Origin of the sequence: Nonomuraea sp. NPDC049419 (assembly GCF_040676995.1) — a bacterium.
Lineage (GTDB): Bacteria > Actinomycetota > Actinomycetes > Streptosporangiales > Streptosporangiaceae > Nonomuraea > Nonomuraea salmonea.
Window position 1 is genome coordinate 1 of record NZ_JBFAQB010000011.1, and the last position, 112,019, is coordinate 112,019.

Consider the following 112,019-nt stretch of genomic DNA (forward strand, 5'->3'; position numbering starts at 1 on the left):
GCCTCCTGAATGCCGATCGCGCGTGATCAGCATCATCCAACCGGCAGGACTGTCTTACACGCCAACCCGGTGATCGTTTCCGGTCACAGCACTAGACGGCGCACCGGCCTGCGGTCATCCGCAGGTATGGCCTGCTTCAAAGCGTGCGATCGGGAGCGTAAGTGGGCGGCTGTGGGGGTGAAGCGCCAGCATGAAGATGTGCGAGCTTATGTGGATTGTCTCGTTCGCGCGATGCGGCCTGCCCGGACAGGGAACAAAGACTCAGGACGGTGGCTTTGCCTGGAGGCCGGATAAAGAAAAGTCGATTCCATGGATTGAACGCTTGAACCACTCGAGCCTTCCGGTTTCGTCGCCTGCTTGCGGAGGCCATTCATGGTCGTCGTCGGCGGCTGAGCAGTACTGACCGATCTCATGCTCCGTCAGCACGCAGCGCATCGGAATATCTTTTCCCTTGCCGCGGATCCGACACCGAAACATCGGTTCCGGCCGCTCATGACGCATGCCCAACTTTCGCAACGTGGTCTGGTCCTGCCGGACGGCTGAGTCCAGTCCCAATCATCCGTCGCACAACGAACCGGGGGAAACAAATGAATCACAACCGCATCTACGTGAATTCCGCTCGCCAGCATCACCCGTTCGACGGTTGGAACGAGGTCCAAGGCGGCGGCCTCACGGATCACCCGCTGGCGGCCGCGTCCTTCGGTGACCGGCTGTACGTCTTCGCCGCGGGCACGGACCGGCGGATCTACGTGAACTCGGCCCAGCAGCATCACCCGTTCGGCGGCTGGAACGAGGTCCAAGGCGGCGGCCTCACGGATCACCCGCTGGCGGCCGCGTCGTTCGGCGACCGGCTTTACGTCTTCGGCAGGGGTACCGACAGGCGGATCTACGTGAATTCGGCCCGCCAGGACCACCCGTTCGATGGCTGGACGGAGGTCCAGGGTGGCGGCCTCACGGACCATTCGCTGGCGGCGGCGGCGTTCGGTGACCGGCTGTACGTCTTCGCCGCGGGCACGGATCGGCGGATCTACGTGAACTCGGCCCGGCAGAATCAGCCGTTCGACGGTTGGACGGAGGTCCAGGGAGGGGGCCTCACGGACCATTCGCTGGCGGCGGCGGCGTTCGGTGACCGGCTGTACGTCTTCGCCGCGGGCACGGACCGGCGGATCTACGTGAACTCGGCCCGGCAGAATCAGCCGTTCGACGGCTGGACGGAGGTCCAGGGCGGCGGCCTCACCGACCATCCGCTCGCGGCCGCGTCCTTCGGCGACCGGCTCTACGTCTTCGGCACAGGGACCGATAAGCGGATCTACGTCAATTCCGCTCGACAGAATCACCCATTCGACGGCTGGGCCGAAGTCCAAGGCGGAGGCACCACCGAACACCCGCTGGGCGCCGCGGCATTCGGCGATCGGCTCTACGCCTTCGGCGCGGGCGTGAGGGTACCGGCCCACGTGTAGGCGAACGCGAAAGGTGTCCAGTTGACGTCCTGGCGACGAGCGGGTGATCAATTCGCCCGAACTCCTCGACAACAGGACGTCGACTGCGGTCGCTACCGGTTAGCCGGATCTGCTTGGATACCGGGCAGTGGCGGGAAACTGGTGTGCGGGCTGTCGAGCCACGCTCGGCCGAGTCCCTCCCCGTGACGCGGCCGATGAGGCGTAGGGCGGAGGTCACTTCGGCGGACGCCGTATCGCCTTCGAACGTCAATCCGTCCAGATGGTCGTCCAATGCGTTTGGTTCGATGCCATCCCGTTCTTCTGGGTCGCCGACCACCGAAGTCGTCACGAGTTCGCCGTTGACCACGTATGCGAACCGATCTCGATTCAGCGCGGGGATGCCTTTCCACCCGTTGGTCAAGGCGGGGCGGGCCCTCTGCGGACGTCGATGCCGGCGCGTACGCGGCCGAAAAGGGGAGTCGTGATCGTCGGTGGCGCGCCGCCGACGATCACGACGGCGTAATGACGGCAGGCTACGGCGGAGCATCGGTGCGTGATCCACCGCCGGTGCGGCCTGCTATCCGAGGTCGGACATCAGCGTGATGATCGCGTCGATGTCGTCGCCCTGGACGGAGTCTTCGGCGACCCGGTTGGATCGGATGAAGCCGCATTCGGCGCACTCGTGGACCAGCACGAGTCCCTTGCCGCCGCGGTGCTCGACACGCCGAGGATGCATCAGTCCACGGCAGGCCGAGGCCCGGTCGCCGGGGATGACATCGACGTGCTTGGAGCGCAGGCATGTCGGACAGTGGTTGCGGTAGCTCCCGTTGCTCAGCGGTGCGACGTTCGCGCCGCAGTGTTCGCACGTGAAGCCCTGGTTCTGGGCGGACCTGCTGATGGCTCTGCCTCCGGATCGAAGAAGTGATCTTCAATCGGGAGCGCAGGGTTCCGTTCGGATCTCGCTGTCCGTCCGCGCATGGCGCTCCGACAGCTCCCAGGCTTGCGTGGGCGAGGGACCGGTTCACCGCCTGTTCCCCCTCATCAGGGGTCGGCGATTACTTCCGCTTCCTGCTTCACCGGGGCATCTCTCAGCCGTCGGATCCGGACCTCGACCGGGTTTGGATGGATTGTCCCGGTCACTGTCAGCCGAGCCTCCTCAGCTGCCAGCGGTAGGTGTCGTCCCATGCTCACTGGCGTCGGCGTCGTCCCCTGTGATCAGAGCGCTGCCGTGACCGCCACATATGGTTGACGCATCACCCTCCTTCGACGTCGGCGGCATGCTCGGTGATCACAGCACGACGGGCTCGGCGAGGGCAACACGATTTCCGTTTCGAGGAAGCGATCTCCTCGTACCCTTCCGCTACCAGGGCAGGGGGCCGTCCTCGGCGAGGTTGGTCAGCGACTTCTGCACGATGTGGTACGCGCACGGGTCAAGGCCAGAGGGCAGCGCTCTGGGCCGGCCCTCCACCTCCAGCTGAATCGTCTGCCCGGCCCTGCGCATGCGCTCCATCAGGACGTCCGGCCGGCCCATCCCCGGCATCGGCGAAGGGCCGCCCTCGTCGTCCTCGCGGGACTCGATGCGCAGGATCGACAGCAGACGCCGCATCTCCGTCAGCGCTTCATGGCTGGTGCCGACGATCACGCCCGGCCGCTTCTGCTACGGCGGAGAGATCGGCGTCGCCGGCATGCACGCCCCCTACGCTGTGCAGCTCATCGTCAGTGACGGCCTGATCCTGTGTGGCAGCGACCTTTCCAGCGTCCGCACATTCCCGTTCTGCCGCTCGCGCCGGACATCGTCGCTTCCCCGGCGCCCTGGACGGCGGCGTGCCCCTGCACATCGGCGGAATCAGCCCGGTGCCCGGCCTCACCTACGTCGGCCTGCCCTTCCAGCGCAGCCGCGGCTCTGCTCTGCTCGGCTGGGTCGGGGGAAGACGCGGCTCGCGTGGCACGAAGCTACCCGTCAAGAGGCCGCGCGATCACGGTACGTCGGTGACTCGCCCGCAGGTCGCCGAGACAGGCCACTGTCCGCCGCGACCTGGGCCATGTACGCCCCCGAACTGTCCCACCGGAAGACCCGCTCAGCAGGGGAGCGACCTGCACCGTTTGCCCGGGTCAGCAGGAGCTTCGTGAGTCGATCCGAACGGTTTGGATCGGTGTCGGGCCGATCTCTCCCCACGAGTTGGGGCCGATGCACCTGTGAACCCAGAAACTCACGCCATTGGCGTCATATCGGCGGGTGGCGATGTGGGCGACGTCGCCGTTTCGGGTGTTGAAAGCGCTGAAGCCGCGTACGGTGACCGGTTGCGATTCGTTCATGATCGTTTGGTAGCGGGCGACGATTCCGCCGCGCAGGCCAGGGTCTCGATAGATGCAGACGTACGGATGAGGGCACCCGTGGGCGCTGTCGGCGTGTGCTTGCAGCGGTGACACCCAGAACGCTGAGGTGGCGAGCAGTGCGGCGGCGGGAATGGAGAAGAGTCTTCTGAGACGGTTCATGCTGACCGGCTCCTGCCACGAGGTCGGGTTCATCTGACTCGAAGCTTATGGAGGAAAGGACGAGCTCGAAAGTAATAAAGGAGAGGCTTGCGCCGCATCGATCGAGACATAACGGCATATGTCATGAAGTTTTGATAGCTGTGCGCCGTAGGTCTCAATGCGGAAACAAAAATTGGATCTTTGTTGCGGTATAACATGTCGTGCCAAGCCGGTGGCACGAGCCACGGGGGTTTCCAGACATGCGCGGGATGATTTTTGCGTGTTCAACTATCGCGGCAGAGAAATATGAAGACACGAACTCTTCACAGTTCCATCGCCTGGCTCGCTGTGGTCGTCGCCATGGCTCTCGGAGTGGGCCTGACTTTTCTCGGCGAGACGGGTGCCCGGCTGGCGGGCGTCTGGAGCCTGACCGTGGCGATAATCTCCATCGTCTGCGCGTGGCGCCAACCTCAGCCCTCTTCCCCGGCCCCATTACGCCGCAGACCGCCACAGCGGCAGATATTGAGCCCGGCTCGCAAGCGCGTCATCGGAGCGGCCACCGCGCTGGCGCTGCTCGCATCCGCGTACCTGACCTACTCCGTGATCGCGTACCGGCCTGACCTCACCATCGGACCACTGGACGTGCAGTACGGCCACAACATGATGGAGGGCAACTACGCCCTCATCAAGGTCCCCGAGAGCGCCTTCGACCGCCGCTTTCTCACCTTGAAGGTCACCCTGCGCAATCCCTCCGGCGCCGGATCGTGCGTAACCCCGGCCAGAGTCGACCTCATCCCGATCGTGGACCGAGTTGAACGGAACGAACACGCGGCCTGGAAGAAGCGGCCGGGAGAAACCGTGGAACTTCATCTCGGCCACGCCAGGAAGGAAGTCCAGATCAAGGCCGTGCTGTACGAGGACGACCTCGCCTGCAGGGTCGACCTGTCCGTCGCAGAAGCAGTCCTGCACAACTAGGAGATCCAGGAATGGCGACCACCGGCACGCGCGTCCTCGCCGCCGCAACGGCACTGCTGACGCTGGCCACGACCTCCTGCTCCGCCGCGGAGCCCGCGCCATCGCCCACGCAGGGCCGGCCCGCGCCGGTGGCGCACGGGCGGGCGGCGTCGACGGAGACGAAGTTCAGAAAAGGCGTCATGATCAACATGGGAGTACTGACCGACCTGCCCGGGATGGGGCAGTTGAAAGTCGGGCCCAACACGCGCAGCGGTTTCGACAATGGCCTGATCGGGTGGCTCTCCTCAAAGATCGACTTCGTGCCGCGACACGTCGACCTCACCATGGCGGAGCGGGAGCCGGCCATCACCAATGAGCCGCTCCTGGTCGATGCCGTCTTCGCCGCCTTCTCCATCACCGACGGCAGGAAGAGCCGCATGGACTTCGCGGGCCCGTACCTGGTCAACAAACAGGGCGTCATGGTCCGGGCCGACGAGAAGAAGATCGCGACTATTTCCGATCTCGAGACCAAGACCATATGCGCGCCGAGAGGCTCCACGTCCATCGAGGAGCTGAAGGCCAGAAAGATGAAGGTGACGGAGGAGGAGAGCGTCGAGCAGTGCATCGACGCCCTCAAGAACAACAGCGTGCACGGAGTGTCCACCGACCAGCTGCTCCTGTACGGACGGGCCCGGAATGACTCCTCGCTCCGGGTCCTGCCCAAGCTCACCTTCGGGCACTACGAGAACTACGGCATCGCGCTGCCCAAGAACAGCGGCGCCGACTGCCTGCTGCTGACCGAGCATCTCAAGGACTTCATCAGGAGCGGAGAGTGGGAGAAGATCTTCGGGCAGAACTTCCCCGATCTGGCGTCGGAGGCGGACGCGTACAAACCGAAACTCACCGCTTTCGAGCAGTGTGGACCCTGACGGTTCACCAGTCGTGGTCGCAGATCGCGGCGTGCTCGGAATTCGACCACTGCTCGTCGAGGAACTCCGTCTTGAGCTTCGTGGCCGCGTCCGCGTTCTCGATGAGAAACCGTGATCCTGGGTCGTGTCGGGTAAACGTTCCTGGAGCCGCGTAGAACGCGGTGTCGTCCACGCAGACCAGTTCGTGTGCAACCGGTACCTGTGGCCGGACGGCCAGGTGTTCCTGTAGGAGGCGCGGAACGGCGCCAGTTGCAGGGACTTTCTCATCGCCTTGTGCGCGTCGGCGTCGTATTGGGTCTGGAGCCGCACGCGATCCCATTCCGGGCGACACGGATTCACGTTCTTTTTGTACCGCATCGAGATATCTCATAAGCGCATCAGCGCACTCGCGCCTCCAGCGTCCACAGGTCAAGAACGGTTCACTTGCGGCCAGCGGTAGGAAATCGGCTTTCGGTGAATGCGCCGCGTGTTCCGCTACGGCAGGACTTTGAGCAGTTGCTCGGCGAGGACGCCGGCCGAAGCGGGGTTCCGCTCGGTGATCATGTTGCGGTCCGCCACCGTGTAGGCGGCCAGGTTCGGCGTACGGAAGATCGACAGGCGCATCAGCGGCTCGCGGCGGCGGGCCTGGACGGCGACGAACGCGGCCAGCCGAGTCACGGTGCCGGAGAGCACGAACCATGTCTCGGCCGAGCCCCAGCCGGCCTCCGGTGCGCGGACGATGGCGTAGACGGTGGTGCCGAGGCCGAGGGTGACATCAGGGTGCCGAGCATGTCGATGGAGCCGCGGGCCGGCGGATGCGCGCCGCGCAGGGTGGACTTTGCCATTATACGGGTAGGGGGTATAGGTTGCCTGGGTGGCCGATCGAGCTAGAAGGTTCTGATGTCTGATTCGACGCACCACGGTGACGACCCCGGCGTCCATCCGCAGCGGAAGGCGACATGGGGAGTGGCCGCCTCGGCGACCCTGCACTGCCTCACCGGCTGTGCCATCGGTGAGGTGCTCGGCATGGTCATCGCCACCGCCCTGGGCTGGCACGACCTGCCCAGCATCCTGCTGGCCGTCGTCCTGGCGTTCGTCTTCGGGTACGCGCTCACCCTGCGCGGCCTGTTCCGTGCGGGCCTGAAGTGGCGTGCGGCGCTACGCCTCGCCCTGGCCGCCGACACCCTGTCGATCCTCGTCATGGAGATCGTCGACAACGGCGTCATGGTGATCATCCCGGGCGCGATGGACGCCGGTCTGGCCTCGTTGCTGTTCTGGGGCGCGCTGGCATTCTCCCTGCTGGTGGCCTTCCTCGTCACGGTGCCCATCAACAAGTGGATCATCGGACGCGGCAGGGGCCACGCCGTGATCCACGCCTACCATCACTGACCGGTCGGCCTGCTCGACGCGTTCGGCGAGCAGCGCCCGGAAGTGCCGGCAGGTGGCCAGGTCCTCGTGGTCGCAGGCCAGCGCGCAGTCGATGAGGTCGAGCGACGCCTGGGCCGCGGCGATGCGGCGGAGCAGATCCTCGCGGTTGCGGCGGAGGATCTCGCGGCGGGTGGCCGGTTCTGCGGCGGTGAGCATCTGACGGAGATCCTCCAGGCCGATGCCGGCTTCCCTGGCGCGCAGGATCGCCGCGATCCGGTAGAGGTCGTCGCGGCCGTAGCGGCGGCGATCGCCCTCGGCGCGGGCCGGGGAGAGCAGGCCCACCGCCTCCCAGTGGCGCAGGACGTGCGGCGCGAGCCCGAACCGGGCTGCGGCGTCGCCGATGGCCATCGCCGGATTTGACTTCATGTCGACATTAAGTCGCATGGTTGGGCGCATGTCGAACGAACTCATCAAGCTCCTCGACCGCGCCGACGCCATGCCGGCCGCCGGCCTGTTGCGCGCCCGCACGTACGACCTGCTCCGGCTCAAACCCGGGGAAACCGTCGTCGACGTGGGCTGCGGCGCGGGCCTGGCGGTGGCCGAGCTGACCGACAGGAACGTCACGGCGGTCGGCGTGGACGTCAGCGAAGAGATGATCACGGTGGCCCGGCGGCGCCGTCCCGAGGCCGACTTCCGCATCGGCGACGCCTACCGCCTGCCTTTGCATGATCGCGAGGTGGCCGGTTACCGGGCGGACAAGGTCTTCCACGAGCTCGCCGACCCGGCCAAGGCCCTGGCCGAGGCCGTACGCGTGCTGGCCCCCGGCGGCCGGATCGTCCTCATCGGACAGGACTGGGACACCATCGTCATCGACTCCGACCAGCCCGCCCTCACCAGGACCATCGTGCACGCCCGCGCCGATCTCACCACGAACCCGCGCGCCGCCCGCGCGTACCGCAACCTGCTGCTGGACGCCGGGTTCCGCGAGGTGGAGGTGGAGGTGCACGTCGGGGTCTTCACCGGCGAGACCATGCTCGCCATGCTGGCCGGCCTCGCGCGGGCCGCGCATTCGGCGGGGGTCATCACCCGGGAGGAGTGCGACGCCTGGACGGGGGAGCAGGCGCGACGTGCCGAGGAGGACCGGCTGTTCCTGGCCCTGCCGCTGTTCGTCGCCTCCGCCACCAAGTAGCCGATCAGCCGGCGCCGTAGGCGCGCCACCCCCAGGTCACGGAAGCCGGCGGCCTCGGCCATCGGTTCGGCCAGGTCGAGATCCCCGTCCTTCGCGTACTGGTCGGTCACGCTCGCGACGGCGTACGTCGGGACCGACAGCACCCCGCCCGCGGGGCTCGACACCCCGAGGGCGGGGTGCGGCTTGGCGTCCCAGCCGGGCCGCTCCCGCTCGCGTGAGCCGGCGATGTCCAGGCCGGCCGTCGCGGGCCAGCGGCCGAGCCACCGAGACAGATGCCGGGTCAGCAAGCGTTCCATCATCTTTCCTTCCTATACGGTAGGGGGGTACGGTACATCCCTATGAGACGCTTCGTGCCGCTTGAACCCGCGACCGCGCCCGGCAAGTCCAAGGACCTGCTGCAGGACATCCTGGACAGGAGGGGCAGTGTGGGGGAGATGGTCGCCACCATGGCGCACTCCCCGGCGCTGCTGGAGGGTTATCTGAACCTGTCGCGCGCGATGAAACGGGTCAAACTGCCGCGGGCCCTCAGCGAGAAGGTCTCGCTCGCCGTACAGGAGTGGATCGGGTGCGGCACCTGCATGCAGGCGCACATCGAGGCGGCGCGCGCGGCCGGGCTCAGCGAGGCCGACATCGCGCTGGCGCGGCAGGGCACGTCCACCGACGCCAGGGAGGCGGCCCTGATCGCCGTGGCCGTACGGGTGCTGGCCGAGCCGTCGTCCCTCACCGACGCCGACGTGGCCGACCTGCGGGCGCACGGCTGGAGCGACCGGGTCATCGCCGAGATCGTCGGCGTCGTCACGCTCAACCTCCTGACCGGCGCCTTCAACCTCCTGGCCGGCCTGCAGCCGTCGAGCTGACGATGCCCGCGAAGGGAGCCAGAGCGTGGAACTGCGTCCCGCGAGACAGGAAGACGTCCAGGAGATCGCCGGAATCTGGTACGAAGGCTGGGACGACGGGCACCGAGGCAACGTCCCCGAGTCGCTCGCGGCGGCCCGGATCCCGAACTCGTTCGGCGAACGCGCCGGCACGGTCGTCGCGGGCGACGCCCGCGCCCGCCGGTTCTACGAGCGGAACGGCTGGGCCGACGAAGGGCTGTTCGACCCCCCTCGCACCGGGCGAGACCGGACCCATCCTCGTCCCGGCCCACCGTTATGTGAAGAGTCATCTGCGATCGCCCGCAGCGGAGTGAGATCGCGGACGGTCGCGACAGTCGGCTCGTTCTCGCGAGCCGAGGATGTCCGGTGCTGCCTGGCCGCCGCGCCGCCTTTCAGCGCCTGCCGCTCGCGCGTCAGAGTCAGAGGGCGTGTGCTGGGTCGCCGATCAACCTGTCGAGGTAGTCGGCCACGGAGAGGTCGTCCCAGCTGCCTCCCGTGAGGGCGACGTGGCCATCGGGGCGGATGAGGACGAGGCCGTCGCCGTCCACCCCGTAAAGCTCGTGCGCCTGCCCCGTCACGTCGATCAATGCGCCGTCGCCGCAGGACAGGCCCGGAGGAACGATGCGATGCGTGTGCACGTCGCCGCGCCGGCTCTCGCGCATCTGAGGCGCGGGTCCGGGGCCGAAGACGAGCAGTGTGACGTGCGTGCCGTGGAAGAGGTCGAACAGTCTGACCTGCCTGCCGCTCTCCGGTTCGACGCAGCGGGCGTCCGGGGCGCGGTCGCCGGCGCGGATGCCGATCGCCTCGTCCAGGTCGCGGGCCAGGCTGCCGCCTCGGTAGGTGATGGTGAGCTGGCTGACGTCGCTGAACGGATCCTGCCCCTGGAACGCGCCGGCGATGCGCTCCGACACGCGTGCGGTGTCGCCGCCGGCCCAGTATCTGCCCCGGGCGGTGGTCGAGGCCAGCACGTGCCTGGCGATCGGCAGGCGTTCCTCCTCATAGGTGTCCAGCAGCGGTTCGGGCGCTCCGCGCAGGACGTGCGCGAGCTTCCAGCCGAGGTTGTACGCGTCCTGGACGCCGGTGTTCATGCCCTGGCCGCCCGCGGGCGTGTGTACATGGGCGGCGTCTCCGGCCAGGAAGACGCGGCCAACCCGGTATCGGTCGACCATGCGGATGTTGACCTGGTAGATCGAGAGGTAGATCGCGTCGTGGAAGCGCACGCCGGGCAGCCCGACGTGCTGGGCGAAGATGTTGCTGAACGTCTCCACCGAGACCGGGGGAAACTCCTGGCCGTCGTCCGGCGGCAGCGGGGCGGTGAAGAACCAGGTTCCGCTGCTCGGCATCGGGGCCAGGGTCAGCATGCCGCCGGGGCCGGTCGCCCACATGTGGGAAACCGAGGCGTCCAGGCCGTCGACGCTGAGGTTGCCGAACAGCATCCGCTGCCGCTCCCACGTCTCGCCGAGGAAGTCGATGCCGGCCTGCTTGCGTACGGTGCTGCCGCCGCCGTCGCACCCGACGAGGTAGCGCGCGCGGATGTCCTGCAGCCGCCCGTCAAGGCGGATGGCTGCCGTGACCTGGTCGCGGTCCTGGGAGAGGGCGACCAGCTCGGCGCCGAGCTCCACCGTGGTGCCGAGCGAGGCCAGCTTCTCGCGCAGGGCCGCCTCGGTGAACTGCTGACCCACCATGAGGCTGCCCGGATAGGGCGCACCCGGCACCGGAGGCGCGTCGTACATGACCACCTCGCGCACCACGCTCCCCTCCGCGTCGTAGAAGCGCGTGGGGAGGGGAGGTTCGGCGTGTTCGGCCAGGCGGCCGAGCACGCCGATGTCCTCGAACACCTCCTGGGTGCGGGCCCGGACGCCCCGGGCCCGCGTTCCGGCCGGGTGGGCGGTGGCGCGATCGATGATCCGCACGCGCAGGTCGCGGCGGGCGAGCTCACACGCCAGCGTGAGCCCCACCGGCCCCGCGCCGACGATGAGGACGTCCGTGATGTCAGAGGTCTCCATGGAGTCGCTCTCCCTTCATGACGACAATAGAGTGGGCGATCGCCCATTTTTAGTGGGCGCTAGCCCACTCGTCAATCCGGCAGGGAGGCGCGTACGTCGTCCTATGGCTCTGACCTCCGTGTTCTGCTGAGAGACGACGTCCGTCCAGCCGCTCCAGTCGGAGGGCCGTCCGACGGGTCGCCCGCCGCGCAGGTCCCATCAACGACGGAACGGGCCGAGCCCACGGCCAGGCGGCCCCGTCGGGGCTCAGAGCGATCGCCGTGACGTTGTGCCGACGTTCACATGGCGGGCCGGCGGCAGGCGGGCACCGCCGGCCACGTCCCATAGCTCCGTTGCTCGGCCGCCGATGGCAGGGGTGGCGTGAGGGTCACTCGCCGGAGGTGGCCTGTTCCCGCTTGCGGGCGCGGTAGGCGCGCAGGTTTGCGGCGTTGCCGCAGAACCGTACGTCGTGCCAGACGCCGCTGTTGTTGCGTGAACGGTCGTAGAACGCACACGGGCAGCGCTCGTTGCGGCACGTCTTCAGTCGCCGCCACTGGTCGGTCTGCTGTGCCTGGAGGCATTCGATCAGCACGAGCGATGCGACCCTCCGCCATCCGGTGCCCGAAGGTTCCGCGACGACGGTGCCGCGCTCGTCGACCCGCATCGAGACGGACAATGGCGGAAGGGCGGCCAGTACCTGCGCGGACACCTCCTCGGCGCCGTCGCTCAGATCGGAGAGAAGCCTGCGGAGAGCCCATCTCAGATCCCGCAGCGCCTCGCAGTCACGATCGGTGAGGTCCACAGCAGGAGCGGGCCGGCCGGAAGCCACGCTCCAACGGGCGAGCGCCTCGCTCAACCACGTCTGCGCGGCGCTGGGGTCGTCGAGCCAGTCAGCATGGCGCGGCCTGCCGGCGGGCGAGGTGTTGAGCAGGTCCTGGACGAACGCGAGACCGCCGGGAGCAGGTTCCAAGGCATAGCGCTCCGTGGCCGGCCACGTCATCGCGTTGTCCTTTCTCCGGGGATGCGACATCCCCTGGCGTCACGTAGCACCGACATGGTGTGTCCGCGGATCCTAACGAACATGTCCGCAGTGCCGACGGGCCCGTCAGGTCCTCCCTCGGCATACGCCCCGTGCCACCCTGCCGAGGCGCGCTGGGTCACAGAGCGAGCAGGATGCGGCCGAAGGGGCCGTCCTCGGCCAGGACGCGCTGCGCCTCGGAAGCCTTCTCCAGCGGGAGGACCTGCGCCACCTTCGGATGTAGCTCACCCTGCGAGACCAGGTCGAGCAGGGCCGCGTTGGCGGCGTTGACCTGCTCGGTGGTGAACAAGGCGAACCTGAATCCGTGGATGTGGGCGTTCTTCCATATCAGGTCGGTCACGTTGATCTCGGCACGCACGTCGGCCGCGTAACCGATGCTGACGAGGGTGCCGCCCACGGCCAACGAGCCGAGTGCCTCCCCGGTGACCGAACCCCCGACGCCGTCCAGCACGACGTCCACGCCCTTACCGTCGGTCAGCCGCGCCACCCCTTCACGCAGCGACTCGTGCGTGAGGTCGATGACCTCATACCCTGCGGACCGGCCCAGCTCCGCCTTCTCGGTGGTGGTGGCCGTGGTGATGGCCTGCGACGCGCCCAGGACACGGGCGACCTCCACGCCGCCCTGACCGACCGCACCGCCGACGCCCGGCGCCAGTACACTCTGGCCGCCGCGAAAACCCGCCAACTCGTTCAGCGCCAGGTAAGCGGTCAGGTAACCGGCGCCGGTCGTCAGCGCGGCGGCGGTTTCGTCGTCGACGCCGTCTGGGATCGGCACCAGATGGGCCGCGTCGACCGCGATGTAGTCGGCCCACGAACCGTCGGTGCTCACCCCGTACCGTCCTCCGCTCAGCACGACACGGTCACTTGCGGCCAGTCCCGAGGCGCCGGGCTCCTCGACCCGCCCCACACCGAAGCCACCCGGCCGGATCGGCAGCGGCTTGTGCAGGGTGGGTGCGAGTTTTCCCAAACGCACCGTCTCGTCCAGCGGGTTCACCCCGGCCACCGTCATCCTGACGAGCACCTGCCCCTCGGTGGGCGCCGGCAGGCGCCTCTCCCGCAACTCCAGTACGTCATAGCTGCCGAACCGGTCGTATTCAATCGCGCGCATGGCCCGTTCCTCACCTCGGCCCCGCCGACCGGTCGGACGACCGATGGCTCAGAGCATGAAAGAAGCTTAACCGGATTGGCTATGTCGGTCCAGTAGCTGGATCGGGCTCTGCACCCACGTCGACTTCGCCGTACATCCCAGGTGGGCTGGCAGGGCTTCAGCCTCGACCGAACGAAATCAACATAGGTGCCATCTTCACGGCTATGTCTTGCTGAGAGCCGACCGCGAGCTGGGATGCAGGCAGGCGATCGGCGGTCCGCAAGCCGACGGCCGCAGCTCACCATTCAGGGGCTGCTGCTACGGTTGGGGATCTCCGTTGTGACCATAAGGGGACGTATGTTCGGCATTGTCCGCCCGTGTCGGCACGTCCTGTGCAAGGGCCTGTACGCGGACTGGATGGGCCACTTGTGCGGACTCTGCTTGGCCCTCCGCGACGAGCACGGACACCTGTCCCGGCTGGTGACCAACTATGACGGCCTGCTCGTGTCCGTCCTGACCGAGGCCCAGACGTCCGCGCCCACGCCGCGCAGGAAGGCGGGCCCGTGCGCGTTGCGCGGGTTCAAGGGCGCCGACGTGGTGGAGTCCGAAGGGGTACGGCTGGCGGCGTCGGTGTCGCTGCTCCTGGCGGCCGGCAAGGTGAACGACCACGTGGCCGACGGCGACGGCATGTACGCCCGCCGCCCCCTGGCCGCCGGCGCCACCCGCCTGGCGAACCGCTGGTCCTCCGCCGGTACGGCCACGGCCGGCACGCTCGCCTTCGACCCCGCCCCGCTGACGGAGGCGGCCGCGCGTCAGGCGTTCCTGGAACGCATCCCCGCTCAGAGGCGTCCCGGATTAGGCGAGCTGATGGGGCCCACCGAGGACGCCGTGGCGGCGGCGTTCGCGCACACCGGGACGCTCGCCGGTAAACCCCACAACCGCGAGGCCCTGGAGGCGGCCGGTCGCGCGTTCGGGAGGCTGGCCCACCTGATCGACGCGGTGGAGGACCTCGCCGAGGACCGGGCGTCCGGGGCGTACAACCCGCTCGCCGCCACCGGCACCGGCCTGGACGAGGCGCGCCGCCACTGCGACACCGCGCACGCCGGCCTGAGCGCCGCCGTACACGCGCTCGACCTGCCCCGCCCCGCCCTGACCCACGCCCTGCTGGTACGAGAGACCGGCCACGCCGTCACCCGAGCCTTCGCCACCGCCGAACCGAACCACCCCGGCGCACCACCGGACCAGCGGCCGCCGAAACGGGACCCCGGCGGGCTGCTGTCCCTGGCGTGCGCCGCGCTGACCTGCTGCACCTGCGGCCTGTACCGGCCCGCCTGGGACGAGGAGCGCGACAGCTCCTGCTGCGGCCGCCTCGACTGCTCCGGCTGCGACTGCTGCAGCAACTGCGGCGATTGCTGTTCCTGCTGCTCATGCGAGGACGGCTGCTGCTGCGACGGCTGCAGCTGCGGCTGCGACTGACGCCGTCGGCCTCGCACCGCCGCGTCAGGCGTCACCGGCTGGGAACGTCCTGAGAACCTGGCACCCGGCGAGCGCCGCCCGCGAGCCGGTGCTGCGGGAGCTGGGTACCGTCACCCACCACGGCGAGGACGCCGGTCTGGCGGCCGTGGAGTTCCTCGCCCGGACTGCGGTGTCGTACGAGCTGCTCATCGGCTACCTGCACACGTTGCGCCTGGTCCAAGCCGAAGGCGTCGACGTGGTGGAGATCGCCGCGATCGGGAAGGCGTTGCGTGCGGCAGTCGGTGACGGCGCGCTGCGGGTGGATCACATCGCCAAAGGCGGGAACCGGATCCGGTTCCCGCCTCTCGTCTTCACCGTGTGGTGGTGAACAGGTAGGCGGAGTCCTCCACGGCCTCCACGCGGTGGCGGCGTTCGGGCATGACCAGCAGGTCGCCGGGCAGCCCGTCCCACGAGTCGGGTCCGGCGACGAGCCGTACCCGCCCGTGCAGCACGTGCACCGTGACCTCGCCGGGATGCTCGTGTTCGTGCATGTGCTCGCCCTGCCGCAATGCCATCACGGTCTGCCGCAACGAACGATCGTGTCCACCGTGGACAGTGGTGGCGCTGCGACCGCTGCCCGTCTCATGGGCACGCGCGAGCAGATCGTGAACGAGCGCGGTCAGTGAAACCTTGGTCATGACCGTGGCGCCCGGCGGTCTCGCCGAGCCTCCAGCTCCTCCGGGCTGACCACGGTCAGCATCGGCTGCCCGGGCGCGCAGAACATCGTCACGACGAACGCCGACTCCTCGTCGGCGAGGTGGTTGCCGTCCTGGTAGTGGATCACGTCCCCGCCCGGCTCCCAGAACGCCTCACCGGCCCGGACAACCCGTACGGGTTCGCCTTCGAGCTCGAAGTTGATGGCGCCCTTGACCACGTACCCGTATGCGGGACCGGAGTGCCGGTGCGGCGGCGCACCAGGGCTGTTCGGCGGCAGCGTGACGTGGATCGTCATCGCCTCGGCTCCCTCCGGCGCGGGCGGCGCCCCGGGCACGGTGGCGACCACGTCGATCTTCGGCGGCGGTCCGCTCTTGTCGGGGTTCTCAAGGTGGTGAGCGTGTGCTTGATCGGTGCCCATCAGGCTTCCTTTCGCGAAACGGTGGCCGGCTCGATCCGGCCGCGCACCAGCTCAGACCGGACAGCCCCCCGATTTGTGACAACGCCCGGAACCAGGCTCGACGCCGCGACGCCACGGCCGCCGTGCTACTCGACGACGCGCAGGTGCACCGGGAGGTCCGGGTGATCGTTGCTGATGGGAGTGGGTACGGGCGGCAACGCGCCGGCCGGTTGGCGGGCCCATACGCGGCGAGGATGGGGTCTCCCGCGGCGATGACCTGCCCGTCGGGCAGCTTGGGGCCGCGCTGGTATGACTCGACGATCGGTTTCGCCGGGCAGTTCGGTCGCCGCGATTGACGGCACAAAAACAGCCGAATGACAGACCATTTTCGTTCCGGACTATAAAACAATACCTTGCGGTCAGTCCGTAAGATCACTCGCGGAAAAATGCGTTCCACTTCCTATGGATATCCACCAAAGCTGTGGCTACCATCAAGCGGTGATGATCGACGCCAATGGAGGTAGTTGATGGGCCACATCAAGAAGTTAGCCGTTTCGGCGGCAGCGGCGGCCGGAATCGCCGCCGTGGCGGCTCTCGTGTCACCGGCTTCCCCTGCTCAGGCGGCGACCTGCAGCACTGACGCGCAGATCGGCACTCCCGGCGGCACCGGCTGGGCGTTGTGCAGCGGCACCGGAGTCACTCAGACGCGGGTCGTGCTCTTCTGCCAGAACAGCAGCGGCGGCTACACCACGCTGTACGGCCCATGGGTTGCCAATTCCGTCAAATCAAATGCGAAATGCAGCAGCACCTCGTGGCCGATCTCGGTCGGATATCAAACGCTCTGAGCCGCCGCGCGCCCAGGTGATTTCGGCTCAATGATCAACCGGCTGTTCCGGGGCTTCGCACCACTTCACTTTCTGGCCGCCGGTTGCCGTCCAGGTTCTTGCCCTTTTCGGCGAGCCGCCATGGCTCCATCAGTCACGTGCGCGACCGGTGCCCGGCCTGCGAGGGACGGGCACCGACGACGGAGTAGGTTCTCGTCTGTGACTGGTATTCGGCTTCTTGCCCTGGAGGACTTGCCTCTGTGTCAGCGGCTTGAGGGCGATCGGGGGTGGTCCACCGACGAGGCGAAGTGGCGGCTGATGTTCGAGGTGGGCGAGGTTTACGCCGTCGATGCGGCCGACGGTGACGGACTGGCGGGGTGCGTCGTGGTGACCCGCTACGGTGACTCGCTGGCCGGTGTCGGCATGATGCTGGTCGCCGACAGGTATGGCAGGCAGGGGCTGGGCACGCGGCTGATGGAGCACGCCCTGCAGATCGCCGGGGATCGGGTTGTGGAGTTGACCGCGACCCGGTTCGGACGTCCCGTTTATGAGCGGCTGGGCTTCCGGCCTGTTGGCAGCCTGACGATCACCATGGGTCCGATGCGGGGGACGGCGTGCTCGCCGCGAGTTCGCGTGGGGACACCGGAGGACCACGCCGCGCTGCTGAAGCTGGACGCGGAAGTCACCGGGGCCGACCGGAGCAAGACGCTGACCAGGTTGCTGGCCAGGGCCGAGCGGACGGTCGTCGCCGACGGCGGCTTCGCCGTGGCCTGGAACGCCGGCCCTCACCGTGTCATCGGCCCCGTCGTGTCGTCCTCGGAAGAAGCGGCTCGCGAGCTGATTCTGGCGGCCGCCCATGGCACCGACCGCGACGTGCGGATCGACCTGCTGGACGCCTACCCGGGCCTGCGCCCGTGGCTCACCAGGCTCGGGCCCGTCCAAGGCCCCGCGGCTCTGCCGACGATGGTCTACGGTGCCCATCGAGCCCCGGGCGACCGTGGGCGATACGTCGCGCCGATCCTCATCTCGATGGGCTGACCGGCCTTCGAACCAGCCCTCGCCTGGCGTCCCGTTCAGTCGCTCGACGGCGCCTCTTCGGCGCTGAGGGTGCGCAAGATGTCGACCAGTGTCGACAGTTGCTCGTCGGTGAGGGGCTTGAAGAGCTCTTCCGCCGCCTGTTCATAGCCGACTGTCCAGTCCTGCGCCAGTGCGGCTCCCTGCGCTGTCACGTGGAGGAGCACGGAGCGGCGGTCGTCCGCGCTGGCCTGGCGTTCGAGCAGTCCGTCGCGGACGAGCGCGTCGACCAGGGTGGAGGCGGTGCCCTGCGCGATGCCGACCGCGAGGGCGAGTTCGGTGAGGCGGACGGGCTGCGAACGCGCCACCTCCACCACCAGGCGGGACCTCGGCGTCGACACCCCGTGCTCGCCCAGGCGCTCGTTGAAGTGACGCACGAGAACCTTCGCCGTACGGCTGAACTCGTCGGCGACCTGTGCGGCGGTCACGCTCTTCTTCGCGTGCGGCATCGCCCACCTCCCCTTGACGCACCCATCGTACGAGAGGTTACATTGACGCCAATACATCGACGTCAAACTATTTGGGAGCGATGTATCCGCGTGATCGACCACGAGGAGTGGGAAGCATGAAGATCTTCATCACCGGCGGCAGCGGTTTCGTCGGCGGCGTCGTCGTCCATCGCCTCATCGCCGAAGGACATGACGTCTTGGCCCTCGCCCGATCGGAGTCGAGCGTTCAGCGTGTACGTGCGGCCGGAGCGGAGCCCGTTCCCGGCGATCTCACCGATCTCGGCCAGGCCGGCTCCACGGCGCCGAGCTGGGTCGACAGGCTGCGCGAGGCCGACGCGGTCGTGCACGTCGCGGCACACATGGAGTTCTGGGGGCCCGACTCGCTCTTCGAACGGGCCAACCTCGTGCCGACGGTCGCGCTGCACGCCGCGAGCGTCGCGGCCGGGGTGCGACGGTTCGTGCTCATCAGCGCCGCATCCGTCTCCACGGGGAGTCAACGTCGTCCCGTCGTCGACGAGTCGACGCCGGAGGGCCGGCCGAACGTCGCCTACAGCCGGGTCAAGCTGGCCACCGAACGCGCTCTTCTGCAGGCCCGCGCAGGGAACACCGAATTGGTGGTGCTCCGCCCGCCGTTCATCTGGGGCCGGGGAATGGCGACGATCACCGACATGGCCGAGGTCGCCCAGGCCGGACGGTTTGCCTGGATCGATCATGGCAGGCACATCGTCGACTTCGTGCACGTCGAGAACCTGGCCGGCGCCACGCTCCTCGCGCTCACGCGGGGCCGCCACGGTGGGGTCTATTACGTGACGGACGGTACGCCGATGCCCATCCGGGACTTTCTCACGCCCTTGCTGGAGACCCGCGGCGTGGACCTGTCCAAGAGCCGCAGCGTCCCCCTGGCGATGGCGGTGCCCGTCGCGGCGCTGATGGACCGTACGGCCCGCCTGCTCCGGCGCAAGTCGGCGCCCCCGCTGACGAACTGGCTCGTGAGCTTCACCGGCCGCGACCGTTCCTACGACATCACCGCCGCGCGGCGCGAGCTGGGCTACTCACCTGACATGACGCTGAAGAAGGGCCTGGCGGAGATGGGCTTCTCGTGAGTCCGTCCTGAGGGACTGTGGTCGACGAGGCGGGAGATCACGGGCAGGTGAACAGATCGCGCCGTGACCAGCTCCGCCACGCCATCCGGCTGCGTGCGGGTCGCAGGGTGCTCGTAGGACGCGTTGAGGAGGCTGGTCTCGTCTCCTCTTGTGACAGTGGGATAACGCTAACCCACCCACGGGCGATCTGGGGCCCCGGATTGTCGCACCTGTCCGGCATGATCACCTGCCATGAAACACGCACTCATCGCCACGGCGGCCCTCGCCGCGCTGACCCTGACCACCACCGCGACCCCCGTCCACGCGGCCCCGAAGGACCCGGTCAAAGCCCTGAAGGCGAAGATCGCGCCCGGCCACGGCGTACGGTTCACCGGCGGTGTCACCTGGACCGACGGCACGGACGAGCGGGGCGCCCGCGACATCAAGGGGGCCTTCCAGTTCGGCAAGAAGGACGTCACCGCCTTCGACATCGACCTGAAGGACGGCGACGAGCACCTGCGCGTCATCGGCATCGGCAAGTCCGGCTACTACTCCGGTGACGCGTTCGACGGCAACCTGCCCGAAGGCAAGACCTGGTACAAGTGGAAGAACCGCGGCATGCCCGACTCGTGGTCGCAGTTCATCAACCCCGCCGAGCCGAAGACGCTGGCCCGCTTACTCGGGAAGGGCACGGCCAAGGGCCGCACCGTCTCGGGCACCATCACCATCAAGGAGCTCAAGGCAGTCTCGGCCTGGGTGTCCGCGGCCGGCATCGGCAAGACGCACGACAACGTGCAGATCGCCTACACCCTCACCTTGTCCTCGGCCGGCCTGGTCAGCCGGGTGCGGTCCACGTACTCGCTGAAGGAGGGCTCGACGACCTACTCGAGCACCGTGGACACCAGCTACACGGGCTGGGGCGCCAAGGTCTCGATCAAGCACCCGGCCCCGTCCACCGTGACCACCAAGCTCACCTGACAGTCGGCGGGGTCGGCTCGCCGGCGGTGGACGGCGATCGCGTACGTGTCCATGCCCGCCTGGGCGCACAGGCCGTGACCTCGGCGTTAAACGCCGAGGTCACAGGGGTAGAGCTAGGCACCTCGGGGACATGCGGGGGCACCATGCGAGCGTTCGTGATGAAGGAGATCGGGCAGGTCGGCCTGATGGACAAAGACGTCCCGCGGCCAGGTCCGCTGGACGCCGTCGTCAAGACGACCACGGCGCTGATCTGCACGTCGGACTCCCACACCGTCAAGGGCGGCATCGGGCCGAGGGAGAACCTGACGCTCGGCCACGAAGGCGTCGGCGTGGTGCACGAGGTGGGCGACGAGGTGCGGACGTTCCGTCCCGGTGACCGGGTGCTGGTGGGCGCCATCACCCCCGACTGGGGCGACCTGGCCGCGCAGAACGGTCACCCGTCGCAGTCCGGCGGGCCGCTCGGCGGGTTCAAGTTCGCCAACTCCAAGGACGGCGTCTTCGCCGAGTACTTCCACGTGAACGAGGCCGACGCCAACCTGGCGAAGATCCCCGACGGCGTCCCCGACGAGATGGCGGTCTACTGCGCCGACATGCTCTCCACCGGGTTCATGGGCGCCGAGAACGGCGACATCCCCATCGGAGGGACGGTCGCCGTCCTCGCCCAGGGCCCGGTGGGGCTCATGGCCACCGCGGGCGCCAAGCTGCGCGGCGCCGGGCTGGTCATCGGCGTCGAATCCGTTCCCAGGCGGCAGAAGCTGGCCCGCTTCTACGGCGCCGACGAGATCGTCGACTTCACCACCGAGGACGTCGTCGAACGCATCCTCGACCTCACGCAGGGGCAGGGCGTCGACACCGCCATCGAGGCCCTCGGCGCGGACGCGACCTTCCAGACCGCCATCAAGATCACCAAACCGGGCGGGACGGTGTCCAACACCGGCTACTACGGCGAAGGCGACTTCGTACGGATCCCCCGCCTCGAGTGGGGCGTCGGCATGGCCGAAAAGACGATCACCACCGGCCTGTGCCCGGGCGGCCGGCTGCGCATGGAGCGCCTGCTGCGCATCCTGGAGGGCAAGCGGCTCGACCCGACCCAGATGACCACGCACACCTTCCGCTTCGACGAGATGGAGCGGGCGTTCGAGGTGGCGGACAAGAAACTCGACGACGTGGTGAAGGTGCTGATCACCTTCTCGTGACGGAAGCTCAGGAACGCCTCCTCGCAGACGTACGCCGCCACCCAAGGAGAAGGCCCAGGCATGCTCGACCTCGATCCACCCTTCCGCCCGGTGCGCCGCCACGACGGCTACCTGGCGCTGGAGGACTTCGGCCTCATCGGCGACGGCGCGACCGCGGCGCTGGTCGGCCTCGACGGATCCATCCTGTGGCTGTGCCTGCCCCGCTTCGACAGCGACCCGCTGCTGTGCGGCCTGCTGGATCACGAGCGCGGCGGCCACTTCACCGTGACGGTGGACGACCTGAGCGAAGCCAGGCAGTTCTACGAACCGGACACCGCGGTGCTGGTGACCGAGCTGCGCGGCCCCACCGGGCTCGTGCGCGTCACCGACGCGATGGCCGTACGCGCCGGCACCGACCTCAGCGACGACGCGGGCGGCGGCCGGTGCGAGCTGGTCAGGTCGGCGGTCGTCCTGGACGGGACCGTACGGCTGCGGGCGGAGCTGGAACCGCGCGGCGGCGCGCAGGCGCGGGCCCTGCACAGCGGCCTGGAGGTGCGCGTCACCCGGCGGCCCGACCTGCGGCTGCACCTGCGGTCCAACCGTGCGCTGACCGGCCTGCGCGCCGTGCACGACCTCCAGCAGGGCGACCGCCTCGACCTGGTGCTGTCCTGGGGCCGCATCCACCGTCATCACCGGTTCGACCCCGAGACGATGCTGCGGCAGACCGCCGAGGCGTGGCGGCGCTGGATGCGCACCTGTACCTATCACGGCCCGCAGGAAGCGCTGGTCCAGCGCTCGGTGATCACGCTGAAGCTGTGCGACGACTGGCACAACGGCTCGCTGGTCGCGGCGCCCACGTCCTCCTTGCCCGCGCCGATCGGTGGCGTCCGCAACTGGGACTACCGCTACACCTGGATCCGCGACGCCGCCTACGCCGTGTTCGCGCTGCGCCGCGTCGGATTCGGGGAGGAGGCGGACGCCTTCCTCGGCTGGGTGCTCGACGCCTTCGAGCGGAGCGGCCGGCCGCGCATCATGTACACCCTGCGCGGCGACCCCGTACCCGAGGAGGTCGTCGACGGAGAGCTGGAGGGCTACCGGCGTTCCGCCCCGGTCCAATGGGGCAACGGCGCCGCCGACCAGCGCCAGCACGACGTCTACGGCGAGGTGCTCGACTGCGCCGACCAGTGGCTGCGCTCCGGCCGCGAGTTTCAGCCGGCGTTGTGGTCCGGCCTGGCGGACCTGGCCGAATCGGCCGCGCACACGTGGCGGCAGCCCGATCAGGGCATCTGGGAGGTACGCAGCGAAGGTCGCGTCTTCACCTACTCCACCGGGATGTGCCAGGTGGCACTGGACCGGGCCGCGGCGATCGGCGAGCGGCTCGGCCTGTCCGGCCCGATCGACGCCTGGAGGAGCACCGCCGAGAAGTTGCGCCGCCTCATCCTGGAGCAGTCCTGGGACGAGAAGGCCGGATGCCTGAGCGAGCATCTGGACGGCGGCGGCTCCCTGGACGCCAGCCTGCTCGCGCTCCCGCTGCGCAAGGTCGTCCCCGCCGATCACCCGCGCATGGCGGCCACTACGGCGGCCATCGCCCGGCGGCTGTCCGCCGGCGACGGCCTGCTCTACCGATACCTGCACGAGGACTCGCCCGACGGCCTGCCCGGCGACGAGGGCGCCTTCCTGCTGTGCAGCTTCTGGCTCGTCGACAACCTGATCCTGCAGGGCCACCTCGAACAGGCCGAGGAGCTGTACGCCTCACTGTGCGCCCGCGCCAGCCCCGTCGGACTGCTGCCCGAGCAGATCGACCCGGCCACGGGCGCCTTCATGGGCAACTTCCCGCAGGCGTTCAGCCACATCGGGGTCATCGCCAGCGGCGTCAACCTCGCACGCGCGAAAGCAGGCGGCACGACATGATCAACAGGCTCGTCATCCTCGGCGCCACCGGCGACCTCAACGCCCGCTACCTGCTGCCGGCCCTGACCGCCCTGCGCGCGGCCGGGCACCTGCCCGACCGCTTCGAGCTGAGGTGCGCCGACCGGAAGGACTGGAGCGCGGAGGAGTTCCGCCGCTGGGCGTCCGACCAGCTCGATCTGCACGCCGCGCAGGAGCAGCGCGAGGCGGGCAACGCGATCGCCGGGCGCGCCGAGTACCGGCAGGCCGACGCCACCGACCCCGCCGCCCTCGCCGCGCTCCTCGCCGGTGACGGACCCGCCGCCGTCTACCTCGCCCTCCCGCCGGGGATCTTCCCCGCTACGGTGGCCGCCCTGCGCGACGCGGGCCTGCCACCGGGCAGCCCGATCGTGCTGGAGAAGCCGTTCGGCGAGGACCTGGCCGGCGCCGTGGCGCTGAACCGGCTGCTTGCGCAGGTCGTGCCGGAGCAGGCGGTGTTCCGCGTCGACCATTTCCTGGCCATGACGACCGTCCAGAACGTGCTCGGCAGCCGCCTGGCCAACCGGGTGCTGGAACCCCTCTGGAACAGCGCGCACATCGCCGAGGTCGAGATCGTCTGGGAGGAGTCCCTGGCGCTGGAGGGAAGAGCCGGCTACTACGACGGCGCGGGAGCGCTCAAGGACATGGTGCAGAACCATCTGCTCCAGGTGCTCTGCCTGGTGGCCATGGAGCCGCCGCTCAGCCTCGGGGAGCGCGACCTGCGCGATCGGAAGATCGACGTGCTGCGCTCGGTACGCCCGCTGACGGACGACGACGTCGTGCGCCGCACCCGCCGCGCCCGCTACGGGGCAGGCCGCATCGCCGATCGGGACGTCCCCGCCTATGCCGAGGAGGACGGCGTGGACGCGGGGCGCGGCACCGAGACCTTCGCCGAGGTGGTGCTGGAGCTCGACAGCTGGCGCTGGTCGGGGACGACCTTCCGGCTGCGTACCGGCAAGGCGCTCGGCCGGGACCGCAAGGAGGTCGCGGTCCGCTTCCGTCCCGTGCCTCACCTGCCCGCCGGCTTCGGCACGGAGGCCGAGCCCAACGTGCTGCGCTTCGGGCTGGAGCCGGAGGGCATGACGCTGGCGCTGACCGGCATCGGCGCCGGGAGCCACGTCCTCGCCCCGGTCACCCTGGCCGCGCGGCCGGCGCCTCCCGACCTGCCCGCCTACGGCCGGCTGCTGCTGGACGTGCTGTACGGGAACGCGGCCCTGTCCATCCGCGGGGACGAGGCAGAGGAGTCCTGGCGCGTCCTCGAACCGGTCATGTCGGCCTGGTCCAGGGACCTGGTGCCGCTCGTCGACTATCCGGCCGGATCGGACGGTCCCGCCGTGGTGAGGGGAAGCTGATGCCGCCGACGAAGCCGTCCCTGCGTAGCCGGCTCTGGTGGGACAACGCCGGCAATCCGGAGATGACCGCGCTGTATCTCGAACGTTTCCTCAACTTCGGCCTGACCGCGAAGGAGCTTCAGTCCGGCCGGCCGATCATCGGCATCGCCCAGACGGGCAGCGACCTCGTTCCCTGCAACCGCCACCACCTCGCCCTCGCCGACCGGGTCAGGGACGGCGTCCGCGACGGCGGCGGCATCCCGCTGGAGTTCCCCGTCCACCCGCTGCAGGAGACCGGCAAGCGCCCGACCGCCGCGCTGGATCGCAACCTCGCCTACCTCGGGCTGGTCGAGGTGCTGTACGGATATCCGCTCGACGGGGTCGTCCTGACGACGGGGTGTGACAAGACCACGCCCGCCTGCCTGATGGCGGCGGCCACGGTGAACATCCCGGCGATCGTGCTGTCCGGCGGGCCGATGCTCAACGGCTACCACCACGGCGAGCGGACCGGCGCCTCAGGCTCGGGGCTGGTGATCTGGCAGTCGAAGCGGCTGCTGGCCGCCGGGGAGATCGACCACGACGAGTTCATGGAGCGCGTGGCCGCCTCCGCGCCCAGCATCGGGCACTGCAACACCATGGGCACCGCGCTGTCGATGAACTGCCTCGCCGAGGCCTTGGGCATGTCACTGCCCGGCTGCGCGGCGATCCCGGCCCCTTATCGGCGCCGGGCGCAGGTGGCGTACGAGACGGGCCGCAGGGCGGTGGCCCTCGTCCAGGAGGACCTCACCCCGCGCAAGATCATGACCCTGGCGGCCTTCGAGAACGCGATCGCGGTCGCCTCGGCCATCGCCGCCTCGACGAACGCGCCGATCCACATCAACGCCATCGCGCGGCATGCCGGGGTGCCGCTGTCCATCCAGGACTGGCAGCGCGTCGGAGCCGACATCCCGGTGCTGGCGAACGTCGCCCCCGCCGGTGAGTTCCTCGGCGAGGACTTCTACCGCGCCGGAGGCGTGCCCGCCGTCATGTGGTCGCTGCTGACGGCCGGGCACCTGCACGGCGAGGCCATGACCGTCTCCGGCCGCACCGTGGCGGGCAACCTGGCCGAGGCGCCGCCGACCGACCCGACGGTCATCCGGCCCTGCGACGACCCCCTCGCCGCACGCGGCGGGCTGCTCGTCATGACGGGCAACCTGTTCGACTCCGCGGTCATGAAGACCTCCGTCCTCGCCGGCGACGCCCGCCCGGTGCGCGACTACCGCGCCGTCGTCTTCGACGGGCCGGAGGACTACCACGCCCGCATCGACGACCCCGGCCTGGGCCTGGACGAGGACTGCATCCTCGTCATCCGCTACACCGGGCCGATCGGCTACCCGGGATCGGCCGAAGTGGTGAACATGGAGGTGCCCGCCGCGCTGATCCAGCGCGGCGTCGCCACCCTGCCGACGCTCGGCGACGGCCGCCAGAGCGGCACCTCCGACGCGCCGTCCATCCTCAACGCCAGCCCCGAGGCCGCGGCCGGCGGCAACCTCGCCATCCTGCGCACCGGCGACCGCGTCCGGGTCGACCTGGACGGCGCGCGCGTCGACCTGCTTCTTCCCGACGAGGAGATCGCCGCGCGGTGGGCCGCCTACACGCCGCCGGCGCTCGACCACCAGACGCCGTGGCAGGAGATCTACCGCTCCACGGTCGGGCAGCTGGACGGCGGCGGCTGCATGGAGCTCGCGCTCGCCTACCAGGACCTCGTACACACCAAGGGAGTCCCGCGTGACTCGCACTGACGCCAGAGGCACGATCATGATCGCCGACTTCGACTTCGGCGACGTGGACATCGAGCGCCCGATCATCGAGGGCGCCGGGTTCGAGCTGCTCGCCGCCCAGTGCAAGAGCGAGGACGAGGTGATCGAAAGGGGCCGGGACGCCGACGGCGTCCTCACCCAGTACGCGCGGGTCGGCGCCAGTGCCATCGACGCGTTCACGCGTTGCCGGGTGATCGCCCGCTACGGCACCGGCGTGGACATCGTCGACGTCGACGCCGCGACCCGGCGGGGCATCCAGGTCACGAACGCGCCGAACGAGTGGTGCGCCGACGAGGTCGCCGACCACGCCGTCGCGCTCTGGCTGGCCGCCGCCCGCAGGATCTGCGTGTACGACCGGGCGACCCGGCAGGGCGAATGGCACTGGCGCAGCGCGCGGCCGATCTGGCGGCTGCGGGGACGGGTGCTCGGGCTGCTGTCCTTCGGCGCCATCGCCCAGCTGATCGCCGAACGCGCCAGAGCCTTCGGCGTCGAGGTGTGGGCGCACGACCCGTTCGTCGACGAGGCGGAGATCCGGTCCCGCCAGGCGCGGCCGGTGTCGTTCGACGAGCTCGTGGAGGGCTCCGACTACCTCGTGGTGCAGGCGCCGCTCACCCCGCAGACCCACCACCTCTTCGACCGTGCGACGCTGCGCAGGATGAAGCCGGCCGCCGTGCTCGTCAACACCGCGCGCGGCCCCATCGTGGAGGACGCGGCCCTGCACCAGGCGCTCACGGAGGGCTGGATCGCCGGCGCGGCCGTGGACGACCTGGAGGAGGAACCGGCGAAGCAGCGCGACTGGCGCCCGAGCAACCCGCTGTTCGCGCTGCCCAACGTGATCGTCACACCGCACGCCGCCTACTACTCCGAGCAGGCCATCACGATGGTGCGGCGCATCGCCGCGGAAGAGGCCGTACGGGTCCTGACCGGACAGAGCCCCCGCCATCCCGTCAACGACCCGACGTGATGGGCGAAGACGGCGGCTTCTAGGACAGAATGCTGGTGCGAGTCCCCCGAGAGAAGGAGCGCTCAAGCCGTGGCGGAGAAGCAAGGCCTGCCCATCATCGCCTTCCCCTCCCAGGAGGCGTTCGAGAAATGGCTGGAGGCCGAGTACGAGGGGTCGGCGGGGCTCTGGCTGCAGATCGCGAAGAAGGAGTCCGGCATCCCGTCCGTCACCTACGCCGAGGCGCTCGACGTGGCGCTCTGCTTCGGCTGGATCGACGGTCAGAAGGCCGCGTTCGACGACGAGCACTGGTTGCAGCGCTTCACGCCGCGCCAGGCCAGGAGCAAGTGGTCGAAGGTGAACCGCGGCCGGGCGGAGCAGCTGATCGCGGCGGGGAGGATGCGCCCGGCCGGCCTGGCCCAGATCGCGGCGGCGAAGGCCGACGGCCGGTGGGAGGCGGCGTACGCGGGCCAGAAGACCGCGACGGTGCCCGACGACCTGCAGGCGGCCCTGGACGCCGAACCGGCGGCGGCGCAGTTCTTCGCCACCCTCGACAGCAGAAACCGCTACTCGATCCTCTACCGCGTGAACGACGCCAAGAAGCCGGAGACCCGGGCGGCCCGGATCGAGAAGTTCGTCGCGATGCTACGGGAGAACCAGAAGATCCATCCCTGAGCGTTCGTGAGAGCGGCGGCGGACCGTGCCGGATCCGCCGCCGCCGCACGCTTGAGCTCTTCCCCGCCGAGCAGCAAGGGAGGGACAGTCAAGGTCGTCAGCCGCGCTTGGCGGGGTCCCAGCCGTGGCCCCAGCCGCCCTGGACCATGGTCTGGAAGGCCCAGCCGTCCTCGGTGCGCACCAGCAGGTCGGCGTAGTGCATCTGGTGGTCCTGGCCGTCGATCGTCATCGTGGCCTCGGTCTCCACGACGGCCAGGTTCGGGCTGAGGAAGCGCGGGGTGCGGGTCGAGCGCAGGTCGAGGCCGGCGGTGCCGCCGCCCATGGACTGCCGCATCGCCTCGATGTACTCGGCCCGCGTCCACTGCCGGACCGCCGCGTGGCCGTCCGGCACGTCGGTGACCACGTTCATCGGGAAGACCGCCAGGTCGGCCAGCTGCTCGATCGCGCCCTGCTCGGCCAGCGCGTCATAGGTGGCGAACCATTCCTCGATGCTCTTCAGTTCCTCGGTGGTGGGCTGGTACATAGGGGTCCTCCTCTATAAGCCGTACGTCGTACCGTACAGCATACGGGATCAGAACGCACGCTCGCGATGGATGTGCTGGGGGAGCAGGTCCATGAAGGCGTAGAGGGCCCGGGTCGGCTTGCGGCGGGCTGAGCGGATCACGCTGAGGGTCCAGGACAGCTCCGTCTCCAGAGGCAGCGCCCGTACGCCGGGGCCCGCGGGGAACGCCTCGGGCAGGAGCGCGACGCCGAGGCCGTGGGCGACGTACTCGGGGATGGTGGTGACGTCGGAGACCTCGACCGTCACCTGGCGGCTCAGCTCGGCGCGGGCGAAGGCCTCGTCCACCACCTCCCGCTGGCCGAAGCCCAGCGGCATGTCGATGAACGGCTCCCCGGCGACGTCGGCGAGGCCCACGGCCGAACGCCCGGCGAGCGGGTGGCCCTCGGGGACGAGCAGGCGCAGGTCGTACTTCTTGATCGGGGTGACGTGCAGGTGCTCGTCGCGGAGGTGGCGGCCGACGAAGGCCACGTCCATGCGGCTGTCCTTGATCTGCTCGGCCAGCCCGGCGGTGCCGCGCTGCGACATGGCGAGGCGGAGCCGCACCCCCGGATGCCTGCGGTGGAAGTCGCCGGCCAGGGCGGGGACGTCCACGATGGTCATGCTGGTGAGCATGCCGACGGTGAGGCTGCCGCGCAGGCCGGCGGAGACCGGCTCGACGGCGGCGCGGGCCCGGTCGAGCGCCTCCAGGGCGGCCCGGGCCTCGGGGAGGAACGCCGAGCCAGCCTCCGTGAGCTGCACCGATCGCGTCGAGCGGGTCACCAATTCGACCCGCAGCTCGCTCTCCAGCGCCTTGAGGCCCGCCGACAGCGTCGACTGGGTGACGTGGAGGCGCTGGGCGGCGCGGGTGAAGTTCATCTCCTCCGCGACCGCGATGAAGTACTCCAGCCTGCGCTGGTCCATGCACGCCCTCCATCAATCGAAAACACCGATAACGGCATCGAGATTCTTCGTTGGACACGATAGATGAGCGTCGGTGAGAGTGGCGAGGACGGCACTTCCACGAAGGACGATTTATGCGTGTATTTCTCACCGGCGGCACCGGCTACATCGGCACGGCGGTCCTCGGCCGGCTCATCAGCGAAGGCCACCAGGTCACCGCACTGGTCCGCGACCCGGGCAAGGCGGAGGCCGTACGGGCGAAAGGGGCGGATCCCGTCATCGGCGACCTGGCGGACGGCGCGACCGTGCACCGGCTCGCCGGCGCCGCCGACGGCGTCATCCACCTGGCCTCACCGGGTGACGACAGCAGTGCGCGGATCGACGACACGGCGGCCACGCAGATCATCGCCGCCCTGAAGGGCAGCGACCGGCCGTACGTCCACACCGCCGGCGTCTGGGAGCACGGGAGCGGCGCCGCCATCACCGAGACGAGCCCGATGAACCCGCCGCGCCTGACGGCCTGGCGGGTGCCGATCGCGGAGCGGGTGCTGTCCGCGCCGGGCGTGCGGAGCGCGGTGGTGGCTCCCGCCGTGGTCCACGGTCACGGCGGCGGGCTGCTCGATCTCGTGGCCGCGGGGCCGAGGACCGGCGGGGCCCTGACCATGATCGGGCACGGGGACCAGCACTGGAGCACCGTGCACGTGGACGACCTCGCCGCCCTCTACGTGCGGGCACTGGAAAAGGCGCCGGCGGGCTCGTACTTCATCGGGGCGAGCGGGGTGAACCCCACCGTGCGCGAGATCACCGAGGCCGTGAGCCGGGCGATCGGCCTGTCCGGCCGGGTCGCGCCCGAGCCGGTGGTCCAGACGCTGGAGCGGCTCGGGCTGCTCGGCGAGGCCCTGCTGCTCGACCAGCAGGCCACCGGGGACGCCGCACGGCGCACCCTCGGCTGGGCCCCTGAACACCCCACGATCATCGAGGACATCGCGTCATGACGCGGCCACGGATGCGTTCGCCCGCCCTGCCCGTGCTGGTGGCCGTCGCGGCCGGAGCGGTCGTCCCGGTGCAGTCCCGGGTGAACGCCGAACTGTCCCACCGGCTCGGCGACGCGGTCGGCGCCGCCGCCATCAGCTTCACCGGCGGCGCGATCATCATGACCGTGCTGGCGCTCTGCCTGCCGCGGCTGCGCCAGGCGCTCTTGAGCCTGCCGCGCGTCACGCGGGAGCGCCGCCTGCCGCGCCGCTACCTGCTGGCGGGGATGCTGGGCGGGACGTTCACGCTGGCCCAGTCGACGACCGCGCTGATCACGGGCATCGCGGTGTTCACGGTGTCGGCCATCGCGGGACAGACGCTCGGCGGGCTGATCGTCGACGCCCGGGGCGTCGGCGGCGTGCTCCGGCAGCGGCCCGGCGTCCATCGTCTGGCGGGCGCGGCGCTCACCCTGGTGGCCGCCGTCGTCTCCGCCCTGCCCGGCCTCTCCGGCGCCCCGGCCACGGTGCTGCTTCCCGCGCTGCTCGCCGTGGCCGCCGGTCTGCTGCTGGGCCTGCAACAGGCCATGAACGGCGCCACCGGGGCGGCGGTGGCCTCCCCGCTCGCCGCCACCTGGGTGAACTTCGCCGTCGGCGCGGTCTTCCTCGGCCTCGCCTGGACCGCCAAGACCCTGGCCTTCGGCCTCGGCGGCCACCCGCTGCCCACGCAGTGGTGGGCCTACCTCGGGGGCGCGTGCGGCGTCGTCTTCATCGCGACGTCCGCCCTGCTCGTCCGCAGAATCGGCGTGCTGCTCCTGGGCATGGCGTCCATCGCGGGACAACTGCTGGGCTCCATCGTCCTGGACGCCGTCCTGCCCTCGGGCGACCACGCGCCGGGAGCGTTCACCGTCGTCGGCGCGGTCCTCACCTTCGCGGCCGTCTGGATCGCCGCTCATCGCAAGCAGGAAAGAAAGGAAGAACCACGGTGCCCCACGACCGCATCCTCATCAAGGGCGCGTATCCGATGACCCAGGACGAACGGCTCGGCGACCTCGCCGGGGACGTCCTCGTCGCCGATGGAACGATCCAGGCCATCGGCCCTGACCTCCAGGACGAGCAGGCCCGCGTGATCGACGGCTCCGGCACCGTCGTGCTGCCCGGCTTCATCGACAGCCACCGGCACAACTGGCAGGGAGCGCTGCGCGGCCTGGGCCCCGCCTGGACCTACGAGGAGTACCGCAGCCGCGTCCAGATCGGGCTCGGCCGGCACTTCGAGCCCCGCGACGTGCACATCGGCAACCTGGCGGCCGACCTGCTGTCCATCGACGCCGGCGTGACCACGGTGCGCGACGAGCCGCACATCAGCAACAGCCCCGAGCACACCGACGCCGCCATAGCCGCGCACTGGGAGTCGGGCATCCGCGCGGTGTTCGACCACGGGTGGCCGTCGTACGTGGGTCTGGGGGAGTGGGGTGCGAAGCAGCAGGCGATCCGCAGGCTCGCCGGCTCCGGGCTGCTGGGCTCGGACATGACGTTCATCCACTGCTGCACCTCCACCGACGAGGAGCTCAGGATGCTCGGAGGGCGGCGTGCTCAAGGGCGGGGAGAGGGTGTTCGAGCAGGCGGCGGCGTCTCGCGACCGGCTGTTCCGCGCCGCCGGCCTCAGCCGGTCCGGAGCGGCGCGGGTGAGCGGGTGATTCACCGTAGGCGGTCGAGCTGGGAGCTCTCGCCCTCCTGGGCGAAGGGGGCGCCGGTGGTGCGGGCGCGCAGGCCCAGGGCGACGGCTTCGCCGAGGAGGCTGACGCCGATGGACAACGTCATCGGGCGCAGCTCTTCCGACGTGGTCAGGGCGCCGAGGCCGGCGTTGACGGCGGCCGAGGCGGCCCAGACGAGCAGGGTCCAGACGGTGTAGCGCTGCCAGAGGTGGCCGTCGCGGACGAACAGGCGTGGGGTCAGGCCGCGCAGCGCGCCCAGCAGCAGGCCCACGATGGCGCCGGCCAGCACCCAGGCGAGGTCGGCGCCGACCGGATGCACGTCCTTGACCAGGCCGTACGCGCCGATGCCGACGAGCACGACGGGTGGGCCGAACAGGTCGCGGGCCCGCAGGGGCTCTCCTTTGAAGCGGCGGATCACCACGACGACGACCAGGGTGAGCGCGATGAACGCGAACATGACACCTCCGTTTTATAGCACGAGCATGCTAAAAAAAGAACATAGCATGCTCGTGCTATAAAGGCAGGGTGCCGAAGATCGTGGATGCGGGAGAGCGGCGGCGGGCGGTCGCCGAGGCGGTGTTCCGTGTGGTCGGCCGTGACGGCCTGGAGCAGGCGTCGCTGCGCAACGTCGCCGCCGAGGCCGGGCTGGCCATCGGATCGGTGCGGCACTACTTCGACGGGCACAACGAGCTGATGGTGTTCGCGATGCGGGAGATGTCCGCGCGCGTGATCGCCCGGCTGGACGCCCACGCCGGACGTCTCATGGACCCGTCGGCGCCGCCCACCCCCGACGAGCAGCGCGAGATCGCCGTCCGCATGCTGGCCGAGCTGCTGCCCCTGGACGACGAGCGGCGTACCGAGGTCATCGTCTGGTTGTCCTTCGTCGCCGCCGCGCGCACCAGGCCCGAGCTGCGCGCGCACGCCGACGAGCTGTACGACGGCCTGCTCGCGCTCACCACCCGCATCCTCGAGGGCGCCCGCCGGTCGGGGCGGCTGCGCCAGGACCGCGAGGTCGCCCTGGAGGCGCGCCGCCTGTGCGCGCTGCTCGATGGGCTGGCCATGCAGGCCGCGTTCCACCCCGGCCGGCTGGACGCCGACACCATGCTCGGCGTCCTGCGCACTCACCTGGCCGCGCTCGCGCCCTGAAACTCAGATCTCCGTGCGCCGGTCGATGCCGAGCGTGGCGATGAGGTCCTCGTGGAGCTGGAACCAGACGCGGTGGCAGGAGTCGACCTCGCTGCCGTCCACCCAGGCGGCCTCCCCGGCTCGCGCGCGGGCCAGGGCCGCGGCGAAGCGGGTGTCGTACCCGCGCAGTCGTGACAGGACGCGCCCGAGCCGGTCGGACAGCGGCGTGAGCGCGTCCGAGAGGGCGGCGAGTTCGCCGAGGACGCGGGCGTCCCAGGCGGGGTCGGTGTGGTCGTTGGGGGCGAGCCGGTCGCCGGGGGCGGGCCGGAGCTGCCAGTCGGTGCAGGCCTGCTGCAGGCGGGCGTTCAGGGGGAGGAACGCCCGATAGGCGTCGCGGACCTCGTCCGTGCCGCCGGCGTCGGCGAGCTCGGCCGCGAGGCGGCGCTCGTTCTCGGCGCGGCCGCGTTCGGTCAGCGACCAGCCTGCGGTGCCGGCGAAGGCGGAGTGGCCGACCCAGCCGTGCGCCTCGGCGTCGCGCAGCAGCTCTTCCGTCTCGGCCGCGTCGAGGTCGTAGCGCCGGGCGAGCTCTGGGGTGCCGGCGAAGCCGAGCACGCGTACGGCGTGCAGGACCAGCAGGTCGGGTACGGAGTCGCGGGTCACGAGCCGGTGTCCTGCCGCGCGGTCAGGCGGGTGTAGTGCTGCTGGCACGCCTGGGGCGAGTTGAAGCCCATCGCGTCCGCCATCTGCGCCCAGGTCAGGCCGGCGCCGCGGGCGATGAACAGCAGGGCGGACTCCAGCCCCTCGGCCTCGGCGCGGGCGGCGGGCAGGAGGGCCAGCGCGTCGAGCACGTCGCCGGGGTCGAGGTCGGCGTGGCGCCAGACGGCGAACTGGACGAGGTCGATCGCCGACGGCGGCACGGGCGAGGGGCGCCACGGGCGGGGGGCGAGCGCGTCCGCGCCGAGGCGCAGGAGGCGGTCGCGGGCCTCCTTCTCCCGGTCGGCCTCCTGTCGTGGGTTGCGTGACATGCCGGTTATGCTTCACCATCAATGAACTGTTGTCAATCTTTTGTTGATGAGGGCAGATGATCGTACCCCTGAGGGCGGCTGTTACCGAGACGTGCGGAGGCAAGGCGGGGGCGCTTGGTGCGCTGCTGCGGGCAGGGCTGCCGGTGCCGGACGGGTTCGTCGTGCCGTTCGCTGATCCTGGTGAAGATCTGCGGCGGCCGGTCGAGGAGTGGGGTGACGCGTTCGTCGCGGTGCGGTCATCCGCCTCGGACGAGGACACCGCGCACGCCTCGGCGGCCGGTCAATATGAGAGCTTCCTCGCCGTACGGGGGACCGACGCGGTGATCGAGGCCGTACGCGCCTGCCGGGCCTCGCTGCTCACTCCGCGCGCCCTCGACCACCGTGGCGACCGCGCCATGGCCGTCCTCATCCAGCGCCACCTGGACGCCGAGGTGTCCGGGGTCATGTTCACCCCCGCAGACCCGCACGACCCGACCCGTATCGAGGCGTCATGGGGGCTCGGCCCCAGCGTCGTCGGCGGCACGGTCACCCCCGACACCTACCTCGTCGCCGAGTCGGTCACGCGCACCATCGCCCGCAAACGCACCCGCCTCGACCGGCGTGGCGGCGAGCTGGTCACGTCCGAGGTGCCGCTCGATGCCCGCGATCGGCCGGCGATCGACGACGCGACCGCCCAAGCGCTCGCCGGCCTGGGCAGGACGATCGCCGCCGTACGCGGCGGCCCGCAGGACATCGAATGGGCGATCGCCGGCGGCCGTACCTGGATCCTCCAAGCACGCCCGATCACCGCCGCACCCCCGCCGCTCACCTCGGCCGCGCTGAACGGAATGCCGGGCAGCCACGGCGTCGCGACCGGCACCGCGCGGATCGTCCGCGGCCCGGGCGACTTCGCGCGCGTGCGTCCCGGCGACATCCTGATCTGCCCCTTCACCGACCCCGCCTGGACGCCGCTGCTGCGCATCGCCGCCGGCGTCGTCACCGAGACCGGCGGCGTGCTCTCCCACGCGGCGATCGTCGCCCGCGAGCGCGGCATCCCCGCCGTCCTCGGCATCCAGGACGTCACGAACACCCTCCACGACGGCGCCACCATCACCATCGACGGCACCACCGGCACGATCACCTGACGAAGGCGTGCAGGGCGTCGAGCAGGCAGGCGAAGTCGGCGTCCCTGACGTCCTGCGCGTGGTGGTCGAAGCGGCCGGCCGCCTCGCTGGTGGCGAAGCCCAGGACGGCGGTGCTGATGAGGCGTTCCGCGCGGGCGGCCCGCTCGTCGTCCAGGCCCGCCTCGCGCAGGGCGGCGCAGACACGGTCGCGCACCTGGCGGGCCTCCTCGGTGGCCGCGGGACGTTGCAGCAGGAGCGGGAACACGCTGGGGTGGCGGGCGGCCGACCGCCGTACGCCGGTGGCCAGGTGCCGTAGGCGGTCCTGCCAGGGGAGGTCGTCCGGCGGCGGCGGGATCTCGGTGAGCAGCGCCTCCACCAGGCCGTCGAGCAGGTCGTCCTTGTTGGAGACGTGCCGGTAGAGCGCCATCGGCGTGACGCCCAGGCGGGCGGCCACGGCCGCCATGGTGACGGCGGCCAGCCCTTGCTCGTCGGCCAGTGCGAGCGCGGCGTCGAGGACGGTGGCTCGGCTGATCTGTGCGGGACGCCCCATGGCGTAAGTATACGACATATGCTTATGTCATATACAAAGGGAGCGGCCATGCGGATCTTGATGACGGACGGCTCAGGGCTCACCTCACGTCAATGCGCCACCGTGCTGTCGCGCGCCGGGCACGTGGTCGAGGCGCTGACGTCGGACCCGCTGTGCGTGTGCGCCTTCACCCGGCACGTACGCCGCCTGCACCGCGTCCCGCCCTACGGCGACGACCCGTTCGCCTGGCTCGAAGCGGCCCTGACCGTGTACAAGGCCGGCGGCTTCGCCGTGCTCCTGCCCACCCAGGAACAGGTGGCGGTCCTGTCCCGGGCGGCGGACGGACGGGCCGCCACGGTGGTGCCACCGTTCGCCGCGCTCGCCCGCGTCCAGGACAAACTGTCGGCCGCCGCCACGCTCACCGAGCTCGGACTGCCCCAGCCCCCGCAGGCGATCATCGCCAACGCCCGCGACCTAGCCGAGTGGGACGTCTTCCCCGCCTACCTCAAACAGCCCATCGGCACCGCCACCAGCGGCGTCGCGAGACTGACCGGCCCCGCCGACCTCAAGGACCGGCCTGTCGAGGACGGCCTGCTCGTGCAGCATGAGGTGCCTGGCCCGCTGGCGATGATCCAGACGGTGTTCGCCGAGGGGGAGCTGCTCGCCTTCCACGCCTGCCGCAGGGAGGGCGAAGGCGCGCGGGGCGCAGCCGGCCGCAAGCGCGGCCTCTCCCTGCCCGGGATTCGCGACCACCTGGCCAGGCTGGGCCGGGCGCTGCGCTGGCACGGCGCGCTGTCGGCGGACGTCATCATCGGCCCTGACGGGCCCGTCTTCATCGACCTCAACCCGCGCCTGGTCGAGCCGGTGAACGCGCTGCTGTCCGGCGTCGACCTCCTCACGCCGATGCTCGACCTCGCCCGCGGCCGCACCCCCGCCGTCCAGCCCGCGGCGCGGCCCGGCGTGGCCACGCACCAGCTCCTGCCGGCCGTGCTCGGCGCGGCCCAGCACACCGGCCGGCGCGGGGCGGTGCTGCGCGAGCTCGTCACCGCCGCCGCCCGCCGTGGCGGCTACGCGGGCAGCAGGGAGGAGCTCACGCCGGGGTTCGACCCGCGCAGCGCGCTGCTGGTCGCGCTCGCCGCCGGCGCGACGATCGCCCGTCCCGGCCTGTGGCGCTGGTTCGCGGCCGGCAGCGTGCGGGCGTACGCGCTCAGCGGGCCGGCCTGGCGGCGCATCGTGCGCGGGCCCGCGTCATGACGACCGGCGGGCCAGGTCACCGGTCGCGTCCTGGCCGGCGTCGGTGGTGCGGCGCAGGAAGCCGGCGAGCAGATCGAGATCGGCGTCGCCGTACTGCTCGCAGATCTCGTCCATCTTCGAGCTCATCCCGCCATAGAGCTCGAACAGCTCCGCGTTGCGCTCCCGGTTGGCGCGGACGATGACGGCCCGCCGGTCGGACGCCTCCGGGTCGCGGTCACGGGTGACCCAGCCGGCGCGCTGCAGCCGGTCGAGGATGCCGGTGACGGTGGCGGGGTGCAGGCCGGCGCGGCGGGCCAGCGCGGTCGGGCTGAGCGGGCCGTGCCGGTTGATGATGTCGAGGCAGGACAGATCGACGTCTTTGAGGCCCGCGTGCGCGCCGACCTGGTGGTTGAGCAGCGACAGCTGGATGCTCAGGGCGCGCAGCGACTCCTTGATCTCATGCGTCACCCGGCGTCGCGACCGCGACGGCTCGGCTGCCTTCGAGGACGTCATACGGTGGGCCTCCCGAACAAATATGGCTCACATATCGTATGCGCATCGAAGCACCCGGCTCCGGTGCCGTGCGGTGAGCCGGGCAGGGGAGTGGAGCCGGCGTACCTGACCTCGTTCCGTTTCGTCCTGGTCTGGCCGTCCGTCACCGACAGCCCGGCCGTCCGCGCGCCGGCACGGACCGCCGCCGGCCTCGGGCCCGTCGCGATCGGTCAGGCCGCGCCGTGGAAGGCGGTGGCGTGGTCGGCGACCCAGTCGGCGTAGGTGCGCGCGGGGCGGCCGAGGATCTTCGCCACCTCGTCGGTGACGGCCTCGGCCGGTCCGGCGCCGCGGGCGTACCTGGCCAGCAGGGCCTCCACGAACGCCTGCGGGAAGCCCCGCTGGATCATGCCCTGCGCGTACGCCTCCGGCGGGATCTCCTGATAGCGCAGCGGCCGGCCGATCACCTCGCCGATGACGGCCGCCATCTCCTCGTGCGACAGCGCCTGCGGGCCGGTGAGCGGCACCTTGCGGAACGCCGGCCCTGCGTCGAGCAGCGCCCGCGCGGCGACCTCCGCCAGGTCCTCCTCGTGGATCAAGGGTTCGGCGAAGGCCGCGTACGGACCCCGCACGACGTCGCCCGCGCGGACCTGCGGAGCCATCGTGTGCAGGGTGTTGACGGCGAAGGACGCGGCGCGCAGGCTCACCCACTCCATGCCGCTGGCGACGGCGGCGTCCTCGGCCTCCTTGTTCCTGTCGCCTCGCAAGCGGGACGGCTGGGCGGCGAGGTCCTCGTCGATGTTGATCGCGGCGAGCGCCACCACCCGCCGGGCGCCGCGCTCCCTGGCGAGCGCGCACAGCTCGGCCGCCGACTCTCCGGCGGCGCGCGGGTGCAGGAACAGCGACGTGACGCCCTCCATGGCCGCCGCCATCGTGCCTGGCCGCGACGGGTCGCCCACCACGACGTCCACGTTCGCGGGCAGGCCGGACGCGTGCGGGCCGCGGGTGACGGCGCGCACCTTCGCCCCTTCGGCGGCGAGCAGGGCGACGAGGCGGCTTCCGATGGTGCCGGTGGCGCAGGTGACGAGGATCATGACAAGTCCCTTCTTTGTATGAGATTCATATTATACGAAACTCATACAAGATGGCGTCAGACGATGCCCTCCCGGATCTCGTCGTACAACCGGGTGGGATCCTCGGCCAGCGACTTCTTGACGTGCCTGCTCCAGTCATCGGCGAGCACCTCGGCCGCTCCCGCCTCGATCCCGTCCAGGCCGGCCCGCACGGCTTCGGCCGGATCGCCCTTCGGCCCGTCGTAACCGGCGCTGAAGTCGGTGTCGACCGCTCCCAGGTGCAGCGCGGTCACGAGCGTGCCCGGCAGTTCCAGGCGCACGCCGTTCGTCAGCGCCCATTGGGCGGCCTTGGTGGCGTGGTAGCCGTTCGTGCCCGGGTAGGCGTGCCAGGACTGCGCGGACAGCACGTTCAGGATCGCCCCGCCGCCGTTGGCCGCCAGTGCCGGGGCGAACGCGCGCACGGCGGTCAGCGTGCCCCAGAAGTTCGTCTCCATCTCCGCGCGGATGGCCGCCGGGTCCGTCGTGAGGAAGTACGTGGAGTGGCTGACGCCGGCGTTGTTCACCAGGAGCGTCACGTCGGTCGCCGCGGCGGCCGCGGCCAGGACCTGCGCCTCGTCCGTGACGTCCAGCCGCAACGGCACGACGCCGGGCAGGTCGATCGTCTCCGGGCGCCTGGCGGTCGCGTACACGCGGGCCGCGCCCCGTTCCAGGAGCTGCCGGGCGAAGTGGCGGCCCAGCCCGCGGTTGGCGCCGGTCACGAGCGCCACCGCGCCCTCGATGCGGAAACCGTTCAGGTTCTCTGTGCTCATGCGAGCACGCTAAGACCTACCGCTGACGTCAGGGTCAAGTCCTGGGGAGGTTCGGGACAAAACGGTCGGACGTTCGCCGCCGATTCGGCTGACTGCTATTGATCTTGACCGCTACCCTTCACGATCAACAACGTTTCGTAGAACGGGAGCTTTCATGCGACACCCTGTTGTCGTGAGTGCGTTACTCGCCCTGGTGGCCGGCGCCGGCCTGCTGGCCGGACCGGCCACCGCCGCGGTGGCCGACGACAGCGCGGCCGGTGGCTGGTACACCGAACTGCCGGACACCATGAAGGTCTGCGACAACGCGACCTGGCAGGACGGACCGGCCGGCGCACCGCAGGGCGCCATCGTGGTCCCGGCGGGCGACAACACCGGCTTCGACTTCGGCCAGAGCGGCACGACCTACTGGTTCGCCCCAGGCACCCACACCCTCGGCGACGAGCAGTACAGCCAGATCAGGCCCGGGGACGACAGCGTCTTCCTGGGCGCTCCCGGCGCCGTCCTGGACGGCCAGAACAAGAACCTCTACGCCTTCTCCGGCGGCGCCTCCAACGTGCGCATCGCCTACCTCGAGGTCCGCAACTTCGGCCGCGGCAAGGACAACAACAACGAGGGCGTCATCAACCACGACGCGAGCAGCGGCTGGGTGATGGAACACCTCTACGCGCACCACAACGACGGCGCCGCGGTGTTCCTCGGCAACACCAACACGATCCGCAACAGCTGCCTGAAGGACAACGGCCAGTACGGCATCAGCATGTACCGGCCGCAGGTCGAGGGCGACGCGGCGATCAAGGACATCGTCGTGCACAACAACGAGATCTCCGGCAACAACCAGGACGACTGGGAGGCCGAGATCGAGGGGTGCGGCTGCACCGGCGGCGTCAAGTTCTGGGACGTCGAAGGCGCCACCGTCACGCAGAACTACGTCCACGACAACCTGAGCGTGGGCCTCTGGGCCGACACCAACAACATCGACTTCCTCTTCGACCGCAACTGGATCGAGGGCAACGAGAGCATCGGTCTCTGGTACGAGATCAGCTACAACGCCACGATCACCCGCAACGTCTTCAAGCGCAACGCCTGGGTCACCGGCAACGACAACCAGGGCTCGCCGGCGCCGGCCATCTACATCTCCGAGTCGGGCGGTGACGCGCGCCTCGCGAGCGACACCAGCGGCAGCACCGACCTGAGGATCAGCGACAACTACTTCGAGGACAACTTCTCCGGCATCTCGATCTTCGAGAACGCCAACCGCTTCTGCAACTCCAACGGCAACACCAGCAAGACCTACTGCACGCCGTTCGTCGCTCCGACGGTGATCCCGGAGCCGTACGACTACGAGTACCCGAACCCGATCAACGACGCCCACCCCTGCTACACCTCGATCGCGAACGAGCCGCAGCGCACCGACTGCCGCTGGCACTCGCGCAACGTGAAGGTGACGGGCAACGAGTTCCGCTTCGACCGCTCGGTCGTGCCCTGCGCCGGCACCTACTGCGGGGTCCAGGCCCTGTACGCCCAGGGCGCCGACAACATGCCGTGGGCGCCGTACACGGTGTCGGAGATCCAGCAGGACATCATGTTCAACGCCGGCAACAGCTTCACCGGCAACACCTACGTCGGCGACTGGAAGTTCGCCAAGGGCTGGGGCGAGACGATCTCCTGGGACGCCTGGCGCTCGGCCCCGTACAACCAGGAGGCCGGCAGCACCTACAACGGCTCGACCGAGGAGCCGCCGGTGCCCAACGCCCTCGACGCCGACACCTCGACCCTCGAAGGCTCGATCGGCCAGTGGTCCGCCTGGTACAGCAGCTCCGTCGAACGGTCAGCCGACGCCGCTCACGAGGGCGACTACGGCCTGCGCATCGCGGTGACCGAGGCGAACGGCTGGGGCGTCGCCCTCGACAACTGGCCCGGCTTCGAGACCAGGGCCGGCGCCAAGCAGCTCAGCTTCTGGGCCCGGCAGGGCACCCCGGGGATCGCCGACGCGACGCTCAGCGTGCTGTGGCGCGACTCCGAGCAGGAGCTGATCCGCACCGACGAGATCCCGCTGAGCGGCCTCACCACGAGCTGGAAGGAGTTCACCCAGCAGCTCACCGCCCCGTCGGGCACCGCCGCCGTCTCCCTGGAACTGGGCGGCGAAGGCGCCGTCGGCGAGACCCTCCACCTCGACGACGTCGTGATCGCCGACCAGGAGAACGCCTAGAAGAGGGGGGAACGGGTGCCCACCACCCGTTCCCACCCTTACATCCGCCGGTTCCCTCGCACGGGGGAGGCGCGCCCCGGGCCCATGACAGGACGCTGGTGACGTCACGAGCGTTCGAAGGGGTGGAGGGGTGACGTGGTCGCTTCGTTGCGGGTCCGGATGTGGGTCTACCTGTCGCTGTGCGGGCTTCTGCCGTGGTCCGTGGTGAAGACCGTGTGGACCCTCGGGGGAGACGCGCTCGGGGTGAGCGGCCAGGACTGGTTACGGAGCGTCGAGAGCGACGGCGGTGCCGTCTATGAGGTGCTGGCGGCCGTGGGGATCGATCTGACGGTGCTGGCGGCCCTGCTCGGGGTGTTCCTCGCGCTCGGGCTGGTGCATCGGTGGGGGAAGATCTTTCCCCGGTGGACGCTCTTCCTGGCCGGGCGACGGGTGCCGCGCCTCCTGCCGCTCATCCCCGCGTGGGTGGCCGGGGTGTGTCTGGGCGGGTACGGGCTCGTCCTCCTCGTCATGGTGCCGCTCGCCCTGACCGGGGTGATACCGCCGTTCGCGCCGCCGGAGCCCTTCACCACCAGCGCGGACGTGACCTGGATGATCCTCTTCGGCGGCCTGGCGTTCGGCGGCCTCGGGGGAGCCCTCGTGCTGGGAGCGTGCTCGTACACCTCACGCGGGGTAGGCGTGCGTCTCGGTGGCCTTGACCGACGCCCAGATCTCCTGGCCCGGGCTCAGGTCGAGGTCGGCCACGGCAGCGGGGGTGATGTCGGCGAAGGCCGTGATCGGGCCGTCGAGGTGGACACGGACGTTGTCGCCGTGCCGTTCGAGGCCGTCGATGCGGCCCCGCCACAGATTACGCGGGCTGCCGTCGGGACGCGAGCGATAGAGGGCGACGGCGGCCGGCGGGAAGGCCACGAACGCGGGCCCTGACAGCTGCTCGGAGCTGTGCAGCAGGAGCTCGCCGACCTTGACCCGGCCGGCGTCGGCGCTGCCCCGGTAGAGGTTGAGCCCGACGAGGCGGGCGACATAGTCCGTACGGGGCCGGCGCGCGACCTCGGCGGGCGGCCCCTCCTGGACGACGGCCCCCTGCTCGATGACGATCAGCCGGTCGGCCAGCACCATGGCGTCCAGCGGGTCATGGGTCACCAGCACGGTCGCGCCGTCGAAGTCGGCGAGGTGGCGGCGCAACTGGGAGCGGATTTCAAGCCGGGTGTGGGCGTCGAGCGCGGCCAGCGGCTCGTCCAGCAGGAGCAGCTCGGGCCGTACGGCGAGCGCACGGGCCAGCGCCACCCGCTGCGCCTGCCCCCCGGACAGCTGCCGCGGCCTGGCGCCGGCCCGATCGGCCAGCCCGACGCGTTCGAGCAGGTCGGCGGCGGCACGGCGGGCCTCGGCCTTGGGCACGCCCTGGCAGCGCGGCCCGAAGGCGACGTTGTCGAGCGCGGACAGGTGGGGGAAGAGCAGGTAGTCCTGGAACACCATGCCGATCGGCCGGCTCTCGGCGGGCAGGGTGTGCAGCGGCCGGCCCCGCAGCGAGATGTGACCGGCGGACAGGCGGGTGAGGCCGGCCAGCGCCCGCAGCGCCGTCGTCTTGCCGGCGCCGTTCGGGCCGAGCAGCGCCACCACCTCACCGGCGTCGGCGTGCAGCGTGACGTCGAGGGTGAAGGCGGGCCTGGTGACCACCAGGCGGGCGTCTAGGGTCACGGCGCGCTCACCCACCGATCACGCAGGCTGGCCAGGATGACCACCGACACGGCCAGCAGGACCAGGCTGAGCACGATGGCGGCCTCGGGCTCGGTCTCCAGCGCCAGGTAGACGGCCAGCGGCATCGTACGGGTGGTGCCGGGGAAGTTGCCGGCGAACGTGATCGTCGCCCCGAACTCGCCCAGCGCCCGCGCCCAGCACAACACCGCGCCCGCCACCACGCCAGGCATGACCATCGGCAGCGTCACCCGCCGGAACACCGTCCACCGCGAGGCGCCGAGCGTCGCGGCGGCCTCCTCGAACCGCTGGTCGGCGCCGCGCAGCGCCCCCTCCACGCTGATCACCAGGAACGGCATCGCCACGAACGCCTCGGCGATCACCACCCCGGCCGTCGTGAACGGCAGCGTGACCCCGAACGACGCCTCCAGCCACTGTCCCACGATCCCGCGCCGGCCGAGCACCAGCAGCAGCGCCACACCGCCGACCACCGGCGGCAGCACCAGCGGCACGGTGACCAGCGCCCGTACCACCCGCCGTCCAGGGAACTCGACCCTGGCCAGCAGCCAGGCCAGCGGCACGCCGAGCAGCAGGCACGCGGCGGTGGCGATGGTGGCGGTGACCAGCGACAACCGCAGCGCCTCCAGCACCTGCGGCTCGGCCAGCCGGCCGGGCAGCGTCGTCCACGGGGCGCGGACCAGCAGCCCCGCCAGCGGCAGCACCAGGAAGACCAGCCCGATCAGTGCGGGCACCACCAGCATCCACGGCGGCCTGCCGGACGCCTCGCGTCCTCGGGGCGTGGGGCCGGTCCGGTCGCGGACGGGAGCGTTCGTCATGGCGCTTCGAATCCGGCCTTGGTCAGCACGTCCTTGCCCTGCTGCGACAGCACCAGGTCGACGAACCGCCGGGCCGCGTCACCGGCCGGGGCCTTGGCGATGGCGGCGATGGGATAGTCGTTGACCGCCTGGTCGGCCTCGGGGAACGCGATGCCCCGCACCTTGCCGGCGGAGGCGATGACGTCGGTCTTGTAGACCAGCGCCGCGTCCACCTCGCCCAGCTCGACCTTGGTCAGCGTGGCCTTGACGTCCTGCTCCAGGGTGACCGGCCTGACCTGCAGCCCGGCGGCGTCCAGCGCCTTGGCGGCGGCCGCGCCGCACGGCACCTGCTCGGCGCAGAGCGCGACCTTCACCTTCGGGTCGGTGAGGTCCTTCAGCCCGCCGATGTGCGCCGGATCATCAGCGGGGACGGCGATCTGCAGCTTGTTGCGGACGAACGTGGCCGGCGAGCCCGCCAGGGACGCGTCGGTGACGGTCTTCATGGTGGCCGGGCTCGCGGCGGCGAAGACGTCGGCCGGGGCGCCCTGGACGATCTGCTGGGCCAGCGTGGCGCTGGAGCCGAAGTTGAACCGCACCGACGTGCCCGGATGAGCGGCCTCGAAGACCTTCCCGAGCTCGGTGAACGCCCCGGTCAGCGACGCCGCCGCGAACACCGTCACCTCCTTGCCCGCTCCAGCGGCCGGCTCTCCTGACCCGCACCCGGCCAGGACCAGCGCGACGGGCAGGACGAGCGCCCACAGGGACATGCGCCTGAACACCAAGGGCCGGCTCCTCACACCTGACTGGCCACGCGCTCGTGGTCAGGGATCTCCACGACGACGTTGGTCGACTTGATCACCGCGACCGCCACCACCCCCACCTCCAGGCCCAGCTCATCGGCGGCCTGGCGGCTCATCAGCGACACCACGCGAAACGGCCCCGCGGCGATCTCCACCTGCGCCATCACGGCGTCGCGGACCACCTCCGTCACGATCCCCCTGAACCGGTTGCGCGCCGAGGAACGCCCGCCACCGCCGCTCTGGCCGACCTGCGCGCGGGCGAACGCCGCCAGGTCGGCGCCGTTGACCTGCCGATGCCCGTGCTCGTCGCGCTCGGCCCGCAACCGGCCCGCGTCCACCCACCGGCGGACGGTGTCGGAGCTGACCCCGAGCAGCGCCGCGGCCTCACTGATCCGAAACGTCGTCACAAGCCCTCACCCTACCCCCGCACTTTCGAGCACGAGAACCCGACAGCAGCGGCATCAGCGGCACGTTACCCCTCCTTGCCCTCGCATCCACGAGGCCGGGCGTCACGCCGCCCATGTGACCGCTGATGACGTGCTCGCGATCTACCACTGTCGTCCGCCGGGTCGGGGACCCGTTTGACGTCCAGGCGGAAGGTGATGCAGCTGGAGGGCGAGCGCGACGTCCTCGCCGAGTTCGAGCAGGGACGCCGCCGTGGTCCACGCCAGGGGACGATGGCCTCAACGCCCAGATGGCTCTTACGGTTCGAGGGGCCGTCCAGCCGCGCTCCGTCGCGGAGATCCTCGCCGGCATCCGCTGAGCCTCCGGCGGCGGCACCAGCGTGCCTCGAGTGCGGCTCGATAACGTGACGGTCCCCTCGCGCTGGAGAGCCTCATGTCATTCCTTCGCTCAGCCCGGCTGTGGGCGCGCAAGGCCGGGAAGCACCTTTACGCCGGTCTGGTCATGCTCGGCGCCGGCGTCCACGCGCCCTCGCTGCCCCTGCTCTGGGACGGGCGCGCGGAGCACGACGTACCGGACCCGCGCCTGAGCCCGTCCGAACGCGCCGCCTGGCACCGGCTGACGGCCTCGCTGACCAGCGACGAGAAGTTTTGATCGTCTGAGTTTGGGCGGCAGCATCAGCGCGGTGAAGCCGGACAGCAGGAGCAGCGCGGCGGAGATGAGGAAGCCGAGCTGGTGGCCGGCACAGGCCGAAGGGGCGGGATTGCCGCCCCGGCGGTGAGGGCAGGCGTGGCGAGGCGGCGGCCGACCGGCCACGCCGGTGCCCAGCTTCAAGGCTCGCGCCGATGAAGGCGGGCGTTGACGCGCAGGAGGGCCGGGACCAGCAGGTAGACCACCACGGGCACCACGATCGCGGTCACCACCAGCGTGCGCAGCGCCTGCGGCAGCGGGCTGATGACCGGCTCCAGCAGCAGTTGCACCAGCATGAGCGTCGCGTAGACGGCCGCCCAGGTGATCAGGGCGCGGCGGTGCACGGACGGTGTGGCAGGCATGACGGGTCCCCCTCGATAATCCAACTCATCAGTTGGAGTTTTGCACACGAATCTCCAACTGTCGAGTTGGAGATTGCGGCTATGCTGGGACCATGGCATGGAACACGGCCCGCACACGGCAACTCCTGCTCGACGCGGCGGTCGAGGAGTTCGCGGAGCACGGCCCCGAGGCCGCCAGGCTCGACCGCATCGCCGCCGCGGCCGGCGTCAACAAGGAGCGCATCTACCAGTACTTCGGCAACAAGGAGCAGTTGTTCGCCGCGGTGCTGAGCTGGAGTCTGGAGCGCCTGGCCGAGGCCGTGCCCCTGGACGGGCCGCTCGCCGCCGACCTGCCCGCGTACGCCGGCCGCGTCTACGACTACCACCGCGAGCACCCGCAGTTCATCAGGCTGCTCTACTGGGAGGGCCTGCACCGCGGCGGCGATCCCATCGCCGCCAGGGAGGAACGCGCCGCCCACTACGCCGCCAAGCTCTCAGCCCTGGCCGCCGCGCAAGAAGACGGCACGCTGCCGCCGGAGTTCACGCCGGGGGAGTTGCTGTACGCGGTGATCGCGCTGGCCGGCTGGTGGTACGCCACCCCGCCGCTCGCCCAGATGATCATGGGCGACGACATCGGCGCCGCCCGCGACGCCCTGGTCCGCATGGTCGCCAAACTGGCCGGCTCAAGCTCCTCCTAACGAGCCGCCACATTCCGCAAGGTGCCGGACATTTACCAGATGTTCGGCACCTTGTGGCAAGGAGACTTCGTGACCTACCGAGATCGCTTCGAAGCGGTCTACGACGCGTATTACCCGGCGATGCATCAGTACGCCGCCCGCCGTACCGGCTCGCCCGACGACGCGGCCGACGTCATCTCGGAGACGTTCCTCACCGCCTGGCGGCGCATCGGCGACGTGCCCGAGGGCGAGGAGGCGCTGTTATGGCTGTACGGGGTGGCCCGCCGCGTGCTGGCCAACCAGCAGCGCGGCGCATCACGCAGAGCCGCGCTCACCGAACGGCTGCGCGCGGAACTGGCCGCCGACCGGCCGGCCGGATCGGTGGACCTGGACCATGTACGCGCGGCCTTCGACGCCTTGTCCGAACGTGACCGCGAGGTTCTGGCGCTGGCCTGCTGGGAGGGCCTGACCGGCCAGCAGATCGCCAAGGTTCTGAAATGTACGCCGATCGTCGCCCGGACCCGGCTGCACCGGGCGCGCAAACGGATGGCGGCGGCGCTGGAGCGGCAGACGTCCATGACGGTCGCGATGGGGGAAGCATGAGCGACATCGACACCCTGATGAAGGCCATCGACCCGGCGCCGCACGCGCCGGAACAGGGGCCCGCCGCGCGCGAACTGCGTGAAGCGATCATGGCGACCCCGGCGCCCACGCGCAGAGCCGCCCGGCGTCCGTCGTGGCGGGCCGGCGCCATCGGGCTCGCCGGGGCCGCGGCTGCGGCGGCGGTCTTCCTCGTCCAGGCCACCCCCACGGCCGCACCTGCACTGCCGGGCAAATCGCTCCTGCTGGCCGCCGCCGCGAAGGCCCAAGCCGCCCCGGAGGGGGCGTACTGGCATCTCAAGGAGCTGTACGTGGGCTCGGCGGGACCGTACGGCCGCGACGGCGACACCTACCGTCTGGAGACCTCGTACCTCTCGGAGACGTGGTTCGCCAAGGACGGCCGGGCGTGGATCGGCGGCAGGCGGCTCGCCGCACGCCCCCTCGACGTGGAGGCATGGCGTCGCGACGGATCACCGACCGAGTGGACGATCGGGAGGGACGGCGGTCGCTACTCCACCTCGCCCGGCGCGGGCACGCTCACCCGGCTCACGGGGGAGCGGAAGCTCTACTGGAGCGCCATGCCCATGACCATCAAGGAGATCGCGGCGCTGCCCGCCGACCCGGAAGCGCTGAAGAAGCGGGCCGCTGAGGCGATCCGCCGCGACCGGGACTTCGCCGGGTCCGTGGCGGACGGCCTGCCCCCCACGTTGGCGTCACTCCTGTACGCGCTGCCTGCCTCCCCGCAGGTGCGCGGCGCCGCGTACCAGGCGCTGGCGACACTGCCCGCGGTACGGGTCGAAGGCCGGACCGCCGACGCGCGGGGGCGGGCGGGCGTCTCCGTGACCTTCCCGCTCCAGGGAGGTGGACCTGCCCAGGGCAAGCTGATCATCGACCCGGACACCTCCAAGGTGCTGACCTACGCGGTCACCGGCAGTGGGTCGAAGAAGGACGATCGGGTCACCACGGTGCTGGACTCCGGCTGGACCGACACCCCGCCATCCGCCGACTGATCGCAACGGTCATGTGAGGGAGAACGTTCGGTCTTGACTGGCGCGTCAGATGTGCCATGATGAGACCGAACGTTCTCCCTTGCGTTGGGGGACGTCGTCAGTCGTTCTGACCTGAAAGGCCACATCATGGGAACCCGTATGCTTCGCCGTGCCGCACTCGCCGTCGGCGCCCTCGCCTTGATCGGTGCCACCGCGCCCGGCGTGGCGATGGCGGACAGTGCGAAGTCCACCGGCGCGAAGCCGACCGTCGTCCTGGTGCATGGAGCGTGGGCCGAGTCGTCCAGCTGGTCGTCGGTGGTGGAGCGGCTACGCAAGGACGGTTATCCGGTGCGCGCCCTCGCCAACCCGCTGCAGGGCCTCACCAGTGACAGCGCCTACGTCTCCAGCTACCTGGCCGCGATCGACGGCCCTCTGGTGCTGGTCGGCCACTCGTACGGCGGCGCCGTGATCACCAACTCCGCCGTCTCCGACCCCGACGTCAAGGCCCTGGTGTACATCGCCGGGTTCATCCCCGCCAAGGGCGAGACGGTCGGCGACCTGGCCGCCAAGTCCTCGCCGGCCATCCCGCTGGTCACGACCACCGTCCCGGACGGCGCCGAGGTGTCCATCGACCCGGCCCACTTCCGTGAGTCGTTCGCCGGCGACGTCGACAAGACCACGGCCGCCACCCTCGCGACCGTCCAGCGTCCCGCCAACACCAAGGCGGTGACGGACGCCAGCGAGAAGGAGGCGTACCGGACCATCCCGTCCTGGAGCCTCATCACCCGGCAGGACCAGGCGATCGCGCCCGACCTGCAGCGCTTCATGTCGAAGCGGGCCGGCGCGCGCGTCGAGGAGGTCAGCGCCTCCCACGCCGTGATGGTCAGCCGTCCCGACGCGGTCACGAACCTGATCGAGAAGGCCGCCCGCAGCGCCCGCTGAGCATGGGCCTCATGCTCCCCGCCGGCCGGTACGGACCCTCCGGCCGGCGGCGGATGATGTGGGCCATCCGATCCGCACGCTCCTCCCGATCGAGGTACCAACCCATGACTCAGCACCAGATCGGCCGCCTGGCCGGCACCCTGCGGCGGACCATCCACGCCGACCGCGTCATCACCACAGGGCCGGACTACGACGCCGGCCGCGCCATCTGGAACGGCGCCGTGCTCGCCCGGCCCGGCGTCATCGTCCGGTGCGGCGATCACCTCGAGGTCCGGACCGCCGTACGGGCCGCGCGGGAGGCCGGGGTGCCGCTGTCGGTGCGCGGCGGTGGCCACGACTGGGCGGGCCGCTCGCTCAGCGACGGCGGCCTCACCATCGATCTGTCCGGTATGCGGCAGGTGACCGTGGACCCTGAGGCGAAGGTCGCCGAGGTCGCGGGCGGGGCGACGGCCGCCGACGTCGTACGCGCCGCGCAGCCGTTCGGCCTGACCGCCGCGACCGGCTCCGCCGGGTCCGTGGGCATGGCGGGCCTGACGCTCGGGGGCGGGTACGGGCCGCTGAGCGGCCGCTTCGGGCTCGCCCTGGACAACGTGCTCGCCGCGGACGTGGTGCTCGCCGACGGCTCCCTCGTCACCGCCGACGCCGAACGTGAGCCGGACCTGTTCTGGGCACTGCGCGGCGGCGGGGGCAACTTCGGCGTCGTCACCTCGATGCGGGTACGGCTGCACGCCGTGCCGACCTTGTTGTCCGGCATGGTGCTGTTCGCGTGGGAGCAGGCCGGGGCCGTACTGGCCGGGCTGCAGGAGGTCCTGACCGAGAGCCCGGACGAGCTGACCGTGCAGTCCGGCGTCCTGGCGGGCCCCGACGGCAAGCCGGTGGTGTTCCTCTCGCCGACCTGGAGCGGCGACGACGCGGCCGCGGGGGAGCGGGCGCTGGCCCGGCTCGGCGGCCTCGGCACGCCCCTCCTCTCCCAGATCGGCTCTGCCACCATGCCCGAGATGCTCGCGGCCATCGACGCGCAGTTCCCCTTCGGCCGGCACGTCGAGATCCGCCCGCGTTCCGTGCCGTCCGTTTCGCCGGGCGTACGCGAGGTGCTGAACGTCGCCGGCTCCACCCTGACCTCGCCCCACTCGGCGGTATCGGTGCACCATCTGCATGGGGCCGCGGCCCGCGTACCCGTCACGGAGACGGCGTTCGGCAACCGCGACCCGCACCTGATGATCGAGATCATCGCCCTCTGGGAGCCCGGAGACGCGCGTGCGGCCCGCCACCGGGCCTGGGCCGCCGACGTGGCCCGCGCCCTCGAACCGGACGCGCTGCCCGGCGGCTACCCCAACCTGCTCGGGGACGACGAATCCGCCCAGATCGCCCACGCCTACGGCCCGAACGCCGAGCGGCTCCTAGAGGTGAAACACCGCTACGACCCGGACCGGATCTTCCGTGCGATCCCGCTGCCGGACCCGTCCTGAACTCCCTGTTTCCTCACGAGATAAAGGTAGATGCATGAACCTGCGTACGAGGATGACCCGCTTCGCGGTGATCGCCGGAATGTTCGGAGCCACGACGGCCCTGTACGTCCCCGAGGCGATGGCATCGGCGACCCCGGCCGCTGTGGGCGGCGTGGTCGCGGCACCACCGTCGTCGTCGCTGGGCAAGCTCGGCCCGTTGACGGACCTCGTCATCGAACGACTCCTGGTGAGCGACGACGTGGCCGCCTCGAAGTTCGGCACCGACTCGCCCATCGAGGACCCGGTCCGCGAACAGCAGGTCCTTGACCAGGTCCGCCGGCAGGCCGAGGACCTGGGGGTGGACGGGGACGCCACGGTGGCGTTCTTCCGCGACCAGATCACCGCCAGCAAGGTCGTCCAGAAGGGCCTCTTCGCCCGCTGGACCGCCCACCCGGAAGAGGCCCCGGCAACGCGCCCCGACCTGGCGGAGATCCGCCAGCGCCTCGACCGCCTCACGACGGAACTCCTTAACAGTCTGAAGGCCACGGAGCACATCAGGAAGAAGCCGGTGGCCTGCGCGACCCAGCTGACGCTGGCCACCGCATCAGGCGCAAAAAGGGAACACCTGGACGCCCTCCACCGCCAGGCCCTCAAAACCGCAACCGACTCGGTATGCAACTGACCGGACAACGTCGTCGCCGCAGGGGACGGCAGCGCAGGGAAACCGTGCCGCCCACCCCCGCGGCGCGGATCCGCGCCCCCCTCACCTGCGGCCGAAAGTCTCGTGTGCTCGCGCGGCCGAAGCGGTCCAGATGGTGACGTCGGAGGCGATGCGGTCCGGGGCGGTCGCGATGTCCAGGCGGTGATATCGGCGAAGCGGGTCGCGGTACTCGACCCCGAAAGTGCCATCATCGAGGCGGGCGACCGAGGCGAACCGGGTGGGGTCGTCCTCGTCAGGTTCGACGATGACGAAGCTGTTGTCGGGCGGGGCGAGTGCGATGATCATCTCGTGGAGAGCGTCCCCGGACGGCACCACGATGAGTTCGTCGCCCTCGGTCGCCGCCTTCAACCGGATGCTCACGCGCTCCACCAGTCGCGACAGGCACGCCGTTGCGCGGGGCGCCCTGCGATGTCCGGAGTGTCAGGGCACATCTGCCCGCCTTGGTCGATGTCTCTTGTATTCCATTCAGGTCGATCACATTTCTCTGACACCAAAGGGCATGGCGCATGACTTGGCCCGTGAACTGCGCGAGGTCTTATAACGGTTTCCGTGGCGGTCTATTTCAGCTGCCAGACGATGACGTCGAGTTCGACCCACCAGTCGTCCGCGTCCGTTGAGTCGTGCACCTTGTCCACGCGGAGTGAAGCGACGTTTCCGCTGGCCGTCGTCAGGCACAACTGCGAATTGACGCCGAACTTCTCCGTTCTGCCGGCGCCGGCCAGCCTGACGTCGGTGACCACGTGCCATGCCTTGGTGCAGGCGTCGAGCGTTCGCGGCTCATCGTCTTCCACCCTGGCCATGCGCGAATCGTTCAGCGGCTCTAAAGCCACATAGAACACGCCGTTCTCCAGGCTGAGATCGGGCGTGTTGTCAACGGCTCCGACGCTGATCGTGTCCAGGTCGAAGCCGTCCTGGGCGAACGTCAGCCGGGCGGTTCCCGTCCTGGTCGCGGCAGGGGAAGACGATGAACGTACGGGCTGGTCCGAGCCGGTGGCCGAGGGCGCTGCGGACGCGGCCGTCGATGACGGTGACGTCGTCTGTTGCGCGGTCGCAGGGGGAGGAGGTGCAGGGGTCATGCCCTGCCATATCGTGACCAGGGCGGCGCAGGCTCCTATTGCTCCGGCGACGGCTCCGACGATTTGCCAGTGGTCAATGCTCAAACCGAGGAAAGACTTGCCCTTGTTCGCCAACTGAGCATCACCTCGGCACCCCGCGAGTCGATCTCGTCCCGGTCATGGTAAACGCGCGCGTACGTCATGTCAGGTACGACACAAGCCCGCACCCATTTCGGTATGGAAATCACCAGCGCGGCGGCGACGGCGTCCAGGCGGCGGTCGATCTCGTGGTGCTGGGACTGCACGGTGTCGAGCGGCGGGGCGGCGTCGCCGGGGGCGCGTTCCTCGGAGCTTCGGCCAGAGCGGGGTGTCCTCGGCGGCGTGGTGGGCGTGCAGCAGTTTCGCCACGAATTCGACATGGCCGGTGGCCACCGCCGCGTGGCCGCGTCGGCGGGCCGCGAGTTCTCTGCCAGGTCGAGCGTGGCGGAAGATAGAACGTTCGGTATTGACAAGGGGGAGAGACGGACGCCAGTCTTGGGGAGAACGTTCGGTATTGCGAGGGGGAGATGATGAGAACGGAACCGGCAAGTGAGCACGTAGGGGCGATGGAGACGCTGCGTCTCCAGGACGGCCGGATGCTGGAGTACGCGGTACGAGGGCCGGAGCGAGGACCGCTCGTCCTCTTCCACCACGGCATGCCCGGCTCCGCGGTCCCCATGGCGTCCGTCTTCGACTCGGCCGTCGACAGGGGGTACCGGGTCGTCACGTACTCACGCCCCGGCTACGGCGCCTCGACCCCGGCGCCCGGCCGTACGGTCGCCGGCGCCGCAGAGGAATGCCGCCGGCTGATGGACCACCTGTGCGCCCGCCGGTACCTGGTGGCGGGATGGTCGACGGGCGGCCCGTACGCGCTGGCCACCGCCGCGGCGGACGCGCCCCGGGTGATGGGCGTGCTGCTGATCGCCTCGTTCGCACCCCACGACGGGGAGGGGCTGGTGTTCGCCGACGGCATGGGACTGCAGAACCAGGTGCTGTTCGGGGTCGCGTCCCGCGACGAGGAGAAGCAGCGCGCGGTCGTGGCCCAGCTGGCCGCGGCCGTACGGGACGGCGACGCCGCCGACCTCGCCGCCGGCATGGCGAGCCTGTTCCCCGAGGTGGACGCCGCCGAGCTGGCCGGCGCCTACGGCGCGGAGAACATGGCCCACATGCACCACGCGCTCGCGCCGGGCGAGGAGGGCTGGCTGGAGGACTTCCAGGCGCTGACCACCCCGTGGGGTTTCGACCTGGGCGGCGTCACCGTCCCCGTCGAGCTGTGGCACGGCACGCTCGACCGCATGGTGCCCGTCGCGCACGGGCAGTGGCTGACCGCGCATCTCCTGAACGTCCGTGCTCATATAGAGCGCGGACACGGGCACATCTCGATCGGCGTCGGAACCCTCGGCGACAAGCTCGACCGCCTCAGGTCGAGAGTCAGGGGGAGCGCGCCGGTCAGAACTTTCCGGGAGGGACTGTGACGAACGGCACCGTACTCAACGTGGGGCTCGATCCGCAGGTCGTCGGCGACCCCGACGCGCCGAGCGAGGCGTTCCCCACGGTAGATGCGGCGCAGGTCAGGGCCGGGCTCGCCAAGGCCGCCGCCGAGCTGGCGGACATGGGTCTCGGCTTCGAGACCTGTCTCCTCGACCGGGGTGCGGGGGCGGAGGAGAAGTTCCGCGAGGCCGTGAGCGGCAAGCACTACGACGTCATCGTGTTCGGCGGGGGAGTGCGCCTCGAACCCGCGATGACCCCGCTCTTTGAGAAGCTCATCAACATCGCGCGGACCTGCTCGCCGGCGTCCGTGCTCTGCTTCAACACCGGCCCGCAGACCACCGTGGACGCGGTACGCCGCTGGTGGCCCCGGCCGTCCGACGCGGGCTGACGGAAATGAGGGCGATGCCGTCATCGAAGGAGATACCTTCCAGCAAAAGCGGAATGCTGCTCCGCATCAATATCCGGCGTAGCGTTCCGCGAAGATGTCCGCGTCCTGTGTGGATCTTGGGCAGAATGGCCCGATGCCTACCATCCCGCACAAGTTCGCCGAGGCCACGTCTTCGTCGCCGTACAACGACTACGACCAGATGGCCGAGGGTTACTCGGCCGAGAACGAGACCAACCTCGTGAACGCCTACTACGAGCGCCCCGCCATGCTGGAGCTGGCCGGGGATGTGGCCGGGCGGCGCGTTCTCGACGCGGGTTGTGGCTCAGGGCCGCTGTTCGCCGAGCTGCGCAGCAGAGGCGCGATCGTGACCGGCATCGACGCGAGCGCGGGGATGCTGGAGATGGCCAGGCGGCGGCTGGGCCCCGACGCGGATCTGCACGAGGTGGATCTGGCCGGGCCGCTGCCGTTCGCCGACGACACGTTCGACGACGTCACCGCGTCCCTCGTGCTGCACTACCTGGAGGACTGGGGGCCGACCCTGGCCGAGCTGCGACGCGTGCTGAAGCCCGGCGGCCGGCTCCTCGTCTCGGTGGACCATCCTTTCTCCATCACGCTCTTCCAGCAGATGGCCGGGGAGAAGCCCGCGTACTTCGAGACCCGCACCCGCACCGAGGAATGGGTTATGGGCGGGGAGACCGTCCAGATGAGGTTCTGGGACCGGCCGCTGCACGCGATGACCGAGGCCTTCGCCGCCGCGGGCTTCCGCATCAGCGTCATCAGCGAGCCGCCGTTCGCGCCGGAGGCTCGCGAGCTGTTTCCCGAGGAGTTCGGCGGCATCGAGCCCGGCCGTACGCGGTTCCTGTGCTTCCTGTTCTTCGTCCTCCAGGCAGCCTGACGTAACTCCCTGGACGCGTACCGTGACGACTAGGTTGCATGGGGAGCATGATGTGCAGAAGGTCGTCCATAGCCGTCGCCGTACGATGACGGGACGTGCGAGGTCAAGGTCGCCGTGGGGGACGCGCCGGCTGACAGCGTCCAAGGACGGGTGCGGGGGCGGGTACGCGCCTTGGCACGGACAGGGGGGACGGGCCGGGGACGACGGTGTTGCGGATGGTGCCGATGGCCTCGACCGTCATCTCCACCACGTCCCCCACCTGAAGCGGCGGCGGGTCCTGGCGGCCGTGGCGGCCCCACAGCTCGGCCAGGCAGCCGCCGTTGCGCGACACCCTCGCCGAGGCCGCGACGACCTGGGCCGTGCCGGTGCTGGTCGTGCTGGCCGCCCTCGCGCGGCGGACGGACGCGTCTCGCGCGGCCTGCCTGACGACGGCCAGCGGAAAACGTCGCCTCGATTCGCGTGGACCAGGTGCACGACTCAACGGATCTACTTTGTAAAGGCGGCGGTGCAGGTCGTCGCCACCTGGCGCAGTGCGTCCAGCAGCTCCGGCGGCTCGGTAACGGTGAACGGCAGGTCCAGCGCCGCCAGGTAGACGGCCAGCGTCAACGGGGTGCCGGCGCCGATGTGCAGCAGGCAGCGCTCGTCGTCGAGATGCTCGACGCGGGCGACCGGCGGCACCCGTTCGCCGACGACGGCGGCGGGCGCGTGGACGGTGGCCACCGTACGGCAGGGGCCCAGCGTCGAGGCGACCCCCTTGGTGACGAAGTCGATGGCGTCGCCCGGCGGCATCTCCCGTCCGGAGAAGGCGGGGCCGAGCGGCACGCGCGGGGTCAGCCGATCGATGCGGAACGTCCGCCAGTCGTCCCGCCCCACGTCCCACGCCACCAGGTACCAGCGCCGTCCGGTCGAGACCAGCCGGTACGGCTCCGCGTCCCGCACGCTCATGTTCCCGTCGTGGTCGCGGTAGTCGAAGCGCACCCGCCGCCGGTCCCGGCACGCGGCGGCCAGCGTCGCCAGCACGTCGGCGTCCACGTCCGCGCGGGCGCCGCCCGGCACCGGCACCGTGTACGCCGCCAGCGCCGCCAGCCGGGGCCGCAACCGGGCGGGCAGCACCTGCTCCAGCTTGGCCAGGGCACGCAGCGACGCCTCCTCGATGCCGCCCACGGCCTGCCCCGCCGCCGTCCGCAACCCCACGGCCACCGCCACCGCCTCCTCGTCGTCCAGCAGCAGCGGCGGCAGCCGGGCGCCGGGCCCCAGCCGGTAGCCGCCCGCCGTACCGGACACGGCCGACACCGGGTAGCCGAGCGCGCGCAGCCGTTCGACGTCGGAGCGGATCGTCCGGGTGCTGACACCGAGCCGGTCCGCCAGCTCGGGGCCCGGCCAGTCGGTGCGGGACTGCAGCAGCGACAGCAGCCGCAACAGGCGGGCCGCGGGGTCCTTCGTGCTCATGCCCGCACTCTCTCGCACCTCGCGGAAGTCCTGCTTCCGCGAGGACTGCCATGGTGTGGGCTCCCTCTCTACATGAAGGAGTTCCGATGACGAATGCGGTGGTGACCGGAGGGTCGCGCGGGATCGGGCGGGCCGTGGTGGAGCGGCTCGCGGGCGACGGCGCGACCGTCGTGTTCAGCTACGTCGCCGACGAGGCGGCGGCGCGGCAGGTGGAGGAGGCATGCGGCGGGCGGGCCGTCGCCGTACAGGCGGACGCGGCCGACCCCGCCCAGGTGGAGCGGTTGTTCGAGGAGGCGGGCGAGGTGTTCGGCGGGCCGCTCACGGCGCTGGTCAGCAACGCGGGCGTCATGGACCACACGCCCGTGGACGCCGTCACGCCTGAGGCGTTCGAGCGGGTGATGGCGGTCAACGTGCGCGGGGCGTTCCTCGCCGTACGTGCGGCGGCCGCCAGGATGGCCGACGGCGGTCGCGTCGTCACGATCTCCTCGACCGGCACCGCCTGGCCCAGTCCCGGCGAGTCGCTGTACGCGGCGAGCAAGGCGGCCGTCGAGCAGCTCACCCGCGTCGCCTCCCGCGAGCTGGGCCGGCGCGGCATCACCGTCAACGCGGTCTCGCCGGGCCCGACCGACACCGACCTGCTGAGGGCCGACGTGCCGCCGGAGGGTATGGCGGGGGTCGCCCACATGACGGCGCTCGGCCGGATCGGCACGCCCGCCGACATCGCGTCCGTGGTCGCGCTCCTGCTGAGCCCGGACGCGGCCTGGCTCACCGGCCAGAACCTCCGGGCGGACGGCGGCCTCGTGTAACCGCCGGCTCCTTGGCTGCGGCGACGATCGCAGACGCTTCGTCGGCATGGCCCGCCGCACGCCCTGCGCCCAGGGCGTGCGGCACGCCCGTCGGCCTACGGCGACTCGGGCGGGTTGGTCAGTGGTGCCGGGCGCCGGTTTCGATCTGGCCGCCCACCTTCTTGCGCAGCCCCTCCAGCAGCGCGGGCTCGGCCACGACCGTCCAGCGGTCGCCCACCAGGTACGTCCCTCCATAAGGCTGGGCGTAGTCGAGCCAGTCACGCTTGCCCTTGTCGGTGGTGAAGGTGACGATCGTGTACCGGCCGCGCTTGGTCTGGCAGGCGGCCTGCTTCAGCTCGTCGGCGTCGATCTGCAGGCGTGCCTTGGGGCAGCCGGCGCTGGTCTTGAGCTTCTTCATGCTCCGGCGCGGCAGCTTCACGGTCGCGGAGGGCTGCGTGCCGCCGCCGGCCACGTGCCCTTGATGGTGCGACTGGTGTTGCGCGGCGGCAGGCGCCGCCGCTTTGGCGGCTGGAGTCTGCGCGTTCCCGCAGGACACCAGGCACGCGCCCAGCACGGCCGCACCTGCCGAGACGGCCAGCAGGCCCGTCACCCGCCTCCGTGTACGTGCGGGGGACGGCGGCCGCGGTGTGAGCGTCATGGTGATGATCCTCCGAATCAGGGAAGCTCCCACGGGAGGTACGCACGCCCGTCCGTACGCGGTTCACCCGCCGGAAAAGCGTTCGTTTCCATCACGGACGTCCCGTTACCATCGCGCGGATGAACGCTGTGCTCTGGTTGTCGGGCCCTTCGGGCGTCGGGAAGTCGTCGGCCGGGTGGGAGATCTGCGCGCAACTCGGCCGGGAGGGTGTCAGGACGGCGTTCGTGGACGCCGACCAGATCAGCCTCATCCACCCCGAACCCGACGAGAACACCCACCGCCTCCGCGCCCGCAACCTGGCCGCCCTCTGGGACGGCTTCCGGGCGGAGGGCGCGGAGTGCCTGGTGCTGGCCGGTTTCGTGGACACGCCGGACGAGGTGCGCGAATACACCTCCCTCCTGCCCGACATCGCGTTCACCGTGTGCCGGCTGCGGGCCCCGGCGGAGGAACTGCGCCGGCGCTTCCTGGGCCGCGGGTGGCAGCCGGACCTGGTGGAGCACGCGGTGGCCGAGGCCGCGGCCCAGGACCGCACGTCCTACGCCGACCTGACCATGGACACCACCGGCCTGACGGTCCAGGAGACGGCCCGCCTGATCAGGGAACGCACGGGCCGGCCGGGAACCACCGCACCCGGCCCAGGGCGTCCCGTGCAGCCGGAGCCGGCGCCGGTGCCGGTGCTCTGGTTCACGGGGGCGACGGCGGTGGGGAAGTCCACAGTCGCGTACGAGGTCTTCCGCCACATCGTCCGGACCGGCACGCGCACCGCGTACGTCGACCTGAAACAGATCGCCATGCTGCGGCCCGCCTCTGGCGACGGACACCGACTCAAGGCCCGCAACCTCGCCGCGCTCTGGGCCGGCTACCGCGCGGCCGGGGCGACGTATCTGATCGTCTGCGGCGAGGCGGACACCGACGAGACCGTCCGCGACCATCTCGGCCTGCTGCCAGGCGTGCAGCCTACGGTGTGCCGCCTGCACGCCTCCCCGGCCACGCTGCGCGAACGCGTCCTGGACCGCGGAAGGGGCGGCGGCCCGACGATCCCCGGCGACGAGCTGCGCGGGCTGGACGAGCACGCCCTGCACGAAGCCGCCACCCGCGCGGCGGCCGAGGCGGCCCGCCTCGACCAGGCGGGCACCGGAGACGTGCGCATCGACACCGACGACCGTCCGGTGCCGGACGTGGTGGCCGGCGTGCTCGCCCACCTCGGGCTCACCCCGGAGAACTCCCGAGCTTGAATTGCTCTCGCCCTGACCCCGTTACTGTGTCCGGATGACACCGATTTTTGCGCTTTGTGAGGGATATGTCGGGAAGTCGGCGGCCCTCGATCCGATCAGCATGGGAGTCCGTGGGGTCACCGGTGAGTTCGCCGCGGCCACCGATTACAGCCCCGACGGCCATGCCGCCCGCGCCGACCTGATCCGCCGCACCCTGGCCGAGCTCGCCGGGCTGAGCCCTGCTTCGGAGGCCGATCGGCACGCCGCCGCGCACCTTCGGGAACGGCTGGAAGCGCAGCTGGCCTGGCACGACAGCGGGGAGCCCCTGCGCATGCTGCGCGGCCAGTTCGGGCTGATCAACGTCATCCGCGACAGCGTCGACCTGCTGCCACGCGGCGACGACGACCGGTGGCGCGACGTCGCCGCCCGCCTGGCGGCCGTGCCGGTGATGCTCGCGAGCTGGCGTACGAGCCTCGATCTCGGCCTGGAGAAAGGTCTGGTGGCGGCTCGGAGGCAGGCATTGGAGGCCGCCGACCAGGCCGAGCGTTTCGCGGGGGTGCACGACGCGCTGGTGGCGTCCTATGGCGACGGGCCCCAGGCCGGAGAGCTCGCCGAGGCGGCGGCCGCGGCGCACGCGGCCTACGCGGCGACCGCCCGCTACCTGCGTACGGCTTACGCACCCCGGGCGACGGAACGGGACGGGGTGGGGGCGGAACGCTATGCCGTGGCGGCCCGGCAGATCCTCGGCGCCGATCTCGACCCGGCCGAGGCGTACGCGTGGGGCTGGGCCGAACTGGACAGGATCGAGGCGGAGATGGCCGCCGAGATCGAGCGCATCCGCCCGGGCGCGAGCTGGGAGGAGGTGGCCGCGCACCTTGATCGGACCCACGGTGTGACAGGGGTGGACGCCTACCGGGGCTGGCTGCAGGACCAGCACGATCGCGCCATCAGCACGCTGCATGGCACGCACTTCGACATCGCCGAGCCGTTGCGCGAGGTCGAGGTGGTCATCGCCACCGGTTCCACCGCCGGGTCCCCCTACTACACGCCTCCGACGGAGGACCTGTCGCGGCCTGGCCGCACCTGGTGGCCGGTGGCGGGCCGGGAACGGTTCGCGATCTGGCGTGAGCTGACGACGGTCTTCCATGAGGGAGTGCCCGGTCACCACTTGCAGATCGGCGGGATGATGGCGGCCGGGGACACGCTGTCGCGCTTCGCGAAGACGTCCCGGGTGAGCGCGCACAGCGAGGGCTGGGCCCTTTACGCCGAACGCCTCGCCGACGAGCTGGGCTGGTTCTCCGACCCGGGAACCCGCCTCGGCATGCTGGCCGCGTCGGCGCTGCGCGCGGCCCGCGTCGTCATCGACATCGGCGTCCACCTGGACCTGCCGCTGCCCGACGGGTCCCGATGGACGTTCGACACGGCCTGCGAGGTGCTGCGCGAGCGTGGCCACGCCGCCGCGCACCGGATCCGTCCCGAGGTCGCCCGTTACTTCGGCTGGCCCGCCCAGGCGATCTCGTACAAGCTCGGCGAGCGGGCCTGGCTGACGGCCCGCCAGGTGGCGAGCCGGCGCCCTGGCTTCGACCTCCGGCGCTGGCACACCACCGCCGTCGGCCTCGGCCCCGTCGGCCTGGACGGCCTGGTCGAGGCCCTGAAGGAGGCCGGTTCCTGAAGGCGGCGCCCGCCTGGCCCCGCGGACCAAGCTCGGGCCGGGTGGGCGCCGCCGGCTCAGGGTCAGGCGCTACGTGCGGCGTCGTAGCGGGCGATCACGTCGGTCCAGTCGATCAGGTCCCACAGCTTCTCCACGTAGTCCGGCCGCACGTTACGGTACTGCAGGTAGTACGCGTGCTCCCAGGCGTCGAAGACGAGCAGCGGGGTGGTGTTCATGCCGACGTTGCCGTGGTGGTCGTAGACCTGCTCGACGACGAGCCGCCGGCCGAGCGGCTCCCACGCCAGCACGCCCCACCCCGAGCCCTGCACCGTGCTGGTCGCGGTGGTCAACTGCTTCTTGAACGCCTCGAACGAGCCGAAGTGGTCATCGATGGCCGCGGCCAGGTCGCCGTCGGGGCGGTCGCCGCCGTCGGGGGACAGGTTCTGCCAGAAGATCGTGTGCAGCACGTGCCCGGACAGGTTGAACGCGAACGTCTTCTCCAGCCCGACCAGCCCGCCGAACTCACCCTTGTCCCGCGCCTCCGCCAGCCGCTCCAGGGTGTCGTTGGCGCCCTTGACGTACGCGGCGTGGTGCTTGGCGTGATGCAGCTCCAGGATCTCGCCGGTGATCGCGGGCTCCAGGGCGGCGTAGTCGTACGGCATGTCGGGCAGCGTGTACTGACCCATGACGCTCCTCATCATTGTTGCGAACTATTCGCAACAACGATAGACCCGCAATTAGCCTCTCGTCACGGACGCGGATACGACCTCATGCATGCGGCGATCGCCGCCAGGACGCCGGCGATGATCGCTGCCGGTGCGTTGGCCTTCGGTTTCCGTCGACACGCGAGTGTGCCGACCGTCATGAAGCGATCACCGTCACGAAGGCGGGTGCGCGCCTGATCATCGTCATCCGCTACGGAGTGGAGTTACCCGTGCTCCCAGGTCGGGTGTCGTCATCGTCGGCGGAGCTCTCGGATGGGGCGGCGTTCCCGTCCTGATCGCGTGGCATGGGCTGGAACCAGGACTCCAGAGGCCCAGGTGGTTCAGAGGACGCGAAGGGCGGCCTCCAGGCGGCGGTGGCCTCAGGGTCCGCGTCGGAGTCCGGTGGGGGTGAGCCGGTGCCGGGGCGCGGGTCGTCCGCCTTGTTCTGGTCGTCGAGGGCGACGACGTTCTCGAGGGCTTCGAGGAGTTGCCGCGTCCAGGGGTTGTCCTCCTGCACGGGGTAGGGGCGCGGTGCCGGCGGTGGGGGTACGGGGTCGGCGACGGGTTCCGGGGTCGCCAGGCGGGTCCGGCGGGACCTGGTCACGAGGACCGCGAGCACGGCCAGCACGGCGGCCACGAGAAGCACGGTCGAGGTGATCACCATCGTGGTGGAGACGTCCCGCTGCGGGTTGGCCACCGTGGTGGTGAGATGCGTGGGGACGGCGCTGGAAGCCGTGGTGGACGCCGACGGCGCCGCGGCGCTGCCCTCGTCTTCCTCGGCCTCCGGCGTGGGTGACGTGGACGTCGACGTGCCCGCCGCCGCTCCTGAAGTGGACGTGGCGGCCGCTTCGGTTTCGCCGGCCGTCGAAGCGGCCGGCGACTCCGATGCCGCGGCGCTCTCGGTGGGCGCCGGCGCGTCGGAGGCCGTTGCGGTCTCCGCGGGCGATGACGGCTCAGACGCGGTCTCCGTGGGCGACGCCGAGTCGGATGCCGTGGGGGTCGCCGTTGGAGTCTCTGTGGGGGTTTCTGTGGGGGTGGCCGAAGGGGACTCCGTGACCGTGGGCGTGGGGGAGGACGAATCGGACGGGGTGGACGACGGCGTCGCGGTGGACGTCGGGGTGTCCGAAGCGGTGGGTTGCGGCGTACCCGTGGTGGCGGGCCCGCTCGACGTCGAGGTGGGTGTCGGCGTCCCGGATGGTGGCGTGCTCTCGGACGGCGACGTACTCGGAGTATGAGTCGGCCTCGGAGTATGAGTCGGCTCTGGCCCGGGACGAGTCGGCGCGGACGACGGACCGCCACCTTCGTGGTGGGAGCCGCCCTGATGGGAGCCGCCCTGATCGGATCCGTGCTGATGGGATCCGTGCTGATGGGATCCGTCCCTCTTCGGGCCGTCATGGCCGCTGTCGCCACGATCCGGAGCTGGCGAGAGGCCCGGCTCCTCCGGGGAGCCCTTCCACCCGAACTCGTGAGAATCGGAGCCCTTCCCATGCGAGCCCTGGTGCCTTCCCTGGGCATCGTCCGTGCCTGTGCGCGGCCCATCATGGGGCTCGCGCTCCGGCGGACCCACGTGGTCATAGGGAGGCCGGTGGTCCGGCTGATCCGTCAAGAAGGAGATGGACTGCTGGAGATCGTGCGTCATGGAAGCGGGGGACCTCCCGGGACGAGACCGGACTTAACCATGCAGAAAGGACTGTTGAGGATAAACCGGGAGCATGTGGGGTGCAGCGAGCGTACCTGATGTCCTCGCAGGTCACACGGCGCGATCAATGGCCCTGCCGGGAGCGAAACCCAAGCAGTAGAGGCACTGTTGGCACATCAGCCGACGCGGACGAGAAAAAAGATCTACCAAAAATACTCTGGCCGCCTCGCCGCATTAAGGGGGTGGGACGGAGGTCAGCGCACGTCTCAGCCGGCGCACTCCGCCACGACCCGCGCTGTCCGCCGCCGCTTCGGATGATGCGCGCGGATTTTCGCCAGGCGCTGTGCGTATATCTCGGCAACATCGGCCCCGCCTTGGACAGGAGACGAACATCCCCACCCCGCCAGAGCGCTTCCATCCCTTCCAGGGTTGTCTCGATCCCCCGGAATTCCGGCCGCAGTAATCCACCACCCGAATGCACCACATGGTCGCAGGAAGCCCAGAAATTCCCGATGCTCGACACGACCCGCCGTTCGGAATCTCGTGCAGGCGGCTCAGGTGAGGACACCCATATCGCTGTTCCGGCGGCCGTCATCGAAAGTACGGGAGGGCTGGAAGCCTCCTCCAGCACGCCCATCTCGCGCCGCCACCTTCGCAGCGACGCAACGTTCGCCGTGCCACTGGGCGTGTCAGCAGCGGCCCATGCGGAGACGTCGGCCTGCGTCTCTCCCAAGCGAGCAGCTCCGGCGACTTCAAGAACCGGCAGCATCGTGGCGAGAGAGAGCCCTCCCGCCAGCCGCCACAGGTCAGGTGCCTTCAAGATCGATGTGCTCTGCCGTCGAGCATGTACTCGGGTGGCTTGGACCTGGCGTTCAGCACCACCTGCTTGCCATATTCGGGCGGATTTGCGGATCGGCGAGTTGTATATGAGCCGCGTTCGCCGCCCGATCGTAGGTGACCCTGAGATCGGCCATGGTCGGCTGCCGGAGGTCCGGTCGTGATGGGCTAACCTGCGTTCATTTCTTCCGAGATCGGCCGCGTGCGAGACGAATTTGTCAGCTGTAGTCACATTGAATTCTTGAAAGGGAGCCGTCAGCCACGGCAGGCCGTCCGGTAGGGGATCTGCGGGTCCCGGACGAGCTGCGTCCATTCGCTCGGGGTGAGGGATCTCTGCACCTTGGCGCAGATGAAGGTGGCGGGGTCGGCGAGGTACGCGACGTCGTACCTGTGGATGGTCTTGTACCAGCGCACCACCAGCACGCGCCCTCCCTCCGCGAACCCCACTTGGAGACTGACGCCCGCCGGTCCCTTCACGGGTTCGCCAATGGCGCCGGCCGTGCGCACGTCCCACAACCGAGCGGTCGCGTCCTCGCCCACGCTCGCCAGGACGCCACCGTCCGGGCTGAAGGCCAGGCCGCGCACCGCCGCGGTGTGCCCGAGCAGCGGCCGGCCGCGGGCCCGGCCGGTCGCCGGGTCGAGCAGGCGAATCTGACCATCGGAAGCTCCCACTGCCAGGGTCGTGCCATCCGGGGAGAACGCGACGCCGGTGATGGGCACGGCCAGCCGCGCCCGTACCTCGCCCGCCGCCGGTTTCGAGCCGAGGGCCCAGATGAGCACGTCGCCGTCGGGCCCTCCGGCGGCCAGTGATCTTCCGTCCGGGGAGAACGCCAGGCCGTCAGGCCGTCCCGACAGGGTCGAGGCGGTGGGCCCGGCGCGATCCCAGATCCTGGTGACGCCGTCGGGGTCGGTCGTGACGAAGGTACGGCCGTCGGGGCTGACCACCAGCGAGGCCACCGCGGCGGGCTGTGTGCCGAGGCGGTGCGGTGCCGGCGAGGGCGCGTTCACCTCCCATGTCCAGAGATCTCCGTCGGAGTCTCCGGCGACCACCGTGCCCGTGTCATCGGCACCCAGCGCGCCGAACACGGCGCCGTCCCAGCGCAGCGCGGGCCCCGTCGGGTGTCCGGTTCCCGGATCCCACAGGCGCAACCTCTGGCCGGACCATGCCGCGAACGCGCCGGCCGCAGGAAGCATCGCCATGCCTTCCACGTCCTCGATGGGAGCGGAAAGCTGCCGGTCGGCGCGCAGGTTCCAGACACGGATAGTCCCGTCGTCGCTGGCCGCCGCGAGCAGGCGGCCGTCAGGCAGGAAGGCGATGTCGGTGATCGGGCCGGTGTGCGGCCCGAGCGTACGGCCCAGCGGGCGCGCGGTCCTGGCGTCCCACAGCCGTACTGTCCGGTCGTCGCCGACCGAGGCGAGGACGGATCCGTCGGGGCTGTAGGCGACGGCCTCCACCGCGTCCTCTTGGGAGACCAGCTTCCGCGCGGTGCGGCGATCTCGGCCCGGCTGCCACACCCAGAGGGCAGCGCCGGTCTCGAAGGTGTTCATCCGGCCCAAGGTGCCGCTGGCCACCGTACGGCCGTCCGGGCTGAACGCCACGGAATGCACCTGGCCGGTATATCCGCGGAACGCCGGACCCACCGGCTTGCCTCGGGCGACGTCCCATACTTGGACCCGCCCTCCGCTGTTCCCGATCGCCAGCCTGGTGCCGTCGCGGTTGAAGGCGACCGACGACGGAGCGCCGATCGTCCAGCGGTCGATCACCCGGTGGGTGCTGGCTTCCAGCAGGATGACGTCTCCGGCGCCGGCGGCCGCCAGGATGCGGCCGTCGGGGCTGTAGGCCACCGAATAGATGAACTCGTTGAAGCGGATGGTGGAACCCGGCGGGAACCGGTGGCTCGGCACGTCCCACAGCCGCAGGTCAGGGCCGCCTATCGCGAGGGTACGGCCGTCCGGGCTGAAGGCCATGCTATGGAGGAAGTCGTCCGGCAGGCCCGGATAAGGGCCGCCCAGGGCACGTCCGGTGTCCGGATCCCACAACCGGATGCCCTGACCCTCCCTGGAGGCGATCATCGTCCCGTCCGGGCTGACCGCGATAGGCGGCTGACCGCGGATGAGTGCGACGCCGGGCCTGGTCAGCGCAGTCAGCATGCTGTAGCGCGCCTCATCCGTCGGGGCGATGCGCCACGCGGTCACGGCGAGGAGGCGGGAGATCACCGGATCGCCGTCACCGACCGCCATGCTCTGCGCGGCCAGCTGCCGCGAGACGGCGATGCCCTGCTGGGTGCGCCTGGTGTCGCTCTCCCCTCTGGCCACGACCGCCGCGCCCACGGCGGCGATGGTGAGGACCACCAGCGTCCCCGCCGCTGCTCGCCGCAGTAATCTCCCCCTGGCCGAGACCCGTACGGCTTCGGCGACGAACTGTTCCTCGACGGGCGTGAGCACAGGCCGGCGCTCTGGGTCGGCACGCCAGCCGGGCAACACGTGCAGCAGTCCGGCCAGACGCTCGCCCCGGTACAGATACCCCGGCCTTCTCCCTGACTCATCCCATGCGGCTGCGTCCTGGACCAGCTGAATGTACTGCGCATATGTTGCAAGGTCGGGCTTGAGCCAGTCGCGTAACCGAGGCCAGGAAGCCAGCAGGGCGTCATGGGCGATCTGCACCCATTTTTCGTCGATCACCAGCAGCCGCCGCCGCGCGAACGCCTCCAGCACTCGATCAGCCCCAGGAAGGTCGGCGCACAGCCGCCCGTGGCCGGCTGCGCGCCGGGTCGGCTCGCCTTCCGTGGACGTCGCGGTCAGCCGCTGGAACACCGCCCGGGCCAGTTCCTGCCCGGCCGCGTCCAGACCGGTGTACGCGGCCTCGGCACTCGTCGCGACCGCCCGGTTGACCCCGCCGGTCCTGCCATAACCGTGAGCGGTCAGTCGATCGCCTTCGCGATGCTCCCACGTGGTCACCATGGCCTGCGACAGCAGCGGCAGCGCTCCGGGGTCGTAGCCACCCTGGCGTGAACGCAGCTCGGCCAGGATCGTGTCGGCCAGGCCGGGTTCCAGTCCGATACCGGCGACGGCCGCGGGCAGCGTGATGGCCCGCCGCAGCTCGCTCTCCGTCATCGGTCCCAGCACGAACGGCCTGGTCAGCGCAGCGGCGAGTGCTGGGTAGCCGGCGCATCTGTCGATGTGGTTGCCGCGCACCGCCGCCACCACCAGTCCGGCGGGGGTCTGCTGGGGTCCACACGGGAGGGTGGCGATCGCGCTCAGAGCGGTGATGAACGCCTCCCGCTCCTCACCCGCGTCCGCGTCATGCGGGGTGAAGACCTCCTCGAACTGATCCACGACGAGCACCAACCGGCTCCTGTCCACCACCGCTTCGGGCAGTCCCCGCCGTCGTGCGTCGGCCTGCGCCGCCTGCCGCACCAGCAGATGTGCCTGATCGGGCCGGGCGGTCAGGGTTTCCAGCACGGCCGGGGCCTCCAGAGCGGCCAGGCCGGCCAGCAGCGTGGCCAGCTGCGTCAAGGGGGAGTGAGCAGGATGCTCCAGGAGGTGCCACGGCCAGTCTCCGGCCTGCTCGGAAACTTCCCCCCGCATCAGCGCGGGCAACAGCCCGGCCCTCAGCAACGAGGACTTCCCAACCCCCGAAGCGCCGGTCACGATGACCAGGCCCGGCCCGGCGAGGTGCTGCGCCACCACGGCCATCAACTCGGCGGTGGCGGACTCCCGGCCGAAGAAAAGGTCACCGTCGGTCGCGTCGAAGACCTGCAAGCCCCGGTAGGGGCACTCCCCGGGCGAGCGCCGTGACGGGCCGGTGGCATCTTCCGCCGCGGGATGCGGAACGCCCCGTGTCCGGCGTTCGATCATGGACACCTGGTTCAGCAGCAGCCGGGTGTCGATCGCCTGCCGGTACTGCAACCCCACTGCCACCTGGAGATCGGCGGTGTTCCTCAGCAGCAGGCCGCTGGCACGATCCACGCTCTCGCGTATCGACAGCAGTTGTGCCTCCATCTCGGCCAGCACGAACTCGAACTCGGAGAACTCCACGGCAAGCTCGGCCAGTCCCGATGTCAGCGCAATCTGGAGTTCCCGGTTCCCTGTGCGTACGACCTCTACGATGCCGGCACCCACCGCATCGACCCTGGCCAGAATGCCTGCGAGCTCGGCCCTCAGCTTCCGCGCCTGCGGACCGCTCTCCTCCAGCGCCTGCTGGATCCACCGTTCGAGGCTTTCCTGGAACTCCTGACCAGTGACTTCCTTGCCCCGTATCCTGCCGACCCCCGCCTTGATCACATCGGTCAGCACGTTGCCACCGACCGCGGTCGCTGCGTTCACCGCGGCCGCGCCGACGACGGCCGCAGCCACCGGCCCGCCACCGATCACCGACACCAGCAGGGGCGTGAAAGCCCCTGCCGACAACGCCGCCAGGAGAACCGGCGGTGCCCAGCGCCGCGTCCCGCTCCCCGCCGCCTGGGCCAGCCGCGCGACCCTGTCCCGTACTCCGGCCCGCATCAGTTCCGACTGATCGCCCCGGTCGTCTAGTCCCTCGCCCACACCGTCACTATCACCGCACCCACTCATCGGAATCCACCGGGCGGCGAACCGCCGTGAACCTGTGATCGGCCGGTGCCCGGCTCGCGTTCCAGGAACTGGGCTTCCGCCTGACCACGTATTCGTGGTAGCCGTGTCCGCGCAGGATCAGCAGATCATCGAGCGGCGCACGAGGTCCGAGTCGCGCGGCCACCTCGTGCGTCGCCTGCGCATCCGGCCGCTCGACGGTGAGGCCGTACAGTCCACCTCACTGCGAGGGCTCAGCGGCGGGAGAAGGCGCGGGTGAGGCCGGCCAGGATGGTCGTCGCGAGGAGCCAGCCCGCGGCGATCATCGTGGCGGCGAGCCACTGCTGGGTGCCGCGCGGGCCGAAGGCGCTCTCCTGGCCGAAGCTGATGACCGGGAGGAGCAGGTCCAGGGTGTAGAGGAAGGCGTTGAACGGGGGTGCTTCGCCTGGTTTGAAGGCCGGAGGGTGGTCGGTGGTGAAGACGAACGTACCGATGAGGAGGAGGGCCGCGAGCCAGAGTGCGGCGCGGAGGGGGCGGTAGCCGTAACCGACGGTCCAGTCCTGCAGGTGGCTCCAGAGCCGGGCGGCGAGGCGCTGGCCCGCGCGGCGGCGGCGCTGCCCCTCCAGCAGCACGTCGCGGGCGGCTTCGTCGTGGCCGTGGCGTCGGTAGACGGTGGCCAGCTGCTCGTACGGTTGCGGCAGGTAGTCCTCCTTGGCCAGCCAGTTCAGGCGCTCCTGGACGGGGAGGATGTGTTCCAGGTTGTCGTAGGTGAAGCCGTTCAACTGGAGGTGGGCGGGCCAGCGGCCGGGGACGTCGTCGAGCACGCCGACGCGGGTCTGGCGGAGGTCGGCGGCGCCGAGGAGCGAGGTCTCCTGTCCGGTCTTCAGCGCGGCCGCCTGGACGCGGCGTACCTGAAGGTCGCCGTCGATGGTGGCGTGCGCGAGGCAGAGCGCGCCCGCGATCCGGGAGTCCCTGATGGACACGCCGCCCTGAGCGGTGAAGCCCTCGCAGCAGTCGACGCCGCCGCCCACGCTCACCTCCCACAGGCTCAGCACCCGCGCCCCGGGATTGCTGAGGATTGCGCCGTGGAACTCCATGCTGCCCTCGACCCTGGCGTCGATGAGGACGATCTCCCCGTCGGCGCGGAACCCGTCGCCGCAGCTGAACCTGCCGGTCACCCCGAGCCGGCGCAGGGACAGCGCCGTCCCCTCCGGGTCGGACAGCCTCCCGCCGTCGAGGTTGAGCGAGCCGCGGACCTGCGTCGAGTCCAGGAAGACCACTCCGGTCGCCACGAACCCCGGCGTCGCTCGCAGTCCGCTGCCGATCTCCATCAGCGGCGCGTTGAGCGCGCGTCCCCCGGGGTGAACGAGGGTCGCATGAGCCAGGGAGAGCTGGCCGGTCACGCGCGCCCCGCGCAGGAGGACCTCGCCCTCGGCGGCGAAGCCCTCGTCGAGGTGCAGCCCGCCCTCGACGGAGAGCCGCTCCGCGTTGAGGGCGATGCCGGACGGGTTGGACAGCCGGGCGCCGCTGAACGCGCACTTCCGTCCCACCCGGGCATCCTGCACGCTCACCTCACCGAATGAACGGAAGCCTCGTCCGCAGGACAGTCCGCCCTCGATGACGATGCCGTCGGCGGTGAGGCTGCGGCCGTCCACGCTGCCGACCTGCGCGCCGTCGAGGATCATCGTCCCGGCGATCCTGGCGCCCGCGAGGTGCGACTCGCCGTCGAGGACGGCGTTCGCGCACAACAGGTCCCGATCGACGATCAGGCCCGCGGCGTCGACCGCCGGGTCGGCGTGGATCGCCGTGCCGCTCAGCTCCATCACCCCGTTGACGTGCGCGCCGCCGAGCTGCAGCGGGCCGTCCAGCCTGCATCCCTCCAGGCGCAGACCGCCGCCGATCACCGCGTTCCCGGCCGGCAGCCCCGGTAAGCGGCAGGCCGCGAGGCGCACCAGGCCGGTGCGGGCGCCGGTGAGGACGGGGGCCTCCTCGAAGTCGCAGTCGGTCAGGATCAGCGGGTGGCGCACCTCGGCGTACGACAGGTCCAGCCGGCCCGTGATCCGAGCCCCGGACAGGCGCAGGCCCGGCGTCTGCCCGGGAAGATCGTCGAGCGCGCCGAGCAGCAGCCTGGCGATGACCGTCGCCCGGACGGGAGAGCCGGAGAGATTCACCGGACGCGCCGCGGGATACGCCCTCCAGAGGGCGATCTCCGGTTCGGACAGATCTTCGGTGATCATGGGGCCGCTCCCGGGAACGTCGCCTGCATCGGTAAGGAGATGCTCCAAGGTCACCACCGTGCTTGGCAACCACACCGTCAACCGGGTTTCCGGTCATCGACCCGTCTGGGATTGAACGGCAGGGTGGTCAAGGGAGCGGGTCCTGGGAGTAGGCGATGCGGCCGGAGAGTGCGCTTGCCGGGGCGCGGCACAGGGCCAGGGCGGCGGTGGCCATCACTTCCGGGGGCTCGGCGTTCGGGTCGTTGTCGGTGGTCAGGCCGTGGAAGACGGTGCCCGGTGTGGGGACGACCTGGGTGGGGGAGAGGCAGTTCACGGCGATGTTGTCGGCGTACAGTTCGGCGGCGAGACCTGTGGTGAGGCGTTCGAGGGCGGCTTTGCACATGCCGTACACGGTGGCGCCCAAGCCCGCCATCGGGCCCGGGGGCAAGGACGGGTGGCGGGCGGCCACCGAGCTGATGTTGAGGATCCAGCCTTGGCCGCGTTCGCGCATGCCGGGGATGACGAGTTGGGCGAGGTGGGTGGGGGCGTTGACCTGCACCTCGAACATCAGCGCCATGCGGCGGGGGGTGAAGTCCGCGACGGGGGTGAAGAACGTGACGGCGGCGTTGTTGATCAGGATGTCGGCCTTGCCGAAGCGGTCGAGCACCTGCTTCACCAATCGAGTTCTGTCGTCGGGGATCGACAGGTCGGCGGCGAAGGGCTCGGCGGTGCCGCCGGTGTCGCGGATGCGGCCGACCGTGTCGCGGAGGGTGCCGGGCAGGCGGCTGGCGCCTTCTTCCAGGGTGCGGGCGGTGGCCGCCACCTGGGCGCCTGCCGCGCCGAACGCCTCGGCGATCGCGGCTCCGATGCCCCTGCTGGCTCCGGTGACGATCGCGACTCGCCCGTCCAGTTCGCCCATGGCCACTCCCCATTTTAGAACAATGTTCTGAAATAGAGCTTCTGCCCGGGTGGCGCAGGGTGTCAAGGGGGCAGGAGGGAGCGGCCCAGCTCGTACGCCTCCGTCAGGTCGCCGCCCCGGTAGCTGAGCGCGGCCAGGTCGGCGAGGTGGTGATCGGCGTTCACCGCGACCGTGTTGGTCAGACGGCGGAACAGCGGCGCGTCCGACATGGAGTCGCCGTAGGCGACGCACCGCTCGTACGGCAGGCCGAAGCGCAGGCGCAACTCCTCGGTGATGTCGACCTTGTCGGCAGGGGTGAGGATGGCGGCGGGGTCGAGCGGTTCGGCGAACGGCGGCGCCGGGAACCGGGACGCTACCACCTCGTCGAAGCCCAGGTCGAGCAGGTGGCGAGCGAAGAAGTCCGGCGACATGGTGATGACGGCGGAGCGCTCGCCGCGTTCGCGGATGTCGCGGCAGACCTGCTCGATGCCGTTCAGCCACGGGCTGGCCGCGAACGCCTCGGCCACCGCGGCCTGCGTCAGCTCGCGCCACAGTTCGTGGATGGCGGCGGCGAAGCCCCGCGTGTCGATCTCGCCGGCCGCGAACCTGGCCTCCAGTTCGACCAGTTCGTCGTACGTGCCGAGCCCGCGGGCGATCTGCAGGCTGGCCGACGAGCCGGTGAGCAGCGTGCCGTCCATGTCGAACACGTGCAGGGACGCCGCCCGCGTCCCCCCGTCAATCTCGTGCCGCACGTTCCCCGTCTCGCCCCGTCCCGCTCGTCGTGTTCCGGTAGGAAGCGTATCCAAGGCGTCGAAGTCACCGGATCTCGCGCCCGCCCTGGACGAGCAGGGTGGGCGGGAGCCCTCGGCGCGGGTGGTTGACCGGGGAGACGCGCGCGGCCTCCTCCCGCGACGGCGGCGTGCCTGGTTCGCCGCTGAGGCGGGCTGCTCGGTCGGCGCGGTGCAGCGCTACTTCCGCACCAAGGACGAGGTGCTGCACTTCGGCCCGCTCTGCGTGGTCGAGTCGGCCAGGCGGCGTCTGGACGGGATCCGCCTGGGCGGCCCGGACGGGATGACGTTCGCCGACGCGCTGCGCGCCACGATCCTGCAGCCGCTGCCCCTGGATTCGGCCAGGCTGGGTGAGGCCCGCGCCTGGGCCGCCTTCTACGCCAGGGCCGCCGTGCGGCCGGACTTCGGCGAGGTGATCGCGGAATTGCACAAGGAGGCGCTCGGCAACCTGGACCAGGCCCTGCGGTACGCGCGCGGCACCGGAGAGGTGGGCCTGAAACAGGATCCTGAAGCGCTCGCCTGTCTCATTCTGGCGATCATCGACGGCCTGATGTGGGCCATCATGCTGGATCCCGCAGCCGCCGCCTCGAACGGGGAAGCCGTCCCGCAGCTCGCGGCGCTGGACGCGGCACTCGGATTGATCACGCGCTGATCAGCGGCCGGTTCCAGCCGATATTCAGTTGCTCGTGCGGGTATCGGCGGCTACACATCGACAGATGGGCGTCTCATCGCTGTCCGACGGTGTCGTCACCCTTTCCCCGCTGTGTCTGGACGATCTCGATGCGCATCTGGCCGGTGAAGATGATCAGCTCGTACGGTGGCTCAACGGCGGGCCGAGCAACCGGGCTGACACCGAGGAGTACATACGGGGCTGCATGAAGCTGTGGGCCACCAAGGGCCCGCATCGCGCCTTCGGAATCCACGTCGTCGGCCATCAAGACCTGGTGGGCACCATGGACGTGCGGTTCGGGACGGAGGAGCCGTCCGATGACCAGGTGAACCTCGCCTACGGGCTCTATCCGCAGTGGCGGGGACGCGGCCTGGCCACCCGCGCGGTCCACCTGGCCTGCCGGTTCGCGGCCTCGGAAGGGGCGACACGGGCGCTGATCCGGGCGGAGCCGGAGAACGCCCCGTCCATCGCCGTCGCCCAGCGGTCCGGCTTCCGGTACGTCAGGCGGAGCCAGGACGAGGACGGCACCTGGTATGACCACTACTTTCGTGATCTGTGAGGACGCGTCTGGCCCAGGCCAGTTCCAGCTTGCCCGCCGGAGAGCGGGGAAGGGCGGGCCGGAGGAGGATGTGGCGGGGGACCTTGTATCCGGCCAGGTCCTTTCGTGCCCACTCGCGGAGAATGTCCTCGGTCAGGGTCGGGCTCGTGCTGGCCACCACCGCCGCGACGCGCTCGCCCCACGTCTCGTCCGGCAGGCCCACCACCACGCAGTCGGTCACGTCGGGGTGGGTGAGCAAGGCGGTCTCGACCTCCTGCGGGTAGACCTTCTCGCCACCGGTGTTGATCACGGAGGAGCCGCGGCCGAGGAAGCGGATCGCGCCGTCCGCCTCCAGCCGGGCCAGGTCGCCGGGGATCGCGTGGCGGACGCCGTCGATGACGCGGTACGTGGCCGCCGTCCTGGCCGGGTCGCCGTGATAGCCGAGGGGCATCGGGCCCGCGTACGCGAGCACGCCCGTCTCGTCGCTGCCCGGCGTGAGCTGCCGGCCGTCCGGGGTGATGACCTTGGTGCCCGGTACGGGGAAGAAACGGGCGGGCAGGTCGGCGGCCGATGACGTGACCGCGAAGGCGAACGGCCCGCCCTCGCTGGAGGCGATCGCGTCGAAGATCGTGACGTCGGCGCGTTCGTGGAGAACCTGTTTGAGGTCGTCGCTCAGTGCGCTGCCCGAGCTGATCAGGGAGGTGAGCGAGCTCAGGTCGTGGGACCGTCCTGCTTGGAGTTCGGCCACCAGCGGGGCGCAGACCGCGTTGCCCGCCACGATCACCGTACGCACGCGCCGTTCCGCCACCGTCTCCCAGACGTGCCGCGCGTCGAGCCCGCCCGGCCGCGTGGTCACCACCCGGCCGCCGGTCAGCAGGGCGCCCATCGCGTTGAACAGGCCGGTGGCGTGCATGAGCGGCGCCACCGGCAGCGTCGCCGGAGCTCGCCCGTCCTCGTGCGCCGCCACCGCGATCTCCACGGCCTCCTCCAGCGTGGCGGGCAGCCCCTGTACGCCGAGCGGGCCGAAGACCGGGACGGCCAGGGAGTGCAGCAGGTCCGCCAGCCGCCACACCACCCCCTTGGGGCGGCCTGTGGTGCCGCCGGTGTAGAGGAACATCTGGTCGGAGCCGGGGCGCGGCCCCGCCGGTCTTGGTGGCGTGGCCGCGATCAGGTCGTCCAAGTCGGCAGATATCCGGCCGGGAACGTCGAGGAGTATCTGCTCGTGCGCCGCCGCTTGGCCGGGGCGATCAACTCGTACGAGCAGGCGCAGCGTGGGCACTGTGCGGGCCGCCTCCTCGACCCCGGCGGCGAGTGACCCGCTGAACACGATCGCCTCCGCGCCGGCATCCGTCAGCAGCCCCGACAGCTCCTTGCCGGTGTAGCGGTAGTTGGCGTTGACCGGCACCGCGCCGATCTTCAGCGCGGCGAACACGGTCTCCAGGTACGCGGCCCCGTTGTGGAGATGGCACGCCACCCTGCCGCCCGGTCCCACCCCCGCCCTCACCAGCGCCTCCGCCAGCCGCGCCGCCCGGTCGTCGAACTCGGCGTACGTCAGCTCCCGGCCCGGCTCCTGGACGGCCACCACGCCGGGCAACCTGCGGGCGACGGCCTCCCAGATCGTGGCGAAGGAGACGTCCATCACCATCGTCCTTGCTGCTCAGCCCCCTCGGCCGGGGGCGGGACCTCGCGCGACGGACCTACCGTAGGCGCGCCGCCGCCTCCCGGGACACGGGCGGATGCCCGGTGCCGGGCACGACAAATGACGTATATCGCACCGGGACTCCCGGCGGTCGGGTGGCGGCGGTCCTGGGACGGTCAGGCGGGTTCGGTGAGGCGGACCTCGTCGGTCTCGCCGTCCGACAGGAACGACGCCAGCGCCTGCCCCTCCTCGACCAGCTCGGCCCGCTCGGCCGCCGTGAGATCACGCAGAGGGGTGACGGCCACCGCGCCCGAACCCTTGGGGGTGGTCCAGGTGGCGGACACCCGGCCGTCCACAAGGACCACGCGGGCTCCGCTGACCGACAGGTTCCGGTGGGCGTCGTCGATGATCCGCGTACGGTCGTCGTAGCCGAGGATCGCGTTGTCGAAGGCGGGCAGGAAGCGTACGGGCGCAGGCGCGCCGGGGTCGGGGAGCGGCGCGTCCGGCAGGTCGAGCAGCATCCGCCCGCGCTCGTCCTTGAACGTGACCAGCTCGTCCCGCACGGCGGCCACCGCGGCCGGCAGCCCGGTCAGGCCGCACCAGGCGCGCAGGTCGGCGCCGGCGGCGGGGCCGTAGGCGGCGAGGTAACGACGGACGAGCTGCCGCCCCACGAGGTCGGAGCCGTCGGCAGGCAGCGGCTCGATCTCCTTGCCCAGCCACGACTCCAGCAGCGCGTTCCGCACCCCCGCCGTCGTCCGCCACAACCCGCGCGGCGGCAGCTGCACCACCGGGACCAGCGCGGCCATCGCCAGCTCGCCCAGCGGCCGCGGGCCCGGGTCAGGCCAGCGCTCGGCCAGCGCGCGTCCCATCTCGCCCATCGAGCGCGGCTCGCCGTCCGCCATGATCTCCAGGGCCGCTTCGCGCAGCTTCTCCACGTCGACGCCGGCCAGCTCCCGCCGGTACGTGGTGAGCACCTTCTGCCGCAGCATCCCGTCATGGCGGGCCCGCCAGGCCAGGGCGTCCTCGGCGGTGACGAGGTGCACGGTCCTGCGCATGAGGTGGACGCGGACGACCTGCCGTCCCGTCAGCAGGCCCGACAGCGCCTCAGGGCCGAACGCCGACAACCGCGACCAGAGCCCCACGAACGGCTCCTGCGGCTCCTGCGCCTGCAGCCCGCACAGGTGCGCGACCGCGTTGAGAGCCGGTACGGCGGCCCGTTCGAGCAGGGACTGCCGGGCCAGCGTGGCGCGGTTGAGCGCCCGCGTGCTGAGAACGACCATGAGCATCCTTCTGGGGGTACGAGACCGGCGCTACACCGACAACTCTGGCAGGGATTGCGGCCAGGTCGTGGCCGCTTCTCAAGCGGCACGGATCTTGGCAGGAGAAGGGGACAGGGTGTGGCCGCTATCGCGGGCATCATGGCAGGCATGCAGAAGACCTCCGCACGCCTGCTGGCCCTGCTCTCCCTGCTGCAGTCCCGCCGCGACTGGCCGGGGGCGCTGCTGGCCGAGCGGCTGGACGTCAGCCCGCGTACCGTCCGGCGCGACGTCGACCGGCTGCGTGAGCTGGGCTATCCCATCGTGACCTTCAAGGGGCCGGACGGGGGCTATCGGCTGGGGGCGGGTGCGCAGTTGCCGCCGTTGTTGTTCGACGACGAGCAGGCCGTGGCGGTGGCCGTCGCGCTCCAGCTCGCCACCGCCGCGGGCGCGGGCATCGAGGAGGCCGCGGCGCGGGCGCTCACGACCGTGCGGCAGGTCATGCCGTCCCGGCTGCGCCGCCGCATCGACACCGTACGCGTCACCGCCGTCGGACGCCCCACCGACCGGCCCGCCCCGGCCGTGGACACCGGCGTCCTCATGGCCGTCAGCACCGCCGTCCACGACCACGAGGTCCTCCGCTTCGGCTACCGCTCCTCGGAGGAGGAGGAGGTGCCGCGGCGGGTGGAGCCGCACCACCTCGTCACCTGGGGCGGGCGCTGGTATCTCGTCGCCTGGGACCTCGACCGCGACGACTGGCGGACGTTCCGTGCCGACCGCATCACCCCGCGCACCCCGAACGGCCCCCGCTTCACCCCGCGCGAGCTGCCCGGCGGTGACGTGGCCGCCTTCGTCGCCGCCCGCTTCCGCGGCGCCCCCGACCCGAGCCCCACATCGGGGGCGGACTGGCCGTGCCGGGGTGAGGTGATTCTCGATCTGCCCGCCGACGTCGTGTCCCGATACACCCGCGAAGGGCTGGCCGAGGCGCTCGGGCCGGATCGGTGCCGGCTCGTCCTGGGTTCGTGGTCGTGGCCGGGGCTGGCCGCGGCGCTCGGGAGGTTCGACGCCGACATCGAGGTGGTCGGGCCGCCCGAGCTGAAGGCCGCCTTCGCCCACCTCGCCGAACGCTTCTCCCGCGCCGCCGCATCATAGATACAAGCTTGCATCTCGGGCTGATGGCCGGCTGGCGGGCCGCTTCTACGCCACCCTCGGCGACCGTCAGCGCCGCATGAGCATCTCGGCCCTGCGGCTGCGTTCCGAGCGGCTGCCGCTGCTGGCGGGCGAGCACGAGACCCTCCTTGAGCATCTGCGTGCCGGCGACACCTCCGCCTTCGCCGCCGCCCTCGAGGCCCACCTGACGGTCACCCACGGCACCCCGCACTGACCTTTCGCGCCTGCCCGTCACGACCTCGAAAGTTCCTCCTTCCATGCTCGAAACCCAGCCGGCCGCCCGCCGCTCGTTCTCCTGGCGGGTCGTGGCGGTGGCGATGCTCCTGTGCGGGTGGGGCGGTAACCAGTTCACGCCGCTGCTGCTCATGAACCGCCGCCTCGGCGGCTACTCCACGCTCGACGTGGACGCCTTCCTCGGCGCGTACGTCGTCGGCCTCGTCCCCGGCCTCCTCCTGGCCGGACCGGTGTCGGACCGGCGCGGCCGGCGTCCCGTGCTCGCGGCGGGCACGGCGGCGTCGGCGCCGGCGAGCCTCGTGCTGTGCTTCGGCGCCCAGAGCGCGTGGGCGATCTGCGCGTGTCGGCCCCGGCGCGGCGGCGGTTCTGGCTGGTGGCGCTGCCTATGGCGCCGTGGGTGTTCGGGGCGGCCGGGCTGGCGTACGCGGTGATGCCGCAGCTCGTGGACACCCGTGTGGGGGAGTGGGGCCTGGCGTCTGCCCTGCTGGCCGGATTGTCGGCGTGGCTGTCGTACCCGATCATGCTGGTGGCGGTGGCCGGCGTGGCGCTGATCTGCCTGGCGGTGGTCGCGACCGGCGTGAGAGTGACCGCGCGTACCTAGCCGCAGCGATAGAAGCCGGCCGAGCCCGCGACAGCGCAACGTCACCGACGGTTACGGTGAGTGATGTTGCGGAGGGTAATCACAGCAGGTGCGCGGCGTCACGCCGCGCTTCTGTTCCCTGAACCATGGAGGTATCCATGCGCCCATCCCCCCGTAGTCTCGCCGTGGTCGCCGCTCTGGCGGGCGGCTTCCTGCTCGCCGCACCCGCCGCGCACGCCGTGGTCGACCCGGCCAAGATCAACGTGCTGGAGTCCCTGCAGAAGACCGATCCGATCATGATGGCCAACTGTGCCACCGGCTCGGTGGCCGACCCCGTCGGAGCCGTCGTCGTGCCGCCCGAAGTCCCGCTGGTGGGCTGCCTGACCCTCTGAACGCGCCGGAGCGGGACCTCGTCACGGGTCCCGCTCCGCGTTCGCATCCCCAGGGCCGGTGAGAGAGTGACCAGATCCCGGCTTGTACACTCTTGGCGTTTCTTGGGGGAATCGGGGGGAATCGCGCGTGCCGCTGGAGCAGGTCCTCGTGTTGCTGACCGCAGCGGCCGGAGCCGGGTGGGTCGACGCCGTCGTGGGCGGCGGCGGGCTGCTGCAACTCCCCGCCATCCTGGTGACCGGGATGCCGCCGGTCGAGGCGATGGCCACCAACAAGCTGTCGTCGGTGTTCGGCACCACCTCGGCCGCCGTCGCGTACGCGCGCTCCACCAAGGTGGACCGCCAGGTCGCCATCCCCGGCGCGGCCATGGCCATGGTGAGCGCCGGTCTCGGGGCGTGGGCGGCGGCGTCCATCTCGGCCGAGGTGCTGCGGCCCGCCGTCATGGTGGTGCTGGTCGCGGTCGCGGTGCCGGTGCCGCACCTGCGCACCCCGTCCCGCGTGGTGGCGGCGGTGGCCGCGGCCGGGGTCGGCATCGCCTTCTACGACGGGATCATGGGGCCGGGGACGGGGACGTTCCTCATCATCGCCTTCACCACCATCCTCGGGCTGGACTTCGTCTCCGCGTCCGCCTCCGCGAAGATCATCAACATCGGCACGAACGTCGGCGCGCTGGCCGTGTTCGCGGTGCAGGGGCACGTGCAGTGGGCGCTCGGCCTCGGCATGGCGGTGTGCAACGTGGCGGGCGCCCAGTTCGGGGCGCGGACGGCGCTCAAGCGGGGCGCGGCGTTCGTCCGGATCGTGCTGCTGGTCGTGGTCGTGGCCATGGTGATCAGGCTCGGCTGGCAGCAGTTCGCCTGACCTGCCGCAAATAGAATGGCCGCATGCGCGCCAGCCGCCTGCTCTCCCTCCTTCTGCTCCTGCAGACGCGCGGCCGCATGACGGCGTCCGAGATCGCGGACGAGCTCGAGGTGTCCGTCCGCACGGTCTACCGCGACGTCGAGGCCCTGTCGGCGGCCGGCGTCCCGGTCTACTCCGATCGCGGCCCCGCGGGCGGCTACCAGCTGCTCGACGGCTACCGCACCCGGCTCAACGGCCTGACGGCCGAGGAAGCGTCCGCGCTCTTCCTGGCCGGCCTGCCGGGGCCGGCCGCCGAGCTGGGCCTGGGCGAGTTCGCGGCCAACGCCGAGCTGAAGCTGCTGGCCGCGCTGCCGCCGGAGCCGCGTTCGCAGGCCGCGAGCATGCGCGAGCGGTTCCTGCTCGACGTGCCCGGCTGGTACCGCTCCGCCGACGACGTGCCGCACCTGAGCGAGGTCGCCGAGGCCGTGTGGGACCAGCGGCCGCTGCACATGACCTACCGGCGGTGGGGCAAGCAGGAGGTCGATCGGGTCATCCATCCGTACGGGCTGGTGCTCAAGGGCGGCTCCTGGTACCTCGTGGCCGCCCCGCCGGGAGGCTCGCCCCGCACGTACCGGGTGGCGCGCATCCTGACCCTGGAGACGATGCCGGGACGTTTCGCCAGGCCGGCGGGGTTCGAGCTGGCCACGTTCTGGCGGGAGTACGCCCAGGAGTTCCGCGAGCGGATGTACACCGCCGAGGCCGTCATCAAGCTCGCACCCGGGCGGGGCGACCTGCTGGCGTACACGATGGGCGCGGACGTCGTCGGCGCCGCGCTCGCCGCGGCCGGCGAGCCCGACCCCGAGGGCTGGCTCACGCTCACCGTCCCGGTCGAGTCGCTGACGCACGCCCGCTGGCTGCTGCTGCGCATGGGCGCCGACGTCGAGGTGCTCGGCCCGCCCGAGCTGCGCACGCTGATGAGCGAGGCCGTCACGGACCTGGCCAAACTGTACGGCTGACGTCCGCGGCGAAAATGAGGCGACACCCCGCTGCGGGTTCTGTCAGCATCCCCGCATGTACCTTCTCGCTTTCATCGGCGCGTGCGTCCTGGTGGCCATGGCGCCCGGGGTCAGCACGGCCGTCATCCTGCGGCAGACCCTGCGCTCGGGCCGCGGCTCCGGCGTGGCGGCCACCCTGGGCAACGAGACCGGCATCCTGCTGTGGGGCCTGGCCGCCGCGTTCGGCCTGTCCGCGCTGGTCGTGGCCTCGCAACTGGCCTACGACGTCATGCGCGTCACCGGCGCGGTCGTGCTCGTCGTCATGGGCGCGCAGGCGCTGTGGCAGGCGAGGAAGCCGGTCCCCGTCACCGCCGTCGAGGGGGATGCGGTGGCGGGCCGGCGCGGCGCGTACCTGGCGGGGCTCGGCACCTGCCTGGCCAACCCGAAGGCGGCGGTGTTCGCCATGTCGTTCCTGCCGCAGTTCGTCCCGGCGGGCCAGGACGTGCCGATCACCCTCGTCACGCTCGCCGTCGTGTGGGTGGCGGTGGACGTGCTGTGGTACCTGGCGCTCATCTGGGCCGTCGCCCAGGCCAAGGCGTGGCTGGGCCGCCCGCCGGTCAAGCGGCGCCTTGAGCAGATCTCCGGCGTGGTGCTGATCGGCCTCGGCGTGCGGATGGCGGTGGAGTCCCGATGACGATCTGGTACGACGAGCGCGGCGCCGGCGAGCCGGTGGTGCTGCTGCACTCGACGGCGACCGACTCCGGCATGTGGGACCCCCAGGAGGAGGCGCTGGCCGACCGCTTCCGCGTGATCAAGGTGGACTTCCGAGGCTACGGCCGCAGCCCCTACCGCTCCGACGGCCCCTACAGCGACGCCGGCGACGTCGCCAAGGTGCTGGCCGCGATCGGCGTCAGCAGGGCGGCGCTGGTCGGGTCGTCAGGCGGCGGCCGGGTGGCGCTGGAGCTGGCGGCCGCCGGGCTCGCGGGGCGGCTGGTGCTGCTCAACCCGCTCTCGACGCTGGAGCCGACGCCCGACCTGCGGGCGTACTGGCAGGAGGAGAACCGCCTGCTGGAGGAGGGCGACGTGCAGGGCGCGGCCGAGCTCAACGCCCGCACCCTGCTCGGTCCCGACGCGGGCCAGGAGGCGTGGGACAAGGTGGTGGCGATGCAGCGGCACGCGTTCGAGGTGCAGCTCGCCGCCGACCCCGAGCCGGAGCAGGTCGAAGGCGAGTTCTCCCCGGCCGGCATCGAGGTGCCCGCGCTGGTGGTGGCCGGTGGGCGCGACCTGCCGTACTTCCGCGACAGCGCCCGCCACCTGGCCGCCGAGCTGCCCCAGGCGCGGCTGCTGGAGCTGGAGTGGGCCGGGCATCTGCCGGCGCTCGAACGTCCTGAGGAGATCAACGCGCTGCTGCTGGATTACCTTTAGTGCATGACGAACGACCTGGCGACCCTCATGAGGCAGGCACAGGACGACGATCCGCTGCTGGCCCTGCACGCCACGACCGCGTTGCGGCGCGAGATCGAGCGCCTGGAGGCGGTCCAGGTGCGGCGGGCCCGGGTCGCCGGGCTCGCCTGGTCGCAGATCGCCGACGCTATCGGAGTGAGCAAGCAGGCCGTTCACAAGAAGTACGGCCGCCGCTAGCCGTCGTGATCTCTGGCGCCGGTGAGCCGGGCGATCAGAGCGACGTGGGGGCGGGGGACCTCGCCGCCGGACGTGCGCGGCGGCGTCGGCACCGGTGATGATCCACCTGGACTCGAAGGGGCGCAGGTCAGGGGTGGTGCGCCGGCCCGAGCGGGGGTGAGGTGGCCCAGGCATGGCGGCTTCCCGATCACGGCGTGCTAAGTTGGCCGCATGACTAATTTGGTCGATCGGCCAAAATCGTCGCGGGGTGATCGACGGCGTGAGCAGCTCGTGGAGGCCGGTCTGGCGCTCCTGAGTGAGCACGGGTGGCCCGGCATCACGGCGCGTGCCGTGGCCGAGCGGGCCGGGACCAATCCCGGGCTGATCCACTATCACTTCGGGGGCCTGCCCGGCCTGCACGCGGCGATCTTCCGGCGCGGCACGGACCTGCTCGTCAACCCGCTCGTCGATGAGCTGCTGGCCGCGAAGGATGAGCGAGCCGCGCTTGACGCGGTCCGCATGCTGCTGCCGCGGACCGCCGCCGACGAGCTCGCGTACCGGCCGGCGGCGGACGGCGTGCCTGCATCCGGGCCGGCCGCCGGCGATGAGGACGGCTCCCGGCTGGCCGCCGAGCTGATCATCGGAGCGACGCGCGATCCCGCGCTCGGCGCCATGCTGCGCGACGAGCTTCGCCGTGCCAGGCAGCACATCGCCGACCGGTTGCGGGCGCTGCACCCCGGCTGGGCGGCCGGCCACGCGGCCGGGGTGGCGACGCTGGTCGTCGCCGCGATCGACGGGCTGATGCTGCATCGCATGATCGACGGGGAGTTGCCCGTCGGCGAGGCACTGGAGGTGGCGGAGGGGCTGCTTCCCGTGGAGGAGGGGTGAGCGCCCTCGGCTCGCCTGCTTCCCGGAGAAGAGGCGTGAAAGTGCTCGTCAGCGGCCAACAAGATCATCACCCGTCAGCGTTCGCGCCCGTGCTGCGCAGGCGGTTCGGCGCGGGGAGCGTCCTGCCACCCGCGACCACCGGAGGAAGGTGACGTCATGGAGATCGTCAAGAGGCCGGCGCCGCCGACCGGGCTGCGCCGCAGGCTGTGGCGGCTGCCCATCCTGCTCTACCGGCTCTGCCTGGGCGCCCTGCTGGGCGGCCGGGTCATGCTGCTCAACCACGTCGGCAGGGTGTCCGGCCTGCGGCGCCAGGCCGTCATCGAGGTCGTCGAGCACGACGAGAACGGATACGTGGCCGCCTCGGGGTTCGGCGTCAAGGCCGACTGGTATCGCAACGTCACCGCCTCCCCCGAGGTGACGATCCAGGTCGGCGGACGCGTCCACCCGGTGACGGCCGTTCCGCTGCCGGCCGAGGCGGGGTCCGCCATCATGGCCCGCTACGCGTCCCGGCATCCGGCCGCCGCCCGGCGGCTGTGCAGGCTCATGGGCTACGCTGTCGACGAAAGCCAGGAGGACTATCACGAGGTGGGGAAGCGCATCCCGTTCGTCAGGTTCGTCCCGCGCTAGCTCGGGCGGGCGCGGTCCCCTGCCGGTCGGCGGGCGCGGCCGAGCTCAGTCTCGGGCGTTCGGGCGGCGATGGCCCAGGGCGTGGGCAGGCCGTTCACCGGACATCTCACCGGTGACCGTGGCCACCGCCTCCAGGATCCGGTCCACCTGGGCGGTGGTGTGGGCGGCGGTGACGCTGAGGCGGATCAGCGGCTGCTCGCCGGGCACGCCCGGTGGCAGCATCACGTTCGCCAGCACGCCTTCCTCCAGCAGCTTCGCCCAGAAGCGGCAGCACGTCAGCGCGTCCGCCATCGGCAGCGCCACCGTGGGGGTGCCGCCGGGCGGGATCGTGTACCCGAGCCTGGTCAGGCCGGCGCGCAGCCGCTCCGCCGCCGCCAGGACGGCTCTGCGGCGCTGCGGCTCCGTACGGATGATGTCGAGCGCCGCCAGCGCCGCGGCCGTGCAGGACGGCGGCAGCGACGCCGAGAACAGCGCGGGCCGCGCGCTGTGCCGCAGGTAGTCGACCACGTGCCGGGGCCCCGCCACCGCGCCGCCCAGCGTGCCGAAGCACTTCGAGAACGTCACCGTCTGCACGTCCACCGCCGCGCCCAGGCCGAAGTGCTCGGCCGCGCCCCGCCCGCCTGCGCCCAGCAGGCCCGCGTCGTGCGCGCTGTCGAGCACCACCCGCGCACCGTGCCGCTGCGCGTGCTTGGCGACGCCCGGCAGGTCGCACAGGTCACCGCCCACCGAGAACATGCCCTCGGTGAGCACCATCGCCCCGCGATCGCCGCCCACCCCCTCAAGCAGCGTCTCCAGGTGCGCCATGTCGTTGTGCCGGTAGCGCCGCAGCTCGGCCTGCCCCAGCCGGGCCGCGTCGATGAGCGAGGCGTGCATGTGCCGGTCGGCCACCACCACGTCACGCGGCCCGAACAGCGCGCTCAGCGCCAGGTTCGCCTGGTAGCCCGTGGAGACCACCATCGCCGCCTCGTGCCCGAGGAACGCCGCCAGCTCCCGCTCAAGCCGCTCGTGCAGGGCCAGCGTGCCGTTGAGCACCCGCGAGCCCGAGTTGCCCGCGCCCAGCTCCTCCGTCGCCGCCACGCCCGCCGCCGCCAGCCGCGGGTCGCCCGACAGCGCCAGATAGTCGTTGGAGCCCGCCAGCAGCACCCGCCGCCCCGCCGCGACCACCTCGCCGCCGCGGGGCCTGCCCTCCACCGGCAGGTAGAAGGGGTAGACGCCGGCCGCGACCAACGCCTCGACCTCCTGGGGGAGCCGGCATTTCGTGAACGGGTCTCTCCGCCCCACGCACTTCACCTCGGATGGCCGTAGCTGACAGTGTCCGGTCGTAAGGGTAGAGTAATCGCCGCTGATCCGGTTCCCGGGCACGTCCATGCCGGCCGGGTTGGCCTGCCGCATGCCCCCAGACACCCCGACAAGGACGTACGCATGACCGAGGAAGAGATCTTCCAGCAGCTGCGCACCATCTGCGCCCGGATCCTGTCGGTGGATCCCGCGCGCATCACCGCCGACACCGACCTGCGCCAGGAGCTCGACGCCGACAGCCTCGACATGGCCGAGCTGGCCGCCGCCAGCGAAGACCGCTTCCGCGTCTCCGTCGACCTCGACACCGCCAAGCAGGCGCGCACCCTGGCCGACATGGCCGGGCTGGTCCACGCCGGGGCGCGGGTCGGCTGATGGGCGCGCGGGTCCGCGTCGCGGTCACCGGGCTCGGCGTGCGTACGGCGGCGGGCAACGACCTGGCCGGGTTCTGGCGGACGCTGGTCGAGGGGCGGTCCACGGCACGCACGATCACCTCGTTCGATGCCGGTGAGCTGCCCGTCGGGTTCGCCTGCCAGGTGCCCGCCTTCGACCCTGCCCCCTACGTCACGGGCAAGGAGGCCCGGCGCATGGACCGCGCGACGCTGCTCGCCGTGTGCGCCGCCGCCGACGCGCTGGCCGACGCGGGCGGGCCGCACGTGCCGCCCGAGCGGCGCGCGGTCGTCACCGGCACCGCGCTCGGCGGCACCGAGACCTCCGAGGCCGCGCTGCTCGGCGGCGGCCAGCCCGGCGCGCTCTACGTGCCGCGGACGATGCCCAACGCCTCCGCCGCGTTCGTCAGCATGCGCCACGACATCCTCGGGCCCAGCCTGACCGTCTCCACCGCGTGCGCCTCCGGCGGCCACACCGTCGGCGAGGGGCTGCGGCTGCTGCGTGACGGCTCCGCCGACCTCGTCGTGGCCGGGGGCACCGAGGCGTGCGTGTCGCCGACCATCCTGCTCGCCTTCCACCGCTGCGGCGCGCTGTCCCAGCGCGGCCACGAGCCCGAGCACGCCTCCCGCCCGTTCGACGCCTCCCGTGACGGGTTCGTGCTCGCCGAGGGCGCCGCGTTCGTCGTGCTGGAGCGTCTCGACGACGCCGTACGACGCGGCGCCCGCGTCTACGCCGAGCTGGCCGGTTACGGCCGCACCTCCGACGCCCACCACCTCACCTCGCCCGACCCCAAGGGCGACGGCGCCGAACGCTGCCTGCGCCAGGCCCTGGCCGACGCCCGGCTCACCCCCGGCGACGTCGCCCACGTCAACGCCCACGGCAGCGGCACCGTGCTCAACGACGTGACCGAGGCGCGGGTGATCGCCCGCGTGTTCGGGCCGGGGCAGGTGCCGGTCACCTCCACCAAGAGCATCGTCGGTCACGCCATCGGCGCCGCCGGGGCCATCGAGGCCGTGGTCTCCGTGCTGACCCTGCACGAACGCCTCATCCACCCGACGATCAACCTCGACGTGCTGGATCCCGAGTGCGAGGTCGACGTCGTCCGGTCGCCGCGTCCGCTCGGGGCGGGGGCCGTGGTGTCCACGTCGTTCGCGTTCGGCGGCCACAACGCCGGCCTCGTCTTCACCCCGTCCTGACCGGGGTGCGGCGGGCGTTCTCGGTGCGGCTCATCACCCCGTGCACGACCAGCGCCACCGCGAGGCCCGCGACCAGGTCCGACACGTAGTGGTACGAGTTGTGCACCACCGCCACCGTCAGCCCCACGGCCGCGAGCCACAGCAGCGCCCTCGCCAGTCCGCGGAGGTGGCGGCGCAGGGTGAGCACCGTGATCCAGGCGCCGGCCACGTGGGGTGAGGGGAAGCAGGCGCCGGGCGGGTCGAGGGCGGCCATGATGGCGTTCTGCAGCGGGGTGATCAGGTAGCCGGAGGGGCGGTGGGCGGCGTACAGCTCCGGCGGCCCCGGCGCCGGTCCTTCGAGCGGGAGCCCCATGAAACCGACGTAGCAGATGATCAGCGTGGCGAGCAGCGCGAACAGGTAGCCCTCCGCGAGCTCTGTACGGCCTCGAAAGTAGAGCACCGGCGCGATCAGAAAACACCCATAAAAGGAGAAATAGCACAACGTCACCAGCTCGGTGGTCGGCGGCATGGCCCACCCGACGACGACGGCGTTGAGGTCAACCCCGAACAGCCCCCGCTCCCAGGCGCGTACGGCATCGTCGAGGAATCGGCCATGCACGGCGAGCGCCGCCTCAGCGGCGACGGAGTAGACGACCGGCATCACGAGCAACGGCGCCATGAACCGCAGGCCCGCCACCCGCCGATCACCCGGCCGCCACTGCTCGCCCCGCGCCGCCAGCACCAGGAACGCACCACCAAGCAAGCACCCGCCAAGCAGCCCTGGCGCACCGGGCAGCCGCTCGTGGGCCAGGACGACAACGGTCGCCATCAACGCGAAGTAGCCCAGCAACAGCCCTTCGACCGGCCGAATCTCCACAATCCTCCTCCGAACGAGCACCACATGGGCAGCGCATCCCCAAGCCCGCCACCGACCCCCGCCCTTCGTCGCCCGGCACCGGGCTGCACTCCCTGGCGGAGTGCCGACGCCCTGCCACGCGTGGGGCGTCGGACCGAGGCCGCCCGGTGCGGCGGCTGCTGCGGCGACTGCCGGGTGGTGGGTCACGGTGTGGGCGGGTTCGTCCGCTGGGCGGCGCGTCACCCGGTGGGGACGGCTTGCGTGGGCTTCTCGGCTGGGTGCGGCGCCGGCGGCGTGTGGTGGTGTTCGTGGGCGGGCCACCAGATGCGGGGGCCCAGGTGGTGGGCCAGGGCTGGGACCAGGAACGAGCGGACCAGCACGGTGTCGATGACCACCCCTACCGCCACCAGCAGGCCGAGCTGGACCACCGGCACCAGGGGCAGCACGGTGAGGACGAAGAAGGCGGCTGCCAGCACCACGCCGGCCGCCGTGATCACGCCGCCGGTCGCGCGCAGGGCGTGCAGGGTCGCCCCGCGGGTGCCGAGGTGCGCGGTCTCCTCGCGTACGCGGGCCATCAGGAAGATGTTGTAGTCGACGCCGAACGCCACCAGGAACACGAACGCGTACAGGGCGAACGACACGTCCATCACCGGATAGTCCAGCACCTGCGTGAACAGCGCCGAGCACAGCCCCAGCGTGGCCGCGAACGACAGCACCACCGTGCCCATCAGCAGCAGCGGCGCCACCAGCGAGCGCAGCAGGACGATCAGGATCAGGCCGACGACCACAAGGATCAGCGGCACCACGAGGCGGGCGTCGGCGAGGGCGGCGTTCTTGGCGTCGAGCAGCTCGCCGGTGAAGCCGCCGACGAGGGCCGCGTCGCCGGCCGCCGCGCGTACGGTCGCTCGGAGGCTCTCCACCAGGCGCTCGGCGTGCGGCGTGTTGGGCTCGGCGGCCAGCACCACGTCGTACACGCGCCAGGGGGCGACCGGCCCGCGCCGCACCGAGACGACCCCCTCGGCCCCGCGTACGGCTCGCGCCACGGCGGCGGTCGAGCCTTGTCTGGCCAGCACCACGACGGGTGCGCTGGCCGGATAGTGGCGCCGTAGCGCGTCGTAACCCTCCACCGACGCGGCGCGGGTGGTGAACATGGCAGACGGCGGGATGCCGGACGCGTCCAGCGTGGTCAGCCCCAAGCACATCAGGGCGAGCAGCGCCAGCGACCCCGCCCACGCCACCGGCGCCCGCCGCCCCACGAACCCCGCCACCCGCCCCCACGCCCGATCAGGCCGCCCGCCCGGACCAGGCACCGGGCCGTGCTGCGACAGTCCGGCCCGAGGGTTGGCGGGCAGGTCGTGTCGTGACCGGTCGGCCCCCTGGATGGGAGGCGCGTCGTCCCGCGACAGGCTTGTCCACTGGGTGGAGGTGACGTCGTGATGGGGTGGGCCGTTCGGTGGGGTGAGGGCGGGCTGGTGGTGGGGGATGGCGGGCCAGAACGCGCGGCGGCCGCCAAGGAGCATGAGGGCGGGCAGGAGAGTCACCATGACGGCCATCGTGATGAGGACGCCGACGGCGCCTGCGGCGCCGATCGAGCGGAGGGCGTTGGTGTCGGCGGCGGCCAGGCAGCCGACGCCGCCTGCCACCGTCAGGGCCGAGGCGATGACCGTGCGGATGCCGCTGGAGAGGGCCTGTTTGAGGGCTGCTGTCGTGTCGGGGGTTACGCGGAGGCGTTCGCGGAAGCGGGCCACCAGCAGCAGCGCGTAATCCGTGGCGACGCCGAAGACCAGTACGGTGAAGACCTCCGGCGTGGCGGCGCGCAAGGTGATCCAGCCTGAGCGGGCGAGGGCGTAGATCGCGGCGGCTGAGCACAGGTAGGCCGCCGCCACGGCGAGCATCGGGATCAGCCAGAGCACTGGGCTGCGGTAGACGGCCAGCAGGACCAGGAGCACCACGGCCACGCTCAATGCCAGCAGCGTGCCGTCGACGCGCAGGAACGAGTCGGCGTAGTCGGCGGCGACCCCGCCCGCGCCGGTCACGTGGCTGATCAGGCCCGGTGGGTTGGCGGCGGCCGCGATGTCGCGCACCTGCTCGACGAGCGGGGCGATCACCACGCCGGGCCGGCCGGACAGCAGCACCGTCACCTGGAGGGCGCGCCGGTCGGCGCTGGGCAGCGGCATCGAGGAGGTGCCGGCCACGTCGGGCAGGCGGGCGAACCTCCGCAGGTCACGGCGTACGGCCGCGAGGTCGTCCGGCCGCAGCGGGCCCGTGCGTTCGTAGATCACGAGGGTGGGCACCGACCGCCCGGACTCCTCGGCCACCAGGTCGAGCACCCGCGCCGACTCGACGCCCCTGGCGAGCAGGGAGGTGCCGCTGGTGACGCGGACGTCCTCGAGCGGGCCGCTCGTGAGCACGGCCACCACCGTGAGAACGACCCACCCGAGAACCACGCCTGCGGCGATTGTCCGCGCGCGTATTGTGCGAAAAAGAACCGGCAATTCCCGCCCACCCCCGGCCTTACAAAGGTGCCGGCCGACACGTAGACCCTAGGTTCCCGATCCCGCTGAAACAAATTGACGCAGCGGTCTTTTATTTACGTCGGGTGGTATCAAAAGCCGACATTGAGATATTCGGGCGTGGTGGCTATTTGTGGAAATTGCGGCGTGTGCGGCTTTTGTTCTTGGCCGGGTTCGCCTCTCCGCGAACGGTCCCGGCGCGTCAGGGGCGGACGCGGAGGTCGGCGAAGAGGGCCCGGTGGTCAGAGCCGGGAACGTCGAAGATCTGGGTGGAGACCGCCCCGGCGCGCGCGTCCGTCAGCACGTGGTCGATGGTGACCAAGGGCGGCAGCGAGCGTCCGTGCGGCCAGGTGGGGACGAGACCGTTGCCGGTGGAGGCGGCGGCGTCGGTGTAGCCGGTGCCGAGGAGGTCGCGGAAGACGGCGTGGTCGAGGGTCGCGTTGAAGTCGCCGGCCAGGATCCTGGGCGGCCCCGACGTGGGGGCGGGCGGCAGGGAGGCGACGCCCGCGTGCCATTCTGGCACCGTGCGGGGCACGGGAGCCACCGGATGCACGACGACCACCTCGACCGGCGAGCCGCCGGGCAGAGACACCTCCGCGACCGGCATGTGATGCCCGACCGGCCGGAACAGCCCCTTCCGCGCGCGCAGGGGATGCCGGGAGTAGATGCCGCTGCCTTCGGGGCCGCGTACGTCGGGCACGCTGATGTCGTGCGGCAGCAGGTCGTCGAGCCCGGCCGCGGTCAGCCGGACCTTGGCCGACCAGGTGAGCTCCTGGATGCTGAGGACGTCCACGTCGAGGCGGCGTACGAGATCGACGACGACCGCCGCGTCGCCGCGCCCGCCGTTGAGGTTGGCGGTGAGCACCCGCAGCGTACGGCCCCCGGCCGGCGCCGCACCGTCACCGAACGCGCGCGGCACCACGCACCAGGCCAGGCAGACGCACGCCACCAGCATGATCGCCGCCGCGGCCCGGCTCCTGAGCAGGACCGCGACGCCCAGCACGACCAGCGCCAGCGCCGCGAAGTAAGGGGTGAAGGCGGCCATCGGCACCAGGAAGACGCCCGTCTCCAGCCCGCCGAGCCGCACCGCCGTGCCGGCCGCGAACAGCACCGCCAGGGCGACCGTCAGCCGCCTGCGCCACACCCGCCTGGGCCGCACCTCGGGCGCCGCCGTCTCCACGTCCTCTTGCACCAGCACGAGCGCTCAGGCTAGAGGACCATCCTTAACGTCAGATGAGGATCAACCCGCCGTACGGGCCGCGCGCCGCCGGCGTCCGGCGTCGCGGTCGGCGCAGCGCGGTGAGCAGCGGCGGTGCCGGCCGCCGGCGTCAACGGTCGGTGCGGTGCGGCGCGCGGCAACGGTGCCGGTCGTCGGTGTGGTCGGTCGTCAGACGAGGCCCACCATGAAGCCCTCGTCCTTGATGCCCCAATAGGCGGCCGGTCGGTACTGGCGCATGGCCTGCTCGATGACCGGGATGTACTTGGGGTTCGAGCCGAGCGGCAGCCGGTAGCCGTTCTTGACGGTGTGGAACTCCCACAGGTGCTCCATCTCCGGGTGCCGCTGCCGGAAGCCGGGGTCGGCGGGGAACAGGTCGAGCCTGACCATCGTCTTGCGGAAGACGTAGTCGGCGAGCTTGACGCGGCGCTGCTGCGTACGCGAGATGCCCACGCCGGCCAGCTCCTGCCACGCCGCCGCCCACGGTTGCCCCTGCGGGTCGTCCCAGCGCACGCCGTGGGCGTCGAAGACCAGCCGGCGCGGGCGCGACAGCTTCTTCCAGGTGAGGACCGGGAGCAGGCCGATGAGCAGGAAGATCGTCCCCACGATGCCGACGGCCACGGCGGTGCCCGAGCCGCCCGTGGTCTGCCCGGTCAGCGCCGAGACCACGGCGAGGAGCCCGATCCCGCCCGCGACCGACGCGCCGATCACCGACTTGGTCTTGGTGTCGCGGGCCACGTCGATGATCACGGGAGGCGGCGGGGCGGGTGGTCCTGGCGGGGGATGGGGCGGGTGGTGGGGGCCGTACGTCATGACATGTCACGTTAACGCGGGTGAGCAGGGGATATGTCACGCTTCAGGGTTTTGCGAAGCGTGCCGGACCGCCGTACGACATCACCAGGACGGGGGAGGTGAAGAGGCGGATCCTCCGCGGGAGTCGCCCTGCTCCCGGGCAACGACGTGCAGGTCACGGTGGACGCGCACGGCGAGTACACCGAGCGCAGCCCCGTCCCCCACGCGCGCGTGGGGCGCGTTCTGCATCTACCACGCGGTCGAGGAGCCCGGGAAACCCCGCATGGTGACCTGGGCGAACTCCAGGTCGACTGCCTGACCACCGGCGGCCCCGTTGCGACCGTCGCCCGGGATCTCAAGGACAAGCGGTGACGTGTTGTGTGACAGAACGTCTGCGGAGCCGAAAGTCGTTGGTCGGTAGTATCTCGGTATGAGTGACGAACCCGAGCCGGACCACAACCTCGGCTGGACGCTCGGCGTGCTGCTGCGCGCCTACCAGGGCACGGTCGTCACGGTGATCGGCGACCTGCCCCATGGGCCGCGCGGTTACCAGACGCTCGCCGCCGTGGTGGGCGGCCGGCATCCGACCCAGCTCTCCCTGGCCTCCTTCCTCGGCATCGACCGTACGGTGCTGACGTACCTCGTGGACGATCTGGTCGAGGCGGGGCTGGTGGAGCGCAGGCTCAATCCGTCCGACCGGCGCCAGCGCCGCATCGTGGCCACCGGCAAAGGCGTGAGCGTCTACGAGGACCTCGAACGCCGGGTGGGCGACGCCGAGGACCACCTCCTCGGCGCGCTGTCGGCGGACGAGCGCGAGGCGTTCAGGAGCATGTTGCGGCGGGTGGCGTGTGACGTGAGCGACATCGAGCCGGCCAAGGATCCGTGCGAGGTGGCCGAGGAGATGCTGGCCGACTGACGCGGGAATGTGCCCGACTGATCCGTGGTTGTGCAACTCGTCTGGCGCGTAGATAGTCTTCGCGACAACATATCTTGAGGAGGGCACGATGCCTGACTACGGCCACGAGCTCACGTTCGGCACCTTCATCACCCCCGCGAACTCCGCACCGAAGGAGGTCGTCGGCCTGGCACAGGAGTCCGAGGCCGCGGGGCTCGACCTGGTCACCTTCCAGGACCACCCCTACCAGTCGGGCTTCCTCGACACCTGGACGCTGCTGTCCTACGTCGCCGCCAAGACCGAACGCGTCCATCTGTCCGGCAACGTCATCAACCTGCCGCTGCGCCCGCCCGCCGTGCTCGCGCGGGCGGCGGCCAGCCTCGACCTGCTCAGCGATGGACGGTTCGAGCTGGGGCTGGGAGCCGGTGGGTTCTGGGACGCGATCGAGGCCATGGGCGGGCGCCGGCTCAGCCCCGGCCAGGCCGTGGACGCGCTCGGCGAGGCGATCGACGTCATCCGCGGGCTGTGGGACGCAGGCAACCGGTCGCTGTTCCGGGTGGACGGGACGTACTACCAGGTCGACGGCGCCAAGCGGGGGCCTGCTCCGGCGCACGACATCGGCATCTGGCTGGGGGCGTACAAGCCGAAGATGCTCCGCCTCACCGGCGCCAAGGCCGACGGGTGGCTGCCCTCGCTGCCGTACATCAAGAGCCTGGACGAGGTCACCCGCTCCAACGCGATCATCGACGCCGCTGCTGAGGCCGCCGGGCGGGAGCCCGCGGCGGTGCGGCGGCTGCTCAACATCGGCGGCCGGTTCGGCCCCACCCGCAGTGACCGCCTCCTCGCCGGGCCGCCCGAGCAGTGGGCCGAGCAGCTGGCCGCGCTCACCCTCGAGTACGGCTTCTCCGGCTACATCGTGATGGCCGACGACGCCGGCACGATCAGGACGTTCGGCGAAGAGGTCGCGCCCGCCACCCGCGCGCTCGTGGCGCAGGAGCGCGCCCGATGACCACCCGGTACGCCCATCCCCTCCGCCTCGGCCTCCTCCTCACCGGCACCGCCCCCGACACGGCGGCCGACCTGGCCCGGCTGGCCGAAGAGCTGGGCTACGACCTGATCACCTTCCAGAACGAGCCTGCGACCTCCGGCGATGGCGACGAGGCGGCGGGTCTGGACGCGTGGACGTTGATGAGCTGGGTGGCAGGTCGGACGGAGCACATCACGCTGGCTGCCATCGCGGCGCCCGCCGCCGTGCCCACCGTGACCGCGCGGGCCGCGGCGAGCCTCGACCTGCTCACGGGCGGGCGCGTCGAGCTGGGTCTGGCCGCCGGGGCCGACACCGCTGAGGCGGCCGACATCGTCCGTGGCATGTGGTCGGCCGCCGAGCGCTCGCCCTTCCGTCACGACGGCGAGCATCACCAGGTGCCGGGCGCGGAACGCGGCCCCGCCCCCGCCCACGACATCCCGCTCTGGATCGCCGGCGACCCCGGCCTCGAAGTGCTCCGCCTCGCCGCCCACAAGGCCGACGCCTGGCTTTTCACCGCGTCCGGCCAGGACGCCGACGCGGCGCCCTCGGCAGGAGGTGCGGGTGGCCTGCCGGTCACCGCGGCCACTGCGGCGAACGCCGTCATCGACCAGGCGGCCGAGGCGGCGGGGCGCGATCCACGCGAGATCCGCCGGATGGTCCAGGTCACCGGCGAGGCGACGGCGGCCGCACTGCTGCCCCTCATCGAGGACGCCGGGATCGGCACCATCCTGCTGGCCACCGACGACCCCGACGCGATCAGACGGTTCGCCGAGGAGGCCGCCCCGGCCCTGCGAGCGGCGGCGCAGGAGACGGCGACGCAGGTCAAGAGCCTGTTCGTGCGCCGGCAGCGTCACCCCGGCATCGACTACGACGCCGTCCCCGCGAGCCTGGCCGCCTCGGCCGTGGAGCCGGGCGACCCCGGCTACGCCCGCGTGCGCTCGACGTACCTCAGAGGCGGATCCCCCGGCCTGGTCCTGCGCCCAGGCACGGCGGACGAGGTGAGCGAGGCCGTGCGGTACGCCCGTACGCAGCCGGTGAAGCTGTCGATCCGCAGCGGCGGCCACGGCATCAGCGGCCGCTCGACCAACCACGGCGGCATCGTCATCGACCTGTCCCGCCTGCACGCCATCGACGTCCTCGACAAGGACACCCGGCGGGTCCGCATCGAGCCGGGCGCGCGCTGGAGCGACGTGGCCGCCGCGCTCGCCCCGCACGGCTGGGCGCTCAGCTCGGGCGACTACGGCGGCGTCGGGGTGGGCGGGCTGGCGACGTCCGGCGGTATCGGGTGGTTCGTCCGCGAGCACGGCCTGACCATCGACCACCTCAAAGCCGTGGAGATGGTGCTGGCCGACGGCACGCGCGTGCGGGCCGGCGAGGACGAGAACGCCGAGCTGTTCTGGGGCGTGCGCGGCGCGGGCGCGAACTTCGGCATCGTCACGGCGTTCGAGTTCGAGGTGGACGAGGTGGGCGACGTCGGGTTCGCGCAGTTCGTCGTGGACGCCACCGACGCGGCGGGCCTGCTGGAACGCTGGGGCGCCGCCATGGAGGCCGCGCCGCGCGACGTGACCAGCTCCCTCATCATCGGCCGCGCCCGGCCGGGACAGCCGCTCATGGGCCAGATCATGGCCGTCGTCGACTCGGACGACGCCGAGACGATCGCCGCCAGGCTGCAGCCCATCGCCGCCGCGGCCCCGCTGCTCGACTACTCGATCCAGGTGCTGCCGTACGACGCGGTCATGCACGTGCCGCCCGCCGCGCACGAGGGTCAGGGCGAGCCGGTGACCAGGTCGGGCCTGGCCGACCACCTCACGCCTGAGCTGGCCGCGGCGGCGCAGCGGCTGGTGGCGAGCGGCCAGACGTACTTCTTCCAGGTCAGGGGCATCGGCGGCGCCTCGCGCGACGTGCCGTGGGACGCCACCGCGTACGCGGGCCGCTCGGCCAACTTCCAGCTCGTCGCGTTCGGCCACAGCCGCCGCGGCCTGGACACCGCCTGGGACGCCATGCTCGGCCACTTCTCCGGCCTCTACATCAACTTCGAGACCGACCAGCGCCCCGAACGCCTGCTCCAGGCATACCCGGAGCCCACCCTGCGGCGGCTGCGGGAGCTGAAGCGCCGCTACGACCCGGGCAACCTCTTCCGCGACAACTTCGCCGTCGAGCCATGAGCGGGGCTCACGCGAGGTCCCACAGCAGCCGGTAGTAGGCGACGCGTACGGGGTCGGGCTCGATCCCGTATCCCTCGTACAGGCCGGCGTCGTGGCCAGGGCCGAAGTCGTGGTCGAGGCTCCACGCGGCCACGGCGAGGTCGGCCCACCGGTCGGCCACGCCGAGCGAGCCGAGATCGACGTGCGCGGCGAACGTGCCGTCGTCGTGCAGCAGCGTGTTCGGCACGCACGCGTCGCCGTGGCAGACGACCAGCCGGTCGATTGGCGGCGGCCGCTCGATGATCGCGCGGGCCTCGTCGAGGCCGAGGTGGCGGTGCTCGGGCGACCAGTCGTCCGGCCCCTCCCCGTCGGCGAACCGCTCCCGGGCGCGCCGCAGCCGCCGTTCGACACTCCAGTCGTACGGGCACGCGCTCGCGGGCAGGGTGTCGTGCAGCAGCCGCAGCCCGCGCCCGATCGCCCGCGCCACCACCTCGGGCTCGGCCCGCCACCGCTCGGCCACGGCCGAGACACCGGGCACGGCGGCCGTCACCAGCCACTCCTCGCCAGGGCTCGTGCCGTGCTCCAGCACCGGCGGCACGGCGACCCAGCGGGACGCCCACGTCAGCCGCTCGGCCTCGGCCGTCAGGTCGATCTCCGGCGTGCCCGCGGCGACCCACTTGGCGTAGCGCACGCGGGCGCCGTCGAGCCGGTACGTCAGCCCGCCCAGCTCGTTGCGCCACACCAGCGTGACGGTGTCGTCGCCGGCCAGCGCGGCGATCACGGCGGGGGCCTCGGTGCTCACAAGCACGTGATCATGGCAGCGGCGAGCCGGTCGACGCCACCGGTTTTCGCGATTCGTGCACACCGTGCATACATGCGCGTCGTGTAAGTTTTGCGCTGAAGGACGTGCCGAACGCTGACGGGCCAGCCCGAGCCCGGGAACAGGATGCGCCGATGAGCAACGACAGCCTGACCGAGGAGACCCCCGCCGCCAACCCCACGGCGATGCGCAGGATCCTGCCCGCCGGGATGGTGGAGCGCGGCGGGTGCCCGTTCGACCCGCCGCCGGGGCTGGTCGAGCGGCGCGGCAAGGGCGCCGTCCAGCCGCTGCCGCTGCTCAACGGGGCCGAGGCGTGGCTGGTCACCGGCTTCGACGAGGCCCGTACGGTGCTCGCAGACCCGCGCTTCAGCGCCGACAGGATGCGGCACCGCGAGGCCACGTCCCTGCAGCCGCACGAGGTGGAGGCGCTCAAGACCGGCACCCTGCCGCAGGGCCCGGCCATCGAGACCCGAGAGGACGGCTTCTTCGTCTTCATGGACCCGCCCGAGCACACCAGGATCCGGCGGCTGCTGACCGGCCAGTTCACCGTGCGGCGCATGAAGGCCCTGGAGTCGCGCGTCACGGAGATCGCCGTCGAGCACATCGAGGCCATGAAGGCGGCCGGCGACCAGGCCGACCTGGTGCCGGCGTTCGCGCTGCCGCTGCCCTCGCTGGTCATCTGCGAGCTGCTCGGCGTCGACTACGCCGACCGCGCCGAGTTCCAGGAACGCACGGCCATCTCGCTCGACTCCACCACCCCGCCGGAGGAGCGGGCCAGGGCCGGGGCCGAGCTGTACGCGTTCATGCAGGGACTGGTCGCGGCCAAGCGCGCCGAGCCGGGCGACGACCTGCTCTCGGGGCTTATCCACGAGGCCGAGCCGCCGCTGACCGACGGCCAGCTCGTGGACATCGCGCTCGTCCTGCTCGGCGCCGGTCACGAGACGACCGCGAACATGCTGGGGCTCGGCACGTTCGCGCTGCTGGAGAACCCCGGCCAGCTCGACGCGCTGCGCGCGGACCCGTCACTCATCGACAACGCGGTCGAGGAGCTGCTGCGCTACCTCAGCATCATCCAGCTCGGCGTCAGCCGCGTCACCACCGAGCCGGTGACCCTCGGCGGCGTGGACGTCCCCGCCGGCGCCACCGTCGTCGTCGCCACGCCCGAGGTCAACCGCGACCCGCAGCACTGGCCCGACCCCGACCGCCTCGATGTACGCCGCCCGCGCACCTCGCACCTGGCCTTCGGGCACGGCGTCCACCAGTGCCTGGGACAGCAGCTCGCCCGGGTCGAGATGCAGATCGGGCTGCGCGAGCTGATCACCCGCCTGCCGGGCCTGCGCCTGGCGGTGCCCGCCGACCAGGTGCCGCTGCGCAACGAGATGCTCATCTTCGGCGTCCACTCCTTGCCGATCACCTGGTCCTGACCCACGCGCCGCCGGTTCGGCCAGACCGATTGCGGTGAGTTGACCGACACGGGCGGTTTCGGCTGGGACAGTCGCGGCGTGGAGAGTGTGCGACTTGTGGCGCGGTTGCGGCGGGGTGGGGTGTTGTGGCCCGGTTCCCGGGCGGCCGGGGTCGATGTGGGGCGGTTGGCGGTGCCCGGTCTTGTGGTGTTCGCGCCGCTGGCGTGGTTCGCGGGGCTGGCCGCTCTGCCCATGGTCGGGTCGGTGGCCGTGGTCAACGGTGAGCTGGTGCTGGCCGAGGATCCCGGGCCGTGGCAGCCGGGCTGGGCAGCGGGGGTCGCGGTCGTGGTGGCGGCGGCGTACGCCGTGGTGTCGGGCGCCACGACGCTCCTGGCCGCGGCGCGGCAGACCGGGCGCCAGGCCGAGCCGGCTGCGGCGCTCGGGATGGCGGTGCGGCGGTGGCCGGCGCTGCTCGCGATCACCGCGATCACCGTGCTCGGCGCGGCGGCGGTGGTGGGTGCGGGAGCGGGGGTGCAGGTGGCCGTCCGGTGGGAGTTCCTCTCCTGGCTCACGGCGGGCGGGCTGGCACTGGCCGCCTCGCCGGTCCTGCTGGCCGGGCCGGTGCTGGTGCTCGAACGGCGGGGGCCCGTCCAGGCGGTCGGGCGGGCGTACCGGCTGGCCGTCGAAGGCACGTGGCCGGACGCGATCGCGCTGCTCACCGGGGTGGTGCTCGTGCCCGCCCTCGCCGTACGGGCCGCGCTGTGGGCTCTGGACACCGTCCCCGCCCCGCTGGCGATCACCTTCGCCGCCGCCCTGGCCGTGACCGTGGTGCCGTTCCAGGCGAGCGTCCTCACCCGCGCCTACCTGCAACGGCTGGCGTGGCGGCACACCGCGCTCCAGGACTCCGCCGTCTTCCCGGAGACCGTCGCACTCAAGGACATCCCCTCGTGCCAGAACGGCCGGCCGCCGACGGACGCGGAGCCGGCGGGGACCTGGGTGTGGCGGCTGGTGGCCGCCGTCCTCCTGCCCGCCGTCCTGTACGCGATGACCGCCACCGCGAACCTGCTCGACCGCCCCGAGGTCTACCAGCGACCGGTCACGGGCGTCTCCGACCCGGCCGCCGCGCACCTGACCGGCGACGGCCGGCTGCTGCTGCTCCTGGACGACCTGGACAGCCCGCCGGTCCTGCTGGCCTGCACGGATCCCGCCTGCACGGACACCGCCACCGTCTACGCCGGCCCGGCGGGCGAGGACCTGTGGCGGGACGTGGCCGCGGCTCCCATGCCCGGCGGTCGCCTGCTGCTGGCCTCCTGGGCCACCACCGATGGCGGCACCGGGCGGCTCGACCTGCTGCTGTGCGACGCGAAGAGCTGCACCAGGCCGCCTGGCCCGCCGGGGCGGGTGTCGGCGGGGCCGCACGAGTTCGCGCTGGCGGTGGCCGCTCGGCCCGGCGGTGGCGGGCTGGTGCTGGCGCACGCGGGCGAATCCGGTGCCGGGAAGCCGGGGGAGCAGACGGTGGCGTTCACCTCCTGTGCGGATCTGGCCTGCTCCACGCCGGTCACGCGGCAGGCGGCGGTGCTGAAGGTGCCGGCGTACCTGGACAAGGAGGACGGTTTCGCGCTCGCCGTCGCCCCCGACGGACGGCCGGTCGCCGCCCAGCTCGACGCGACGACCGGCGCCGTGCACGTCGTCTCCTGCCAGGACGCCGCCTGCGAGCGGGCCACCGTGAGCACGCCCGTGAGCGGCTCGGCGGCGCTGGCGCGGGGGTTCGCCCTGGGGACGCCCCGGTCCGGGCTCGCGCTGGCGATGCGGCGGGACGGGCGGCCGGTGATCGCGTACCAGGCGGGCGCGGACGGCGCCGTCACACTGCTCGACTGCCGCACGGCCGACTGCGCGGACGGGCGGACGACGCGGCTGTCCGAGGCCGTCCATGGCCCGCCCGTGCTGGTGCTCGACCGGGCGGGCCGGGCCCTGGTCGCCTACCAGGACGTGGCCCGCGACAGAATCGCCCTCACCTCGTGCACCGCCACCCGCTGCGGCACGATCGCCGTCGCCAGGCTGAACGGCGCGGGCGGCCGCCTGGCGATGACCCTGGACACCGCCGGACGGCCGATCCTCGCCTGGACCGCCCGCCAGGGCCAGGAGGCCCGCCGCGTCATGATCGGCACCCTGCTCGACGCGTAGGCGTCGATGCCGCCGAGGGCCGCAGGAGTCAGACGCGCAGCAGCGGCGGCCAGGTCAGCGGCCCGACCTCGCCGTCGGCCTCGAGGCCCTCGGCCTGCTGGAACCCGCGGACCAGCCCCACCAGCTGGTCGTCGCAGAGCGTCGACTTCAGCCAGCCCTCCAGCCCGTCCGCGACCTGCGCGTACGCGGCCGGCGGGACGTGCCCGCGGGCGAACAGGCACCCCCTGACGGTCTTGACGTCGAAGTTGTCGTCGCCGAGCCGGACCAGTGGCAGTTGCTTCACGATGTCCTCCGTCCAGGACCCTCCGGGGCCGGGGCCTCCAGGGACGGGCTCGCCGCCGACGAGGGCCGCGACGGCCGCCCTGAAGTCGTCCATGTCGATCGAATGGGGGTCGGGCTTGGAGGTGTTGACCTCCCGGTGCGCCCTGACCCGCGAGGCGGGCAGCCCGAACTCGCGGCACAGCTCCGCGCACAACTTCCGGTACGCGTCCAGCTGTGCGGCCGGCCACGGCTGGGAGCCGTCGTTCTCGGCCTCGATGCCGATGGAGCTGGAGTTGTCGTGGAAGGCCGACGTGGAGGGCGCGTTGTGCCAGCACCGGCCGGCGGCGATCACGTAGATGTGACCGGACCGGCCGAGCCCGAAGTGGGACAGCGGCCCCTCGAGGTCGGGCCGCCCGTCACGGACGACCGCGAGCGAGGGATAGTCGCCGCCGCCCGCGGGCCCCGCGGTGTGGTGGCAGACGATGCCCCGCACTTCGGGCTGGGGGCCGTGGCCGCGGCCACGCCAGCCGGACACCTCGGTCACCGGGTGCCCGGTGCGCCGGGCGACGTCGGCGAGCTGGGTCAGGAAAGGCATCGAGGACCTCCGTGGTGCGTCTCGATGATGCTCACAACCTTCGGTGTGGAGGACAAGGTGACTGACCGCGTCATCGCGGTGCACGGCCGCCGCGGGGGATGGGCGGCCGGTGGCCTCGCCGGTGCGGCGGGCGCTTACAGATCACTAGCACGCGGTACCCGAGCGCGACCGGAAAATGCGCAGAAATCACAGCGGCGGAGGTCAGGGCCGTACGGCGCCGATCAGGCGGTTGCGCCAGTAGCCGTCGAGGGTGACGATCTTGACGACGTCGCCGGTCTGCGGGGCGTGGATCATCTTGCCGTCGCCGACGTACATGCCCATGTGCCCGAGACCCCTGCTGAACAGCAGGTCGCCGGGCTGCGCCGCCGTCACGGGGACTCGCCGCGCGGCGCCCCAGCTCCACTGCGTGTACGTGGTGCGCGGCAGCGTCACGCCTGCCGCCCGCCAGGCCGCCTGCACGAGCCCGGAGCAGTCCCACGAGCCGGGCCCGGTGCCGCCGTACCGGTAGGGCTTGCCGATCTGCGCGAACGCGAACTCCAGCGCCCGCCGCGCGTTCCCCGACGCCGGCCCGGTGTACGTCTTGCCGGTGCTCTGCGGATCGCCGGTCTTGAACGCCCCCAGCCGCCGCAGCAGCGCGGTCTGCTGGTCCACCAGCTTGTCGACCTGGGCCTGTTCGCGGCGTACCTCGTCGCGGGCCTCGTCGGCCTCGGCCAGCACGGCCTTGGCCCGGTCGCGCTTCTGACGCAGCCGCGCGGTGGCGGACTCGAAGGCGCGCAGCCGGGCGGCACGGTCGCGGGCGAGCTGCTCCAGCGCCGCCATGCCGCCGAGCACGGCCTCGGGGTCGCCGCTGCCGACGAAGCGCTGCCAGCTCAGCGGCGAGCCGAGCTGGTAGTCACGCGCGGCCAGGTCGGCCAGCTCCGCGCGCAGCTCCTCGGCGCGCGCGTCGTCCGCCGCCGCCTCCGCGTCGAGCGCGCGGTAACGGTCGCGGGCCGTCTTGTACGCCTCGGTCGCCCGGTTGTAGCGCTCGACGAGCTGGTCGGCCTTCTCGTTGAGCTTGACCAGCCTGGCCCTGGCCTGGGCCGGTGACGGGTCGGCCATGGCGGGGCCGGGTAAGGCCAGGGCCATCGTGCAGACCACCGCTGACACCGCCGCCGCCCGTACCCTCACGTGTGCGCCTCCTCCGTCGTCACGACGAGGTACGCAGGCGCGGCGCCGTCCGGTTCAGCGGCGAACCGGAATACGGTACAGGGGTATGGTGTTGCGGAGAGGCGAGGGGAGGGCGTGACATGGCCGGATACAGCGCCAACAAGCAGGACCACGCCATGCGGCTGCGCCGCGTCGAGGGGCAGATCCGCGGGCTGCAGCGCATGGTGGAGGACGACCAATACTGCATCGACATCCTCACCCAGGTGTCGGCGGCGACCAGCGCGCTGAAGGCGTTCTCGCTGTCGCTGCTGGAGGAGCACCTGGCCCACTGTGTCGCCGAGGCCGCGCAGAAGGGCGGCCCGGAGGCCGACGCCAAGGTCAAGGAGGCCTCGGACGCGATCGCCAGGCTCGTCCGCTCCTGACGCTCAGCCGGGGGCGGGCCCCGTGCTGCCGCGTACGAGCAGCCGGGGCTGGTAGCGCACGTCGAATCCGCCCGGCTCGCCGTTCATCAGCGCCCACAGCCGCTCCCACGCGTGCCGGCCCAGCTCGCTCTGCGGGATCTGCACCGTGGTCAGCGGCGGCGTGGTGTAGCGGGCGAACGGGATGTCGTCGAACCCGGTGACCGACACCTGCCCGGGAACGTCCACGTCCAGCTCGCGCAGCCCGGTCAGCACTCCTGAGGCCACCATGTCGTTGAACCCCACCACCGCGCTCGCCCCGCTGGCCACCACGGCCGGCGCCGCGGCGTGGCCGTCGTCGAACATCGACCCGCACTCCAGCACGGTCAGCTCGACGCCGGGGGCGGCGCGCAGCGCGGCCAGCCGCTCGGCGTTGCCGGCGCTGCCCGGCGGCCCGGCCAGATAGGCCAGGTGGCGGTGGCCGAGCCCGGTCAGGTGGGCGACGACCGCGCCGATGCCGGCCGCGTTGTCGATGGACAGCGAGGGCGCGCCCAGCCCGGGGACCTCCCGGTAGACCAGCACGAACGGCGCCAGCCGCGCGCTCAGCTCGCACAACCGCTCGGCGGGGACGCGCGGTGAGGCCAGCACGATCCCGTCGGAGTTGCGCCGCGCCTCCAGCGCCAGCACCACCTCCTCCTCCGGGTCCTCCTCCGTGCCCACGACCAGGAGCTGGCGGCCCGCCTTGCCCGCGGCCTGGCTGAGGCCGCGCAGCACGCTCTGGAACAGCGGGTTGGCCAGGTCGGGGACGACGAGCGCGACCGTGCCCGTGCGGCCGAGCGCGAGCCGGCGGGCGGCCGGGCTCGGCTCGTAGTCGAGCGCCTCGGCGGCGGCCCGCACCCGCGCGGCCAGCTCGGGATTGACGGTCGTGGAGCCGTTCATGACACGCGAGACCGTGGCCCGTGAGACTCCGGCCGCCTCGGCCACCCGCCCGATCGTGGCCACTCCGGCAGGCCGCGGCCCCCGCCGACCACCAGCACGCCCACCGGCACGTCCACCGGCACGTCCACCGGCACGTCCACCGGCACGTCCACCGGCACGCCCAGAAACCTGTGGCGGGGCGGAGGGCTCGGCCGCCTCCCGCTCCTGCTCACCCTCTCCGGTGCTCGCCCTCATCACTCTCCCCGCATGCTCGGGCTCCATCTTCGCACGCTCGCCGGACCCTGCCGTCCAGCTCAGATACCGGTTTCTCACCTCGCATTACAACCGTTTGCCAAACCCGCCGCAAGCCCTGCATCGTCGCTATTTACGCTGCTCAACGCTTCGCTAACGGAGCGTTGACACTCGATGTCGGCAGTGCTAGAAATCGGTTACCCACAAGCCGGACGGCGGCTTGTGCCCAGCTTGTCCCGGTCGCGAGCGCTTCGGCGCGACGGCGAAGGGAGCTAGATGAGCAAACGTTTGGATCCCCCCGACACCACCACCGTCCCCCCTCCTCCCGCACCCCCTGCGACCAGCGGAACGATCGGTCGCAGGCCAACCCACCGGCAGCGACCCGGCGGCCCCCGCCAGGACCGCATCGGCTATCTCTTCCTGACCCCGTGGTTCATCGGGATGGCGGTCTTCACCGTCGGCCCGATCCTCGCCTCGCTGTTCCTGTCCTTCACCAACTACACCCTGCTCAAGCCGCCGGAATGGCTCGGGCTCGACAACTACAGGGAGATGCTCGACGACCCGCGGCTCGGCAAGTCGCTGCTGGTCACGTCCATCTACGTGTTCGTGTCGGTGCCCATCCAGCTCGTGCTGGCGCTCGCGCTCGCGCTGCTGCTCAACCGGGGCGTACGCGGGCTGAGCTTCTACCGCTCGGTCTATTACCTGCCCTCGCTGCTGGCCGGCAGCGTCTCGATCGCCATCCTGTGGCGGCAGATCTTCGGCAAGGAGGGGCTGATCAACCAGCTCCTCGGCATGTTCGGCGTGGAGGGCGTGAGCTGGGTGGCCCACCCCGACTTCGCGCTCGGCACGCTCGTGCTGCTGAACGCGTGGACGTTCGGCGCGCCGATGGTCATCTTCCTGGCCGGGCTGCGCCAGATCCCCACGTCCTACTACGAGGCCGCGCAGGTGGACGGCGCCGGCACCGTCACCAGGTTCTTCCACATCACGCTGCCGATGCTGACCCCGATCATCTTCTTCAACCTCGTCCTGCAGCTGATCGGCGCCTTCCAGAGCTTCACCCAGGCGTTCGTGGTCAGCGGCGGGCGCGGCGGCCCGTCGGACGCCACCCTGCTCTACACCCTCTACCTGTACGAGCGCGGCTTCGGCTCCTTCGACATGGGCTACGCCTCGGCCATGGCGTGGGTGCTGCTGGTCATCATCGCCGTGCTGACCGGCGTCAACTTCCTCTTCGCCAGGCGGTGGGTGTTCTATGGCAACTGAGCTCAGGGCCCCGGGCGGGCGTTCGCGGCGGCTGTCGAAGCACGCGCTGCTCATCGTGTGCGGGCTGGTGATGCTCTATCCGCTGCTGTGGATGGTGTCCAGCTCGGTCAAGCCCACCGAGACCATCTTCCGTGACCCGTCGATCTGGCCCACCCAGCTCGACCTGGGCAACTACGTGGACGGCTGGTCGGCGCTGGAGCACCCGTTCCACTACTACCTGTGGAACTCCGCGGTGATCGCGATCCTGGCCGTCGTGGGCAACCTGGCGTCGTGCTCGCTGGCGGCGTACGCGTTCGCGCGGCTGGAGTTCCGCGGCAGGAAGATCTTCTTCGCCATGATGCTGGCGACGCTGATGCTGCCCATCCACGTGCTCATCGTCCCCCAGTACGTGCTGTTCTCCCAGCTCGACTGGATCAACACGAACCTGCCGCTGGTGGTGCCGAAGTTCCTGGCGCACGACGCGTTCTTCATCTTCCTGATGGTGCAGTTCATCCGCGGCCTGCCCAGGGAGCTGGACGAGGCGGCGCGCATCGACGGCTGCGGTCACATCAGGATCTATTGGCGCATCATCATGCCGCTGTCGGTGCCGGCGCTGGCCACCTCGGCGCTGTTCACCTTCATCTGGACCTGGAACGACTTCTTCAGCCAGCTCATCTTCCTCACCGACCCCGAGCTGTGGACCATGCCGGTGGCGCTGCGCTCGTTCATGGACGGGCAGGGCGAGACGGCCTGGGGCCAGCTGTTCGCGATGTCCATCGTGGGCCTGGCGCCGATCTTCGGGTTCTTCCTGGCCGGGCAGCGCTATCTCACGCAGGGCATCTCCACGACCGGCTTCCGCTGATTCCGTCGCGCCGTTGATTAAAACGTTTCAAGCATAAGGAGAAGGGCCATGTCGAGAAAATTCAAGGGCCTGGCGGCGCTCTGCCTGACCGGCGTCCTGCTCGCGGCCACCGCGTGCGGCGGCGGCTCCTCGGGCGGCGCCGATGACGGCTCCGACGACGGCACCGTCGAGCTGCGGTTCGGCTGGTGGGGCAACAACGACAGGGCGGCGGCCACCCAGAAGGTCATCGACGCCTTCCAGAAGGCGAACCCGGGCATCAAGGTCAAGGGCAGCTACACCGACTTCAACTCCTACTTCGACCGGCTCGCCACCGAGGTGGCGGGCGGGCGCGCGCCCGACGTCATCACCCTCGGCGGCGCCTACCCCCGCGAGTACGGCGACCGCGGCGCCCTGCTCGACCTCGCCAAGGTCGGGCTGAAGACCGACAAGATCGGCGCGGCGGCGCTGGACAACGGCAAGTTCGGCGGCGTCCAGTACGGCGTGCCCACCGGCGTCAACGCCGTCGCCGTCGTCGTCAACGAGGCGGTGTTCGACAAGGTCGGCGTGCCGCTGCCCGACGAGAACACCTGGACCTGGGACGACTTCAAGAAGACCGCCAAGGACCTCGCGGCCAAGCTGCCCAAGGGCACCTTCGCGCTGCCCGACCCGACCAAGACCGACATGCTCGACGCCTTCTCCCGCCAGCGCGGCGAGGCCCTCTACACCGCCGACGGCAAGGTCGGCATCAGCGCCGGCACGCTCGCCGAGTGGTGGAACATGACGCTGGAGCTGCAGCAGGCCGGCGCGACGCCGCCCGCCTCGCAGACCGCCGAGCTGATCACGCAGCCCGCGCCCGAGCAGTCGCTGATGGGCCGCGGCGAGGCCGCCATGCAGTTCGACTGGAGCAACCAGCTCGGCGCGCTCAGCAAGGCGGCCGGGCAGCCGCTGAAGCTGATGCGGCTGCCGGGTGAGATCCCCACGCCGGGCATGTGGCTGCAGGCGTCGCAGATCTACAGCATCAACGCCAGGACCGAGCATCCGCAGGAGGCCGCCACGTTCGTGGACTTCCTGGTCAACAGCCCGGAGGCCGGGAAGATCATCCTGGCCGACCGCGGCATCCCGGCCAACTCCGACGTGCGCGCCGCGATCCAGGACGCGCTCGGCGAGCCGGAGAAGGCCCAGGCCGCCTTCATCGACGAGCTCACCCCGAAGGCGGGCCCGCCGCTGGTCATCGGCCCGACCGGGTCCACCGACACGCCGAAGATCCTCGACCGGGTCAACGCCGAGGTGCTGTTCGGCCGCCAGCAGCCCGCCGAGGCCGCGACCGACTTCATCGAGCAGGTCGGGACGGCGATCAAGCAGTGATCGACCGCCGTGAGCTGGCCGGGCGGCACGCCGTCGAGGTGACCGGGATCGTCCCCGGGTCGCCGCTGAGCGTCGGCAACGGGGAGCTCTGCTTCACCGTGGACGTCACGGGGCTGCAGACCTTCCCGGCCGCCCACCCGGTCGAGGACCGCACCGGCACCGGGCCGGGCACGCTGCTCGCCACCCTGTCCTCCTGGGGGTGGCACAGCGTGCCCGGCTCGTACCGGCTGGAGGAGACGCTGCGCACGTACGAGACGCCGCGCGGGCCCGTCCCTTACGTGGACATGCGCGGCGAGCTCAGCGGCGCCGGAGAAGCGCCCGATTCGGCGGCCGAGTCGTGGCTGCGCGCCAACCCGCACCGGCTCGACCTGGGCAGGATCGGGCTGGCCGCGCTCGACGGGCCGCCGCTGACGCCCGCCGACCTCGGCGAGGTGCGGCAGTGGCTCGACCTGTGGACCGGCACGATCACCAGCCGCTACCGGCTGCGGGGCGAGCCCTTCACCGTCGTCACCGCCTGCCATCCGGGGCTCGACGCGGTCGCGGTGCGGCTGGAGTCGCCCGCCCTGGAGCGTACGGGGGTGCGCGTCGCGTTCCCGTACGGCTCGCAGGCGTGGGGCAACGCCGCCGACTGGACCCGCCCCGAGGCCCACAGCTCGCGGCTGCGCCGCCGCGACGGCGCGTTCACCATCGACCGCGTCCTCGACGACACTCACTACGAGGTGACCGTCACCGGCGCCGAAGGGGTGCGCGAGACCGGTTCGCATGACTTCCTGCTCACCTTCGCAGGCCCGGCCGCCGAGCTGGTCGTCACCTTCGGCGCCGCGAGCCCGCCCGGGTTCGGGCAGGTCATGGAGAGCTCGGCCGCGCACTGGGCCCGCTTCTGGAGCACCGGCGGCGCCATCGACCTGTCGGACGCGGACGACGAGCGCGCCCCCGAGCTGGAGCGGCGTGTCGTCCTGTCGCAGTACCTGACCGCGATCCACTGCGCGGGCTCCACCCCGCCCGCCGAGACCGGGCTGATCGCCAACAGCTGGCGGGGCCGCTTCCACCTGGAGATGCACTGGTGGCACGGCGCGCACTTCCCGCTGTGGGGCCGCCCCGAGCTGCTGGAACGCAGCCTCGGCTGGTACGACACCATCCTGCCGGCGGCCCGCGAGACCGCCCGCGCCCAGGGGCTGCCCGGCGCGCGCTGGCCCAAGCAGGTCGCCCCCGACGGGCGCGAGAGCCCCAGCCCGATCGGCCCGTTCCTGCTCTGGCAGCAGCCGCACCCGATCCACCTGGCCGAGCTGGTACGCCGCGCCACCGGCACCCGGCACGCCCTCGACCGCTACGCCCGTGTGGTGCTGGAGACGGCGGACTGCATGGCCGCGCTCGCCGCCGAAGGGCCGCGAGGGTACGCGCTGGGGCCGCCGCTGGTGCCGGCCCAGGAGTCGTACGCCGGCGTGCGGGCCGCCGCGGCGAACCCGACGTTCGAGCTGGCCTACTGGTCGTGGGCGCTGCGCGTGGCCCAGCGCTGGCGCCGCCTGCTCGGCCTGCCGCCCGACCCGCTGTGGTCGAAGGTCGCCGACGGCATGGCCAGGCCGCTCGTGCGCGGCGGGGTGTACGCGGCGATGGACGCGCCGCCGTACACGCTGCGCGACGACCACCCGTCCATGCTGTACGCCCTCGGCGTCGTCCCCCCGACCCCGCTCATCGATCCCGGCGTCATGCGGGCGACCCTGCGGGACGTGCTGGCCGGCTGGGACTGGCCGAGCACCTGGGGCTGGGACTTCCCGGCGATCGCCATGACCGCCACCCGGCTCGGCGAGCCGGAGTCGGCCGTCGAGGCGCTGCTGATGGAGACGGGGAAGAACACCTACCTGCCCAACGGCCACAACCGCCAGACCGACACCCTGCCCGTCTACCTGCCGGGCAACGGCGGCCTGCTCACCGCCGTCGCCCTGATGGCCAGGGGCTGGGACGCCGGCCCCGCGATGCCGGGCTTCCCGGCCTCCTGGCGGATCCGCCAGGAGGGCCTGCTGCCCCTGCCCTGAGCGTTGACCGGCCGCCGCCCCCGACCTAAACTCATCACATGATGAATTGATCGGAGGCAGCGATGCACAGAACGACGGCAGCAACAGTGAGCACGGCGTTCTTCGCCGTCGGCCCCGGCCTCGTCGCCGTGGCAGGTCCCTGGTGGGTCTCCCGCTGGCAGCTGCACGAGCCCTTCCCGGCCTGGGCGATGGTGCCGCTCAGGGCCGTGGGGGCGCTGCTCTTAGCGGCCGGGCTCGTCATCCTGGCCCAGGCGTTCGTCCGGTTCGTGATCGAGGGCCTCGGCACGCCGATCCCCGCCGCGCCGCCGGACCGCCTGGTCGTGGGCGGCCTGTACCGCTACGTGCGCAACCCCATGTACCTCGGGCTGTTCGCCGCCGTCATCGGCCAGGCCATGGTGTTCGGCAACGGCTGGCTGCTGGTGTACGCGGCCGTCATGGCGGTCCCGGCCGTGCTCTTCGTCCGGTTCTACGAGGAGCCCAAGCTTCGGCGCAGTTTCGGCGCCGACTACGAGCGCTACCGCGCGGCCGTGCCGGGATGGTGGCCGCGCGTGCGCCCGTACCGGCCCTGATCAACCGGCGGCGGCCAGCTCGCTCTCCATGCGCCGGCGCAGCGCGGCCTTCTCCGGTTCGGGCAGCCAGCACGCGTCCACCCCGGCCAGCGCCATCGCCTTCAGGCGCTCGTCCGGCACGCCGAGGTCGCCGGACAGGATCCGGTACTCCTGCGTCAGCGACGTCGGGAACATGCCGGGGTCGTCGGAGGCGGGGATGACGTTCAGCCCGGCCTCGATCATCGCCGCGATCGAGGCCCGCCGCCACGGCCGCCACGAGCGCCGCGACGTCGTCGAGATGACGGTGAACGGGATCTGCTCGTCCCTGACCCTGGCCACCACCTCGTCGTCCTCCAGGACGAAGTAGCCGTGGTCGATGCGGTCGCAGCCGAGCACGTCGAGGCAGGTGATCGTGTTGACGGCGACGGGCGCGTGCTCGGAGGAGTGCGCGGTACGCCGCAGCCCCGCCTCACCGGCCAGCCGGAACGCGGCCGCGAACCGCTCGGGCGGCCCCGCCGTCTCCAGGTTGTCCAGCCCGATCCCGGCCACGTAGTCGTGCGGGTGGTCCACCACCGTGCGCACCCAGGCCAGCGCCTCGTCACCGGTCTTGCTGCGATCGACCGCCGCGATGAGCCGGCCGGTCATGCCGAAGTCGCGCTCGGCCATCCTGATGCCCTCGGCGTACGCCTCCACCACGCTCGCGTAGCCGAGCTTCTCCTGCTGCTCGGTCAGCGCGTCGAAGGACAGCTCCAGGTGCCGGGTCGCGCTCGTGCGATGGGCCGCCTCGAACGCCTCGTACGTGATCCTGGTCAGGTCGTCGGCGTCCCGCAGCACCTGCAGCACCCACGACGACACCTGGAACAGCGAGTACGACACCTCCGGCTCGTCCGCGCCCCTGCCCTGCGGCACCGGCACGCGGGTGTTCAGATAGAGCGCGGGGTCCGGCGGCAGCGAGTTGACGTCGGCGTAGATGCGTTCCGGCGTGTCCGGCAGGTCGAGCTTCTCCCGCCTGGCCAGCTCGGCGAAGGTCGAGGCGCGC

111 protein-coding genes and 2 pseudogenes (1 of these 113 running past the window's edge) are annotated in these 112,019 nt (G+C 71.3%); 66 read left to right on the forward strand and 47 right to left on the reverse strand.

All coding sequences use genetic code 11. The features are described from left to right. Positions 1-587: 587 nt before the first annotated feature. Positions 588-1,460, forward strand: coding sequence for a hypothetical protein (locus AB0K12_RS28410; RefSeq protein ID WP_364567540.1), 873 nt, complete (start codon positions 588-590; stop codon positions 1,458-1,460). Between the two features lie 556 nt (positions 1,461-2,016). On the opposite strand, the gene AB0K12_RS28415 is transcribed toward AB0K12_RS28410, so the two are convergent. From AB0K12_RS28415 to AB0K12_RS28425, 3 genes are all read right to left on the reverse strand, one after another. Further along, positions 2,017-2,337: an RNHCP domain-containing protein gene (locus AB0K12_RS28415; protein ID WP_364568305.1), complete on the reverse strand. Its 321-nt coding sequence runs from the start codon at positions 2,335-2,337 to the stop codon at positions 2,017-2,019. 462 nt (positions 2,338-2,799) lie between these two features. After that, complete coding sequence (locus AB0K12_RS28420; RefSeq protein WP_364567543.1) at positions 2,800-3,081, reverse strand: hypothetical protein; 282 nt, start codon at positions 3,079-3,081, stop codon at positions 2,800-2,802. 470 nt (positions 3,082-3,551) lie between these two features. Further along, a complete protein-coding gene (locus AB0K12_RS28425) occupies positions 3,552-3,968 on the reverse strand; it encodes a hypothetical protein (RefSeq protein WP_364567545.1) in 417 nt (138 codons plus the stop codon). Between the two features lie 252 nt (positions 3,969-4,220). On the opposite strand from AB0K12_RS28425, the gene AB0K12_RS28430 reads away from it, so the two are divergent. Further along, positions 4,221-4,889, forward strand: a complete 669-nt coding sequence (locus tag AB0K12_RS28430; RefSeq protein WP_364567548.1) for a hypothetical protein — start codon at positions 4,221-4,223, stop codon at positions 4,887-4,889. A gap of 11 nt (positions 4,890-4,900) precedes the next feature. Next, positions 4,901-5,797, forward strand: a complete 897-nt coding sequence (locus AB0K12_RS28435) for a transporter substrate-binding domain-containing protein (protein ID WP_364567551.1) — start codon at positions 4,901-4,903, stop codon at positions 5,795-5,797. A gap of 4 nt (positions 5,798-5,801) precedes the next feature. On the opposite strand, the gene AB0K12_RS28440 is transcribed toward AB0K12_RS28435, so the two are convergent. Together AB0K12_RS28440 and AB0K12_RS28445 are read right to left on the reverse strand one after the other, a co-directional pair. Further along, a complete protein-coding gene (locus tag AB0K12_RS28440; RefSeq protein WP_364567554.1) occupies positions 5,802-5,969 on the reverse strand; it encodes a hypothetical protein in 168 nt (55 codons plus the stop codon). Between the two features lie 302 nt (positions 5,970-6,271). After that, on the reverse strand, positions 6,272-6,469 hold the full coding sequence (locus AB0K12_RS28445) for a hypothetical protein (RefSeq protein ID WP_364567557.1): 198 nt from the start codon (positions 6,467-6,469) through the stop codon (positions 6,272-6,274). Between the two features lie 207 nt (positions 6,470-6,676). Between AB0K12_RS28445 and AB0K12_RS28450 the strand changes: the two genes are divergently transcribed. After that, positions 6,677-7,165: a DUF4396 domain-containing protein gene (locus AB0K12_RS28450; RefSeq protein ID WP_364567559.1), complete on the forward strand. Its 489-nt coding sequence runs from the start codon at positions 6,677-6,679 to the stop codon at positions 7,163-7,165. 246 nt (positions 7,166-7,411) lie between these two features. On the opposite strand, the pseudogene AB0K12_RS28455 reads toward AB0K12_RS28450, so the two are convergent. Continuing rightward, positions 7,412-7,642: pseudogene (locus AB0K12_RS28455) on the reverse strand (MerR family transcriptional regulator); the annotation flags it as partial. Here AB0K12_RS28455 and AB0K12_RS28460 point away from each other — a divergent pair. Both AB0K12_RS28460 and AB0K12_RS28465 read left to right on the forward strand, forming a co-directional pair. Further along, positions 7,599-8,333, forward strand: coding sequence for a methyltransferase domain-containing protein (locus AB0K12_RS28460; protein ID WP_364567562.1), 735 nt, complete (start codon positions 7,599-7,601; stop codon positions 8,331-8,333). The pseudogene AB0K12_RS28455 and the gene AB0K12_RS28460 overlap by 44 nt on opposite strands. A gap of 338 nt (positions 8,334-8,671) precedes the next feature. Then, a complete protein-coding gene (locus AB0K12_RS28465) occupies positions 8,672-9,190 on the forward strand; it encodes a carboxymuconolactone decarboxylase family protein (protein WP_364567565.1) in 519 nt (172 codons plus the stop codon). A 437-nt stretch (positions 9,191-9,627) separates the two neighbouring features. Here AB0K12_RS28465 and AB0K12_RS28470 read toward each other — a convergent pair whose 3' ends face one another. The 3 genes from AB0K12_RS28470 to AB0K12_RS28480 form a co-directional block, all read right to left on the reverse strand. Continuing rightward, entirely contained in the window at positions 9,628-11,214 is a 1,587-nt protein-coding gene (locus AB0K12_RS28470; protein ID WP_364567568.1) for an FAD-dependent monooxygenase, read from the reverse strand. A gap of 367 nt (positions 11,215-11,581) precedes the next feature. Then, positions 11,582-12,193, reverse strand: a complete 612-nt coding sequence (locus tag AB0K12_RS28475; protein WP_364567571.1) for a CGNR zinc finger domain-containing protein — start codon at positions 12,191-12,193, stop codon at positions 11,582-11,584. Between the two features lie 157 nt (positions 12,194-12,350). Beyond that, positions 12,351-13,340: a zinc-binding alcohol dehydrogenase family protein gene (locus tag AB0K12_RS28480; RefSeq protein ID WP_364567574.1), complete on the reverse strand. Its 990-nt coding sequence runs from the start codon at positions 13,338-13,340 to the stop codon at positions 12,351-12,353. 336 nt (positions 13,341-13,676) lie between these two features. Between AB0K12_RS28480 and AB0K12_RS28485 the strand changes: the two genes are divergently transcribed. After that, complete coding sequence (locus AB0K12_RS28485) at positions 13,677-14,795, forward strand: DUF5685 family protein (protein WP_364567577.1); 1,119 nt, start codon at positions 13,677-13,679, stop codon at positions 14,793-14,795. 88 nt (positions 14,796-14,883) lie between these two features. Further along, complete coding sequence (locus AB0K12_RS28490) at positions 14,884-15,162, forward strand: hypothetical protein (protein WP_364567580.1); 279 nt, start codon at positions 14,884-14,886, stop codon at positions 15,160-15,162. Here AB0K12_RS28490 and AB0K12_RS28495 read toward each other — a convergent pair. Both AB0K12_RS28495 and AB0K12_RS28500 read right to left on the reverse strand, forming a co-directional pair. Next, positions 15,146-15,364 (reverse strand): hypothetical protein, encoded by a 219-nt coding sequence (locus AB0K12_RS28495; protein WP_364567583.1) that lies wholly within the window; start codon positions 15,362-15,364, stop codon positions 15,146-15,148. The genes AB0K12_RS28490 and AB0K12_RS28495 overlap by 17 nt on opposite strands. A gap of 104 nt (positions 15,365-15,468) precedes the next feature. Continuing rightward, a complete protein-coding gene (locus AB0K12_RS28500) occupies positions 15,469-15,909 on the reverse strand; it encodes a cupin domain-containing protein (RefSeq protein WP_364567586.1) in 441 nt (146 codons plus the stop codon). Positions 15,910-16,415: 506 nt separating this feature from the next. Between AB0K12_RS28500 and AB0K12_RS28505 the strand changes: the two genes are divergently transcribed. Then, complete coding sequence (locus AB0K12_RS28505; RefSeq protein ID WP_364567589.1) at positions 16,416-16,733, forward strand: hypothetical protein; 318 nt, start codon at positions 16,416-16,418, stop codon at positions 16,731-16,733. Between the two features lie 231 nt (positions 16,734-16,964). Further along, positions 16,965-17,750 (forward strand): GNAT family N-acetyltransferase, encoded by a 786-nt coding sequence (locus AB0K12_RS28510; protein WP_364567592.1) that lies wholly within the window; start codon positions 16,965-16,967, stop codon positions 17,748-17,750. Between the two features lie 35 nt (positions 17,751-17,785). On the opposite strand, the gene AB0K12_RS28515 is transcribed toward AB0K12_RS28510, so the two are convergent. Next, positions 17,786-18,235, reverse strand: coding sequence for a MarR family transcriptional regulator (locus tag AB0K12_RS28515; RefSeq protein WP_364567595.1), 450 nt, complete (start codon positions 18,233-18,235; stop codon positions 17,786-17,788). 116 nt (positions 18,236-18,351) lie between these two features. On the opposite strand from AB0K12_RS28515, the gene AB0K12_RS28520 reads away from it, so the two are divergent. From AB0K12_RS28520 to AB0K12_RS28555, 8 genes are all read left to right on the forward strand, one after another. After that, on the forward strand, positions 18,352-19,338 hold the full coding sequence (locus AB0K12_RS28520; RefSeq protein WP_364567598.1) for an NAD-dependent epimerase/dehydratase family protein: 987 nt from the start codon (positions 18,352-18,354) through the stop codon (positions 19,336-19,338). Between the two features lie 231 nt (positions 19,339-19,569). Continuing rightward, a complete protein-coding gene (locus AB0K12_RS28525) occupies positions 19,570-20,295 on the forward strand; it encodes a hypothetical protein (protein ID WP_364567601.1) in 726 nt (241 codons plus the stop codon). A 143-nt stretch (positions 20,296-20,438) separates the two neighbouring features. Next, positions 20,439-21,491 (forward strand): NAD(P)-dependent alcohol dehydrogenase, encoded by a 1,053-nt coding sequence (locus AB0K12_RS28530; protein WP_364567604.1) that lies wholly within the window; start codon positions 20,439-20,441, stop codon positions 21,489-21,491. A 60-nt stretch (positions 21,492-21,551) separates the two neighbouring features. Continuing rightward, entirely contained in the window at positions 21,552-23,381 is a 1,830-nt protein-coding gene (locus AB0K12_RS28535; RefSeq protein WP_364567607.1) for a glycoside hydrolase family 15 protein, read from the forward strand. Beyond that, entirely contained in the window at positions 23,378-24,748 is a 1,371-nt protein-coding gene (locus tag AB0K12_RS28540; protein WP_364567610.1) for a glucose-6-phosphate dehydrogenase, read from the forward strand. The genes AB0K12_RS28535 and AB0K12_RS28540 overlap by 4 nt, the downstream gene beginning before the upstream one ends. Continuing rightward, positions 24,748-26,508 carry an IlvD/Edd family dehydratase gene (locus AB0K12_RS28545; RefSeq protein WP_364567613.1) on the forward strand — a complete coding sequence of 587 codons (1,761 nt, stop codon included), beginning with the start codon at positions 24,748-24,750 and terminating at the stop codon, positions 26,506-26,508. The genes AB0K12_RS28540 and AB0K12_RS28545 overlap by 1 nt, the downstream gene beginning before the upstream one ends. Then, positions 26,495-27,490 (forward strand): C-terminal binding protein, encoded by a 996-nt coding sequence (locus AB0K12_RS28550; protein ID WP_364567616.1) that lies wholly within the window; start codon positions 26,495-26,497, stop codon positions 27,488-27,490. Before AB0K12_RS28545 ends, AB0K12_RS28550 begins: the two co-directional genes overlap by 14 nt. Positions 27,491-27,559: 69 nt before the next feature. Then, entirely contained in the window at positions 27,560-28,141 is a 582-nt protein-coding gene (locus AB0K12_RS28555) for a YdeI/OmpD-associated family protein (protein ID WP_364567618.1), read from the forward strand. Between the two features lie 97 nt (positions 28,142-28,238). On the opposite strand, the gene AB0K12_RS28560 is transcribed toward AB0K12_RS28555, so the two are convergent. Together AB0K12_RS28560 and AB0K12_RS28565 are read right to left on the reverse strand one after the other, a co-directional pair. Next, on the reverse strand, positions 28,239-28,664 hold the full coding sequence (locus tag AB0K12_RS28560) for a nuclear transport factor 2 family protein (protein ID WP_364567621.1): 426 nt from the start codon (positions 28,662-28,664) through the stop codon (positions 28,239-28,241). Positions 28,665-28,712: 48 nt separating this feature from the next. Further along, positions 28,713-29,603: a LysR substrate-binding domain-containing protein gene (locus AB0K12_RS28565; protein ID WP_364567624.1), complete on the reverse strand. Its 891-nt coding sequence runs from the start codon at positions 29,601-29,603 to the stop codon at positions 28,713-28,715. 113 nt (positions 29,604-29,716) lie between these two features. Between AB0K12_RS28565 and AB0K12_RS28570 the strand changes: the two genes are divergently transcribed. The 4 genes from AB0K12_RS28570 (at position 29,717) to AB0K12_RS28585 (ending at position 33,411) form a co-directional block, all read left to right on the forward strand. Continuing rightward, positions 29,717-30,577, forward strand: a complete 861-nt coding sequence (locus AB0K12_RS28570) for an NAD-dependent epimerase/dehydratase family protein (RefSeq protein ID WP_364567627.1) — start codon at positions 29,717-29,719, stop codon at positions 30,575-30,577. Then, a complete protein-coding gene (locus tag AB0K12_RS28575) occupies positions 30,574-31,578 on the forward strand; it encodes a DMT family transporter (protein WP_364567630.1) in 1,005 nt (334 codons plus the stop codon). Before AB0K12_RS28570 ends, AB0K12_RS28575 begins: the two co-directional genes overlap by 4 nt. After that, positions 31,536-32,462 carry a hypothetical protein gene (locus tag AB0K12_RS28580; RefSeq protein ID WP_364567633.1) on the forward strand — a complete coding sequence of 309 codons (927 nt, stop codon included), beginning with the start codon at positions 31,536-31,538 and terminating at the stop codon, positions 32,460-32,462. Before AB0K12_RS28575 ends, AB0K12_RS28580 begins: the two co-directional genes overlap by 43 nt. 328 nt (positions 32,463-32,790) lie before the next feature. After that, complete coding sequence (locus AB0K12_RS28585; protein WP_364567636.1) at positions 32,791-33,411, forward strand: TetR family transcriptional regulator C-terminal domain-containing protein; 621 nt, start codon at positions 32,791-32,793, stop codon at positions 33,409-33,411. Between the two features lie 3 nt (positions 33,412-33,414). Here the strand turns inward: AB0K12_RS28585 and AB0K12_RS28590 are convergent, their stop codons facing one another. Continuing rightward, positions 33,415-34,050, reverse strand: a complete 636-nt coding sequence (locus AB0K12_RS28590) for a transcriptional regulator (RefSeq protein ID WP_364567639.1) — start codon at positions 34,048-34,050, stop codon at positions 33,415-33,417. After that, the gene (locus AB0K12_RS28595) at positions 34,047-34,415 is read right to left on the reverse strand and encodes a DNA-binding protein (protein WP_364567642.1); all 369 of its coding nucleotides are present in this window, start codon (positions 34,413-34,415) and stop codon (positions 34,047-34,049) included. The genes AB0K12_RS28590 and AB0K12_RS28595 overlap by 4 nt, the downstream gene beginning before the upstream one ends. Positions 34,416-34,471: 56 nt before the next feature. Between AB0K12_RS28595 and AB0K12_RS28600 the strand changes: the two genes are divergently transcribed. Beyond that, positions 34,472-35,539: a PEP/pyruvate-binding domain-containing protein gene (locus AB0K12_RS28600; RefSeq protein WP_364567645.1), complete on the forward strand. Its 1,068-nt coding sequence runs from the start codon at positions 34,472-34,474 to the stop codon at positions 35,537-35,539. On the opposite strand, the gene AB0K12_RS28605 is transcribed toward AB0K12_RS28600, so the two are convergent. Next, entirely contained in the window at positions 35,532-36,068 is a 537-nt protein-coding gene (locus AB0K12_RS28605) for a TetR family transcriptional regulator (RefSeq protein WP_364567647.1), read from the reverse strand. The two genes, AB0K12_RS28600 and AB0K12_RS28605, sit on opposite strands and share 8 nt — an antisense overlap. Before the next feature lie 48 nt (positions 36,069-36,116). Here AB0K12_RS28605 and AB0K12_RS28610 point away from each other — a divergent pair, with 48 nt between their 5' ends. Further along, on the forward strand, positions 36,117-37,301 hold the full coding sequence (locus AB0K12_RS28610) for a hypothetical protein (protein WP_364567649.1): 1,185 nt from the start codon (positions 36,117-36,119) through the stop codon (positions 37,299-37,301). On the opposite strand, the gene AB0K12_RS28615 is transcribed toward AB0K12_RS28610, so the two are convergent. The 3 genes from AB0K12_RS28615 to AB0K12_RS28625 form a co-directional block, all read right to left on the reverse strand. Continuing rightward, the gene (locus tag AB0K12_RS28615) at positions 37,296-37,793 is read right to left on the reverse strand and encodes a MarR family transcriptional regulator (RefSeq protein ID WP_364567651.1); all 498 of its coding nucleotides are present in this window, start codon (positions 37,791-37,793) and stop codon (positions 37,296-37,298) included. The two genes, AB0K12_RS28610 and AB0K12_RS28615, sit on opposite strands and share 6 nt — an antisense overlap. 209 nt (positions 37,794-38,002) lie before the next feature. Further along, entirely contained in the window at positions 38,003-38,863 is an 861-nt protein-coding gene (locus AB0K12_RS28620) for an NAD(P)H-binding protein (RefSeq protein WP_364567653.1), read from the reverse strand. A gap of 56 nt (positions 38,864-38,919) precedes the next feature. Continuing rightward, on the reverse strand, positions 38,920-39,651 hold the full coding sequence (locus AB0K12_RS28625) for an SDR family oxidoreductase (RefSeq protein ID WP_364567656.1): 732 nt from the start codon (positions 39,649-39,651) through the stop codon (positions 38,920-38,922). Positions 39,652-39,823: 172 nt separating this feature from the next. On the opposite strand from AB0K12_RS28625, the gene AB0K12_RS28630 reads away from it, so the two are divergent. Next, positions 39,824-41,860, forward strand: a complete 2,037-nt coding sequence (locus tag AB0K12_RS28630) for a right-handed parallel beta-helix repeat-containing protein (RefSeq protein WP_364567659.1) — start codon at positions 39,824-39,826, stop codon at positions 41,858-41,860. Between the two features lie 660 nt (positions 41,861-42,520). Here AB0K12_RS28630 and AB0K12_RS28635 read toward each other — a convergent pair. The 4 genes from AB0K12_RS28635 to AB0K12_RS28650 are packed head-to-tail and all read right to left on the reverse strand — an operon-like array spanning position 42,521 to position 45,571. Beyond that, on the reverse strand, positions 42,521-43,552 hold the full coding sequence (locus tag AB0K12_RS28635) for an ABC transporter ATP-binding protein (RefSeq protein ID WP_364567662.1): 1,032 nt from the start codon (positions 43,550-43,552) through the stop codon (positions 42,521-42,523). Then, positions 43,549-44,385, reverse strand: a complete 837-nt coding sequence (locus AB0K12_RS28640) for an ABC transporter permease (protein ID WP_364567665.1) — start codon at positions 44,383-44,385, stop codon at positions 43,549-43,551. Before AB0K12_RS28640 ends, AB0K12_RS28635 begins: the two co-directional genes overlap by 4 nt. Beyond that, a complete protein-coding gene (modA, locus tag AB0K12_RS28645) occupies positions 44,382-45,146 on the reverse strand; it encodes a molybdate ABC transporter substrate-binding protein (RefSeq protein WP_364567667.1) in 765 nt (254 codons plus the stop codon). The genes AB0K12_RS28640 and modA overlap by 4 nt, the downstream gene beginning before the upstream one ends. An 11-nt stretch (positions 45,147-45,157) precedes the next feature. Beyond that, a complete protein-coding gene (locus AB0K12_RS28650; protein ID WP_364567670.1) occupies positions 45,158-45,571 on the reverse strand; it encodes a TOBE domain-containing protein in 414 nt (137 codons plus the stop codon). Positions 45,572-46,001: 430 nt separating this feature from the next. Here AB0K12_RS28650 and AB0K12_RS28655 point away from each other — a divergent pair, with 430 nt between their 5' ends. Continuing rightward, complete coding sequence (locus tag AB0K12_RS28655) at positions 46,002-46,220, forward strand: hypothetical protein (protein ID WP_364567673.1); 219 nt, start codon at positions 46,002-46,004, stop codon at positions 46,218-46,220. Positions 46,221-46,396: 176 nt separating this feature from the next. Here AB0K12_RS28655 and AB0K12_RS28660 read toward each other — a convergent pair whose 3' ends face one another. Further along, the gene (locus AB0K12_RS28660) at positions 46,397-46,618 is read right to left on the reverse strand and encodes a hypothetical protein (RefSeq protein WP_364567676.1); all 222 of its coding nucleotides are present in this window, start codon (positions 46,616-46,618) and stop codon (positions 46,397-46,399) included. Between the two features lie 92 nt (positions 46,619-46,710). On the opposite strand from AB0K12_RS28660, the gene AB0K12_RS28665 reads away from it, so the two are divergent. The 6 genes from AB0K12_RS28665 (at position 46,711) to AB0K12_RS28690 (ending at position 51,935) form a co-directional block, all read left to right on the forward strand. Next, a complete protein-coding gene (locus AB0K12_RS28665; protein WP_364567679.1) occupies positions 46,711-47,295 on the forward strand; it encodes a TetR family transcriptional regulator in 585 nt (194 codons plus the stop codon). Between the two features lie 69 nt (positions 47,296-47,364). Then, positions 47,365-47,877, forward strand: coding sequence for an RNA polymerase sigma factor (locus tag AB0K12_RS28670; RefSeq protein ID WP_364567682.1), 513 nt, complete (start codon positions 47,365-47,367; stop codon positions 47,875-47,877). Then, a complete protein-coding gene (locus AB0K12_RS28675; protein ID WP_364567685.1) occupies positions 47,874-48,884 on the forward strand; it encodes a CU044_5270 family protein in 1,011 nt (336 codons plus the stop codon). Before AB0K12_RS28670 ends, AB0K12_RS28675 begins: the two co-directional genes overlap by 4 nt. A gap of 138 nt (positions 48,885-49,022) precedes the next feature. Continuing rightward, positions 49,023-49,805: an alpha/beta hydrolase gene (locus tag AB0K12_RS28680; RefSeq protein ID WP_364567688.1), complete on the forward strand. Its 783-nt coding sequence runs from the start codon at positions 49,023-49,025 to the stop codon at positions 49,803-49,805. A 104-nt stretch (positions 49,806-49,909) separates the two neighbouring features. After that, on the forward strand, positions 49,910-51,274 hold the full coding sequence (locus AB0K12_RS28685) for an FAD-binding oxidoreductase (protein WP_364567691.1): 1,365 nt from the start codon (positions 49,910-49,912) through the stop codon (positions 51,272-51,274). Between the two features lie 34 nt (positions 51,275-51,308). Continuing rightward, the gene (locus AB0K12_RS28690) at positions 51,309-51,935 is read left to right on the forward strand and encodes a chorismate mutase (RefSeq protein ID WP_364567694.1); all 627 of its coding nucleotides are present in this window, start codon (positions 51,309-51,311) and stop codon (positions 51,933-51,935) included. Positions 51,936-52,016: 81 nt separating this feature from the next. Here AB0K12_RS28690 and AB0K12_RS28695 read toward each other — a convergent pair whose 3' ends face one another. Next, the gene (locus AB0K12_RS28695; RefSeq protein ID WP_364567696.1) at positions 52,017-52,334 is read right to left on the reverse strand and encodes a hypothetical protein; all 318 of its coding nucleotides are present in this window, start codon (positions 52,332-52,334) and stop codon (positions 52,017-52,019) included. 197 nt (positions 52,335-52,531) lie between these two features. After that, positions 52,532-53,164 (reverse strand): hypothetical protein, encoded by a 633-nt coding sequence (locus AB0K12_RS28700; RefSeq protein ID WP_364567698.1) that lies wholly within the window; start codon positions 53,162-53,164, stop codon positions 52,532-52,534. A gap of 470 nt (positions 53,165-53,634) precedes the next feature. On the opposite strand from AB0K12_RS28700, the gene AB0K12_RS28705 reads away from it, so the two are divergent. The 3 genes from AB0K12_RS28705 to AB0K12_RS28715 all read left to right on the forward strand — a co-directional run bounded on the left by AB0K12_RS28705 (position 53,635) and on the right by AB0K12_RS28715 (position 55,842). Then, positions 53,635-54,543: an alpha/beta hydrolase gene (locus AB0K12_RS28705; RefSeq protein WP_364567700.1), complete on the forward strand. Its 909-nt coding sequence runs from the start codon at positions 53,635-53,637 to the stop codon at positions 54,541-54,543. Continuing rightward, the gene (locus AB0K12_RS28710; RefSeq protein WP_364567703.1) at positions 54,540-54,947 is read left to right on the forward strand and encodes a hypothetical protein; all 408 of its coding nucleotides are present in this window, start codon (positions 54,540-54,542) and stop codon (positions 54,945-54,947) included. The genes AB0K12_RS28705 and AB0K12_RS28710 overlap by 4 nt, the downstream gene beginning before the upstream one ends. 133 nt (positions 54,948-55,080) lie before the next feature. Then, positions 55,081-55,842: a class I SAM-dependent methyltransferase gene (locus tag AB0K12_RS28715; RefSeq protein ID WP_364567706.1), complete on the forward strand. Its 762-nt coding sequence runs from the start codon at positions 55,081-55,083 to the stop codon at positions 55,840-55,842. Between the two features lie 486 nt (positions 55,843-56,328). Here AB0K12_RS28715 and AB0K12_RS28720 read toward each other — a convergent pair whose 3' ends face one another. After that, on the reverse strand, positions 56,329-57,291 hold the full coding sequence (locus tag AB0K12_RS28720) for a YafY family protein (protein ID WP_364567709.1): 963 nt from the start codon (positions 57,289-57,291) through the stop codon (positions 56,329-56,331). An 86-nt stretch (positions 57,292-57,377) separates the two neighbouring features. Here AB0K12_RS28720 and AB0K12_RS28725 point away from each other — a divergent pair, with 86 nt between their 5' ends. Beyond that, positions 57,378-58,097, forward strand: a complete 720-nt coding sequence (locus AB0K12_RS28725) for an SDR family oxidoreductase (RefSeq protein WP_364567712.1) — start codon at positions 57,378-57,380, stop codon at positions 58,095-58,097. A 118-nt stretch (positions 58,098-58,215) separates the two neighbouring features. Here the strand turns inward: AB0K12_RS28725 and AB0K12_RS28730 are convergent, their stop codons facing one another. After that, positions 58,216-58,734, reverse strand: a complete 519-nt coding sequence (locus tag AB0K12_RS28730; RefSeq protein WP_364567715.1) for a hypothetical protein — start codon at positions 58,732-58,734, stop codon at positions 58,216-58,218. A gap of 119 nt (positions 58,735-58,853) precedes the next feature. Here AB0K12_RS28730 and AB0K12_RS28735 point away from each other — a divergent pair, with 119 nt between their 5' ends. Together AB0K12_RS28735 and AB0K12_RS28740 are read left to right on the forward strand one after the other, a co-directional pair. After that, a complete protein-coding gene (locus AB0K12_RS28735; RefSeq protein WP_364567716.1) occupies positions 58,854-59,969 on the forward strand; it encodes a hypothetical protein in 1,116 nt (371 codons plus the stop codon). A 100-nt stretch (positions 59,970-60,069) separates the two neighbouring features. Then, positions 60,070-61,620: a DUF885 domain-containing protein gene (locus tag AB0K12_RS28740; RefSeq protein WP_364567719.1), complete on the forward strand. Its 1,551-nt coding sequence runs from the start codon at positions 60,070-60,072 to the stop codon at positions 61,618-61,620. A 62-nt stretch (positions 61,621-61,682) separates the two neighbouring features. Here the strand turns inward: AB0K12_RS28740 and AB0K12_RS28745 are convergent, their stop codons facing one another. Beyond that, on the reverse strand, positions 61,683-62,285 hold the full coding sequence (locus AB0K12_RS28745) for a superoxide dismutase (protein ID WP_364567722.1): 603 nt from the start codon (positions 62,283-62,285) through the stop codon (positions 61,683-61,685). A 229-nt stretch (positions 62,286-62,514) separates the two neighbouring features. After that, entirely contained in the window at positions 62,515-62,949 is a 435-nt protein-coding gene (locus AB0K12_RS28750) for a hypothetical protein (RefSeq protein WP_364567725.1), read from the reverse strand. A gap of 7 nt (positions 62,950-62,956) precedes the next feature. Between AB0K12_RS28750 and AB0K12_RS28755 the strand changes: the two genes are divergently transcribed. Beyond that, on the forward strand, positions 62,957-63,538 hold the full coding sequence (locus tag AB0K12_RS28755) for a hypothetical protein (RefSeq protein WP_364567728.1): 582 nt from the start codon (positions 62,957-62,959) through the stop codon (positions 63,536-63,538). Between the two features lie 1,496 nt (positions 63,539-65,034). Here the strand turns inward: AB0K12_RS28755 and AB0K12_RS28760 are convergent. From AB0K12_RS28760 to AB0K12_RS28775, 4 genes are all read right to left on the reverse strand, one after another. After that, complete coding sequence (locus tag AB0K12_RS28760; protein ID WP_364567730.1) at positions 65,035-69,324, reverse strand: WD40 repeat domain-containing protein; 4,290 nt, start codon at positions 69,322-69,324, stop codon at positions 65,035-65,037. A 257-nt stretch (positions 69,325-69,581) separates the two neighbouring features. Next, positions 69,582-71,564, reverse strand: coding sequence for a hypothetical protein (locus AB0K12_RS28765; protein ID WP_364567733.1), 1,983 nt, complete (start codon positions 71,562-71,564; stop codon positions 69,582-69,584). Between the two features lie 127 nt (positions 71,565-71,691). After that, positions 71,692-72,462: an SDR family NAD(P)-dependent oxidoreductase gene (locus AB0K12_RS28770; protein WP_364567736.1), complete on the reverse strand. Its 771-nt coding sequence runs from the start codon at positions 72,460-72,462 to the stop codon at positions 71,692-71,694. Positions 72,463-72,524: 62 nt separating this feature from the next. Further along, positions 72,525-73,193, reverse strand: a complete 669-nt coding sequence (locus AB0K12_RS28775) for an HAD-IB family phosphatase (RefSeq protein ID WP_364567739.1) — start codon at positions 73,191-73,193, stop codon at positions 72,525-72,527. A gap of 121 nt (positions 73,194-73,314) precedes the next feature. Between AB0K12_RS28775 and AB0K12_RS28780 the strand changes: the two genes are divergently transcribed. Continuing rightward, positions 73,315-73,881 (forward strand): TetR family transcriptional regulator C-terminal domain-containing protein, encoded by a 567-nt coding sequence (locus AB0K12_RS28780; protein WP_364567742.1) that lies wholly within the window; start codon positions 73,315-73,317, stop codon positions 73,879-73,881. Between the two features lie 64 nt (positions 73,882-73,945). Further along, the gene (locus AB0K12_RS28785) at positions 73,946-74,458 is read left to right on the forward strand and encodes a GNAT family N-acetyltransferase (RefSeq protein WP_364567745.1); all 513 of its coding nucleotides are present in this window, start codon (positions 73,946-73,948) and stop codon (positions 74,456-74,458) included. On the opposite strand, the gene AB0K12_RS28790 is transcribed toward AB0K12_RS28785, so the two are convergent. Both AB0K12_RS28790 and AB0K12_RS28795 read right to left on the reverse strand, forming a co-directional pair. Continuing rightward, a complete protein-coding gene (locus AB0K12_RS28790; protein WP_364567748.1) occupies positions 74,400-76,076 on the reverse strand; it encodes an AMP-binding protein in 1,677 nt (558 codons plus the stop codon). The two genes, AB0K12_RS28785 and AB0K12_RS28790, sit on opposite strands and share 59 nt — an antisense overlap. A gap of 176 nt (positions 76,077-76,252) precedes the next feature. Further along, the gene (locus AB0K12_RS28795; protein WP_364567750.1) at positions 76,253-77,356 is read right to left on the reverse strand and encodes a winged helix DNA-binding domain-containing protein; all 1,104 of its coding nucleotides are present in this window, start codon (positions 77,354-77,356) and stop codon (positions 76,253-76,255) included. 147 nt (positions 77,357-77,503) lie between these two features. Here AB0K12_RS28795 and AB0K12_RS28800 point away from each other — a divergent pair, with 147 nt between their 5' ends. The 12 genes and pseudogenes from AB0K12_RS28800 (at position 77,504) to AB0K12_RS28855 (ending at position 84,673) form a co-directional block, all read left to right on the forward strand. Further along, positions 77,504-78,484 (forward strand): WYL domain-containing protein, encoded by a 981-nt coding sequence (locus AB0K12_RS28800; protein WP_364567753.1) that lies wholly within the window; start codon positions 77,504-77,506, stop codon positions 78,482-78,484. Between the two features lie 19 nt (positions 78,485-78,503). Next, positions 78,504-78,716 (forward strand): annotated as a pseudogene (locus tag AB0K12_RS28805) (FCD domain-containing protein); the annotation flags it as partial. Between the two features lie 43 nt (positions 78,717-78,759). Beyond that, the gene (locus AB0K12_RS28810) at positions 78,760-79,167 is read left to right on the forward strand and encodes an MFS transporter (RefSeq protein WP_364567756.1); all 408 of its coding nucleotides are present in this window, start codon (positions 78,760-78,762) and stop codon (positions 79,165-79,167) included. After that, positions 79,134-79,337, forward strand: coding sequence for a hypothetical protein (locus AB0K12_RS28815; RefSeq protein WP_364567759.1), 204 nt, complete (start codon positions 79,134-79,136; stop codon positions 79,335-79,337). The genes AB0K12_RS28810 and AB0K12_RS28815 overlap by 34 nt, the downstream gene beginning before the upstream one ends. A 137-nt stretch (positions 79,338-79,474) precedes the next feature. Continuing rightward, positions 79,475-79,708 carry a hypothetical protein gene (locus AB0K12_RS28820; RefSeq protein ID WP_364567762.1) on the forward strand — a complete coding sequence of 78 codons (234 nt, stop codon included), beginning with the start codon at positions 79,475-79,477 and terminating at the stop codon, positions 79,706-79,708. Positions 79,709-79,835: 127 nt separating this feature from the next. Further along, positions 79,836-80,564 carry a TSUP family transporter gene (locus AB0K12_RS28825; protein ID WP_364567765.1) on the forward strand — a complete coding sequence of 243 codons (729 nt, stop codon included), beginning with the start codon at positions 79,836-79,838 and terminating at the stop codon, positions 80,562-80,564. A 23-nt stretch (positions 80,565-80,587) separates the two neighbouring features. Then, complete coding sequence (locus tag AB0K12_RS28830) at positions 80,588-81,559, forward strand: YafY family protein (protein ID WP_364567768.1); 972 nt, start codon at positions 80,588-80,590, stop codon at positions 81,557-81,559. 55 nt (positions 81,560-81,614) lie between these two features. Further along, positions 81,615-82,232, forward strand: coding sequence for a LysE family translocator (locus AB0K12_RS28835; protein WP_364567771.1), 618 nt, complete (start codon positions 81,615-81,617; stop codon positions 82,230-82,232). Then, on the forward strand, positions 82,229-82,963 hold the full coding sequence (locus tag AB0K12_RS28840; protein ID WP_364567774.1) for an alpha/beta hydrolase: 735 nt from the start codon (positions 82,229-82,231) through the stop codon (positions 82,961-82,963). The genes AB0K12_RS28835 and AB0K12_RS28840 overlap by 4 nt, the downstream gene beginning before the upstream one ends. Positions 82,964-82,966: 3 nt before the next feature. Continuing rightward, a complete protein-coding gene (locus tag AB0K12_RS28845) occupies positions 82,967-83,179 on the forward strand; it encodes a hypothetical protein (protein ID WP_345407674.1) in 213 nt (70 codons plus the stop codon). A gap of 210 nt (positions 83,180-83,389) precedes the next feature. Further along, positions 83,390-84,046: a TetR/AcrR family transcriptional regulator gene (locus AB0K12_RS28850; RefSeq protein ID WP_364567778.1), complete on the forward strand. Its 657-nt coding sequence runs from the start codon at positions 83,390-83,392 to the stop codon at positions 84,044-84,046. 156 nt (positions 84,047-84,202) lie between these two features. Then, positions 84,203-84,673 (forward strand): nitroreductase family deazaflavin-dependent oxidoreductase, encoded by a 471-nt coding sequence (locus tag AB0K12_RS28855; RefSeq protein ID WP_364567781.1) that lies wholly within the window; start codon positions 84,203-84,205, stop codon positions 84,671-84,673. 45 nt (positions 84,674-84,718) lie between these two features. Here the strand turns inward: AB0K12_RS28855 and AB0K12_RS28860 are convergent, their stop codons facing one another. Then, positions 84,719-85,954 carry a pyridoxal phosphate-dependent aminotransferase family protein gene (locus AB0K12_RS28860; protein ID WP_364567784.1) on the reverse strand — a complete coding sequence of 412 codons (1,236 nt, stop codon included), beginning with the start codon at positions 85,952-85,954 and terminating at the stop codon, positions 84,719-84,721. Positions 85,955-86,095: 141 nt separating this feature from the next. Here AB0K12_RS28860 and AB0K12_RS28865 point away from each other — a divergent pair, with 141 nt between their 5' ends. Together AB0K12_RS28865 and AB0K12_RS28870 are read left to right on the forward strand one after the other, a co-directional pair. Continuing rightward, on the forward strand, positions 86,096-86,344 hold the full coding sequence (locus AB0K12_RS28865; protein WP_364567787.1) for an acyl carrier protein: 249 nt from the start codon (positions 86,096-86,098) through the stop codon (positions 86,342-86,344). Then, positions 86,344-87,555, forward strand: coding sequence for a beta-ketoacyl-[acyl-carrier-protein] synthase family protein (locus tag AB0K12_RS28870; protein WP_364567790.1), 1,212 nt, complete (start codon positions 86,344-86,346; stop codon positions 87,553-87,555). The genes AB0K12_RS28865 and AB0K12_RS28870 overlap by 1 nt, the downstream gene beginning before the upstream one ends. Here the strand turns inward: AB0K12_RS28870 and AB0K12_RS28875 are convergent. From AB0K12_RS28875 to AB0K12_RS28890, 4 genes are all read right to left on the reverse strand, one after another. Beyond that, the gene (locus tag AB0K12_RS28875; RefSeq protein WP_364567792.1) at positions 87,542-88,411 is read right to left on the reverse strand and encodes a phosphatase PAP2 family protein; all 870 of its coding nucleotides are present in this window, start codon (positions 88,409-88,411) and stop codon (positions 87,542-87,544) included. The genes AB0K12_RS28870 and AB0K12_RS28875 overlap by 14 nt on opposite strands. Before the next feature lie 218 nt (positions 88,412-88,629). After that, on the reverse strand, positions 88,630-90,837 hold the full coding sequence (locus AB0K12_RS28880; RefSeq protein WP_364567794.1) for an MMPL family transporter: 2,208 nt from the start codon (positions 90,835-90,837) through the stop codon (positions 88,630-88,632). A gap of 268 nt (positions 90,838-91,105) precedes the next feature. Further along, complete coding sequence (locus AB0K12_RS28885; RefSeq protein ID WP_364567797.1) at positions 91,106-92,101, reverse strand: endonuclease/exonuclease/phosphatase family protein; 996 nt, start codon at positions 92,099-92,101, stop codon at positions 91,106-91,108. Between the two features lie 189 nt (positions 92,102-92,290). After that, complete coding sequence (locus AB0K12_RS28890; RefSeq protein WP_364567799.1) at positions 92,291-92,932, reverse strand: hypothetical protein; 642 nt, start codon at positions 92,930-92,932, stop codon at positions 92,291-92,293. Positions 92,933-93,341: 409 nt separating this feature from the next. Here AB0K12_RS28890 and AB0K12_RS28895 point away from each other — a divergent pair, with 409 nt between their 5' ends. The 3 genes from AB0K12_RS28895 (at position 93,342) to AB0K12_RS28905 (ending at position 96,998) form a co-directional block, all read left to right on the forward strand. After that, positions 93,342-93,827, forward strand: a complete 486-nt coding sequence (locus AB0K12_RS28895) for a MarR family transcriptional regulator (protein ID WP_364567802.1) — start codon at positions 93,342-93,344, stop codon at positions 93,825-93,827. Between the two features lie 88 nt (positions 93,828-93,915). Then, complete coding sequence (locus AB0K12_RS28900; RefSeq protein ID WP_364567805.1) at positions 93,916-94,815, forward strand: LLM class flavin-dependent oxidoreductase; 900 nt, start codon at positions 93,916-93,918, stop codon at positions 94,813-94,815. Then, complete coding sequence (locus AB0K12_RS28905) at positions 94,812-96,998, forward strand: LLM class flavin-dependent oxidoreductase (protein WP_364567808.1); 2,187 nt, start codon at positions 94,812-94,814, stop codon at positions 96,996-96,998. Before AB0K12_RS28900 ends, AB0K12_RS28905 begins: the two co-directional genes overlap by 4 nt. Before the next feature lie 7 nt (positions 96,999-97,005). On the opposite strand, the gene AB0K12_RS28910 is transcribed toward AB0K12_RS28905, so the two are convergent. Beyond that, positions 97,006-97,785 carry an aminoglycoside 3'-phosphotransferase gene (locus tag AB0K12_RS28910; protein WP_364567810.1) on the reverse strand — a complete coding sequence of 260 codons (780 nt, stop codon included), beginning with the start codon at positions 97,783-97,785 and terminating at the stop codon, positions 97,006-97,008. 146 nt (positions 97,786-97,931) lie between these two features. Here AB0K12_RS28910 and AB0K12_RS28915 point away from each other — a divergent pair, with 146 nt between their 5' ends. After that, positions 97,932-99,221 carry a cytochrome P450 gene (locus AB0K12_RS28915; protein WP_364567812.1) on the forward strand — a complete coding sequence of 430 codons (1,290 nt, stop codon included), beginning with the start codon at positions 97,932-97,934 and terminating at the stop codon, positions 99,219-99,221. A gap of 78 nt (positions 99,222-99,299) precedes the next feature. Then, positions 99,300-101,384, forward strand: coding sequence for a hypothetical protein (locus AB0K12_RS28920; protein WP_364567814.1), 2,085 nt, complete (start codon positions 99,300-99,302; stop codon positions 101,382-101,384). A gap of 28 nt (positions 101,385-101,412) precedes the next feature. Here the strand turns inward: AB0K12_RS28920 and AB0K12_RS28925 are convergent, their stop codons facing one another. Continuing rightward, the gene (locus AB0K12_RS28925; RefSeq protein ID WP_364567816.1) at positions 101,413-102,240 is read right to left on the reverse strand and encodes an N-acetylmuramoyl-L-alanine amidase; all 828 of its coding nucleotides are present in this window, start codon (positions 102,238-102,240) and stop codon (positions 101,413-101,415) included. Between the two features lie 201 nt (positions 102,241-102,441). Next, complete coding sequence (locus AB0K12_RS28930; protein ID WP_364567819.1) at positions 102,442-103,407, reverse strand: C40 family peptidase; 966 nt, start codon at positions 103,405-103,407, stop codon at positions 102,442-102,444. A gap of 119 nt (positions 103,408-103,526) precedes the next feature. Here AB0K12_RS28930 and AB0K12_RS28935 point away from each other — a divergent pair, with 119 nt between their 5' ends. Further along, the gene (locus AB0K12_RS28935; protein WP_345407621.1) at positions 103,527-103,808 is read left to right on the forward strand and encodes a metal-sensitive transcriptional regulator; all 282 of its coding nucleotides are present in this window, start codon (positions 103,527-103,529) and stop codon (positions 103,806-103,808) included. A 3-nt stretch (positions 103,809-103,811) separates the two neighbouring features. Here AB0K12_RS28935 and AB0K12_RS28940 read toward each other — a convergent pair whose 3' ends face one another. Then, a complete protein-coding gene (locus tag AB0K12_RS28940) occupies positions 103,812-104,984 on the reverse strand; it encodes a LacI family DNA-binding transcriptional regulator (protein ID WP_364567823.1) in 1,173 nt (390 codons plus the stop codon). Between the two features lie 411 nt (positions 104,985-105,395). Between AB0K12_RS28940 and AB0K12_RS28945 the strand changes: the two genes are divergently transcribed. From AB0K12_RS28945 to AB0K12_RS28965, 5 genes are all read left to right on the forward strand, one after another. Continuing rightward, a complete protein-coding gene (locus AB0K12_RS28945; protein ID WP_364568308.1) occupies positions 105,396-106,214 on the forward strand; it encodes a sugar ABC transporter permease in 819 nt (272 codons plus the stop codon). After that, positions 106,204-107,055, forward strand: coding sequence for a carbohydrate ABC transporter permease (locus AB0K12_RS28950; protein ID WP_364567826.1), 852 nt, complete (start codon positions 106,204-106,206; stop codon positions 107,053-107,055). Before AB0K12_RS28945 ends, AB0K12_RS28950 begins: the two co-directional genes overlap by 11 nt. Before the next feature lie 48 nt (positions 107,056-107,103). Further along, complete coding sequence (locus tag AB0K12_RS28955) at positions 107,104-108,399, forward strand: extracellular solute-binding protein (protein WP_364567829.1); 1,296 nt, start codon at positions 107,104-107,106, stop codon at positions 108,397-108,399. Next, positions 108,396-110,432, forward strand: coding sequence for a hypothetical protein (locus AB0K12_RS28960; RefSeq protein WP_364567832.1), 2,037 nt, complete (start codon positions 108,396-108,398; stop codon positions 110,430-110,432). The genes AB0K12_RS28955 and AB0K12_RS28960 overlap by 4 nt, the downstream gene beginning before the upstream one ends. 62 nt (positions 110,433-110,494) lie before the next feature. Beyond that, positions 110,495-111,001 (forward strand): isoprenylcysteine carboxylmethyltransferase family protein, encoded by a 507-nt coding sequence (locus tag AB0K12_RS28965; protein WP_364567835.1) that lies wholly within the window; start codon positions 110,495-110,497, stop codon positions 110,999-111,001. Here the strand turns inward: AB0K12_RS28965 and AB0K12_RS28970 are convergent, their stop codons facing one another. Then, a protein-coding gene (locus AB0K12_RS28970) for a hypothetical protein (RefSeq protein ID WP_364567837.1) crosses the window boundary here: on the reverse strand, positions 111,002-112,019 show its 3' portion. The gene runs 56 nt beyond the window's last position; 1,018 of the gene's 1,074 nt are visible here — the last part of the coding sequence; its start codon lies off the right edge, out of view — the gene reads right to left on this strand; the stop codon is at positions 111,002-111,004. It abuts the gene before it with no gap.

Excerpts from the sequence above, each read along its gene's own strand:
- AB0K12_RS28785 (WP_364567745.1), top strand. The coding sequence starts at position 73,946 with ATGGGCGTCTCATCGCTGTCCGACGGTGTCGTCACCCTTTCCCCGCTG.
- AB0K12_RS28435 (WP_364567551.1), top strand. The coding sequence starts at position 4,901 with ATGGCGACCACCGGCACGCGCGTCCTCGCCGCCGCAACGGCACTGCTG.
- AB0K12_RS28595 (WP_364567642.1), bottom strand. The coding sequence starts at position 34,415 with ATGTCACGCAACCCACGACAGGAGGCCGACCGGGAGAAGGAGGCCCGC.
- AB0K12_RS28450 (WP_364567559.1), top strand. The coding sequence starts at position 6,677 with ATGTCTGATTCGACGCACCACGGTGACGACCCCGGCGTCCATCCGCAG.
- AB0K12_RS28965 (WP_364567835.1), top strand. The coding sequence starts at position 110,495 with ATGCACAGAACGACGGCAGCAACAGTGAGCACGGCGTTCTTCGCCGTC.
- AB0K12_RS28715 (WP_364567706.1), top strand. The coding sequence starts at position 55,081 with ATGCCTACCATCCCGCACAAGTTCGCCGAGGCCACGTCTTCGTCGCCG.
- AB0K12_RS28515 (WP_364567595.1), bottom strand. The coding sequence starts at position 18,235 with ATGCCGCACGCGAAGAAGAGCGTGACCGCCGCACAGGTCGCCGACGAG.
- AB0K12_RS28915 (WP_364567812.1), top strand. The coding sequence starts at position 97,932 with ATGAGCAACGACAGCCTGACCGAGGAGACCCCCGCCGCCAACCCCACG.
- AB0K12_RS28870 (WP_364567790.1), top strand. The coding sequence starts at position 86,344 with ATGGGCGCGCGGGTCCGCGTCGCGGTCACCGGGCTCGGCGTGCGTACG.
- AB0K12_RS28900 (WP_364567805.1), top strand. The coding sequence starts at position 93,916 with ATGCCTGACTACGGCCACGAGCTCACGTTCGGCACCTTCATCACCCCC.
- AB0K12_RS28955 (WP_364567829.1), top strand. The coding sequence starts at position 107,104 with ATGTCGAGAAAATTCAAGGGCCTGGCGGCGCTCTGCCTGACCGGCGTC.
- AB0K12_RS28525 (WP_364567601.1), top strand. The coding sequence starts at position 19,570 with ATGAAACACGCACTCATCGCCACGGCGGCCCTCGCCGCGCTGACCCTG.
- AB0K12_RS28540 (WP_364567610.1), top strand. The coding sequence starts at position 23,378 with ATGATCAACAGGCTCGTCATCCTCGGCGCCACCGGCGACCTCAACGCC.
- AB0K12_RS28610 (WP_364567649.1), top strand. The coding sequence starts at position 36,117 with ATGCGGATCTTGATGACGGACGGCTCAGGGCTCACCTCACGTCAATGC.
- AB0K12_RS28730 (WP_364567715.1), bottom strand. The coding sequence starts at position 58,734 with ATGACGCTCACACCGCGGCCGCCGTCCCCCGCACGTACACGGAGGCGG.
- AB0K12_RS28560 (WP_364567621.1), bottom strand. The coding sequence starts at position 28,664 with ATGTACCAGCCCACCACCGAGGAACTGAAGAGCATCGAGGAATGGTTC.
- AB0K12_RS28810 (WP_364567756.1), top strand. The coding sequence starts at position 78,760 with ATGCTCGAAACCCAGCCGGCCGCCCGCCGCTCGTTCTCCTGGCGGGTC.
- AB0K12_RS28830 (WP_364567768.1), top strand. The coding sequence starts at position 80,588 with ATGCGCGCCAGCCGCCTGCTCTCCCTCCTTCTGCTCCTGCAGACGCGC.
- AB0K12_RS28485 (WP_364567577.1), top strand. The coding sequence starts at position 13,677 with ATGTTCGGCATTGTCCGCCCGTGTCGGCACGTCCTGTGCAAGGGCCTG.
- AB0K12_RS28935 (WP_345407621.1), top strand. The coding sequence starts at position 103,527 with ATGGCCGGATACAGCGCCAACAAGCAGGACCACGCCATGCGGCTGCGC.
- AB0K12_RS28425 (WP_364567545.1), bottom strand. The coding sequence starts at position 3,968 with ATGAACCCGACCTCGTGGCAGGAGCCGGTCAGCATGAACCGTCTCAGA.
- AB0K12_RS28535 (WP_364567607.1), top strand. The coding sequence starts at position 21,552 with ATGCTCGACCTCGATCCACCCTTCCGCCCGGTGCGCCGCCACGACGGC.
- AB0K12_RS28475 (WP_364567571.1), bottom strand. The coding sequence starts at position 12,193 with ATGACGTGGCCGGCCACGGAGCGCTATGCCTTGGAACCTGCTCCCGGC.
- AB0K12_RS28865 (WP_364567787.1), top strand. The coding sequence starts at position 86,096 with ATGACCGAGGAAGAGATCTTCCAGCAGCTGCGCACCATCTGCGCCCGG.
- AB0K12_RS28850 (WP_364567778.1), top strand. The coding sequence starts at position 83,390 with ATGACTAATTTGGTCGATCGGCCAAAATCGTCGCGGGGTGATCGACGG.
- AB0K12_RS28520 (WP_364567598.1), top strand. The coding sequence starts at position 18,352 with ATGAAGATCTTCATCACCGGCGGCAGCGGTTTCGTCGGCGGCGTCGTC.
- AB0K12_RS28470 (WP_364567568.1), bottom strand. The coding sequence starts at position 11,214 with ATGGAGACCTCTGACATCACGGACGTCCTCATCGTCGGCGCGGGGCCG.
- AB0K12_RS28640 (WP_364567665.1), bottom strand. The coding sequence starts at position 44,385 with ATGACGAACGCTCCCGTCCGCGACCGGACCGGCCCCACGCCCCGAGGA.
- AB0K12_RS28705 (WP_364567700.1), top strand. The coding sequence starts at position 53,635 with ATGGAGACGCTGCGTCTCCAGGACGGCCGGATGCTGGAGTACGCGGTA.
- AB0K12_RS28480 (WP_364567574.1), bottom strand. The coding sequence starts at position 13,340 with ATGCGCGCGATTGAATACGACCGGTTCGGCAGCTATGACGTACTGGAG.
- AB0K12_RS28795 (WP_364567750.1), bottom strand. The coding sequence starts at position 77,356 with ATGGTCGTTCTCAGCACGCGGGCGCTCAACCGCGCCACGCTGGCCCGG.
- AB0K12_RS28905 (WP_364567808.1), top strand. The coding sequence starts at position 94,812 with ATGACCACCCGGTACGCCCATCCCCTCCGCCTCGGCCTCCTCCTCACC.
- AB0K12_RS28505 (WP_364567589.1), top strand. The coding sequence starts at position 16,416 with ATGGGCCACATCAAGAAGTTAGCCGTTTCGGCGGCAGCGGCGGCCGGA.
- AB0K12_RS28605 (WP_364567647.1), bottom strand. The coding sequence starts at position 36,068 with ATGGGGCGTCCCGCACAGATCAGCCGAGCCACCGTCCTCGACGCCGCG.
- AB0K12_RS28615 (WP_364567651.1), bottom strand. The coding sequence starts at position 37,793 with ATGACGTCCTCGAAGGCAGCCGAGCCGTCGCGGTCGCGACGCCGGGTG.
- AB0K12_RS28890 (WP_364567799.1), bottom strand. The coding sequence starts at position 92,932 with ATGACGTACGGCCCCCACCACCCGCCCCATCCCCCGCCAGGACCACCC.
- AB0K12_RS28725 (WP_364567712.1), top strand. The coding sequence starts at position 57,378 with ATGACGAATGCGGTGGTGACCGGAGGGTCGCGCGGGATCGGGCGGGCC.
- AB0K12_RS28690 (WP_364567694.1), top strand. The coding sequence starts at position 51,309 with ATGAACCTGCGTACGAGGATGACCCGCTTCGCGGTGATCGCCGGAATG.
- AB0K12_RS28820 (WP_364567762.1), top strand. The coding sequence starts at position 79,475 with ATGCGCCCATCCCCCCGTAGTCTCGCCGTGGTCGCCGCTCTGGCGGGC.
- AB0K12_RS28740 (WP_364567719.1), top strand. The coding sequence starts at position 60,070 with ATGGGAGTCCGTGGGGTCACCGGTGAGTTCGCCGCGGCCACCGATTAC.
- AB0K12_RS28895 (WP_364567802.1), top strand. The coding sequence starts at position 93,342 with ATGAGTGACGAACCCGAGCCGGACCACAACCTCGGCTGGACGCTCGGC.
- AB0K12_RS28675 (WP_364567685.1), top strand. The coding sequence starts at position 47,874 with ATGAGCGACATCGACACCCTGATGAAGGCCATCGACCCGGCGCCGCAC.
- AB0K12_RS28720 (WP_364567709.1), bottom strand. The coding sequence starts at position 57,291 with ATGAGCACGAAGGACCCCGCGGCCCGCCTGTTGCGGCTGCTGTCGCTG.
- AB0K12_RS28655 (WP_364567673.1), top strand. The coding sequence starts at position 46,002 with ATGTCATTCCTTCGCTCAGCCCGGCTGTGGGCGCGCAAGGCCGGGAAG.
- AB0K12_RS28770 (WP_364567736.1), bottom strand. The coding sequence starts at position 72,462 with ATGGGCGAACTGGACGGGCGAGTCGCGATCGTCACCGGAGCCAGCAGG.
- AB0K12_RS28500 (WP_364567586.1), bottom strand. The coding sequence starts at position 15,909 with ATGGGCACCGATCAAGCACACGCTCACCACCTTGAGAACCCCGACAAG.
- AB0K12_RS28465 (WP_364567565.1), top strand. The coding sequence starts at position 8,672 with ATGAGACGCTTCGTGCCGCTTGAACCCGCGACCGCGCCCGGCAAGTCC.
- AB0K12_RS28685 (WP_364567691.1), top strand. The coding sequence starts at position 49,910 with ATGACTCAGCACCAGATCGGCCGCCTGGCCGGCACCCTGCGGCGGACC.
- AB0K12_RS28925 (WP_364567816.1), bottom strand. The coding sequence starts at position 102,240 with ATGCCTTTCCTGACCCAGCTCGCCGACGTCGCCCGGCGCACCGGGCAC.
- AB0K12_RS28765 (WP_364567733.1), bottom strand. The coding sequence starts at position 71,564 with ATGATCACCGAAGATCTGTCCGAACCGGAGATCGCCCTCTGGAGGGCG.
- AB0K12_RS28745 (WP_364567722.1), bottom strand. The coding sequence starts at position 62,285 with ATGGGTCAGTACACGCTGCCCGACATGCCGTACGACTACGCCGCCCTG.
- AB0K12_RS28460 (WP_364567562.1), top strand. The coding sequence starts at position 7,599 with ATGTCGAACGAACTCATCAAGCTCCTCGACCGCGCCGACGCCATGCCG.
- AB0K12_RS28575 (WP_364567630.1), top strand. The coding sequence starts at position 30,574 with ATGACGCGGCCACGGATGCGTTCGCCCGCCCTGCCCGTGCTGGTGGCC.
- AB0K12_RS28840 (WP_364567774.1), top strand. The coding sequence starts at position 82,229 with ATGACGATCTGGTACGACGAGCGCGGCGCCGGCGAGCCGGTGGTGCTG.
- AB0K12_RS28545 (WP_364567613.1), top strand. The coding sequence starts at position 24,748 with ATGCCGCCGACGAAGCCGTCCCTGCGTAGCCGGCTCTGGTGGGACAAC.
- AB0K12_RS28735 (WP_364567716.1), top strand. The coding sequence starts at position 58,854 with ATGAACGCTGTGCTCTGGTTGTCGGGCCCTTCGGGCGTCGGGAAGTCG.
- AB0K12_RS28790 (WP_364567748.1), bottom strand. The coding sequence starts at position 76,076 with ATGGACGTCTCCTTCGCCACGATCTGGGAGGCCGTCGCCCGCAGGTTG.
- AB0K12_RS28800 (WP_364567753.1), top strand. The coding sequence starts at position 77,504 with ATGCAGAAGACCTCCGCACGCCTGCTGGCCCTGCTCTCCCTGCTGCAG.
- AB0K12_RS28940 (WP_364567823.1), bottom strand. The coding sequence starts at position 104,984 with ATGGAGCCCGAGCATGCGGGGAGAGTGATGAGGGCGAGCACCGGAGAG.
- AB0K12_RS28620 (WP_364567653.1), bottom strand. The coding sequence starts at position 38,863 with ATGATCCTCGTCACCTGCGCCACCGGCACCATCGGAAGCCGCCTCGTC.
- AB0K12_RS28680 (WP_364567688.1), top strand. The coding sequence starts at position 49,023 with ATGCTTCGCCGTGCCGCACTCGCCGTCGGCGCCCTCGCCTTGATCGGT.
- AB0K12_RS28430 (WP_364567548.1), top strand. The coding sequence starts at position 4,221 with ATGAAGACACGAACTCTTCACAGTTCCATCGCCTGGCTCGCTGTGGTC.
- AB0K12_RS28570 (WP_364567627.1), top strand. The coding sequence starts at position 29,717 with ATGCGTGTATTTCTCACCGGCGGCACCGGCTACATCGGCACGGCGGTC.
- AB0K12_RS28565 (WP_364567624.1), bottom strand. The coding sequence starts at position 29,603 with ATGGACCAGCGCAGGCTGGAGTACTTCATCGCGGTCGCGGAGGAGATG.
- AB0K12_RS28835 (WP_364567771.1), top strand. The coding sequence starts at position 81,615 with ATGTACCTTCTCGCTTTCATCGGCGCGTGCGTCCTGGTGGCCATGGCG.
- AB0K12_RS28945 (WP_364568308.1), top strand. The coding sequence starts at position 105,396 with ATGGCGGTCTTCACCGTCGGCCCGATCCTCGCCTCGCTGTTCCTGTCC.
- AB0K12_RS28625 (WP_364567656.1), bottom strand. The coding sequence starts at position 39,651 with ATGAGCACAGAGAACCTGAACGGTTTCCGCATCGAGGGCGCGGTGGCG.
- AB0K12_RS28530 (WP_364567604.1), top strand. The coding sequence starts at position 20,439 with ATGCGAGCGTTCGTGATGAAGGAGATCGGGCAGGTCGGCCTGATGGAC.
- AB0K12_RS28665 (WP_364567679.1), top strand. The coding sequence starts at position 46,711 with ATGGCATGGAACACGGCCCGCACACGGCAACTCCTGCTCGACGCGGCG.
- AB0K12_RS28660 (WP_364567676.1), bottom strand. The coding sequence starts at position 46,618 with ATGCCTGCCACACCGTCCGTGCACCGCCGCGCCCTGATCACCTGGGCG.
- AB0K12_RS28855 (WP_364567781.1), top strand. The coding sequence starts at position 84,203 with ATGGAGATCGTCAAGAGGCCGGCGCCGCCGACCGGGCTGCGCCGCAGG.
- AB0K12_RS28950 (WP_364567826.1), top strand. The coding sequence starts at position 106,204 with ATGGCAACTGAGCTCAGGGCCCCGGGCGGGCGTTCGCGGCGGCTGTCG.
- AB0K12_RS28845 (WP_345407674.1), top strand. The coding sequence starts at position 82,967 with ATGACGAACGACCTGGCGACCCTCATGAGGCAGGCACAGGACGACGAT.
- AB0K12_RS28600 (WP_364567645.1), top strand. The coding sequence starts at position 34,472 with ATGATCGTACCCCTGAGGGCGGCTGTTACCGAGACGTGCGGAGGCAAG.
- AB0K12_RS28410 (WP_364567540.1), top strand. The coding sequence starts at position 588 with ATGAATCACAACCGCATCTACGTGAATTCCGCTCGCCAGCATCACCCG.